Here is a 107733-nt window from a genome sequence, read left to right as displayed (position 1 = left end):
TGACTTTTGGCACGCTGTTGAGTTCTCAAGGAACGGACGCTTCCTTTGTACTCACCCTCTCGGGCTTTCCTCCGGGCTTTTCCCTTCGGTCTTGCATTTCCGACTCTATCAGACTCTTTCGTGTCCGATTCCCGGTCGGCCGGGTGCTTTCCAGTTCCACGCTTTCGCGTTTCCCTTTCCGGCGTGTCCACTACGTTAGCCGATTTCCTCGGAGGCTCATAATCGGGCCTTGGATTCGAATTTCGGCATGCCGAAAGTCAAACCCTTTGAGGGAGATCGTAGGTAGTGGTTGGCTGCTTCGGGCTGCTCAGGTTCGGTCCGATGGGCCGTTCCGATAGCAGTGCCCGTGTCAAGCGGCTCGGACTACGTTAGGCGTCCGGCAGGGGCGAGTCAAGTCCGTCTCTTGCGCGGAACATGCGCCCGGTACGGGCTGACCGTCGGGTCGCCGTCGATCCAGAAGCGCCACGGCTGATGGGCGCCCGCTCCGCCAACTCCCGTGCGGGGGCCGCTGCGTACCAGGCCGGGGCGGGGCGGAGTGCCGGTGAGGATGGCCAGCTCGGTGTCGCCCGTGGCACAGATGTCCGCACCGTTGCACGACCGGTCGACGTTCAGACCGGTGGCGAGCCTGGCCGGACCCTTGGCCAGCTCTCTGTCGTGCCTGGCCGCGGGGCGCCGTTCGCGCACCAGCTCTGCGCCCGCCGTCACCTCTCCCCCGCGGAGCAGCACTCCGCTCGCGCTGCCCTCCGGGCCGCAGACGAGGTTCATGCAGTGCCACATGCCGTAGGTGAAGTAGACGTACACATGACCGGGCGGACCGAACATGACCTCGTTACGGGGTGTCGGGCCCCGGTAGGCATGTGATCCCGGGTCGGCCTCTCCGGCGTACGCCTCCACTTCGGTGAGGCGCAGCTCCATCGGTCCGTCCGGTGTGCGACGGACCAGGGTGCGGCCCAGGAGGTCCGGGGCCACTTCCAGTACGGAGCGCTCGAAGAACGCGCGTGGCAGGGGCGTACGGTCCGGACTGGCGCTCATGGGTGACCAGCGTAACGGGGGACGGCTGGCGGCCGGCGCGCGGAGGCGCGTATGCATGGGGGTGCAAGATCAACTGGGAGCGATGAGGAGTGAAGTGGGCATGGGGTTCAGGAGACTGCTCGCGAGCTTGGGGGCCGGGGGTGCTTCGGTGGAGACGGAGCTGTCCGAGGCGAATGTCGTGCCGGGCGGTGTGGTCCAGGGCGAGGTGAGGATCCGGGGCGGGGCCGTCAGCCAGCGGATCGAGGGGCTGTCCGTGGGGCTCCAGGGGCGGGTGGAGATCGAGAGCGGGGACCACGAGGTCAAGCAGGACATCGAGTTCACCGAGCTGCGCCTGGGCGGGGAGCTGGACATCGCGGCGGGCGCTCTGCATGTGGTGCCGTTCGGGCTCGAAATACCCTGGGAGACCCCGATCACGAACATCGCGGGACAGCCGCTGCCCGGGATGCACATCGGTGTGATGACGGAGCTGGAGATCGCGCGGGCGGTGGACTCCGGGGATCTGGACGCCATCCAGGTGCATCCGCTCCCCGCTCAGCAGGCCGTCCTCGATGCCTTCGCCGGGCTCGGTTTCCGCTTCGTGAGCGCGGATCTGGAGCGCGGTCACATCCGTGGCACGCGCCAGCTGCTCCCCTTCTACCAGGAGATCGAGTTCTGCCCGCCGGAGCAGTACCGGGGTCTGAACCAGGTGGAGCTGACCTTTGTCACGGACGACCGCGAGATGGATGTGATTCTGGAGATGGACAAGAAGCCGGGTCTCTTCAGCGAGAGCAGCGACTCGTACCGGGCGTTCCAGGTCGGTCTGCACGATTTCCGGGACACCGACTGGACGGGGTACCTCCATCAGTGGCTGGCCGATGTGGGTGGGAGACGGAACTGGCTCTAGGGTCGGAACGGAACTGACAGCCGATGCAGGAGGTGCCGCCGTGACCGGGCTCAGCAAGCCGCCGCTCCCCCATGACTTTCATCCGCCGGTGCCCTCGTTCACCGTGGTGAGCGAGGACATCGCGGCGGGGTCGGTATTGAAGGACGCTCAGGTGTACGCGGCGGGGAACACCTCGCCGCAGCTGCGGTGGGAGGGGTTCCCGCCGGAGACCAGGAGCTTCGCCGTGACCTGCTTCGACCCCGACGCCCCTACGGGCAGCGGGTTCTGGCACTGGTCGCTGTTCGACATCCCGGCCTCGGTGACCGGGCTCCCGGCGGGTGCGGGCAGTGGCGGGTTCAAGGGGCTGCCGCCGGGCGCGGTCCAGGCCCGTAACGACTACGGGGCGAAGGAGTTCGGGGGCGCCGCGCCGCCGGCCGGTGAGAACCACCGCTATGTCTTCACCGTGTACGCGGTGGACGTCCCGCAGCTGGGGATCGACTCGGACACCCCGCCCGCGGCTGTCGGCTTCAATCTGCGGTTCCACACGCTGGCCCGTGCCCAGCTCATCGCCGAGTACGCCGCTCCCGCCGAAAGCTGAAGCGCGCGAAGCGACGCGCCCGCTTCTGTTTGCCCTGCCCCGGTCTTGGAGAGATCTGGGCAGGGCCTTTTTTATTGCGTTGTCCATCGTGGCGTGCCCGGCCAGAGTTGATCCCAGCCCCGCCAGGGGGTGGGCCGGCACCCGGAGGTGGGCACCATGCGGGACACATTGGTACTGAACGCCAGCTTCGAGCCGCTGTCGACGGTGACGCTCAACCGCGCGGTGGTCCTGGTGCTCCAGGACAAGGCCGTGGTCGAGCAGGCCCACCCAGGGCTGCGGGTGCGCGCCGCCGCCGTCGAACTGCCGGTGCCCCGGGTGATCAGGCTCTGCCGTTATGTCCGGGTGCCGTTCCGAAGACAGGCGCCGTGGTCGAGACGGGGGGTCCTGGTCCGCGACCAGCACCGGTGCGCGTACTGCGGGCGGCGGGCCACCACCGTCGACCATGTGGTGCCGCGTGCCCAGGGTGGCCAGGACACCTGGCTGAACACGGTGGCCTCCTGCGCCGAGGACAACCACCGCAAGGCGGCCCGTACCCCGGAGCAGGCGGGGATGCCGCTGCTGCGCAGGCCGTTCGTGCCGACCCCGGCCGACGCGATGATGCTCGCGCTCGGCGCGGGTGACCGGCAGGCGCTGCCCGACTGGCTCCCGCAGACCGCGTAGCCACCGGCGGGAGCGAAGGTGCGGCCCCCGGCGGACCGGCGTACGCACAGGCCCGCCGTACGCAGCAGCCCGCCCCCGGGGCCGGAGGCGGGCTGGATTCTTCTGCGCCGGGCCGTTGCGACGGCTGTTACTCCGAGGGGCGCCTGGCGGCCGGCGGGGCGGGCGACTCCTTGCCGGTGTTGAAGCCGGGGACGTTCTCGCCGAGGTTGCCGAAGGCCCCGCTCAGGCCCTTGAGCGCGTCGCCGATCTCGCTCGGCACGATCCAGAGCTTGTTGGCGTCGCCCTCGGCGATCTTCGGCAGCATCTGCAGGTACTGGTAGGCGAGCAGCTTCTGGTCCGCGTCGCCCGCGTGGATCGACTCGAAGACCGTACGGATGGCCTGGGCCTCACCCTCCGCGCGCAGCGCCGACGCCTTGGCCTCACCTTCGGCCCGGAGGATGGCCGACTGCTTCTCACCCTCGGCGCGCAGGATCTCGGACTGCCGGACACCTTCGGCCTGGAGGATCGCGGCGCGCTTGTCACGGTCGGCGCGCATCTGCTTCTCCATCGAGTCCTGGATGGAGGTGGGCGGTTCGATGGCCTTGAGTTCGACGCGGTTGACGCGGATGCCCCACTTGCCGGTGGCTTCGTCGAGTACACCGCGCAGCGCCGCGTTGATCTCCTCACGGGAGGTCAGCGTCCGCTCCAGGTCCATGCCGCCGATGATGTTGCGGAGGGTGGTGACGGTCAGCTGCTCGATCGCCTGGATGTAGCTGGCCACTTCGTAGGTCGCGGCGCGGGCGTCGGTCACCTGGTAGTAGATGACCGTGTCGATGTTGACGACCAGGTTGTCCTGGGTGATCACCGGCTGCGGCGGGAAGGGTACGACCTGTTCCCGGAGGTCGATCCGGTTGCGGATCGAGTCGATGAACGGGACGACGATGTTCAGCCCGGCGTTGAGCGTGCGCGTGTAGCGGCCGAACCGTTCGACGATGGCGGCGCTGGCCTGTGGGATCACCTGGATCGTCTTGATCAGGGCGATGAAGACCAGCACCACCAGAATGATCAGAACGATGATGACGGATGGCATCGTGCTCCCCGTGCCCTTCGATTGCCGGCTGTTCCCGATGATCGATCTTCGCAGACCTCGGCCTGCCGTGTGTGAGGTTCTGTCACAGGACGACCGCTGTCGCTCCGTCGATCTCCACCACGTCCACCTGCTGGCCCGGCTGATAACTGGTGTCGCCGTCGAGTGCCCGCGCCGACCAGACCTCCCCCGCGAGCTTGATCCGGCCCCCGCTGCCGTCCACCCGTTCCAGGACCAGGGCCTGACGACCCTTCAGCGCATCGATCCCGGTGGCCAGTTCGGGCCGCTGGGAGCGGTGCCGGTTCGCGATGGGGCGTACGACGGCGATGAGCGCGACGGACACGATCACGAAGATGAGGACCTGGAGCACCGGGCCGGCGCCGAGGGCGGCGGCGGCCGATGCGGCGACCGCTCCCACGGCCAGCATCCCGAATTCGGGCATGGCGGTGATGACGAGCGGGATTCCCAGCCCGGCCGCGCCGATCAGCCACCACACCCATGTCTCGATGTCCACGGGGTCATGGTAGGGCGGCAGTCCCCTCCGGGGACAGGGCGCAAGGGGTCCGGAACCGGTCGGCCGGGGGAAGACCCCCGCGCGGTCCTCAGCCGAGCGGAAGTCCCTGTGCGGTCCAGCGGTTGCCCCGCTGTTCGACGACGAGCGGCAGCCCGAAGCAGAGCGAGAGGTTGCGGGAGCTCAGCTCGGTCTCCATCGGGCCGGCCGCGAGCACCTTGCCCTGACGGATCATCAGGACGTGGGTGAAGCCGGGCGCGATCTCCTCGACGTGGTGGGTGACCATCACCATCGAGGGGGCGTACGGGTCCTTGGCCAGCCGGCCGAGACGGCGTACGAGGTCCTCGCGGCCGCCGAGGTCGAGACCCGCGGCGGGCTCGTCGAGCAGGAGCAGTTCCGGGTCGGTCATCATCGCGCGGGCGATCAGGGTGCGCTTGCGCTCGCCCTCGGAGAGGGTGCCGAACTTGCGGTCCAGGAACTCGGTCATGCCCAGGCGGTCGAGGAAGGCGCGGGCGCGCTGCTCGTCGACCTCCTCGTAGTCCTCGTGCCAGGTGGCCGTCATGCCGTAGGCGGCGGTGAGCACGACCTGGAGGACCGTCTGCCGCTTGGGCATCTTCTCGGCCATGGCGGCGCCCGCCATGCCGATGCGCGGACGGAGCTCGAAGACATCGGTGCCGGGCTTGCCGAGCTGTTCGCCGAGGATCGACGCCGTGCCGGTGGTCGGGAAGAGGTAGCTGGACGCGATGTTGAGGAGGGTGGTCTTGCCCGCGCCGTTGGGCCCGAGGATCACCCAGCGCTCCCCTTCTTTCACCGCCCAGGAGACGTCGTCCACCAGAGCACGTCCGTCGCGGACCACCGATACGTCCAGCAGCTCCAGTACATCGCTCATGAGCGCGTTGTCTCCCCATGCAGTCTCGGTTCGCGCGTGCGCCTGTGGGCGCAGCTCCCAGGGAAAACCTACGCCACCTGAGAAGTGCACCCACGTGTAGGGGCTGTCCGGCGTACCGGACCGCGCGTCTGCGACCTGCGCCGCCCGACAGCCCCCGGGGTCTCGGCCTGATCCGAACGACAGGCCCCAGGTCCAGTCCCTACTCTGGCTCCATGTTCACGGAACCACGCTCAGGACGGCTGGCCGCATGGGGAAATGCCCTGTTGGCCGGAATGGTATCGCCGGACGACGCCGCACTCGCCATCGTGGGCGAGGACGCGGTGCACCGGGTCGAGGGGCTGCCGGGCGAGCCGGGGCCCGTCGGGCTCACGCTGGCGCTGGGGCGGCTGAGAGCGCTCGGCGCGACCGGATTCCGGGTGGCGATGCCGACGGCGGGGCATCCGCTGGGCCTCAGCGGGCCGCCCGAGTTCAACGCGCGGGCGCTGGAGGCGGCGGAGGCGGTCACCGTCTTCGGGGTGTCGCTGGGTCTGGTGCCCGAGCTGTACGAGGCGGGCCCTGAGGGCGATCTGCACCGGGAGGTGGTCTGGCACTGTCTGCCGGTACGGGAGGCGCCGCCGGCCGATGTGCCGTCGCTCGGTGAGGCGGAGCGGGAGCTGGCGGAGGCGCTGCGGGAGGCGACCGCGGTGCTCTCGGGGCTCGATGTGGCAGGCGGCGGGCCCGCTGCCGATGCGGCGATCGACGCGTACCGGGCGCGGGCCGAGGCGGGGGCCGGGGAACTGCTGGCGCCGGGGTATCCGGCGCGCGCGGTCCGGGTGCTGGAACTGGCGCGGCGGATCGGGCTGCTCGTCTCGGTGGCGTACGAGCACGGGCCGGGCGGCGCGGTGAGCGCGTCGGAGATGGCGGCGCGGGGGGAGGCGCTGCGGCCGGTGGAGCGGGTGGCCCGGCGGGCGCAGGTGGCGGCGTACAACGCGTATGTGGAGGACCGGGAGCGGGAGCGCGGCTGACGGGAGGGCGGGGGCCCGGGGCGCGGTCGGCCGGTGGGCGCTCGACCGCGGCCCGGGGCTATGCGGGGGCCGCTGATGCGGAAGGCTGTCGGCCGGTGGGCGGGGCGCCGGTGCGTGGGATGCCGATGCGTGGGATGCCGATGCGTGGGATGCCGATGCGTGGGATGCCGATGCGTGGGATGCCGATGCGCCGGAATGCCGAACGGCCCCCCGGCACCGTGTGGTGCCTGAGGGGCCGTCGGCCGGTGACCGTGGTGCGGTCAGCGGTGGTGCGGTCAGCCGTTGAGGCCGTGGTTGGCGAAGGCCGGGTTCAGGACGCCGATCACGGAGACGGTGTTGCCGACGGCGTTCACGGGGACGTGCACCGGGGCCTGGACCACGTTTCCGGAGACGACGCCGGGCGAGTTGGTCGCCGCACCGGCCGCGTGCGAGGCGGCGGACGCGGCACCGGCTCCGGCGGCGAGTACGCCACCGGCGACGAGGGTGACGGCGGCGGCCTTCTTCAGGTTCTTCATTTCAGGTTCCTCCTAGCGGGCTGCGGCCGGCGCCGCAGCATGCATGGAGAACGGCGCACGGATCATTCGGATACGCCATGTGGGTGACTTACACCCGACGGTATGAATCTCACACCGGAATATGACGGTCCGCTCAGCCGGCCGGCCCGGTGCTGTCAGCCCGCCGCCCCGTCCATCAGCCCGCCGCCCCGTTCCGTACCGCCCAGAGCGCCGCCTGCGTACGGTCCGCGAGGTCCAGTTTCATCAGGATGTTCGACACATGTGTCTTGACGGTCTTCTCGGAGAGGACCAGTGCCCGTGCGATCTCCCGGTTGGAGCGTCCGTCGGCGATCTGCCCGAGCACCTCGCGCTCCCGGTCGGTGAGGGTGGTGCCCCTCCCCTGTCCGCCGCCGGGCTCCTGGGAGAGCAGCGCCCCGGCCACTTCGGGCTGGAGGAGGACGTGCCCGGCGTGGACCGAGCGGATCGCGTCGGCCAGTGCGTCCGGGTCGACGTCCTTGTACACATAGCCCGACGCACCCGCGCGCAGCGCGGGGATCACCGTGCGCTGCTCGGTGAAGCTGGTGACCACCAGCACCTTCGCCGGGTTGGCCAGCTCCCTGAGTCTGCGCAGCGCCTCGATGCCGTCCATGCCCGGCATCTTGATGTCCATCAGGACGATGTCGGGCCGCAGCTCCTCGGCGGCCGCCACCCCCTGCTCACCGTCCGGCGCCTCACCCACGACCTCGATGTCGTCCTGGATCTCCAGAAAGGTGCGCAGGCCCCGCCTGACCACCTGGTGGTCGTCGACGAGCAGGACACGTACGGCCGCTTTCGGCCTCGGTGCGGTGTCAGCCACCGGGCACCTCCATCTCGATCGTGGCGCCCTCTCCCGGCGCCGATTTCACCCTGAGCCGGCCCCCGACCCCGCTCGCCCGGTCCCGCATGGAGACCAGACCGAGGTGCCGGCCCGCCCGCCGTACGGCCGATGGCTCGAATCCGGCGCCGTCGTCGGTGACCCGCAGGACCGCGCCGGGGCCGTGCCGGTCCAGTACGACATCGATGTGTGCGGCCCCCGAGTGGCGCAGGGCGTTGTGCAGCGCCTCCTGCGCCACCCGCAGCAGCGCCTCCTCCTGGGCGGCGGGCAGCGCCCGCACCGGCCCGCTCCGGAAGGCGACCTGGGGGGTGTGCGCACGGTCGAGGACCTGGACGTGCGTGCGGAGCGTGTGGACCAGGCCGTCCTCGTCGAGAGCGGCCGGGCGCAGCTCCACGACGGCGGCCCGGAGTTCGTCGGCGGCCTCCGCCGCGAGATCGGCGACCTGCTGGAGCTCGTCCTTGGCGCGGGCCGGGTCGCGGTCCACGAGTGCGGTGGCGGCCTGGGCGGTCAGCCGCAGGGAGAAGAGTTTCTGGCTGACCGCGTCATGGAGTTCGTGGGCCAGCCTGGAGCGTTCCTCGGCGATGGTCAGCTCGCGGCTGCGCTCGTACAGACGGGCGTTGGTGAGGGCGATGGCGGCGTGTTGGGCCAGTATCGTCAGCAGCTCCTCGTCCTCCTCGGTGAATCCGCAGCGGCCGGTGGGTCTGGGGCAGCGCTTGTTGGCGAGGAAGAGCGCGGCGATCGTCTCATCGCCGTCGCGGACGGGCAGGCCAAGGAAGTCCGACATGTCGGGGTGCGTGGCGGGCCAGCCCTCGAAGCGGGGGTCCTGGCGTACGTCGTCGAGGCGCTGGGGTTTCTCGTCGTGCAGCATCGCGGCGAGGATGCCGTGCTGGCGCGGGAGCGGGCCGATGGCCTTCCACTGGGCGTCGCTGACCCCGTCGACCACGAACTGGGCGAAGCCGCCGTGGTCGTCGGGGACGCCGAGCGCGGCGTACTCGGCGTCCAGCAGCTCGCGGGCCGAGACCACGATCGTCTTGAGGACGTCACGGACCTCCAGGTGCCTGCTCATGGCGAGCAGCGCGGTACTCACCGCGGACAGTCCGGAAGCGGGTCGATGGGACATGGCCACACCGTACCGGCGGGCCCGCCGGGCCGTATCGGGCTGTGGACGGCCCGGGGTCCGGTCCGCTGGGACCAGGCCGGGGGCCGGGAGGACTAGGCCGAAGTGCCGCCGCCGCCCCGTCCCGCGGACGAGGCGCGGGGCGGGACCGCGTTCCTACGTTGATGGCACCAAGCGAGGAACGCGAAGGAAGAGGGCGTGCCATGGCGGTAGCAGTCATCACCGGCGGATCGAAGGGGCTGGGCCGGGCGCTCGGGGCCGGGCTCGCGGAGCGGGGCTGGGACCTGGTCGTCGATGCGAGGGACCGGGAGGTGCTGGAGAGGGCGGAGCGGGAGCTCGCGGAGTACGGCACGCGGGTGGTGGCGGTGGCGGGGGATGTGACCGACGCCGCGCACCGGAGCCGGCTGATCGGGGCCGCGCGTGCGCTGGGCGGGCTGGATCTGCTGGTCAGCAATGCGAGCGCGCTGGGCGCCGAGCCGCTCGTACGTCTGGCGGAGCTGACCCCCGAGGGGTTGCGGGCGGCGCTGGAGACCAATGTGGTGGCGGCCCTCGGCCTGGTGCGGGAGGCGCTGCCGCTGCTGCGGGCGGCCGGTGCGGGGGCGGTGATCACGGTGAGTTCGGACGCCGCTGTCGAGGCGTACCCGGACTGGGGCGGGTACGGGGCGTCGAAGGCCGCGCTGGACCAGCTGTCGGCGGTGCTGGCGGCCGAGGAGCCGGGGCTGCGGGTGTGGGCGGTGGATCCGGGCGACATGCGGACGGATCTGTACGCGGCCGCGGTGCCCGGTGACGAGGAGTACCGGGCCGCGCCGTCGGATGTGGTCCCGGCGTTTCTGCGGCTGCTCGCCGAACGGCCGGCGAGCGGCCGGTACACGGCTGCCGCACTGGCCGGTGAGGTGCGATGAGGGCGCGGCAGCCGCTGCGGGTCCCAGATGGGCTGCTGGCGGCGGTGCCCGCCGAGGAGCGCGGGCGCGGCCGGGACGACGTACGGCTGATGGTGTCGCGCGGCACGGCGGTCTCCCACCACGCCTTCCGGGAGCTGCCGGAGCTGCTGCGGGCGGGGGACGTCCTGGTGGTGAACACCTCGCGGACGCTGCCCGCCGCGGTCGACGGGACGTCCGGGGCGGGGGCCCGTGTGGTGGTGCACTTCTCCGCATCCGGGGACGACGGCCGGTGGGCGGTGGAGCTGCGGGAGCCGGTGCCGGGCGGGAGCACCCGGCGGTGTGCGGGCGGTCCTGCGGGATCCGTGGTGCGACTGCCCGGTGGCGTACGGCTGGTGTGGGAGGAGCCGCTGGCCGACGGTGAGGAGCGGCTGTGGTGGGCCCGGCCTTCGGTGGCCGGTGTGCCGGAGCTGATGCGGCGGTACGGCCGTCCGATCCGGTACGCGTACACCCGGCGCGACCAGCCGCTCTCCGTGTACCAGACGGTGTTCGCGCTGGCCGCGCCGGACGGGGCCGGGTCGGCGGAGATGCCGAGCGCCGCACGGCCCTTCACGGCGGGGCTCGTCGCGGAGCTGGTGAGCCGCGGGATCCAGTTCGCCCCGGTGGTGCTGCACACCGGAGTGGCGTCGGCGGAGGCGCACGAGACCCCTTATCCCGAACGGTTCGAGGTGCCGGAGGCCACGGCCAGGCTGGTCAACGCGGCGCGGGCGGGCGGCGGGCGTGTCGTCGCGGTGGGGACGACGGCGGTGCGGGCCCTGGAGACCGCGGCCGGGGCCGACGGGGTGGTCGGGGCGCGGGCGGGGTGGACGGATCTGGTGGTCACACCGGCTCGCGGAGTGCGGGTGGTGGACGGGCTGCTGACCGGGCTGCATGAGCCGGAGGCCTCTCATCTGCTGATGCTGGAGGCGGTCGCGGGGCGTGCGGCCCTGGAGCGCAGCTATGCGGAAGCGGTACGAGCCCTCTACCTCTGGCACGAGTTCGGGGATGTGCACCTCATCCTTCCGGATGAGGAACCTGACGCTCCGAATTGCTGAAGCAACGCATAGTGAATTTGCTGTGCAATCGATGTGACGCCGCGCATAGGACCCACGTCACTTACGAGGTTCGCTAGTGGATGGTTAAGGGGCGCATGGGCCGGGTACGCGCGGGCGCCCAGCCCTCCAGAGCTCCCCCTGCGCCACTAATCAGGATCGTACGTCACACCTTTGCCACAATATTTTGCGGCCGCTAAGAATTGCTCCCGTCGCCGCCCCAGGGGCGCAACCGCCGCCCCCGGCGCTCGCGACTTCCGCTATTCGAAGAGGTACGCCCGCATGACCGAGAACCGCCACGGCCGTCGTCGGCTGACCAAGACCCACAAGTACTCGATCGGTGGTGTGGCCGCCGTCGGCGCCGCAGCCGTCGCCTTCACGCTTGTGCCCGGAAACGCGTCCGCCGAGACGACCCACACGTCGGTCGACGCCGCCCCGGTGGCCTTCGCCTCGCAGACCAAGACCGTGGAGGCAAGCCTCCACACGCAGCAGACCCACGCCGACAAGGCCGCCAAGGCCGCGGCGGCGAAGGCCAAGGCAGCCGCGCTGAAGGCGAAGGCCGAGGCCAAGGCCAAGGCCGAAGCGAAGGCCAAGGCAGCCGCGAAGGCGAAGGCCGAAGCCGCCGCAAAGGCGAAGAAGGCCGCCGCCGCCAAGGCCAAGGCCGCTGCCGCGAAGGCGGCGAAGGAGCGCGCGGCCAAGACGGCCGCCAGCCGCGCCGCCACCCGCACGACCGTCTACGCGAACAACCTCGACGGCTGGATCCGCCACGCCCTGGACATCATGAAGGCCAAGGGCATCCCCGGCTCGTACGACGGTCTGCAGCGCAACATCATGCGTGAGTCCGGCGGCAACCCGCAGGCCATCAACAACTGGGACATCAACGCCCAGAACGGTGTCCCGTCGAAGGGTCTGCTCCAGACCATCCAGCCGACCTTCGACACCTACCACGTCGCCGGAACATCGTTCAACATCTACGACCCGGTCGCCAACATCACCGCTGCCGCGAACTACGCCGCCGCGAACTACGGCTCGATCGACAACGTCAACAGCGCCTACTGATCCGGCACTGAGCACGTACTGATCACCGGTCCGGCACACTGCCGGACAGCGCCGAAGGGCGGCACCCCACTGCGGGTGCCGCCCTTCGGCGCTGTTCCGGTCCGCCGGACTCCTCCGGCGGCTACTTGCGCATGACCTCGGGCTCGTGCCGGCGCAGCAGACGCGCCACCACGACACCGCAGACCACGCCGATGACGAGCAGGACCCCCATGTCCATCACCCAGGTCCCGAGCGTGTGGTCCCAGAGCGGGTCGGTGCTGCCGGGGTCCTTCTTGTTGGGCAGCAGCACGTTCAGCGACGCGGTGGCACCCGCGGCCGCCACCGCCCAGCGGGCGGGCATCAGGAAGGAGAACTGGTTGATGCCCGCGGCGCCGTTCAGGGTGAAGAGGCAGCCGGTGAAGACGACCTGTGTGATGGCGAACATGACGAGGAGCGGCATGGTCTTCTCGGAGGTCTTCACCAGCGAGGAGATGATCAGGCCGATCATCATCGAGGTGAGGCCGAGCGCCATGATCGGCAGGGTCATCTCGACCCGGGTGGAGGACGGGAAGACGACGCCCTCCGTCGGCGCGGTCTTCGTGCCGAAGCCGATACCGCCGATGATGGCGCCCTGCACCAGGGTGATCAGGCCGAGCACGATCACCTTGGACATCAGATAGGCGGAACGCGACAGACCGGTGGCCCGCTCCCGTTCGTAGATCACCCGTTCCTTGATCAGTTCTCGTACGGAGTTGGCCGCCCCGGCGAAACAGGCCCCCACCGCGAGGATCAGCAGGATCACCGCGCCGTCCCCGTTGCTGAGGTGCCCGGAGAGCGGGCCGAAGCCCAGTCCGTAATCCGTGGGGATCAGCGCCCCGACCGTGCCCAGCACCGCGGGCAGCAGCAGGGAGAGCGCCATGAAGCCCTTGTCCGAGACGATCACCGACACATAGCGGCGCATCAGGGTGAACAGCTGGGAGCCCCACGCCTGCGGCTTCGGCGGTCTCATCGACTGCGCGGACGGCATCTGGACCGACTGCACGGCGACCGCGTCGATGTCCGCCGCGTACATCTGGTAGTGCTGCGAACCGCGCCAGCGCCCCGCCCAGTCGTAGTCGCGGTAGTTCTCGAACGCCGAGAAGACATCGGCCCAGCTGCTGTAGCCGAAGAAGTTGAGTGCCTCCTCGGGCGGGCCGAAGTACGCGACTGAGCCGCCGGGCGCCATCACCAGGAGCTTGTCGCAGATGGCGAGCTCGGCCACGGAGTGGGTGACGACGAGGACCGTACGGCCGTCGTCGGCGAGGCCACGCAGCAGCTGCATGACATCGCGGTCCATGCCCGGGTCGAGCCCGGACGTCGGCTCGTCCAGGAAGATCAGCGACGGCTTGGTCAGCAGTTCGAGTGCGACCGAGACGCGCTTGCGCTGGCCACCGGAGAGGGAGGCGACCCTCTTCTCCTTGTGGATGTCCAGCTTCAGCTCGCGCAGCACCTCGTCGATGCGCGACGAGCGCTCCGCCTCGGTGGTGTCGGCGGGGAAGCGCAGCTTGGCCGCGTACTTCATCGCCTTACGGACCGTGAGTTCCTTGTGCAGGATGTCGTCCTGCGGGACCAGTCCGATGCGCTGGCGCAGCTCGGCGAACTGCTTGTACAGATTCCGGTTGTCGTAGAGGACATCGCCGCGGTTGGCGGGCCGGTAGCCGGTGAGCGCCTTGAGCAGGGTGGACTTCCCGGAGCCCGAGGGGCCGATGACCGCGATGAGCGACTTCTCGGGGACCCCGAACGAGACGTCCTTGAGGATGTCCTTGCCGCCGTCGACCGTCACCGTGAGGTGGCGGGCGGAGAAGGAGACCTCGCCGGTGTCGACGAACTCCTCAAGACGGTCGCCCACCAGCCGGAAGGTCGAGTGACCGACACCGACGATGTCGTTCGGGCCGATCAGGGCCGTGCCGGACTTCGCCATCGGCTGGCCGTTGATGTACGTGCCGTTGTGCGATCCGAGGTCCCGGATCTCGAAGCGGCCGTCCGGTGTCGCGACGAACTCGGCGTGGTTGCGGGAGACCTGGAGGTCGGAGACGACCAGTTCGTTCTCCAGCGCACGGCCGATGCGCATCACCCGGCCGAAGGCCAGCTGGTGGAAGGTGGTCGGGCTGCGGTCGCCGTAGGCCGGCGGGGCCCCCGCGCCCCCGTCCGCCGGTCCGCCCTGCGGGGGCACCTGGCCGTGCGGGGACACCTGGCCCTGCTGCGGCATCTGCCCCTGCGGCTGCTGCCAGCCCTGCGGGGCGGCGTCCGGCGGGGCGGCGTCCGGCGGGGCGCCATTCTGCGGAGGCCGGGCCGGGGCCCACTCCGCCGGGGCGCCCTGCTGCTGGGGAGGGGCGTACGCCGGTCCCTGCCCCTGGGCGGCCTGCGGGGCGTGCATCGGCGCGGCCGCCTGGGCCTGCGCGGGCGCCTGGGCCTGCGCGGGCGCCTGGCTCTGGGCGGCGGCAGCCGGGGCGGATACGGTCAGCAGCGGGCCGTCGGCCGCGTTGCCGAGGTGCACCGCGGAACCGGGACCTATCTCCAGTTGCTGGATCCGCTGCCCCTGCGCATAGGTGCCGTTGGTGGACCCGTGGTCCTCGATCACCCAGCCGCGGCCTCCCCAGCTGATGGTGGCGTGTCGCCACGAGACCCTGGCGTCGTCGACCGGCAGGTCCCCCTGCGGATCACGGCCGAGGGTGTACGACCTGGACGGGTCGAGCGTCCAGATCCTGCCATTCAGTTCAAGTACGAGTTCCGGCACTCCAGCCCCACTTGTTGTCCCCCGAAATACCCCCGTTGCAGGGAGTCTAGGGATGGCGAACATCCTGGGGAACTATTTCAGGCCCGGTGACGTATCGGGAAGCCGGGCCGTGTGACGACCGCGTACCAATGGGGTGGAGGGGCACCGGCCCCGGCGACGTCAGGGACAAATGGGGCCGAAGCCGCCGGTGCGCCGGGCGGCCCAGGTCCCGGCGTCCGGTCCTCGGGACAGCCCGGGTGCGGCACGCCCGGGACCTATACGGTGGGACCACCATGAGCGCATCTCAGCCAGCAGTCCACGAGGACTCCCCGACCCTTCTCGTCAAGATCTTCGGGAAGGACCGCCCCGGGCTCACCGCCGGGCTCTTCGACACCCTCGCCGCTTACGCAGTCGACGTCGTCGACATCGAGCAGGTGGTCACCCGTGGCCGGATCGTCCTGTGCGTACTCGTCACGGCTCCGGGCCCCGGCGGCAACGCCCAGGGCGAGCTGCGAGCGACCGTGCACAGCTGGGCCGAGTCCATCGGGATGGAGGCCGAGATCATCTCCGGTACCGGTGACAACCGGCCCCGGGGCAGCGGGCGTTCCCATGTGACCGTGCTCGGCAACCCGCTCACCGCCGAGTCGACCGCCGCCATAGCGGCCAGCATCACCGCCACGGGCGGCAACATCGACCGTATCTTCCGGCTGGCCAAGTACCCGGTGACCGCAGTGGAGTTCGCGGTGTCCGGGGTGGAGACCGAGCCGCTGCGCACGGCGCTCGCCATCGAGGCGTCGGTGCTCGGCGTGGATGTGGCCGTGATCTCGGCGGGGCTGCACCGCCGCGCCCAGCGGCTCGTCGTGATGGATGTGGACTCGACCGTCATCCAGGACGAGGTGATCGAACTCTTCGCCGCGCACGCGGGATGTGAGCAGGAGGTCGCGGAGGTGACGGCGCGCGCGATGCGTGGCGAGCTCGACTTCGAGCAGTCGCTGCACGCGCGGGTGGCGCTGCTGGCCGGGCTCGATGCCTCGGTCGTCGACAAGGTGCGGTCCGAGGTACGGCTCACTCCCGGTGCCCGCACCCTGATCCGTACGCTGAAGCGGCTCGGCTACCAAGTGGGCGTCGTCTCCGGCGGGTTCACCCAGGTCACCGATGACCTCAAGGGGCGCTTGGGCCTCGATTTCGCGTCGGCCAACACGCTGGAGATCGTGGACGGCAGGCTCACCGGGCGGGTCACCGGCGAGATCGTGGACCGCGCGGGGAAGGCACGGCTGCTGCGGCGCTTCGCCGCGGAGGCGGGTGTCCCGCTGGCGCAGACCGTCGCCATCGGGGACGGTGCCAACGACCTGGACATGCTCAACGCGGCGGGCCTCGGCGTCGCGTTCAACGCCAAGCCCGTGGTCCGCAAGGCGGCCGACACGGCGGTGAACGTGCCCTTCCTGGACACCGTGCTCTATCTGCTGGGCATCACCCGCGAAGAGGTCGAGGCCGCGGACGGCCTCGTCGACGACGGGGTCTGACGCCCGGGGGCCGCACCGCCCCGGAGTACGGCCGCCCCGCCCCGCGCGTTCGGCGGGGCGGGGCGGCCGTACGTACGCGTACGGGGGCCTGGCCTTATTCGTGCGGGGCCCAGAAGGACGTCAGGGTGCCCACGCCGTGCTCGACGGATTTCCACGGACCGCTGAACTCGATGACGGCGATCCCCGCGGTCGGGTAACCGCTGCGGTTCATCCTGGCCAGCGCGTCCCCCTCCGCTTCGCCCGCCAGTGCGTCGGCGAGCGCGTGCGTACCGGGATTGTGGCCGATGACCAGGACTTCGGCCACGTCGTCGGGGATCTCGTTGAGCAGCGCGAGCAGTTCGCCGAGGGACGCCTCGTACAGCCGCTCCTCGTAGACGGTCCGCGGGCGGTCCGGCAGCTCCTGGACGGCGAGTTTCCAGGTCTCACGCGTTCTGACCGCGGTGGAGCAGAGAGCCAGGCCGAGTTGCGGCTCGTGCGATGCGAGCCAGCTGCCGGCGGCCGCTGCATCCAGACGGCCGCGGTCGGCGAGCGGCCTGTCGTGGTCCGACACCTCGGGCCAGTCGGCCTTCGCGTGCCGGAGAAGGACAATCCTGCGGGACTCAGGGGCTCCGGGGGGTGTTTCCCCGGATGACACAACGGCGCTCATACAATCCAGCTTCGCATGGATCGGACCATCGGGCGCAGGGAGTTGGGGAGGCTCCCCCGGCACGGGTGAACGGGGCCGGGCCACGGTGGCCGGGCAGTGCCGGAGCGGGAGACCACGGCTGCAGCGAGAAGGCCACGGCTACGGCGGGAAGACCACGGTTACAGCGGCAGGCTCTGCTGGATGCGCTCCAGGACGCGTGTGACGGTGGCCTCGCCGGTGCCCGTATGCGCCTGCCCCGGCGCGCTGATGAGCAGCAGCAGAACGGCGAAGGCCAGCGCGGGCAGCGCGACGGCCCACCAGGGCAGCCGGACGTCGATACCGCTCTGCGCGGGTCCGTGGTGGGGGCCGGTGGTGTGCGGACGGGCCGGCATGGCCGCCTCCATGAGGTTCGCGGTGACTGTTGTCCTTGAACCTACGGAGTGCGGGCGCGCTCTCCCATCCGGTGACCCACCTACTTCACCCTGACCCTGGCCCCCTAAGGGATGGTGGGGCCAGCACCACCTTCCGGCCGGAACGCCCGGCCGGAAGGTCGGGCCGGGGCGCCGGGCCGGGCGGTGGGAGGGTCAGGGCGAGGCGAGCGTGGCGATGATCGCGACGATCACCGTGACCGCGAGCATGGCTCCGAGCGTGAGCAGGAGCTTCTTCTGACCGTTCGGGGGATTCGGTTCGAGCACTGGCATGGGGTCAGTCTCGCATCTCAGGATTCGTCCTCGATCGTCCGGTCCCGCCCGGCGAGGATCCCGACGGCGATCTGCGGCACCATCAGGCCGGCCATCAGCGCGATGGGCAGCCCCCAGCCACCGCTGTGCTGGTAGAGGACACCGACGAGAAGCGGGCCCGGGATGGAGATCAGATAGCCCGCGGACTGGGCGAACGCGGAGAGCCTGACCACCCCGGCGCCGCTCCGGGAGCGCATGCCGATCATCGTGAGGGCCAGCGGGAACGAGCAGTTGGAGATGCCGAGCAGCAGCGCCCAGGCCCAGGCGCCGCCGGAAGGGGCCAGATAGAGACCGGCGTAACCGGCGAGCCCGCAGGCGCCGAGGGCGACGACGATGGGGCCCTGGTGCTTCATCCGGCTCGCCAGCCTCGGTATGACGAAGGCCAGCGGCACGCCCATCACCATCGTGACGGCGAGCAGCAGCCCCGCCGTGCCGGCCGACACCCCCGCGTCGCGGAAGATCTGCGGCATCCAGCCCATGGTGACGTAGGCCGCGGTGGCCTGGAGGCCGAAGAAGCAGGCGAGGGCCCAGGCCGTGGGGCTGCTGGTGATCCGCCGTGCGGGCGCATCCGGCCGGGCGGCGGCGGTGATGTCCGGGGCCTCCGCGGCGGTGGCCGGCTCGTTCGCCGCCGTGGTGCTGCGGTCCTTGACGAGCGCGATCCAGGGCAGTACGGCCACGGCGGCCAGCACCGCCCAGACCCCGAGACCCAGCCGCCAGCTGCCGCCCATGCCGTCGGTCAGCGGCACGGTGACGGCGGCCGCGAGGGAGGTGCCGAGGGCGAGGGCCATCGAGTAGAGCCCGGTCATCGAACCGACGCGGTCCGGGAAGTACCGCTTGACGATCACGGGCATCAGCACATTGCTCACGGCGATACCCATCAGAGCCAGCGCACTGGCCGCCAGGAAGCCCGCCGTACCGCCCGCGAAGGGACGGATCACCAGCCCGGCGGTGATGGCCACCATTCCGGCGCAGACGACGGCGCCCGGTCCGAAGCGGCGGGCCAGCCGCGGTGACATGACACCGAAGACGGCGAAGCAGAGCGGCGGTACGGAGGTGAGGACACCGGCGATGCTGCCGCTCATCCCGAGGCCGTCGCGCACCTCTTCGAGGAGGGCGCCGAGACTCGTGATCGCCGGACGGAGATTGACAGCGGCGAGAACGATCCCGGCCATCACCAGTTTCACGGTCCACGCGGCGGACTGCGGGCGCGCGTCACCGGTCGTCCGGTGTGGCTCGCCCGTGGGGCGTGGCTCGGTGGCGGGGGCGAGGATCTTCGTCTCGTCGTCTGACATAAGGACATCATAGAATCATGGGATGATTGGTTGTCCAATCCCGGTTTCCCCTTGCGCGACCCCGGCCCCAACCGACGCGGCCCCAACCGACGCGACCCCGAACGAGGAGCACCATGGCGCTGAACACTCCCCGGCGTTCCGCACTCGCCGACCAGGTGATCACCGAGCTGCGGAACCAGATCACCGCGGGCGAGTGGCCGGTCGGCTCCCGGATCCCGACCGAGCCCGAACTGGTCGAGCAGCTGGGCGTGGCCCGCAACACCGTCCGGGAAGCGGTACGGGCGCTGGCGCACAACGGGCTGCTGGACATCCGCCAGGGTTCGGGCACCTATGTGATCGCCACCAGTGAGCTGGCCGGGGTGATGCACCGCCGGTTCGCATCGGCCGACCCCCGGCACGTGGCGGAGCTGCGCTCGACCTTGGAGTCGTCCGCCGCCCGGCTGGCGGCCGAGCGGCGCACCGAGCGGGATCTGAAGCAGCTGGCCGCCCTGCTCGCGGAGCGCGAGCGGACCTGGGATGCGGGTGACGCGGAGGCGTTCGTCGCCGCCGACGCGACCCTGCACCTGGCGATCGTGAACGCCTCGCACAACGACGTACTGACCGAGCTCTACGCCGACCTGGGCGACCTGCTCAGGCACTGGCTCCGGGGCGACGTGGGGCGCGAGCTGCGGCCCGAGGGGTACATGGACCACAGCCGGCTGGTCGGGGCGATCCGGGACGGGGATGCCGAGCTTGCGGCCACGGAGGCGGCGAGCCATGCGTTCACCGCTTGTCCGGGGGCTTCCGTGTAAGGGGCTGGTGCAGTCAGGCTGGTGCAGTCAGGCTGGGGGCGTCCCGCACGAGGGCGGCTCAGTCCACCCGCCGGTGGGTCACCCAGACCGAGCCGATCTCCTTCCAGCAGCGGCCGGTGAGCCGCACGCTCTGCGCGGGTCCGACGTCGGCCGGCGCGCCGTCCATGTCGATGTCCCACCACCGGGCGCACTCGACATGGAGGGCGATCCGGTCGGTTCCGACATATCCGTTGTGGCAGGTGGCTGTCGTATGCGAGCCCCTGGTGGATATGAGACACCCGGCGCCGAAGGGGGCCGGTTCCGCCTGCACGCTCGTGGGGGCGGCGAGCCCCGCCACTCCGGCCGAGGCCACGAGCAGGACCGCTGTCCCGTAGCGGATCGAACGCATACCCGTGCCTCCTCCCCGGAAGGACCGGGGAGCGTCCCGGCCTGATCAGTCTGCGGTGGTTCGTCCCGTTCCACGAGTTGGGTGGGACAGCCGGGGCGGTCGGCGAAGTGCCGCGAGAAGGGTTCGCGAGAAGCGTTGACATGCACAGGGGTCGCAATATGTTACATGCAATGTTGAGTATGCCGTAACTGGCACCGAACCTCTGGGGGTCCCATGGAGTGCGATCTTCTGCTGTCGGGCGGGCGGGTGCTGACCGTGGACGGAGAGCGGTCCGTGTACGAGCCGGGCTCGGTCGCCATCACCGGGAACCGCATCGCGGCGGTGGGCCCGGCCGCGGAGACCGATGCCGCGTGGCGGGCGGCCCGTACGGTCGACTGCCGGGGCCGAGCCGTCGTCCCCGGCTTCACCGACGGACACAGCCACCTCTTCCAGTCCCTCGCCCGGGGGCTGGGCGAGGGACTCTCCATCTGGCCCTGGCTGTGTGAGTTCATGTGGCCGTACTCGATAGCCGTGACCCCCGACGACGCGAGGGTCGCGGCCGCACTCGGCGCGGTGGAGGCGTTGCGCTCGGGCATCACCACCGTCATCGACAACCACTACGCGCCCACCGACCCGGAGACCGTGCTCGCGGTGGCGGATGCGGTCGAATCGGCGGGGCTGCGCGGTGCGGTGGCCCGCGGCATGATCGGGCACCGGACCCCGGTGGCGCACGCACGGGGGCTGCCTCCCGCACTCTTCCGGTACTCCGTGGCCGAGGAGCTGGAGCTCACCCGGGAGTGCGTACGGCGTCGGCCGCCCGGCTCCAGGGTGGAGATCTGGCCGGCTCCCCTCAACCTCAGCTATGTGGACCAGGACCTGGTCAGGGGCGCGGCGGAGCTGGCCGCCGAGTCGGGGACGCGCTGGCACACACACTGCAGCGAGGGGGCGAAGGATCCGGAGAGCTATCTGGAGGCGTACGGCATCAGGCCGGTCGACTGGCTGGCCGCCGAGGGTCTGCTCGACGAGCGGACCACCCTCGCGCACGCCGTGTGGCTGGACGGATCGGAGGTCCGCCGGATCGGGGAACGGGGGGCCGGTGTCGCCCACAACCCGGTGTCGAACGCCTATCTGGCGTCCGGTGTGATGCGGCTGCGCGCACTGCGGGAGGCGGGCGCCGTGGTCGCGCTCGGCACCGACGGGCCCAGTGCCGGACACCGCCAGGACATGTTCGAGGTGATGAAGCAGACGCTCTTCGGCCAGCGCCAGCACACCCTCGACCCGGCCGCGGCACGCTGCGAGGAGGCTCTGGAGCTGGCCACCCGGGAGGGCGCCCGTTACGCGGGCACGGGGGCCGGTGTCCTGACCGCGGGCGCGCCGGCGGACCTGGCGGTGGTCGCGCTGGGGCGCCCGCACCAAGTGCCTCTGCACCGTACGGTTTCGACCCTCGTGTACGCGTCGCGCGGCTCCGATGTGGAGCTGACCGTGGTCGACGGACGGATCGTCTTCGAGGACGGCCGCTGTCCGCTGGTGGACGAGGAGGCGCTGCTCGCGGAGGCACAGGAGCGGTCCGAGAAGCTGGTGGAGCGTGCCGGGTTCGGCGGGCTGACCCGCCCCTGGAACCGCTGAGCGCCCCGGCCTCGCGCACCCGGTCCCCTGTTCCGATCCCCCTGTTCCGATGTCCCGCACTGATTTCCCTGTACCGGTTTCCCCGTACCGGTTTCCCCGTACCGATTTCCCTGTCGGCTGCCCGTCCGCGGCCCCCGTACGTGCGCAGTGAACAACCCCCGCCGTGGGGCGGGTGGAGGGAGAACGCACATGTCGCGCAAGGCAGTTCAGGGCCGTGACAGCACGGACCGGCCGGAGGATCCGGTGGCGGCACCGGCCGGAGAGGCGGATCCGGCGGCGGGACCGGTCGCAGAGGCGGATCCGGCGGCGGCCGGTCCCGCAGCGGCAGACCCGGTGGAGGCCGACCCGGTGGAGGCCGTGCCGGCGTTCTGGCGGCTGGCCGTCTACGGACTCCAGCATGTGCTCGCCTTCTACGCCGGGGCGGTCGTCATGCCGCTCCTCGTCGCGCAGGGCATCGGCATGCCCGCAAGGGACATCGGGATGCTGGTCAACGCCTCGCTGCTGACCTGCGGTCTCGCCACCCTGCTGCAGTCGGTGGGGCTGCCCGGGATCGGCATCCGGCTGCCGGTGGTGCAGGGCACGTCGACGACGGCGGTGCCCTCGCTCGTATCGGTGGGCCTCGCCGCGGGCGGTGCGAAGGCCGGGCTGCCGACCGTCTTCGGGGCCGTGATCGCCGCCGGGCTCGCGCTCTTCGTGATCGCGCCGGTCTTCAGCAAGCTGGTCGCGTTCTTCCCGCCCCTGGTCACCGGCACCATCGTGACCATCGTCGGGATCACCCTGCTCGCGGTGGCGGCCCGGCAGGTGGGCGGCGGCGACCCCTCCCAGCGCACCTTCGGCTCACCGGTCCATCTGGGGCTCGCCGGTGTCACGCTCCTGGTGATCCTGCTGCTGCACAAGTTCTCCCGGGGGTTCCTGGCCACGGTGGCGGTGCTGCTCGGCCTGGTCGTCGGCACGGTGGTGGCCGCGCTCGCCGGGGAGACCGACTTCTCCGGGATCGGCGGTTCCGCGTGGCTGGGCATGGCGGCGCCGATGCACTACGGGCCGCCGCGTTTCGAACTGACCGCGGTGCTCTCCGTCGTACTGGTGATGATCATCATCGCGGTGGAGTCCATCGGGCAGTTCTTCGCGGTGGGCCGGATCGTCGGCCGTGAGGTCGACGGCCGGCAGGTGACCCGGGCCCTGCGTGCGGACGGCCTCGCGACGGTGGCGGCCGGGCTCCTCAACTCCTTTCCCAGCACGGTCTATTCGCAGAACATCGGACTGATCAGGCTGACCCGGGTGAAGAGCCGGTGGATCGTCGCGGCGTCCGGCGTGATCATGATGATCCTCGGTGTGGTGCCGAAGGTGGGCGCCGTCGTCTCCTCGATGCCGGCCTCTGTGCTGGGCGGCGCCACGATCGTGCTCTTCTCCACGATCGCCGTGGTCGGGGTGCAGATCCTGGTCCAGGCCGACCTCGCCGACCAGCGCAATACGGTCCTGGTCGCCGCGAGCGTCGGGGTCGGCTTCCTGCCGACCGCGTTCCCGCAGTTCGCTGACCGGATGCCGGACCGGCAACTGCATGCACTTTTCGAGAGCGGCATCATCCTCGGCACGCTGATGGCCGTGCTGCTCAACCTCTTCTTCCATCATTTCAGGCTGCCGGGGCGTCGGAAGAGGGCTGCGCACTCCATTGACCCGCCCGAGGATTACATGCAACATGAAGAACAGCTGGAGAACGGGATTCCCAGCACATCGGACGAGGCGTCGCCGGCCTCATGAGCATCAGTGGAGTCATGGGCACCTGGTCACCGGTGCGCCATGAGCGACGCAGAGGGAGTTGGGGCATGCCGACGGAGAGAGCAGTGAACCCGGTCGCGGCCGGAAGCCTGCTTGCCGACCGGGCCTACGAGGAGCTGAAGGGCGCGGTGCTCGCCAACCGGCTGCGTCCGGGCGACGCGCTCTCGGTGCCCGCGCTCGCCACCCAGCTGGGGATCAGCCGCAGCCCCGTCCGGGAGGCCGTGCAGCGGCTGATCCATGACGGTCTGGCCACCCATGTCGCCCACCGGGGCGCCGTGGTCGCCACGGTCGACGTCGACGACGTGCGCCAGCTGTACGTGGTCCGCGAGGTGATGGAGGGGCTGGCCGCCCGGCTCGCCACCGAGCGGCTCGACGCCACCCGGGTCTCCGAGCTGCGCGACCTCCTGGAGCGGCACGAGCAGGTCGTGGCCGCGGGCGACGACGAACAGGCGCACACCGAGATGGACATGGCCTACCACCGCCTCATCCGCGAAGTCGCGGGCAACGCCCATCTCACCGCGGCCCTGGACACCGTGCAGGGCAAGGCCCACCTCGCGCTGCACGCGCTGTGGCGCAGCCCCCAGGCCCCCCGGCTGGCCGTGGAGGAACACCGCCGGATCTTCGAGGCGATGACCGCGGGCGACCCGGACGCGGCCGAACTCACGGCCCGCGACCACATCAGGCGGCTGCGGATCCGGCTGTCCCAGGCGGTGGCCCCGGGCCCCGACCGTACGGAGGGCGGGCCCGCTCCCGTACACCCGGTGGAACAGGAGCGCCCGGCGCCCACGCGCTGATCTCCGTGCGGCGGACCCGCACCACAGCCCATCGCCACAGCCCCGCCTCACCCCACCACCCCGCACCGCAACCCCTACAGCAGAAGGGAAGTGAGGGCCCGTGAGCACCGTCACCGGCAGCCGGCAGGGGGTCGGCGCGAGCGTTCTGCGGCCCGACGGCCGGCTGAAGGTCCAGGGGGCCTTCGCGTACGCGTCCGATCTGCACGACGACGCGATGGTGTGGGGTGCGACGCTGCGCAGCCCGCACCCCTCGGCGCGGATCGTGCGGCTGGACACCGCGGCCGCCCTCCGGCTGCCGGGTGTGGTCGCGGTCCTCACCCACGAGGACGTACCCGGCCGGCCGCTGTACGGGATGAAGGTCGCCGACCAGCCGGTGCTCGCCGCCGACCGGGTGCGCTACCAGGGCGAGCCGGTGGCCCTGGTGGCGGCCGACCACCCGGAGACGGCCCGCCGCGCCCTGCGGCTGATCGATGTCGGGTACGAGGTGCTCGAACCGCTGACCGACCCCGAGCGGGCGCTCGGCGGCGGGGGCCCGCTGGTCCATGAGCACCGGGCCGACGGGAGGTCCGGCAATGTCGTACGCCATGTCCGCATCCGGCACGGCGACATGGCCGGGGCCCGGCGGCTCGCCGATGTGGTCGTGTCGGGGACGTACGAGGTCGGCATGCAGGACCAGGCGTTCCTGGGCCCCGAGGCGGGCCTCGCGATACCGGCGGAGGACGGCGGTGTCGATGTCTATGTGTCGACCCAATGGCTCCACGACGACCAGCACCAGATGTGCGCGGCGCTCGGGCTGCCGCCGGAGAAGGTGCGGCTGACGCTCTCCGGGGTCGGCGGGGCCTTCGGCGGACGCGAGGACGTCTCGGTGCAGATCCACGCGGCGATGCTGGCCCTGCACACCGGCCGCCCGGTGAAGATGAGCTACAACCGCGAGGAGTCGTTCTACGGCCATGTGCACCGCCACCCGGCCCGGATGCGCTTCGAGCACGGTGCGACGCGCGACGGGAAGCTCGTGTACGTCAGGGCGCGGCTGCTCTTCGACGGCGGGGCCTACACCTCCACCTCGCAGGTGGTCATAGCCAACGGCTCGTACTTCGCGGCGGGCGCCTACGACGTACCGCACGCCGAGATCGACGGCTACTGCGTCTACACCAACAACCCGCCGTGCGGGGCGATGCGCGGCTTCGGGGCGGTGCAGTCCTGTTACGGGGTGGAGTCCAACCTCGACCGGCTGGCCCGTGAACTCGCCATGGACCCGGTGGAGTTGCGTATCCGCAACGCCATGACGACCGGGACGGTGCTGCCCACCGGGCAGGCGGTGGACGGTCCCGCGCCCGCCGCCGAGCTGCTGGAACGGCTGCGCGCCCGGCCGCTGCCGCCCACCGGGGACGACGCGTTCGCGCGGCCGGGCGGGCTGAACAACACCACACACGGCGAGGGCGTGGTCCGCGGGGTCGGCTATGCCATCGGGGTCAAGGCGATCGGCTTCTCCGGCGGGGTGGACGACCGTTCGGTGGCCCGGGTCCGGCTCGCCCTGGTGAACGGGGAACCGGTGGCCGAGATCCACACCGCCGCCGCCGAGTGCGGCCAGGGCATCGTGACCGTACAGGCGCAGATCGCCAGGACCGAGCTGGGCGTCGAGCGGGTGGTGGTGCTGCCCGCCGACACCCGGGTCGGTGATGCGGGTTCGTCGTCGGCCTCCCGGATCAGCTGGATGAGCGGCGGCGCGGTGCAGGGCGCCTGCAAGGCCGTACGGGAGGAGCTGACCGCCCGCGGGGACGGGCCGCTGGAGGCACTGCTCGCGGAGGGGCCGGTCGAGGCGGAGTACGAGTACCACCACCGCCGCACCTTCCCCATCGATCCCGAACGCGGCCAGGGCGACGCCCATATCGCCTTCGCGTTCGCCGCCCACCGGGCCGTGGTGGACGTCGACACCGGGCTCGGTCTGGTCAAGGTGGTCGAGCTGGCCACCGCCCAGGACGTCGGCCGGGCGATGAACCCCCTCGCGGTGGAGGGCCAGATCGAGGGGGGCAGCGCCCAGGGCCTCGGTCTGGCGCTGATGGAGGAGCTGCGCGTCCAGGGCGGCACGGTGCGCAATCCGTCCTTCACCGACTATCTGATCCCGACGATCGCGGACATGCCGAAGGTCCCCATCGATCTGCTCGAACTGCCGCACCCCGACTCGCCGTACGGCCTGAACGGGGTGGGCGAGCCGCCGACCCTGTCGTCGACACCGGCCATCGCCAACGCGCTGCGCGACGCCACCGGCCTCGCCCTGCCCAGGGTGCCGGTGGGGCCCGCCGACCTCGTCCAGGGCGATCCGGGCGGGAGCGGCCCCGACGACGGCGGCCCCGACCACGGCGACCGTGTCCACGACGGTCCCGGCCACAGCGGCCCCGACGACAGCGAAGGGAGGTGATGCGGGCCCGCCCCCGGGTCCCCCGACGGTTCTGCACGCACCGCGTACGTACCACCAGAACCAGCAGGGAAGGAACAGCACCTTGATCATCGACACTCATATGCATCCCACGAACGTCGTGGACCAGGCATGGCGGCACGACGGCGAACCGTTCACCGGTGAGCGGACCCTGGCCATGATGGACGGCCCGTACATGATCAACGGCAAGCCCCGCCGGATCGACTACGGCTGCATCATGCCCCCGCCCGGCAACAGCGTCTGGCAGGACGGGATGCGCAGCGGCCGTGAGGGCATCCGCGACTACATGGCGTACATCACCGAACTGGTGACGACGTACCCCGACCGCTTCATCGGGAACTTCATGTACAACCCGCGCTTCGGGCCGGAGAACGGCGCCAAGGAGCTGGAGTTCCACGTCAAGGAGTACGGCTACAAGATGCTCAAGCTGCATGCGAACATGCATGCCTACCGGCCCGACCGGGCGCTCGACTGGCTCCGGCCGGTGCTGCGGGTCTGCGACGAGCTGGGTGTCCTGGTCCTGATCCACACCGGTGACGGGCCGTACTCGATCCCGACACAGTTCTATCCGATCATCCGCGAGTTCCCGAACGTCAACTTCATCCTCGGGCACTTCGGGGTGCAGACCGGCGGCGTCTACTGCTTCGAGGCGCTCTACATGATCCTCGACTCGCCCAATGTGTACGGCGAGTCGGGGTGGCTGCTCCAGTCGCGGATCGTGGAGTTCGCCCAGCAGATGGAGAAGCACCAGCTGGTCTTCGGCACGGACTCGCCGCCCAACGAACCGGGCATGTGGGCGCGGGAGCTGGAGGTGCTCTGCGGACCGCCGCCCCAGGGCATGAACCTCTCGGAGGAGGACCTGGAGGGGTATCTGGGCAACAACGTGGCGAAGCTGCTGGGTCTGAAGCCCACTCCCCCGCCCCGCGACCAGGAGGAGGCGCGGCTGCGCCTCACGGACAGCTACGCCTCGCTGGACGCGGCCGGTACGCCGCGCGCCTGAGCGCCGCTTCGCCGTCCCGGGGCCGGCCTCTCCCCCATGAGTGGGCCGGCCCTCCCTCCGCACATCCCCTCGGGCGCGGTGTCCCGGCGCCCCGGTACGGAAGCAGGTGCCGCCATGCGGCGCATCGGTCATCTCGTTCCCTCCCCCTCCGTCGGCGTCGAGCGCTGGTCGGGCCAGATCTGCCGGTCCGTCGCCATCGAGGCCGCCCATCCGGTCGCCCGTACCGCCCTGCCCGATGTGCTGTGCGGACCCGCGATCGCGCCCTCGCAGTCCGCGGAGCTGACCCGCTCGGCGGCTCTGCTGGCCGACGCGGCTGTCGACGCCGTGGTCTGGAGCGGCAGTTCGAGCGATCTGCACGGCGCGGCGCACGGCCGGGCGGTGGCGCGCCGGATCGAGGAGGTGGCGGGTGTGCCCGCGTCGACCGTCACACTGGGCCAGCTCGATCTGCTCGCCCACCGGCGGCTGACCTCGCTGGCCCTGGTGTCGCCGGGCTCCGAGCAGGTCGCGGGGCGGCTGGCCGACACCTATCTGGCCGCCGGGTTCCGGGTGGTCTCGGTGACCGCGCTGGGTCTCGCGACGGCGCGGGAGGCGGCGGAGCTGCCGGTGTCGCGGCTGCGGCGGATGCTGGCGGGCGCCGATGCGCCGGACGCCCAGTGTCTGGTGGTGACCGGTACGGAGCTGCCGGTGGCGCCCGTGGCCGCGCTGCTCGAACGGGAGCTGGGGAAACCGGTGTACGACGGGGCGCGGGTGGCGATCAGGACCGGGCTCGACCTGCTGGGGCTGACGGTCGAAGCACCCGAGTGGGGCGGGCTGTTCGGAGCCCGTGAGCATGCGGGGGTCTGCTGTGACCACTGAGGCGGCGCCGCCCCCGGGCTCCCAGGATCTGCGGGACTTCCTCGCCCGGTACACGGCCGGGCACCCCGATGACGTACTCACCGTCGAGGAGCGGATCGAGGGCGAGGACGTGGCCGCGCTCGTCCTGGAACTGGCGGCGCGCGGCCGGGACGAGATGGTGGTCTGCCGGGACGTCGCGGGGCTCGGCACCCCCCTGGTCACCAATGTGTTCGCCTCGCGCCGCCGGATCGCCCGGCTGCTCGGCACCGGGCCCGCCGGGCTGCACCGCGCCTACCAGGCGGCCTCGGCCCGCCGGTGCGAGCCGCGGGTGGTGGCGGACGGACCGGTGCTCGACTCGGTGACCGGGCCCGACCTGAGCACGCTCCCGATGATCCGGCACTTCGCGTCGGACCGTGGCCCGTACATCACGAACGGCATCATCGTGGCGGAGGCACCCGCGTACGCCGATGGCCGCTCGGGCAATCTCAGCTACCACCGCGCGATGGTGCACAGCGGGACCGAGCTGGCCACCAGCCTCCACTCGCGCGGCCATCTGTGGCAGCTGCTGCGACTGGCGCAGGAGCGCGGCGAACGTCTCCCGGTGGCCATGGTCATCGGCTCCCACCCGCTGTTCATGCTGGCCGCTTCGGCCCGGGTGGGCGCCGGCACCGACGAACGGAGCGTGGCGGGCGGCCTGTTCGGGGCGCCGCTGGACGTGGTGCGCACTCCCGCGTACGGGATACGGGTCCCGGCGAGCGCCGAGACGGTCCTGGAGGGGTTCATCGATCCGGCCCGCGAGGCGGACGAGGGTCCCTTCGGTGAGTTCTCCGGATACTCGTCGGACCGCTCGACCCACAACGTACTGACCGTGGAGAGGGTGCTGCGCCGCCGGGACGCGCTGCTCCTGGACGTGGTGGGCGGCAGCACGGCCGAGCATCTCAATCTGGCGCGGGTGCCGCGCGAGTCGGAGATGGCGCAGAAGCTGATGGAGCGCTTCCCCGAGGTGACCGCGCTGCACTATCCGACGTCGGGCACGCACTTCCACGCGTATCTGGCGATACGGTCGGGCCGGCCGGGCCAGGCCCGGCAGATCATGCTGGGGCTGCTCGGCTGGGACCCGTATCTGAAGACGGTGGTCGCGGTCGACGAGGACGTGGACATCACCCGGGACTCCGAGGTGCTCTGGGCGGTGGCCACCCATCTCCAGCCGCACCGGGACGTCTTCCGGGTGGACGGTCTGCCGGGCAGCCCCCTCGACCCGTCGTCCACGGTGGACGGCACGACCTCCCGGATGGCTCTGGACGCGACGCGCGGACCGGGGTTCGACGGGGTACGGATCCGGGTCGCGCCGGAACGCACGGAGGCCGCGCGCCGTCTCCTCGACGGTCGCGCGGCCTCCTGAGCGGTACGGGCCTGAGCGGTACGGGCCTGAGCGGTACGGGCCCGTGGCCTCCCGGACGGTGCGGGCGGTCAGGCGCCCATCATGTGCACGCCGCCGTCGACGTGGATGATCTCGCCGGTCGTCTTCGGGAAGAAGTCCGAGAGCAGCGCGACGATGCCCCGGCCGGCCGGCTCGGGGTCGGACATGTCCCAGGCGAGCGGGGAACGGGTGTTCCAGACGTCCGCGAGCTCCCCGAAGCCCGGGATGGACTTCGCGGCCATCGAGCCGATGGGGCCGGCGGAGATCAGGTTGCAGCGGATGTCCTGCTTGCCCAGGTCACGGGCGAGGTAGCGGGAGGTCGCCTCCAGCGCCGCCTTGGCGGGGCCCATCCAGTCGTACTGCGGCCAGGCGTACTGGGCGTCGAAGGTCAGCCCGACGACAGAACCGCCCTCGCTCATCAGCGGCAGGCAGGCCATGGTCAGCGACTTCAGCGAGAACGCCGAGACATGCATGGCCGTGGAGACCGACTCGAACGGGGTGTTGAGGAAGTTCCCGCCGAGCGCGTCCTGCGGAGCGAAGCCGATGGAGTGCACGACGCCGTCGAGCGAGCCGAGCTCGTCCCGGACCAGGTCCGCGAGCCGGTCGAGGTGCTCGGTGCTGGTGACGTCCAGCTCGATGACCTTGGCGGGCTTCGGCAGCTTCTTGGCGATGCGCTCGGTGAGAGTGGGCCGCGGGAAGGCGGTCAGGATGACCTCGGCGCCCTGCTCCTGAGCCACCTTGGCGGCGTGGAAGGCGATGGAGGACTCCATCAGCACACCCGTGATGAGGATGCGCTTGCCGTCGAGAATTCCGCTCATGTGATCAGTGACCCATGCCCAATCCGCCGTCAACGGGGATGACGGCTCCAGTGATGTACGACGCGTCGTCGGATGCGAGGAACCGCACCGTCGCGGCGATCTCCTCCGGCTGCGCGTACCGGCCGAGCGGCACCTGCGAGACGATGCCCGCGCGCTGCTCGTCGGTGAGCACCTTGGTCATGTCGGTGTCGACGAAACCGGGTGCGACGACGTTGAAAGTGATGTTGCGAGAGCCGAGCTCACGGGCGAGGGAGCGCGCGAAGCCGACCAGTCCTGCCTTGGACGCGGCGTAGTTCGCCTGCCCCGCGGAGCCGAGCAGGCCGACCACCGATGAGATGAGGACGACACGGCCCTTCTTGGCCCGCAGCATCGCGCGGTTGGCCCGCTTCACGACCCGGAAGGTGCCGGTGAGGTTGGTGTCGAGTACGGCGGTGAAGTCGTCCTCGGACATCCGCATCAGCAACTGGTCCCTGGTGACACCGGCGTTGGCCACCAGCACCTCCACGGGACCGTGCTTCTCCTCGATCTCCTTGTAGGCCTGCTCCACCTGCTCGGTGTCGGTGATGTCGCACTTGACGGCCAGGAACCCCTGTTCGGCAAGGGCTGCCGGTTCGCCGGAGCGGTACGTGATCGCGACCTTGTCGCCTGCGTCTGCGAAAGCGCGGGCGATGGCAAGGCCGATGCCCCGGTTTCCTCCGGTGACGAGAACCGAGCGGCTCAACGGATCACCCTTTCGATAGCTGTGTGGTACCCACGCAAACTATCGGTCCCGCCCCACTTCGGAGGAATCGGCCTCCGACAGCGCCGCGCGGCGGACCCTGTCGGGTCCCTACAGAAAGCATCTGGCAGCGGGGCGCGTCCGCGCGACATGATGCGGTCGACCGGTCGTGACGACAGGAGACCTCCGTGCCACATTCGATCGACGCAGCCTTCACCGCGCTGCCGCTGCGCGCCCTGGCCGACGCGGCCCTGGCCCGGGCCCGCGCGCTCGGCGCCGACCACGCCGACTTCCGTTTCGAACGTGTCCGCAGCGCGACCTGGCGGCTGCGGGACGCCCGGCCCGCCGGGTCGTCGGACACCACCGACCTCGGGTACGCCGTGCGGGTCGTGCACGGCGGGAGCTGGGGGTTCGCCTCCGGTGTCGACCTGTCGATGGACGCGGCGGCGCGGGTGGCCGGGCAGGCGGTCGCCATGGCGAAGCTCTCCGCCGGGGTGATCAGGGCGGCCGGGTCCGATGAGAAGGTGGAGCTGGCGGACGAGCCGGTGCACGCGGACCGGACCTGGGTCTCCTCGTACGGAACCGACCCCTTCTCCGTACCCGCGGACGAGAAGACCGGGCTGCTGGCCGACTGGTCGGCGCGGCTGCTGCGGGCGGACGGTGTCGCGCACGCGGACGCCTCGCTGATGACCGTCCTGGAGAACAAGTTCTACGCGGACACCGCCGGTACCGTCACCACCCAGCAGCGGGTCAGGCTGCATCCACAGCTGACCGCGGTGGCGGTGGACGCGCGGAGCGGCGAGTTCGACTCGATGCGCACCCTCGCACCGCCGGTGGGGCGCGGCTGGGAGTATCTGACCGGCACGGGCTGGGACTGGGACACCGAGCTGGAGCGGATCCCGGAGCTGCTCGCCGAGAAGATGCGGGCACCGGGTGTCGAGGCGGGGGCGTACGACCTGGTCGTGGACCCCTCCAACCTCTGGCTGACGATCCATGAGTCGATCGGGCACGCCACCGAGCTGGACCGGGCACTGGGGTACGAGGCGGCGTACGCCGGGACCTCCTTCGCCACGTTCGACAAGCTCGGCACGCTGGCGTACGGCTCCCCCGTGATGAACGTGACGGGCGACAGGACCGCCGAACACGGCCTGGCCACCGTCGGGTTCGACGACGAGGGCGTCGAGGCGCAGTCCTGGGACCTGATCAGGGACGGCACGCTGGTCGGGTACCAGCTGGACCGCAGGATCGCGAAGCTGACGGGGCTCGGCCGGTCCAACGGGTGTGCGTACGCGGACTCGCCGGGGCATGTGCCGGTGCAGCGGATGGCCAATGTGTCGCTGAAACCTGATCCCGGCGGGCTCTCGACGGAGGATCTGATCGGGGGCGTCGAGCGCGGGATCTATGTGGTGGGCGACCGGTCGTGGTCGATCGACATGCAGCGCTACAACTTCCAGTTCACCGGTCAGCGGTTCTACCGGATCGAGAACGGCCGGCTGGCCGGGCAGCTGCGGGACGTCGCCTACCAGGCGACGACCACGGACTTCTGGGGCTCGATGGAGAAGGTCGGCGGCCCGCAGACCTATGTGCTGGGCGGCGCCTTCAACTGCGGCAAGGCCCAGCCGGGGCAGGTCGCCGCGGTCTCGCACGGCTGCCCGTCCGCCCTCTTCCGGGGCGTCAACATCTTGAACACCACGCAGGAGGCCGGACGATGACACCGTCGAACCGCAGCAGCAGGCCGCACGAGATCGTCGAGCGGGCCCTCGCCCTCTCCACGGCGGACGGCTGCGTCGTCATCGCCGACGAGCATGCGAGCGCCAATCTCCGCTGGGCGGGGAACGCGCTGACGACCAACGGCGTGACCCGCGGCCGGACCCTGACCATCATCGCCACCGTCGACGGCAGGGAGGGCACCGCGTCCGGTGTCGTCTCCCGGTCGGCGGTGACCGCGGCCGACCTCGAACCGCTGGTCCGGGCCGCCGAGGCGGCGGCCCGGGACGGCGCCCCGGCCGAGGACGCCCGGCCGCTGGTCGGCGGGGTGCCCGAGTCCCCCGGCTTCACGGAGCCACCGGCCGGGACGGACTCGTCGGTCTTCGCCGCCTTCGCACCGGCGCTGGGCGAGTCCTTCGCCCGCGCACGGTCCGGCGGACGGGAGCTGTACGGATTCGCCAGCCATGAGATGACCTCCAGCTACCTCGGTACGTCGACCGGCCTGCGGCTGCGCCACGACCAGCCGAACGGCACCCTGGAGCTGAACGCCAAGTCCCCCGACCGGTCCCGCTCCGCCTGGGCGGGCCGGGCCACACGTGACTTCACCGATGTCGACCCGGCCGCGCTCGACGCCGAGCTGGCGCGGCGGCTGCGCTGGGCCGAGCGCCGGGTCGCGCTGCCCGCCGGGCGGTACGAGACGCTGCTGCCGCCCACCGCCGTGGCCGATCTGCTGATCTACCAGCTCTGGTCGTCGGCGGCGCGGGACGCGGCGGAGGGCCGTACGGTCTTCTCCCGGCCCGGCGGCGGGACCCGTATCGGTGACCGGCTCTCCGCGCTGCCGCTGACCCTGCGCAGCGATCCGGCCGAGCCCGGTCTGGAGTCGGCGCCCTTCGTCCTGGCGCACGCGTCGGGCGACGACACCTCGGTCTTCGACAACGGGCTGCCGCTCTCCCGTACGGACTGGGTGCGCGAGGGCCGGCTGGAGCGCCTGGTCACCACCCGGCACAGCGCGGAGCTGACCGGCCTCCCGGTGGCCCCCGCCATCGGCAATCTGGTCCTGGACGGCGGCGGGGAGCGCTCGCTCGACGAGATGGTGGCTGCGTCGGGGCACGACGGTCCGGCGCTGCTGCTGACCTGCCTCTGGTACATCAGGGAGGTCGATCCGGCCACCCTGCTGCTGACCGGGCTGACCAGGGACGGTGTCTATCTCGTGGAGAACGGCGAGGTCACCGGCGAGGTGAACAACTTCCGCTTCAACGAGTCACCGGTCGGTCTGCTCTCCCGGGCCACCGAGGCGGGGCGTACGGAGCGGACGCTGCCGCGCGAGTGGAGCGACTGGTTCACGCGCGCCGCGATGCCCGCCCTGCGCATCCCGGATTTCAATATGAGCTCCGTCAGCCAGGGCGTATAACCTCTGGGACGTACTTCCGGTCCGGAACGTACGTACCAGCACACCGAAGGAGACGCGAGACCCGTGACGGACATCGTCGACGAGCTGAAGTGGCGGGGGCTCTTCGCCCTCTCCACTGACGAGGACGCATTGCGCAAGACGCTCGCGGACGGTCCCGTCACGTTCTATTGCGGCTTCGACCCGACGGCGGCCAGCCTGCATGTGGGCCACCTCGTGCAGGTCCTCACCGTCCGCAGGCTCCAGCAGGCCGGGCACCGGCCGCTGGCGCTGGTGGGCGGGGCCACCGGTCAGATCGGCGACCCGCGGCCGACCGCCGAGCGCACGCTGAACGACCCGGAGACCGTCGCGAACTGGGTGGGCCGGCTGCGCTCCCAGATCGAGCCGTTCCTCTCCTTCGAGGGGGAGAACGCGGCGGTCATGGTCAACAACCTGGACTGGACCGCGGGCCTGTCCGCGATCGAGTTCCTGCGGGACATCGGCAAGCACTTCCGGGTGAACAAGATGCTCACCAAGGACTCGGTCGCCCGCCGTCTGGAGTCCGAACAGGGCATCAGCTACACGGAGTTCAGCTACCAGCTGCTCCAGGGGATGGACTTCCTGGAGCTCTACCGGCGGTACGGCTGCACGCTCCAGCAGGGCGGCAGCGACCAGTGGGGCAACCTCACGGCGGGCATCGACCTGATCCACCGCCTGGAGCCGGACGCGTCGGTGCACGCGCTGGGCACCCCGCTGATGGTCAAGGCGGACGGCACCAAGTTCGGCAAGTCGGAGAGCGGTGCCGTCTGGCTGGACGCGGAGATGACCACTCCGTACGCCTTCTACCAGTTCTGGCTGAATGTGGACGACCGCGATGTCTCCACGTACAACCGCATCCTCAGCTTCAAGAGCCGGGCCGAGCTGGAAGAGCTGGAGCGGCAGACCGAGGAGCGGCCGCAGGCGCGGGCCGCGCAGCGCTCGCTGGCCGAGGAGCTGACGACGCTGGTGCACGGCGCGGACCAGTGTGCGGCGGTGGTCGCGGCGTCGAAGGCGCTGTTCGGCCAGGGCGAGCTGACGGAGCTCGACGAGGCGACGCTGGGCGCCGCGCTCTCCGAGCTGCCGCACACCAGGGTCGACGCGCTCGTTCCGGTCGTGGAACTGCTCGCCGAAACGGGTCTGGTGCCGAGCAGGTCGGCGGCCCGCCGCGCCGTCAAGGAGGGCGGGGCTTACGTCAACAACGTGAAGGTCGCGGGCGAGGACGCGGTGCCGGCCGCCGCGGATCTGCTGCACGGGCGGTGGCTGGTGCTGCGCCGCGGCAAGAAGAACCTGGCGGCGGTCGAGGTCACCGGCGTCCGGTAGTACGGAAGCGGCATGCGTGAGGGGCGGCCGGTTCGCACCGGCCGCCCCTCACGTACGCCTGGCGTCAGGACGCACGCCCGGCGTCAGGCGGCGTGTCGCCTGCCACGGACCGCGGCCCAGAGCTTGTCACCGACACCGACGACGATCACGGCGCCGATCAGCTGGAGCAGGTGCCTGATCCAGTCGATGCCCCGGGTGTCGTTGACCCCGAGGCCGGTGGCCGCCCAGTTGCCCAGCACGCTGCCCAGGATGCCGCACACCACGGTCAGCCACAGGGGGATCTGCTGCTTGCCCGGGATGATCGCCTTGGCGATCAGACCGAGCACCAGCCCCACGATGATGGCCCACAACCAATTCACGTCGCCTCCTGATAGGGCTGCCGTTTACGCGTGGGCCCCAGTTTCGGCCCAGCCTCCATACGGCGCATGTCGGACAGCTCCATACGTGCCGCGGTGGCCCCGGCACGGGCGGTACGGGCGCGCCCCGCCCTTATCGGGCGTGGAGCGTCGGCGTACCGTGGTGCCGTCCGGTCCGGGGAGAGTCCGGCGCGGGAATCGGGTGGTGGAGCGCGATGGGGAAGCAGAGCAGCGGTGGTGAGGTCTTCCGGATCACGGGCGCCCGCACGGGACTCGCGGAGGATGTACGCGGCCGGCAGCGCCGGTACATCATCTCGATGACGGTGCGGACCGTCGCGGTCATCCTGACCGCGGCTCTCTGGAACGTGGCACGACCGGTGGCGATCGGGGCCCTGGTGCTGGGTGCCTTCCTCCCGTACGTCGCCGTGGTGATCGCCAACGCGGGCCGCGAGAACACTCCGGGGCTCCCCACCACGTTCGTTCCGGCACCATTCCGCCCGGCGCTGGAACCGTCCTCCGTGGTGACGGGGGCCGAGTCGGCGGACGAGCGCACCGCCACGGAGCGTGAGCAGCGGGTGGCGGATCAGGGCTGAGGCGGGGCCGAATCCCCATGGGGGCCAAAGCTCAAGAAAAGCTCAGATCAATCATGAAGTTCCGGTGCCGCACCCCTATGGGCCCGTGACATACTTTGCAGGCGCTCCGCATCCCCCGTCGGAGCGAAGGACCGACGCCGGGCAGCTCCCCCCGTGGCTGCTCGGCGTCGCCATTTCCCGGCCCCTGGTCCGTCCGTAACGGCGATGCGTTGGCCTAGGGTTGAGGGGTGAACTCCCCTGATACGACCGGTTCCGCCCCCGCTTCCGCCCCGGTGTGCTCGGCCAAGGGCTGCCGGGCCGATGCCGTGTGGGTGCTGGCGTGGAACAACCCGAAGCTGCACACCCCGGAGCGCCGGAAGACCTGGCTGGCGTGTGCGGAACACCGGGAGCATCTGTCCCAGTTCCTGGGGGTACGCGGCTTTCTCAAGGACGTGGTGGCCCTCGCCGACTGGGAGCGGGGCGCCAGGACCGGCGGCGGGACGAGGGAGGCCGGCGGCGGAACACCGTAGAGGCCGGCCCGGACAGCCGGTGGCCGGCCCGGAACACGGGAGGCCGGCCGGCGGTCCGGTCAGCCGCCGATCGCCGACATGGGCCGGTCGGGCTGGAGGAAGGACGGATCGTCCAGACCGGATCCGGCCTTCTTCCCCCACATCGCCAGCTTCCAGCGCCGGGCGATCTCCTCGTCCGGTTCACCGGAGCGCAGCGCGGCCCGCAGGTCCGACTCCTCACGGGCGAAGAGGCAGGTACGCACCTGTCCGTCAGCGGTGAGCCGGGTGCGGTCGCAGGCGCCGCAGAACGGGCGGGTGACGGAGGCGATGACCCCGACCCGGTGCGGTCCGCCGTCGACCACCCAGCGCTCGGCGGGCGCCGAACCGCGCTCGTCGCTGCCCTCCTCGGTGAGGGTGAAGCGGGTGCGCAGCGACTCGATGATGTCACCCGCAGTGATCATCCCGTCCCGCTTCCAGCCGTGCTGGGCGTCGAGTGGCATCTGCTCGATGAAGCGCAGCTCGTAGTCGTTCTCCACGGCCCAGGCGAGCAGGTCGGGGGCCTCGTCGTCGTTGAGCCCCGGCATCAGTACGGTGTTGACCTTCACCGGGGTGAGCCCGGCGGCGCGGGCCGCGGCCATCCCGTCCAGGACGTCGCCGTGGCGGTCCCTGCGGGTGAGGGTCTTGAAGACGTCGGGGCGCAGGGTGTCCAACGAGACGTTGACCCGGTCGAGGCCGGCGGCGGCCAGGGCCTGTGCGGTGCGCTTGAGGCCGATGCCGTTGGTCGTGAGGGACATCCGGGGGCGTGGCTCAAGGGCGGCGACGCGCTCGACGATGCCGACGAGGCCGGGGCGCAGCAGCGGCTCACCGCCGGTGAAGCGGACCTCGGTGATACCGAGCGAGGTCACGGCGATGTCGATCAGCCGGACGATCTCATCGTCCGTGAGCAGATCGGGCTTGGCCAGCCACTGCAGGCCCTCTTCCGGCATGCAGTACGTGCAGCGCAGATTGCAGCGGTCGGTGAGTGACACCCGCAGGTCAGTGGCCACTCGGCCAAAGGTGTCGACAAGCACGGTGGGCCCCCTCCCCAGAAACGGAAACGCGTACGCAACCGAGCGTACGCGACACCTGTGACACCCACAGGGGCCGATTACCACGAGGTGGGAAGGGGCCCGGTCGTAGATCCCTACGATCCCTGCGACCGGGCCCCCGGCGCGCGTACCCCCGCTGCGCGGACGCCTCCCTGCGCGGACGCCTCCCGATGGAGCTCAGTGGGCCCCGAATCCGGTGAGGGACCTGACTTCCAGCTCGGCGTACTTGTCCTGGTCGGGCTCGTCGGACGAGAGCAGCGAGCCCAGCCAGCCGAGCAGGAATCCCAGCGGGATGGAGATCAGGCCGGGGTTCTCCAGCGGGAACCAGGCGAAGTCGGCGCCCTTGAACATCGAGGTGGGCTTCCCGGAGACGACCGGTGAGAAGAGGACCAGCACCACGGAGGAGACGAGACCCCCGTAGATGGACCAGAGGGCGCCGCGGGTGGTGAACCTCTTCCAGAAGAGGCTGTAGAGCAGGGTCGGCAGATTGGCGGAAGCGGCGACCGCGAAGGCGAGGGCGACCAGACCCGCGACGTTCAGATCGCGGGCGAAGGCGCCCAGCACGATGGCGACGGCGCCGATCGCGACGGTGGCCCAGCGGGCCGCGCGCATCTCCTCCTTCTCGGTGGCCTTCCCCTTGCGGATGACGTTGGCGTAGGTGTCGTGCGCGAACGACGACGAGGAGGCCAGGGTGAGCCCGGCGACCACCGCGAGGATGGTGGCGAAGGCCACCGCTGAGATCACCGCGAGCAGGACCGGCCCTCCGGTGGAGCCGGCGCCGCCGCCGATCTCCAGGGCCGCGAGCGGGGCCGCCGTGTTCCCCGCCGGGTTGGACGCGATGATGTCGGCGGGTTTGAGCAGGGCGGCGGCGCCGAAACCGAGCACGATCGTCATCAGGTAGAAGGCGCCGATGATGCCGATCGCCCAGTTCACCGACTTGCGGGCGGCCTTGGCCGTCGGCACGGTGTAGAAGCGGATCAGGATGTGCGGCAGGCCGGCGGTGCCGAGCACCAGGGCGATGCCGAGCGAGATGAAGTCCAGCTTGGAGGTCCCCGACGCGCCGTACTTGAGGCCGGGTTCCAGGAACGCTTTCCCCTTGCCGCTGTGGGACGCGGCCGAGCCCAGCAGGTCGGAGACGTTGAAGTGGAATTTCAGCAGGATCAGGAACGTGATGAGGACGGTCCCGGCGATCAGCAGGACGGCCTTGACCATCTGGACCCAGGTGGTGCCCTTCATCCCGCCGATCGTGACGTACACGATCATCAGGACACCGACCAGCGCGACGATGGCGATCTTCCCCGCGTCGCTGGTGATGCCGAGCAGCAGCGAGACCAGGACTCCCGCGCCCGCCATCTGCGCCAGCAGATAGAAGATCGAGACGACGATGGTGGAGGCTCCGGCCGCGGTACGGACGGGGCGCTGGCGCATCCGGTAGGCGAGGACGTCGCCCATCGTGTAGCGGCCCGAGTTGCGCAGCGGTTCGGCGACAAGCAGCAGCGCGACCAGCCAGGCGACCAGGAAGCCGATCGAGTAGAGGAAGCCGTCGTAGCCGAAGAGGGCGATGGCGCCCGCGATGCCGAGGAACGAGGCGGCCGACATGTAGTCGCCGGAGACCGCGAGCCCGTTCTGCAGCGCGGAGAACTGCCGGCCGCCCGCGTAGAAGTCGGCGGCGCTCCTGGTGCGGCGTCCCGCCCAGACGGTGATGACGAGCGTGGCGGCGACGAAGACCGCGAACAGGGTGATGATCAGGGGCCGGTGCTGGGTGGTCGCCGATGCGGCGAGCTGGACGGCGGGGCTCATGAGCCGCCCTCCATACGGGACTTGATCGCGGCTCCCCGGGGGTCGAGCCGGTTCGCGGCGTGCCGCGAGTAGAGCCACGCGATGAGGAACGTGGTGAGGAACTGGCCGAGGCCGAGGACCAGGGCCACATTGATGTTGCCGACGAGCCTGGTGCCCATGAAGCCGCCCGCGTAGCTCGAAAGCAGCACGTACAGCAGGTACCAGGCGACGAAGGCGACGGTCAGCGGGAAGGCGAAGGAGCGGTGGGCGCGGCGCAGTTCGCCGAACTCCGCGCTCTGCTGCACCTCGGTGAACGTCCCGGCCGGGGCCCGGCCGGGACCGGCGCGCGTTCCGCCCGGGGTCTGCGGTGCATCGGTGGCCACGGATTCTCCTCGCGACGTACGGACGGTGAGTGGACTGCCGGAGGTCCGCTGTTCCGGGCCTCCGGACAGGGGCACGGCGCGCGGGGCCGAGTGGTTCAACGCCCGGCCCTTTCCGTCAGGACGCCGGGCCCTTTCCGTCGGAATGCCCGGCCCTCCCTGTCGGACCGCTTGACGGGCGCGGCGGGACGGGGTGCGCTTCACTGGTCGGACGGACGCCCAACTGCGTTCCGCAGCAGGGCGGTTGCTACGGATGATGTGGAGGATCCATGGTTCATCTGAGATCCGGGCGGGCGCGTGCACTCGCGCTGCCCGCAGGACTGGCCCTCGTCGCCTCGCTCTGCCTCCTGCCGGGCACGGCCACCGCGGAGCAGGGCGGCGCCGCCCCCGCGCACGCCCCGGCCCCCGGGACGGGCCCGGCTCTGTCGTACGTCGTGAACACCGGGACCGGTCACCGTGCCACGGCCTCGGCGGAGCGGGCCGTCACCCGGGCGGGCGGCTCGGTGGTCATGGCGTACGAGGAGGTGGGCGTGGTGGTGGCGCACGCGTCCGGGCCGGACTTCGCGAAGACCCTGCGCAGGGTCAGGGGGATCGATTCGGTGGGTGCGACCCGTACCGCGCCGCTGCCTGCCGGTGCCGCCAAGAAGGATGCCGCCGCCAAGAAGACCGAGGCGCCGCTGGAGCTCACGGCCCGGCAGCGGGCGGCGGCAGCGGCGAAGGCCGCCCCGGGCGAGGACCCGATGGAGCCGCTCCAGTGGGACATGCGGGCCATCAAGGCGGACCAGGCCCATGAGCGGACGCTCGGCAGCCGTGCTGTCACGGTCGCGGTGATCGACACGGGTGTCGACGACACCCACCCGGACATCGCCCCCAACTTCGACCGCGGGGCGTCGGCGGACTGCGGCACGGGCAAGCCCGACACCACGGACGGCGCCTGGCGGCCCACCGCGGACGAGAGCCCGCACGGCACCCATGTGGCGGGCGAGATCGCGGGCGCGCGGAACGGCATCGGCATCACCGGGGTGGCGCCCGGCGTGCGGGTGTCGGGCATCAAGGTCGGCACGGCCGCCGGCTTCTTCTACACGGAGGCCGTCGTCTGCGCCTTCGTGTGGGCCGCCGACCATGGCGCCGATGTGACCAACAGCAGCTACTTCACCGACCCGTGGTACTTCAACTGCACGTCCGACCCGGACCAGAAGGCCCTGGTCGAGGCCGTCACCCGGGCGACGCGGTACGCGGAGCGCAAAGGCACGGTCAATGTCGCGGCGGCGGCCAACGAGGGGTTCGACCTCGCGTCGCACCGCGTCACCGACCCGCTGAGCCCGGACGACGGCACGGCGGTCTCCCGCACGGTGGACCCGACGGCCTGCCCGGACATCCCCGCGCAGCTGCCGGGCGTCGTCACCGTGGCCGCGACGGGCACCAAGGACCTCAAGTCCTCGTACTCCAACTACGGCCTCGGGGTCGTCGACATCGCCGCGCCCGGCGGCGACTCGGCCACGTACCAGCCGCCCGCGCCGCCTGCCACCAGCAGCGCGGTACTCGGCCCGGTGCCGGGCGGCGGCTATGCCTACATGGCCGGTACGTCGATGGCGTCTCCGCATGTCGCCGGAGTGGCGGCCCTGATCAAGTCCCGTCATCCGCACGCCTCGCCCGCCCAGGTCAAGGCGCTGCTGTACGCCGGGGCCGACCGGCTCACCTGCCCGAGGCCGTACCCGGTCGACGCCGACGGTGACGGGAAGCCCGACGCGGTCTGCGAGGGCGGCGGCAGCCACACCAGCTTCTACGGGGCGGGCCTGGCGGACGCGCTGCACGCGGTCACCCGGTAGCCCTGCGGAGGACGGGCCGGGCGGGGCGGTGGGGCGGCCGGCGCGGCGGTGGGGCGAACGGCGCCCGGCGGGGCGAGGGCGGACGGCGCCCGGGGCGAGGGCGGACGGCGCCCCGCCCGCCGGACCGCCGGACCGCCCCGCCCGGCTCGCCGCCGGACCGCCGGGCCGGTGCCTACTTCACCAGGACCTTGAGCGCGGTGCGCTCGTCCATCGCCCGGTAGCCCTCCGGCACCTCGTCCAGGGCGACGGTGCGGTCGAAGACCGGTGACGGGTCGATGGTCCCGTCCAGTACGTCGGCGAGCAGTTCGGGGATGTAGCTGCGGACCGGGGCGACTCCGCCGCGCAGGGCGATGTTGCGGTTGAACATGTCGCTCAGGTCAAGACCGGTGCCGCTGCCGTGCGGGACACCGACATAACCGATGGCCCCGCCGTCCCGGGTGACGGCGACGGCCGTGGCCATCGACTGCTCGGTGCCGACGGCCTCGATCACCGCGTGCGCACCCTGGCCCCCGGTCAGCTCGCGCACCGCGGCGACGGCTTCGTCGCCGCGGACCGCGACGATGTCGGTGGCGCCGAAGGTCCGGGCGATGTCGGTGCGGACCTGGTGGCGGCCGAGCGCGATGATGCGCTCGGCGCCGAGCCGCCGCGCGGCCAGTACGCCGCAGAGCCCCACTGCGCCGTCACCGACGACGGCCACGGTGCTGCCCGGCCGCACGCCCGCGCCGAGCGCGGCGTGGTGGCCGGTGCCCATGACGTCGGAGAGCGCGAGCAGCGCGGTGAGCAGCCGGTCGTCGGATATGGCGGCGGCCGGAAGGCCGACGAGGGTGGCGTCCGCGAAGGGCACCCTGACCGCTTCGCCCTGACCGCCGTCGGAACCGACCGATCCCCAGAAACCGCCCTGCGGGCAGGAGGTGGTCAGCCCGCCGGTGCAGTGCTCGCAGGTGCCGTCGGACCAGACGAAGGGCGCGACGACGAGGTCACCGGCGGCGAAACCCCGTACATCGGAGCCGGTCTCCTCGACGACACCGAGAAACTCATGACCGATCCGCTGCCCGGGGACACGTGCGGCCACACCGCGGTAGGCCCAGAGGTCACTGCCGCAGATGCAGGCGCGCAGAACGCGGACGACGACGTCGGTGGGGTGCTGGACCGCGGGATCCGGCACCTCCTCCACCCGGACGTCGTGAGGGGCGTGGATGACGGTGGCGCGCATGGGGCAGGTCCTCGCTGATCAGACAGATGTACGAGTGCCACGGTACGCGGGAGCCGGTGCGTCCCGGGACCGGAGCACCCCCGCGGCCAGCAGGGACTGGGCCGCCACATAGGTGGCCATGACCCAGAAACCGGGTACGGGCGGCTGTGGCAGGTCCGCGATCCCAGTGGCGATCAGTGTGTCCGAGACCAGGAAGAGCGCCCCGCCGAGCCCGGCGGCCGGGCCGGAGCCGCTCGCCCGGTACGCCATGGCGGTGAGCAGCAGCGAGTAGCCCGCCACCGGGATCCGCAGCCCGGCCGGGAGCGCGGGCAGCAGCACGGCGGCCGTGGCGGCCAGGACGACGGCGTACCCCGCCCCGAGGTACGGGTTCGTACGACCGCGCCCGAAGAGCACCAGATAGCAGACGTGTCCGGCCGCGAACAGAGCCATCCCCGCGAGGAAGGCGGGCTCCGCGCCGGACAGCAGCAGGACATCGCCGCCCCAGCCGCACAGCAGCGCGGCGACCAGCAGCCGGGGCGCGCCCCGTACGTACGCATGGGCCGCGAGCAGCGGCATCAGCAGCGGTTTGGCGGTGGTGTGGACGAGCAGGCCGGTGTGCCCGGTGGCGAGGAGCGCGCAGAGGTCGGCCAGGGCGGCGAACCCGTAGGCGAGGCCCAGCAGCCGCGCGGCCCGTTCCCGCCCGGGTGTCACGCGATGCGCTCGGACGTGGTCTCCAGGGCGGGAACGACCGCGGTGGCGGCCGGGGCGGCGCCCCCTGAGCCGGCGGGCCCCGGCGCGGCTCCAGCGGGGCCCGGTTCCGGAACCGCTCCGGCGGTGGCCGCATCCGGTACGGATCCGGCGGCCGGCGCCGGCTGCCAGCCCGGTCCGCCGAAGACCCGCCCGGCCCGCTCGCGCCAGCTCGCCGCGGCCCGGATGTCCCGGGCGATGGCCGCGTACTCATGGGTCGCGACCCGCAGCGGGTTGTAGGTGTCGATGTTCTTGGTCAGCCCGAAGACGGGCCGCACGGTCTCCGGTGTGAAGGATCCGAACAGCCGGTCCCAGACGATGAGGATCCCGCCGAAGTTCCGGTCCAGGTAGCCGCCCTGCGAGGCGTGGTGCACCCGGTGGTGGGAGGGCGTGTTGAGCACGTACTCGAAGGGGCGCGGCAGCTTGCCGACCCGCTCCGTGTGGACCCAGAACTGGTAGACGAGGTTGGCGGAAGAGCAGAAGGCGAGCGCGGCCGGGTGCACGCCGATGGCGATCAGCGGGAGGTAGAAGGGCCAGACGGTCAGCGACGTCCAGGGCTGGCGCAGCGCGGTCGTCAGATTGAACTTGCGGCTGGAGTGGTGCACGACGTGGCAGGCCCAGAGGATGCGGACGACGTGGTGGCCGCGGTGCGACCAGTAGTAGAAGAAGTCCTGCCCGAGCAGCATCAGCGGGACGGTCCACCAGAGGACGGGGACACGCAGCGGGGTGAGTTCGTACACCGCGGTGTAGATCGCGACGATCGGGATCTTCCACAGGAAGTCGAAGACCAGGCTGCCGAGACCCATTCCGACGCTGGTGACGGCGTCTCTGGTCTCGTACCCCGCGGAGTCCTCGTCGGGGTGGAACCGGTAGCTCGCCATCTCCACGACGGTGAGCAGGACGAAGGCGGGTATGGACCACAGCACGACATCGGGCAGGTTCGGCATGCCAGCACGGTACGGCCGCGGGATCGGCCCCGGCTAGATGTTGTTACTGACAAGTATGCGAGACATTCTGTCAGCGCCTTTTGGCGGGTTCCGCCAAGAGGCGCCACCGGGCGGGTACTTGGGGTGTCCGCCCCGGCCACTTGCGCGGGCGGGGCGGACTCCAGGGCGGGCCGGGCGGATCCTCGCGCGGGCAGGGGCGCACTCCGGGACGGACACTGGAGCGGGCCGGGCGCTCAGACGCCCGCCGCGCCGAGCAGCGCCCCGGCCGCGTAGGTCACCGCCATGGCCAGCGCTCCCCCGGCCATGTTCCGTACCACGGCGGGGCGTACCGGGGCGGACCCCGACCGGGCGCTCCACCAGCCCGCGAGTGCCAGCGCCGCCAGGACCGACAGCACCGTGATGTACAGCCGCACCGATGCCGGCGGCAGCACGATGGCGAGCAGCGGCAGGAGCGCGCCGGCGGTGAAGGCCGCGAAGCTGGCGCCTGCCGCGTGCCAGGGGCTGGTGAGGTCGTCGGGGTCGATGCCCAGCTCGACCTCGGCGTGGGCGCGCAGGGCGTCTCGCTCGGTGAGCTGTTCGGCGGCCTCCCTGGCCAGATCCGCGGAGAGCCCCTTGCCCTCCAGGAGCCGGGCCAGCTCTTCGAGTTCGGCGTCCGGGGTCTCACGCAGTTCGCGCTTCTCCAGGGCGAGGGCGGCCTTCTCCGAGTCGCGCTGGGTGGACACCGAGACGTACTCCCCCGCCGCCATCGACATCGACCCCGCGAGCAGTCCGGAGAGACCGGCGGTGAGCAGCGCGGTACGCGAGCCGGTGGCACCGGCGACACCGACGACGATGCCCGCGGTCGATACGACGCCGTCGTTGGCACCGAGCACCGCGGCCCGGAGCCAGTTGAGGCGCGCGCCGAGGCCGCCGCGGTGGGGTTCGTCGTGGGAGGAGTCCGTCATCGGGCCAGAATCTCATCCGGGCCACCACGGTCCGCGCGGGCCTCGCCCGTGGCGGCCCGGGTGGGCGGCCGCGGTGGGGGCTCAGGCGGGCGGCCCGCCCCGTACCTCCCGGGCCCTGATGGGCGGCGGCGGGCCAGGGGGCCCGACGCCCCGTCACATCGGTTGCTCCACAACGGAAACCGCGCCGCGCCGTCCCGTACGCGGGGTTCCGGGCCGGCCGGCGGCGAGGCGGGTGTGCCCCCCGGGATTGCCGGGTTGTCGGTGGGGGCCCGTATTCTCTGTGACCATGCTCGACGACCGCCAGACAGCAGCGACAGCGTGGCCGGCCGCGTACCCGCAGGGGTACGCGGTCGTCGACGTGGAGACCACCGGCCTCGCACGCGACGACCGGATAATCTCCGCTGCCGTCTACCGGCTGGACGCCCAGGGCGAGGTCGAGGACCACTGGTACACGCTGGTCAATCCGGAGCGCGACCCGGGGCCCGTCTGGATCCACGGGCTGACCAGCGAGGTCCTGGAGGGCGCCCCGCTCTTCCCGGAGATCGCGGCGGAGTTCGCCGAACGGCTCGACGGCCGCGTCCTGGTGGCGCACAACGCGATCTTCGACTGGCAGATGATCGCCAGGGAGTACGCCCGCGCGCGGCGGACCGCCCCGGTCCGCCAGCGGCTGTGCACCATCGCGCTCTCCAAGGAGCTCGCCCTGCCGCTCCCCAACCACAAGCTGGAATCGCTCGCCGCGCACTTCGGCGTCGTACAGCAGCGCGCCCACCACGCGCTCGACGACGCCCGGGTGCTGGCCGAGGCGTTCCGCCCGAGTCTGCACGCCGCGGCCCGGGGAGGGGTGCGGCTGCCGCTCCTCGAATGCCGGCCGCTCACCGAGTGGTCGGACGCCCCGGCCGCGCCACGCGTGGGCTATCAGGCGTCGTACCGGCAGAGCAGCTGGCGTCCGGCCAGGAAGCGGCCCGCCTGCCCCTACCCGAACCCCGGGCGGTACGAGCCGGGGAAGCCGCTGGTGCAGGGGATGCGGGTGGCGTTCTCCGGTGACACATCGGTCGACCGCGAGCTTCTTGAGGACCGGGCGGCCGAAGCCGGACTGCATGTGGCGACGAGCCTCTCCCGGCTCACCAGCCTGCTCGTCACCAATGACCCGGAATCGGCCACGTCCAAGACGGTCAAGGCCAAGTCCTTCGGCACCCCCGTCATCGACGAGGCCGCCTTCACCCAGCTGCTCCGCGACGTCGCCCCGGCCCCGGCAGACGGGTGATTGGCGGGCGACTCGCCCCCCGTCCGCTCGCCCGCCGCCCTCCGGCGTCCCACCCTGTGGCGCATGGCACGTTGCGAGGTATGCGGAAACGACTACGGCATGTCCTTCGAGGTGCACGCGCAGGGCGCGGTGCACGTCTTCGACTGCTTCTCCTGCGCCATCCACCGGATGGCGCCCATCTGCGAGCACTGCCGTGTCCGGGTGATCGGGCAGGGCGTGGAGGCCGACGGTGAGTGGTACTGCGGAGGCCACTGCGCCCGCGCGGAGGGGAAGGAGGGCATCGTCGACAAGGTCTGAATCTGCCCGGTTCTGTCCCTCCGGCGGGACCCCCCGTCCGGGGGGACCTCCTCGTGCGAGTACCTTCAGAGACGTGTACCGCTTCCTGTTGACACGGCAGTGGGTGATTCTCGCCCTTGTCTCTCTCGTCCTGATGCCGACGATGATCAAGCTGGGCTTCTGGCAGCTGCACCGTCACGAGCACAAGGTCGCGCAGAACACGCTCATCGGCGAGAACCTCAAGTCCCGGCCCGTACCGGTCGGAGACCTCACGTCCCCCGGACATACGGTCCCCTACGACCAGTACTGGCGACAGGTGACGGCGACCGGCCACTACGACACGGCGCACGAGGTCGTCGTACGGCGCAGAACCTCCGCCGACGGCACCGTCGGGTACCACGTCCTGACCCCTTTCGTCCTGGACGACGGCAGGACCGTGCTCATCAACCGCGGCTGGATCCCGGACAACGGCAGCCAGACCACACTGCCCAGAATCCCGGCCGCCCCCCGGGGCAGGCTGACGGTGACCGGCCGGCTGATGGCCGATCAGACGACCGGGGACAGCGGGATCAAGGACGTACGGGGGCTGCCGCCCCGCCAGGTGATGCTGATCAACAGTGAGCAGCAGGCGAAGGCGCTGGGCAGGACCGTCCTCGGCGGCTACATCGAGCAGACCGCACCTCAGCCCAAGGGCGACACGCCCGAGCTGATCCCGGCCCCCGACCATTCGGACATCGGCCCGCACATGGCATACGCGGTGCAGTGGTGGCTCTTCACCGCCGGGGTGCCCATCGGCTTCGTCATCCTGGCCCGCCGCGAGAAGCGCGAACGGGCCGCGGGGGCGTCGGAGAACACACCCGAACCGGTGCCCGCGGCTGCTTAACGCGGGGCTCTCCCGGGAACACGGCCCCTCGTGACCCAACGTATCGAGGACTACGCCCTCATCGGCGATCTGCAGACCGCGGCCCTGGTCGGCAGGGACGGCTCCATCGACTGGCTGTGCCTGCCCCGCTTCGACTCCGCCGCGTGCTTCGCCGCACTGCTCGGCGACGAGGAGAACGGCCACTGGCGTATCGCACCGGCCGGAGCCGGCGCCTGCACCCGGCGCGGCTACCGGGACGGGTCGCTCGTCCTGGAGTCGGTCTGGGAGACGGAGACCGGCACGGTCAAGGTCATCGACTTCATGCCGCAGCGCGACACCGCACCGGACATCATGCGGATCGTCGAGGGCGTCAGCGGCGAGGTCGAAATGGCGGGGACGCTGCGGCTGCGCTTCGACTACGGCTCGGTCGTCCCGTGGATGCGCCGCTCGGACGGCCACCGGATCGCGGTGGCGGGCCCGGACTCGGTGTGGCTGCGCAGCGAGCCGGAGGTGAAGACCTGGGGCCAGCACTTCTCCACCTGCTCGTCCTTCACCGTGGCCGCGGGCGAGAAGGTGGCGTTCGTGCTCACCTGGCATCCGTCACAGGAGCCGCGCCCCGCGCTCGTGGACCCGCACGAGGCGCTGGAACAGGCGCTGGAGGACTGGCACACGTGGTCGACGCCCTGCCGGTACCAGGGCCCGTACCGGGAGGCGGTGGTCCGCTCGCTGATCACCCTGAAGGCGCTCACCTTCCGCCCGACCGGGGGCGTCGTCGCGGCCCCGACCACCTCGCTCCCCGAGGAGATCGGGGGCGTACGCAACTGGGACTACCGGTTCTGCTGGCTGCGCGACTCCACGCTCACCCTGGGCGCGCTGCTGGCCTGCGGCTATCTGGACGAGGCCGGGGCCTGGCGCGACTGGCTGCTGCGCGCGGTCGCGGGCAACCCCGGCGATCTCCAGATCATGTACGGGCTCGCGGGCGAGCGGCGGCTGCCCGAGACGGAGCTGGGGTGGCTGCGCGGCCATGCGGACTCCGCGCCGGTCCGTACCGGGAACGGAGCAGTGAACCAGCTGCAGCTCGATGTGTACGGCGAGGTCATCGACTCCCTCCATCTGGCCCGCACTTCGGGTCTGGCCGACGAGAAACACGCCTGGAGCCTCCAGCTGGCCCTGCTCGACTTCCTGGAGTCGCGCTGGCGGGAGCCGGACGAGGGCCTCTGGGAAGTACGCGGGCCACGCCGCCACTTCGTGCACTCCAAGGTGATGGCCTGGGTCGCCGCCGACCGTGCCGTACGCACCCTGGAGGCCGAGCCGAAGCTGCGCGGCGATGTGGAGCGGTGGCGGCGGATGCGCGACGAGGTGCACCGGGAGGTGTGCGAGAAGGGCTTCGACAAGGAGCGCAACACCTTCACCCAGTCGTACGGCTCCACCGAGCTGGACGCGGCGACGCTGCTCATTCCGCAGGTCGGCTTTCTGCCGCCGGACGACCCCCGGGTCGTCGGGACGGTCGACGCGGTACGCGATGAGCTGTGCCACGAAGGTCTGGTGCGCCGCTACAGCGTGGAGGGCCCCTCGGTGGACGGTCTGCCGGGCGGCGAGGGAACGTTCCTGGTCTGTTCGTTCTGGCTGGTCGATGCCCTGCGGCTGACCGGGCGGGTCAAGGAGGCCGAGGCGCTCTTCGAGAAGCTGCTCTCGCTCCGTAACGACGTCGGGCTGCTGGCCGAGGAGTACGACCCGGTGGCCGGGCGCCAGCTCGGCAACTTCCCGCAGGCGTTCAGCCACATCGGCCTGGTGAACACCGCGCTGGGGCTGGCCCGCGCGCTGGGGGCGCCAGAGGAGGATGCAGGATAGGGCCATGGATCTTGGACTGAAGGACCGCGTCTACATCGTCACCGGAGCCACCAGGGGGCTGGGGTTCGCCTCGGCACGCGAGCTGGCGGCCGACGGGGCGAAGGTGATCATCACCGGGCGCGAGGAGGAGACGGCGCGGGCCGCGGCGGCCGAGCTCGGTCCCGGGGTGGTCGGGGTGGCGGCGGACAACGGTGACCCCGCGGCCGCCGCACGGCTGATCGCCACCGCCCGTGAGCACTTCGGACGCTTCGACGGCATCCTCATCAGCGTCGGCGGCCCGGCCGCGGGCTCGGCGGCCGACAACACCGACGAGCAGTGGCGGACGGCCTTCGAAGCCGTCTTCCTCGGCGCGGTGCGGCTCGCCCGCACGGCCGCCGCCGAGCTGTCCGAAGGGGGCGTCATCGGCCTGGTGCTCTCCGGCTCGGTGCACGAGCCCATCGGGGGTCTGACGATCTCCAACGGGCTCCGCCCCGGCCTGGCCGGTTTCGCCAAGTCGCTCGCCGACGAGGTCGGTCCGCGCGGGATCCGGGTGGTGGGGCTGCTGCCCGGCCGTATCGACACGGACCGGGTGCGGCATCTGGACACGCTCGGCGGTGATCCGGCGGCGGCGCGCGCCAGGTCGGAGGCGGCGGTGCCGCTGCGGCGCTACGGGCGGCCGGAGGAGTTCGGCAGGACCGCCGCGTTCGTCCTGTCGCCCGGCGCCTCGTACCTCACCGGGATCATGCTGCCGGTCGACGGCGGCGCCCGGCGCGGATTCTGACCGCCCGGGGATCCTGATGGCCCGGCGCGGATTGCGGCCGTGCGGGGAATGCGGCCGCACGGCACGGATCTGACCGCCCGGGATCCCTACCGCCTCGCGACTCCGGCCGCACGGCGCGGATTCTGAACCGCCCCGGGCCGCCGGTCAGGGCAGGTCCACCGCCGTGACCAGCACCGCCACCGGCAGGTCCGTACCGGACGCGGCGGCCACCGCGGCCCGCACCGCCCCGGTCACGTCCAGGGCCCGGCGCCCGGCGGCCACCGCGAGCTCCACCCGGACATGGTCGCCGGTGCGGTGTACGGCCGAACCCAGTACTCCGGTCAGCCGGGCGACTCCGGGAACGGCGGCCGCCGCATCGGCCTCGGGGCCCCGTACGGCGGCGGCCCCCCTGTCCGGCCCAATGACCGCCGACGGATTCGGCCGCGCCTCCAGCAGCCCCGTCACCCGTACGTCCACCCCGGTCACTTCGAGCCCCAGCGCCTTGTCGCAGGCGCCGAACAGCGCGTCCCGCAACCGTTCGACGGCAGCCGTGAGCGCCTCCCCGCCGACCACCGCGCCGACCACCGCATCCGCCTCCGCCACGACCCGCAGCGGCCCCGGCGGCAGGGCGCTCGGCGGGGCCGGAACCCCCGCAGGAGCGGCCCCGGCAGCCCCGGCCGGAGCGATCCGCAGCTTCCCGAGCGCCGTCCCCGGTACCCCGTCGGCCGCATGCCGCAGCACCGCGACGGCCGCCTCCTCGGCGATCCAGGCGCCGTCCCGCGCACCGCCGAGCGGCAGCAGCCTGCCGAGGGCGAGCCTGCTGCGGACGGCCTGCGCCAACCCGTCGTGCCCACACGATCCGTCACCCGTCATACCCCCACCCTGCCGCATTCCCGGCGCGGAACCGGGAAAGCACACCTACCGTGGGTACAGAATCCGCTACCGCTCGGAGAGGGACGTACGGCGATGAGTGAGACCCCGCAGCAGAACCAGTCCGACGCCTCCGGCAGGGGCCCGGCAGGCCAGGAGCCCCGCAAGACCGACGTGACCAAGCGCGGCGGTGGCGCCCCCGGCTCCCGCGGCCGTACCACCATCGCGGACGGCGTGGTCGAGAAGATCGCCGGGCTCGCGGCGCGCGACGTGGCCGGCGTGCACGCGATGGGCAGCGGCATCTCCCGTACGTTCGGCGCGGTGCGCGACCGGGTCCCCGGTGGCGGCAAGTCCGTGTCGCGCGGGGTGAAGGCCGAGGTCGGCGAGGTCCAGACGGCCCTCGATCTGGAGATCGTCGTCGAGTACGGCGTGTCGATCGCGGAGGTCGCCCGCGATGTACGGGAGAACGTCATCTCGGCCGTGGAACGGATGACGGGCCTTGAGGTCGTCGAGGTCAATATCGCGGTCAGCGATGTGAAACTGCCGGACGAGGACGACGACGAAGAGCCGGAGTCCCGACTTCAGTGACCCCGAACCTTCGGCTTAGGAGCGCACGATGAGTATGGCTGTGGTCGGCCTGTTGGCCGGTATGGCACTTGGCTTCGCCGGCTACTTCGGCGGCTTCGGAGCCTTTCTTCTGGTGGCCGCGCTCGGTGCGATCGGCTTCGTCGCGGGCAGGTTCGCCGACGGCGACCTCGAAGCCGGCGACTTCTTCCGCAGCCGCGACCACGGCGACCGGCGGCGATGACGGCTCGGGTGGCGCCCGCGGAGCGCGGTTCGACCCGGATCGCCGACCGGGTCGTATCGAAGATCGCGGCGCAGGCGGCGCGTGAGGCGATCGGCAGGGTGCCCGAAGGCGGCTCCGCACCGCATGCCACGGTCACGGTGCAGGACTCCCGTGCGCGGGTCCGGGTCAGTCTCGACCTCGGCTATCCGTCCGACATCGGCGCCCAGTGCGGTGCGGTCAGGCGCCGGGTGGCCCAGCGGGTCGAGTCCCTTGCGGACATGGAGGTGCCGGAGGTGGCGGTGCAGGTCGAACGGCTGCACTCCGAGCAGACCCGCGGCTCCGACGGGGGGAGGACCCGATGAGCGAAGCGGACGACAGCACCCAGCGGCTTCCCGTCATGGAGAAGGACCCGGCCGAGCCGAACAGCCCCGGGTCCGCCACCGCCTACGCACCGGCGCCCGGTTCGGGTGGCCGGGCGAGGCGTTTCTGGTCCTGGCGCCGGACACCGGCCGGGCTGCTGGCGCTCGTACTGCTCGGCGCGGCCGGTCTGCTGCTCTACGACGTGTCGGCGGTACGGGCAGGGCGGCCCGCGATGCACTGGCGCCATGTGGTCGCCGACGATCTGGCGACCCGGCCCCTGGACAGCATCTGGATCAAGGTCTGTGCCGGGGTCGTGATGGCCATCGGCCTCTGGCTGCTCGTCCTGGCCCTCACTCCGGGGCTGCGCTCACTGCTTTCGATGCGGCGGGACAGCCCGCAGGTCAAGGCCGGTCTCGAACGGGACGCGGCGGCGCTGGTGCTGCGGGACCGGGCCATGGAGGTGGCCGGTGTGCAGTCGGTACACATCCGGATGAAGCGTTCCAAGGTCAAGGTGCGGGCCCGCTCGCACTTCCGCGAACTCGACGACGTACGGGCCGACCTGGACCGCACGATGGCGACGGGGATCACCGCGCTCGGGCTCGGGTCCCGGCCCCGGCTCTCCGTGCGCGTCGGCCGTCCTGCCAGGAAGGGGTGACGCCGCGATGCTGAAGACGGTCAACCGGGTCCTGCTCACCCTCGCCGGACTGGTGCTGCTCGCCCTCGGCGGGTCGGTCCTCGCGGCGGGGCTGAATCTCTCCGTCCCCTCCTGGTGGCCCTGGAGCGGACCGCACGACGTCCTGCTCTCCACGGCGCGCCGCACCAAGTGGCGCGGCGACAGCTGGTGGTGGCCGGTGGTCATCGCGGCGCTCGCCGTCATCGTGCTGCTCGCACTCTGGTGGCTGCTGGCCCAGCTGCGCCGCCCGCGTCTCTCCGAGGTGCTGGTGGACAGCGGCGACGGTGACGGCGCGCGGCTCAGGGGCCGGGCGCTGGAGAACGCCCTGGCCTCCGAGGCCGAGTCGCTGCACGGCGTCGACCGTGCGGTGGTGCGGCTGACCGGCCGGCGCACCTCCCCCGCGGCCCGGATCAGCATGTCCCTCACGGCACACTCCGAACCGGTCTCGGCGCTCTCGGGCCTCACCACCGGGGCCTTGGCGCACGCCCGCGAATCGGCGGGGTTCGCCAGGCTTCCCGCCGAGGTCCGGTTGCGTGCGGTGAAACACCGCGCACGCCGGGTGTCGTGAGGCGGCCGGTCAGTCGGACAGGCCCGCCAGGTCACGCAGCCTGCGGGCCTGGGCGGCGCGCTCGGCCGTGCGCTGCTCCTCGTATGTACGGTTTGCCGCCCCGATCAGCAGCGCCTTGGTCTCGATGACCGCGTCGCGGGGGGCGGCGAGCAGGGCGGACGCCAGGTCGGTGACCGTGCCTTCGAGTTCGTCGGCCGGGACGGCCAGATTGGCCAGGCCGGTACGGACGGCCTCATCGGCGTGCACGAACCGTCCGGTGGCGCAGATCTCCAGCGCGCGGGCATAGCCGACGAGCCCCACCAGCGGGTGGGTGCCGGTGAGGTCGGGGACGAGTCCGAGACTGGTCTCGCGCATGGCGAACTGCACGTCGTCGGCGACGACCCGCAGGTCGCAGGCGAGGGCGAGCTGGAACCCGGCGCCGATCGCATGGCCCTGGACGGCGGCGATCGTGATCAGGTCGGGGCGGCGCCACCAGGTGAACGCCTCCTGGTACTCGGCGATGGCCGCGTCGAGTGAGGCGTCGTCACCGCGCGCCAGATCGAGGAAGGACGGCTCGCCGTCGAAACCCTCAGGCGTGAAAGCCTGCCGGTCCAGGCCCGCGGAGAAGGACTTGCCCTCACCGCGGAGCACCACGACGCGGACACTGCCCGGCAGTGACCGTCCCGCTTCTGTCAACGCCCGCCACAGAGCGGGAGACTGGGCGTTGCGCTTCGCGGGGTTGGCCAGCGTCACCGTGGCAACCGTGTCCTCGACGGTGAGCCGTACGCCGTCCTTGTCGAGCACGTAGTCGAGCGAGGTCATGGGGTCTCCGGTTCGGTGCAGACGGTTAAGTGACTGCACAGTAACCACCCTGCCGGCCTCTCGGCCGACCGGGTGGCCACCATGGTGAACCGGTGGGCCCGGGGTCTCGGCCCTGTCAGGCCGACGCGGCTTTCTTGCCCCGCGTCGCTCCGCCGCGTCCTCGCAGCGCCACACCGGACTCGCTGAGCATCCGGTGGACGAATCCGTAGGAACGGCCGGTCTCTTCCGCCAGTGCCCGGATGCTCGCACCGGAGTCGTATTTCTTCTTCAGGTCTGCCGCGAGCTTGTCACGCGCGGCGCCGGTAACCCGGCTGCCCTTCTTCAGAGTCTCGGCCACCCGTGCCTCCTCAAGGAAGTGCGCTCTGGACTCTCATGATCACCCCTCCCGGCCTTCCTGGCCACCCATTCGGCAAGGTCTGTGGCGGAGGGATTTCTGTGTCCCGGCTCACTCCACGGAGCGGATCGCGCCATTCCGACGCCTGCAGAAACCGCACAGGACCGCCACTGAGCGCGAAGTCGCAGGTCAGCGGCGGTCCGGTGGAGAAAGCACGGCAGGGGCCCGAGCTGCGCCCGCCGGTCGGGGCGCCGTCATGGGACACGCCGGGGTACGAGAGCGGCTCACTCAGATGAAGGATCACCTGTGGGCCGAATGATCCATCCGGGGTGGATCGGGCGACGGACCGGGCGGTGGATCACTGGTGGACCCGAGGGGACCGGGGCCGCTGGATCAGGCCAGTGCGACCAGGTCCGCGTAGTCCGGACCCCACAGGTCCTCGACGCCGTCCGGCAGCAGGATGATCCGCTCCGGCTCCAGCGCGTGCACCGCGCCCTCGTCGTGGGTGACGAGGATGACCGCGCCCTTGTAGGTGCGGAGCGCGCCGAGGATCTCCTCGCGGCTGGCCGGGTCGAGGTTGTTGGTGGGCTCGTCGAGGAGCAGCACATTGGCCGATGAGACCACGAGGGTGGCCAGCGCGAGCCTGGTCTTCTCACCGCCGGAGAGGACCCCGGCCGGCTTGTCGACGTCGTCGCCCGAGAAGAGGAACGAGCCGAGCGTCTTGCGGACCTGCACCAGGTCGAGGTCGGGCGCCGCCGAGCGCATGTTCTCCAGGACCGAGCGCTCGGGGTCCAGCGTCTCGTGCTCCTGCGCGTAGTAGCCCATCTTCAGGCCGTGGCCCTCGATGACCTCTCCGGTGTCGGGCTTCTCCGCACCGGCCAGCAGCTTCAGCAGAGTGGTCTTGCCCGCGCCGTTGAGGCCGAGGATGACGACGCGGGAACCCTTGTCCACCGCGAGGTCGACATCGGTGAAGATCTCCAGCGAGCCGTACGACTTGGACAGGCCCTCCGCCGTCAGCGGGGTCTTGCCGCACGGCGCGGGATCGGGGAAGCGCAGCTTGGCGACCTTGTCGGAGACCCGGACGGCTTCGAGACCGGCGAGCAGCCGGTCCGCGCGCTTGGCCATGTTCTGCGCGGCGACGGTCTTGGTGGCCTTGGCGCGCATCTTGTCGGCCTGCGAGTTGAGGGACGCGGCCTTCTTCTCGGCGTTCTGGCGCTCGCGCTTGCGGCGCTTCTCGTCGGCCTCGCGCTGCTGCTGGTAGAGCTTCCACCCCATGTTGTAGATGTCGATCTGGGTGCGGTTGGCGTCCAGATAGAAGACCTTGTTGACCACCGTCTCGACCAGCTCGACATCGTGGGAGATCACGATGAAGCCGCCGCGGTAGCTCTTCAGGTACTCGCGCAGCCAGACGATGGAGTCGGCGTCGAGGTGGTTGGTGGGCTCGTCGAGGAGCAGGGTGTCGGCGTCCGAGAAGAGGATCCTGGCCAGCTCGACCCGGCGGCGCTGACCGCCGGAGAGCGTGTGGAGCGGCTGGCCGAGCACCCGGTCGGGCAGCCCGAGGGCCGCGGCGATGGTGGCCGCCTCGGCCTCGGCTGCGTACCCGCCCTTGGTGAGGAACTCCGTCTCCAGGCGCTCGTACTTCTTCATCGCCTTCTCGCGGGTCGCGCCCTTGCCGTTCGCCATGCGCTCCTCGTTCTCGCGCATCTTGCGCAGTACGGAGTCGAGGTCACGGGCGGAGAGGATGCGGTCGCGGGCGAGGACGTCGAGGTCGCCGGTGCGCGGGTCCTGCGGGAGATAGCCGACCTCTCCCGAGCGGGTGATGGTGCCCCCGGCGGGGATGCCCTCACCGGCGAGGCACTTGGTGAGGGTGGTCTTGCCCGCACCGTTGCGGCCGACGAGGCCGATGCGGTCGCCCTTGGCGATACGGAAGGAGGCGGACTCGATGAGGATGCGGGCGCCGGCGCGCAGCTCGATGCCGGAAGCGGTGATCACGGAAAAACTCCAGGGCGGTATGGACGGCGGAAGGGCAGGCGGAGGGGTGCTTCGACGCCGGCTAATGCACAAGGAGAAATGCCATGCGGCCCAGTCTAACGGTGCCGCGCGGGAGCTCTGTCGGTACCCGTCCCCCGAGAGCGCCCCTCCCCGCACAAGAGGGACGAACCGGGACCCCCGCACCGCCGCCGGACCTCGGCGGCCGCCGTACCGGGACGGTGCCGGGGGCCGGCAGGCCGGACAGACCCTTGCCGTCCCGGCACGCGTCGCCCGGCGGTCAGACGCCCCCGGTGTGCACCTGGAACGCGGCCCGGCGTACCGCCTTGGCCAGTGCGGGGTCCGGGTGGGCGGCCGCGAGCGCCACCAGCACCTGCACGGTGCGGGGGTGCCCCACCGCCCGTACCTCTTCGAGCAGGGCGGGCACGGTGCCCTGGACCGCCGATTCCAGATGGCGGACCAGCAGGGCGCTCTCGCCGTGGTCGGCGACGGCGGCCGCCGTGTCCACCCAGAGCCAGGTCGCCTCTTCCCGGGTGAGCGCGTCATGGGCGTCCTCCGGGTCGGCGCCCTCGTACTCCGCGAGCCAGAGCACCGCGTACGGACGGAGTGAGGTCTCCCCCGCCGCGTCCCGTACCGCGGCCTCCGCGGGGGCACCGACCACCCGCAGCGCCTCGAAGGCGAGACCGCGCAGCAGCGCGTCCTCGCCGCGGGCCACCCCGAGCAGCTCGGTGACGGCGCTGCCCACGGTGCGGGCGGCCAGCCACGCCCGGTACTCGGCGCGCGCCGGTCCCGGCGTCAGCCCCGCGCAGCCGCGCAGCATGGCGTCGGCGCGCTGCTCGATGTTGCCCGCCGGGCTCTGCGCGGCGACGCAGATCTGCTCCAGCTTGACCCAGACCGCCCAGTTGCCCAGCGGCGTCAGTGTCGCCTGGCCCGGCGCGAGGGTCAGGGCGCCGACCGCCGCCAGGCCCCGCAGCGCCCAGTCGAGCAGCGCGGGGAGCGGCGTCGCCGCCGTGGGGGGCTCGGGCTGCGGCTGCGGGCCGTAGGGGACCTCACAGCGCTCCTCGTGCAGCTCGGCGACGCGCTGCCTGAGCAGGTCGAGCAGGGCCGGTACGGTCACGGGCCCCGCGGAGAGCTGGAGCAGCGAGAGGACCTGCGGTACGGCCTCGACGACCTCGGCCACCGCGGTGGCGGGCACGTCGGGGGCTGCCGGGTGGACGATCGACCAGGCGTCGAAGAGGGCGACCCAGCCGCGCAGCACCGCGCTGTCGTCACCGTCCCAGGCGCGCAGCCGCCAGCCGGGGCGGGCGATGTCCCCGTGCAGTTCGACGAGTCCGGCGAGCCGGGCGCGGTCCCAGCCCGCCCGGACGGCTTCCGGTGTCAACGCGAGGGCGCGTACGGCGTGTTCGGCGGCGGGGGCGGCCAGCGCCCCGCCCTGCACCGGCCGGGCGTCGCCCGCCCAGCGGGCGATCCGGACGGCGTCGGCGAGGACCGCCCTGGCCTGGCGGGCCAGCTCCGCCTGGACCGGTGTACCGGCGGGCGGGCGCGGGGCGGGACGGATGGGCCGGTTGCTCACGACGCGGCGGGCCGTGACCAGAGGTCGGGGGCGGACGAGGCGGAGTCTGGAGTCGCGCGGGTTACGGGACGTCACGGGGAGCAGTCTTGCCTCTGACGGGCCGAAAGCCCAAACGGAACCCCTCGCTACAGGTTGACGCAGGGCGTACGGGAGAGGCCCTGCGGACCGGATCCGGCCCTGCGGTGCTACATCAGCGGGGTCAGGAAGCGCCGCATGGCCTCTTCGTAGCCGGCCGGATCCGCGTTCCACATGGCCCCGTGCGGGGCGCCGGCCACGGTCCTCAGCTCCACCAACGACGGCTTGCCCGCAGCGAGTTCGACGGAGCGCTGCCAGGAGGCGACCCGGTCGTCGGGGCCGTGGAAGATCAGCGTGGGCACGGTCAGCGCCCGTGGGTCGGCGGCGGCCCGCAGGCGGTCGCCGTCGACGCCGGTACGCCCCTGGGCCGCCCGTACGGCGAGCGGCAGCAGGACGGCCGGGGTGCGCCGGGCTGCGGCCAGCGCACCGAGGGTCGCCTCCCAGTCCAGGACCGGGGAGTCGAGCACCAGACCGCTGATACGGTCGCGCATCCCCGAGCCCGCCGCCGCGTGCAGGGCCATCGCGGCGCCGGTGGACCAGCCGTGCAGGACGACGCGCTCGGCGCCGTAGCGGACCGCGTAGCGGATGGCCGCGTCCAGGTCGCGCCACTCGGACGCGCCGAGGTGTCCGAGGCCGTCCGGTGACGCGGGTGCGCCGGTGTCCCCCCGGTAGGAGATGTCGAGGACCGGGAACTGCTGCTCGTTCAGGAAGCCCAGGACGTTCATGGGCAGCTCCCTGCCGGTCCCCAGGCCGTGCACCGTGATCACCCAGGTGGGGCGGGGGCCGGGTACGAACCAGGCCGGGGACGAGCCGAGTTCACCTGGGATGTCCACGTCGGCGTGGTCGATGCCGAGTGCGGAGCGCGGGTCCCCGACGTGGACCTGCGGGGTGAGCCGGGCCTTGGTGCCGGGGGCGAGCGTGCCGTAGGTGACCCGGTCGAGACGGCGCACGACCGTGTCGGCGGTCTCCGAGCCACCGTCGATCACCGGCCCGACGACCGCGTGGAGGCCGGGGCCCTCAAGCCCGTACACGCCGGGGCGCAGCGAGGCCAGGCACCGGGTGAGGGTGATCCGGCCGGGGGCGGTGGCGTGGACGGAGAGCCGGGGCTCGGCGGGCAGGGCCCGGCCCTGCGGCGTCCTGAGCGCGGCCTCGCCGGCGAGCCGGCCGGCCGCTGCCGCGGCCACACCGGCGCCGATCAGGGTGGTGACGGCCGTTGCCGTCGCGGTTGCCGGGCGCACCCCTTCAGTGTCGGTGGGGGCGGGCCCCGCTGCCACCCGGCCGGAGCAAACGTGGCCGGAGCGGTGGCTGCGGCTCCGGACCGGACCGGGCCCGATCCGGTCCGGTCCGGTCCAGGCGCAGGCCAGTGGGCGGAAGGCGCCGGACGGAAGACGCCGGACGAAAGCGCCGGGCAGAAGGCACTGAGCGAGCGGGCGGCACCGAGCGGGCGGCAGGGCTAACCGGGCTGGCCGTACTCCCGGAGCTTCCCGCCGGCCTCGGCCAGCTGTTCCGGCGAGAGCAGGGACGGTGAGCGGCCGGGCAGCGCGGACGCGGTGAGCCAGAGCCTGCACATCCACTCCAGCTGGGCGGTGCGGTCGTACGCCTGGTCGAGCGAGCCGCCGAAGGTGACCGTGCCGTGGTTCTGGAGGAGGCAGCCGGAGCGGTCGGCGAGTGCGGTGAGCATGTTCGCCGCCAGCTCGTCGCTTCCGTAGAGCGCGTACGGGGCGACCCGCACCGGGCCGCCCAGTGCGGCGGCCATGTAGTGGACGGCGGGCAGCTCGGGGACGAGGGTGGAGACCGCCGTCGCGTGCACCGCGTGGGTGTGGACCACGGCGGTGGCGGTGGTGGCGCGGTAGACGGCGAGATGCAGGGGCAGTTCGCTGGTCGGCTTCAGCTCGCCGAGCACCTGGCGGCCCTCCAGGTCGACGGCGACGGTGTCGCCGGGGCCGAGCCGCTCGTACGGCACCCCGCTGGGGGTGACCAGGATCAGATCGCCGCAGCGCACCGAGACATTGCCCGATGTACCGACGACCAGCCCATCGGACGCGGTCCTGCGGGCGGTGGCGACCACATCGTGCCAGGCATGCGCGAGCGGACCGGTCTCATAGGACGTCACGGCACCCTCCCCCATCACATCTCACATCTGGCCCCATCACATCTGACCCCACATCCGGAACATCCGGAACATCCGGAACATCCGGAACATCCGGAACGCACCGGTCCCGGTGCGCCGCCCCGGGCACAGGCGGCCCGTCCCCGCGATGATGCCAGGCCCGCGGGCACCGCGGTACGCCGCGACGGCAGGCAGGCAGGCGGGCGGGCAAGCGGGCCGCGATGAGCGGAATGGGTGCGTCCGGGCAGGGTCACCACAGCGCCCGGCTCAGTTCATCTTCCGTTCACCCGGGTTGCCTACGTTCATCGCGTCAATGACCTCGAACGATTGCCCAGGTAAATGGAACACTTGACCCTGCTCCTTGGGATCGTGATCATTACCGCTCTCGTGTTCGACTTCACGAACGGTTTCCACGACACGGCCAACGCGATGGCCACGACCATCTCGACCGGCGCTCTCCAACCGAAGACCGCGGTGGCCATGTCCGCCGTGCTCAACCTCGTCGGGGCGTTCCTCTCCGTCGAGGTCGCCAGGACGATCTCCGGCGGGATCATCAACGAACAGGGCATCACCACCGAAGTGATCTTCGCGGCGCTCGTCGGCGCCATCCTCTGGAACCTGCTGACCTGGCTGCTCGGCCTGCCGTCCAGTTCCTCCCACGCACTCTTCGGCGGGCTCATCGGAGCCACGCTGATGTCGGTCGGCTCGTCCGGTGTCAACGGCGACGTGGTCGTCACCAAGGTCCTGCTCCCCGCGGTCGCCGCGCCGGTCGTCGCCGGTCTCGCCGCGCTGCTGGCCACCAGGCTGACGTACCGGATCGGACGCCGTACGGACGAGAAGTCCACCGCCAAGGGCTACCGGGCGGGCCAGATCGCCTCCGCCGGCCTGGTCTCGCTGGCCCACGGCACCAACGACGCGCAGAAGACCATGGGCATCATCACCCTCGCCCTGGTCACCGGCAAGGTCATCGCCCCCGGTTCGAACCCGCCGCTGTGGGTCATCGTCTCCGCGGGCACCGCCATCGCACTCGGCACCTACCTGGGCGGCTGGCGCATCATCAAGACCATGGGCAAGGGGCTCACGGAGCTCAGGCCGCAGCAGGGCTTCGCCGCCCAGACCGGTGCCGCGACCGTGATCCTGGCCTCCTCGCACCTCGGCTTCTCGCTCTCCACCACCCAGGTCTGCTCGGGCTCCGTGATGGGCGCGGGCCTCGGCCGCAAGGGCGGGGTGGTCCGCTGGTCCACCGCGACCCGGATGGCCGTCGCCTGGTGTCTGACGCTGCCCGCCGCCGCGCTCGTAGGCGCGGGCGCCGAGTTCCTGACCGGCCGCGGTCCCTGGGGTATCGGGGCCGTGGCCGTTCTGCTGGTCGCGGGCTCCGGTGTCATCTGGGCGCTCTCCCGCCGTACACCGGTCGACCGGCACAGCGTCACGCCGGACGGGCCCGCGGTCGCCGACGAGCCCGCCGGGGTGGTGACGACAGCCATCGCCGCCGTCGCCCCGCCGCCCGTCGCGGTCCCCGAAGGTCTGCGGACCACCATCCCCGCACCGGGCGGCCCCGCACCGGAGCCGACCCGGCCCGCCACGGTCTGACGGCCCGAACGAGAAGGACACCCCACCATGGACATCGACTGGGCAGCTCTCGGCACCGTCTTCGGCGTCAGCCTCGTGGCGACCGTCGGACTGGTCGGCCTCTTCACGCTCGGCGTGGTGGGGCTGGCGCGTGAGCCCGCGCCGGAGGCGGGCACCGCGACCGCACCCGCCGCCACGGCACCGGCCGGTACGGGCCGGGGCGGCACCCCGGGCGTGCGGGCGGGTTCGTACGCCTGCTTCGCGCTCTGCGCGGCGGCCGTCGCGTACGGAATCTTCCTGATCGTCGCCTGACGGCCCCGCTCCCCCGCGTCACGCCGTAGCCCCGGCGGCCCGTGTGGGGCCCGGCACAACGACTCGTCGCAGGTCAAGGGTGAGTTGACGGGTGTTCGCCGACCGTGGTGGACTGCCGGGGCCAGTACGGCGGCAGGAGAGGAAGTCCGGTGCGAATCCGGCGCGGTCCCGCCACTGTCACCGGGGGTCGCACCCCGGGAGCCAGGAACTCTCACCGCCGGTCACGTCGAACCAGGGCGCGGACACCCTGAGTGAGGACTACGCCATGCGCGGCTGCCTGCTGCCCGATCGCCCCGACACTCCGGTCACCAGCGCGGCAGGGGCCCGCCGAGGCGTACCGGCCTGCTGACCCCATGCGTGCCGAGCGTGTCTTCGTGTACGGCGCCGCCACGGGCCTCCTGGCGGACTTCCTCATCGCCGATCCCCGGCGCGGGCACCCCGTCGCCGCTTTCGGGCGGGCCGCCGCCGCAGTGGAGCGCCGGCTCTGGCGCGACCACCGCGGGTGGGGCGTCCTGCACACCGCGGTCTGCGCCGGGGGCGCGGTGGGCGCCGCCGTGCTGGCCGGGCGGGCCGTGCGCGGCCGGCCCGCGGCGGGGATCGCGCTGACCGCGGCCACCACCTGGGCCGTCGTCGGCGGCACCTCGCTGGGGCGGGAGGCGCGCGCGGTGGGCGATGCGCTGGCCGCCGGTGACACCGAGGCAGCCAGGGAGCGGCTGCCGCATCTGTGCGGACGCGATCCGCAGGCCCTGGACGCCCAGCAGATCGCGCGGGCCGTCGTGGAGTCCGTGGCCGAGAACACCTCGGACGCGGTGGTGGGCGCGCTGGTCTGGGGTGCGCTGGCCGGGGTGCCGGGGCTCGCCGGGTTCCGGGCGGTGAACACCCTGGACGCGATGGTCGGCCACCGGTCGCCCCGTTATCTGCGGTACGGCTGGGCCTCCGCCCGGCTGGACGACCTGGCGGGCTGGCCCGGCGCCCGGCTCACCGCCGTACTCGCGGTCCTCGCGGGCGGGGACCCGGGCGGCGCCCTGCGCGCCTGGCGGTCCGACGCGGGCGGCCACCCGAGCCCCAACGCGGGCCCGGTCGAGGCCTCGTTCGCGGGCGCGCTGGGTGTACGGCTCGGCGGCACCCTCTCGTACGGCGGCCGGGTCGAGCACCGGGCGGTGCTCAACGGCGGTGGCAGGCCCGTGGAGTACGGGGACATCGAGCGTGCGGTCCGGCTGTCGCGCCGGGTGTCCGTGCTGGCGCTCGCGGCGGCTCTCGTGGTGAGGAAGGTGCGCGGATGAGCGGCGGACTGCTGGTGGCCGGTACGACGTCGGACGCCGGGAAGAGCGTGGTCACGGCGGGCATCTGCCGGTGGCTGGTGCGCCGGGGGGTGAAGGTCGCGCCGTTCAAGGCGCAGAACATGTCGCTCAACTCGTTCGTCACCCGCGAGGGCGCGGAGATCGGGCGGGCCCAGGCCATGCAGGCGCAGGCGGCGCGGGTCGAGCCCACGGCCCTGATGAATCCGGTCCTGCTCAAGCCGGGGAGCGACCGGTCGAGCCAGGTCGTGCTGATGGGGAAGCCGGTGGGCGAGATGAGCGCCCGCGGCTACCACGGCGGGCGGCAGGAGGCGCTGCTCTCCACGGTGACGGACTGCCTGGCCGAGCTGCGGGGCACGTACGACGCGGTGATCTGCGAGGGGGCGGGCAGTCCCGCCGAGATCAATCTGCGGCGGACCGACATCGTGAACATGGGCATCGCGCGCGCCGCGCGGTTCCCGGTGGTCGTCGTCGGCGACATCGACCGGGGCGGTGTCTTCGCGTCGTTCTTCGGTACGACCGCGCTGCTGGCCGCCGAGGACCAGTCGCTGGTCGCGGGATATCTCGTCAACAAGTTCCGCGGCGACGTCTCCCTCCTCGAACCGGGGCTCGACATGCTGTACGGGCTGACCGGGCGGCGGACCTACGGGGTGCTGCCGTACGCGCACGGTCTGGGCATCGACGAGGAGGACGGGCTGCGGGTGTCGATGCGCGGCACCGTGCGTGAGTCCGCGGTCTCGGCGCCGTACGGGCAGGATGTTCTGCGGGTCGCCGTGTGCGCCGTGCCGCTGATGTCGAACTTCACCGATGTGGACGCGCTGGCGGCCGAACCGGGCGTCGTGGTGCGGTTCGTGGACCGTGCGGAGGAGCTGGCGGACGCGGATCTGGTGATCGTGCCGGGGACACGTGGCACAGTGCGCGCCCTGGCGTGGCTGCGCGAGCGGGGGCTCGCGGACGCGCTGGCGAGGCGGGCCGCCGAAGGCCGTCCGGTGCTGGGCATCTGCGGCGGTTTCCAGCTGCTGGGCGAGCACATCGACGACACGGTCGAATCGCGCGCCGGGTCCGTGGCCGGGCTGGGGCTGCTGCCCGTGCGGGTGCGGTTCGCCGTGGAGAAGACCCTGGCGCGGCCGGCCGGCGAGGCGCTCGGGGAGCCCGTCGAGGGGTACGAGATCCACCACGGGGTCGCGGACGTCCGGGGCGGTACGCCGTTCCTCGACGGGTGCCGCGCCGGTTCCGTGTGGGGCACGCACTGGCACGGCTCGCTGGAGAGCGACGGTTTCCGCCGGGCGTTCCTGCGCGAGGTCGCCGCCGTGGCGGGCCGGCGTTTCGTACCGGCGCCCGACACCAACTTCGGTGTGCTCCGCGAGGAGCAGCTGGACCGGCTCGGCGACCTCATCGAGGAGCACGCGGACACCGAGGGGCTGCTCGCGCTGATCGAGTCGGGCGCTCCGGCCGGGCTCCCCTTCGTACCGCCGGGGGCGCCATGAGAGCGGCGGAAGCGACGGGAGCGGCGGTTGCCGCCCGCCCGGCGGCGCCCCGCACGACATGGCCCAGCGGCCTCCCGGCCGATACCGAACCTGCCACCCGAGCATCTGAAGGAGTGATCCCGAAGTGACCACGCCCTATCCGTTCACCGCTGTCGTGGGCATGGACGACCTGCGTCTCGGGCTGCTGCTCAACGCGGTCAGCCCGGCAGTCGGCGGCGTGCTCGTGCGCGGCGAGAAGGGGACCGCGAAGAGTACGGCGGTGCGGGCTCTGTCCGCACTGCTGCCCGGGGTCCCGGTGGTACCGGGGTGCCGCTTCTCGTGCGACCCCGGCGCGCCCGACCCGGCGTGTCCGGACGGCCCCCACGAGTCCGCCGACGGCGTGTCGCGCGAGGCGCGCATGGTCGAACTGCCCGTCGGCGCGTCCGAGGACCGGCTGGTCGGCGCCCTGGACATCGAACGCGCGCTGGCCGAGGGCGTGAAGGCCTTCGAGCCGGGGCTGCTCGCCGACGCGCACCGAGGGATCCTCTATGTCGACGAAGTCAACCTGCTGCACGACCACTTGGTGGATCTGCTGCTGGACGCCGCGGCGATGGGCGCCTCGTACGTGGAGCGCGAGGGCGTCTCCGTACGGCATGCGGCGCGGTTCCTGCTCGTCGGGACGATGAACCCCGAAGAGGGTGAGCTGCGGCCGCAGTTGCTGGACCGCTTCGGGCTGACCGTCGAGGTCGCCGCCTCGCGCGATCCGGACCAGCGGGTCGAGGTGGTGCGCAGGAGGCTCGCGTACGACGACGACCCCGCCGGGTTCACGGCCCGCTGGGCGGACGAGGAGGGCGCGCTGCGGGAGCGGATCGTGGCCGCGCGTGCGCTGCTGCCCTCGGTACGGCTGGGCGACCGGGCGCTGCGGCAGATCGCCGCGACCTGTGCCGCCTTCGAGGTGGACGGGATGCGCGCGGACATCGTGATGGCGCGCACCGCGACCGCGCTGGCGGCCTGGGCGGGGCGTACGGACGTCACGGCCGACGATGTGCGGCAGGCGGCGCTGCTCGCGCTGCCGCACCGCCGCAGGCGCAACCCGTTCGACGCGCCGGGGCTCGACGAGGACAAGCTCGACGACACGCTGGCGGAGTCCGCGGGCGACGGCGACGGGCCCGACGGCGACGACGACGGCCCCGGGCCCGAAGGTGGCGGCGGTGGCGGGCTGCCGCCGCAGCGTGACGGGGACGGCGGCCCTGACGACACACCGGCGCGCCCGGAACCGTCGGCTGACGGGTCCGACACGCCGGCGCACGAGGAGCCGTCAGCGGACGGGTCCGGCACGCCGGCGCCGCAGGGGGCGGGCGAGGGCGGCCCCACCGCGCCCGGCGGTGGCGGGGAACAGGCGGCGGCCAGACCGGCAGAACCGTTCCGCACCCGCGTACTGAGTGTGCCGGGGCTCGGCGAGGGGGCCGCGGGGCGCCGCTCACGGGCCAGGACCGAGCACGGCCGCACCACCGGTTCACGCCGGCCGCAGGGCGCGCTCACCAAGCTCCATCTGGCGGCGACGGTCCTGGCCGCCGCGCCGCACCAGCGGGCGCGCGGGCGCTCGGGGCGCGGTCTCGTGGTGCGCAGGGACGATCTGCGGCAGGCCACCCGGGAGGGGCGCGAGGGGAATCTGGTGCTCTTCGTGGTGGACGCGTCGGGTTCGATGGCGGCCAGGCAGCGGATGAGCGCGGTGAAGGGTGCGGTGCTCTCGCTGCTGCTCGACGCATACCAGCGGCGCGACAAGGTGGGCCTGGTGACCTTCCGCGGCAAGGACGCGGAGATCGCGCTGCCGCCGACCTCGTCCGTCGACGCGGCAGCGGCCCGGCTCGACACACTGCCGACCGGCGGGCGCACCCCGGTGGCCGCCGGGCTGCTGAAGGCCCATGAGGTCCTGCGGGTCGAGCGGATGCGGGACCCGTCCCGCCGGCCGCTGCTCGTGGTCGTCACCGACGGCCGGGCCACCGGCGGCCCGGATCCTGTCGCCCTGGCGGCGCGCGCGGCGCGGCTGCACGAGGCGGAGGGCGTCGCATCGGTCGTCGTGGACTGCGAGACGGGGCCGGTCAGGCTGGGGCTCGCCGGGGAGCTGGCGCGGCGGCTCGGCGGTACGGCGGTGACGCTGGACGAGCTGCGGGCCGAGAGCATCGCAGGTCTGGTGAAGGACGTGGTCAAGGACACCGCGCAGGACATACGGAGCAGTTCGCCGAGGAGGGCAGCGTAATGCCGCAGGGACAGCCGACCACCGTGCCGGACGACGGGCTGACCACCCGGCAGCGCCGCAACCGCCCGCTGACCATGGTGCACACGGGTATCGGGAAGGGGAAGTCGACCGCTGCCTTCGGGCTCGCGCTGCGCGCCTGGAACCAGGGCTGGCCCGTCGGGGTGTTCCAGTTCGTGAAGTCCGCCAAGTGGAAGGTCGGCGAGGAGCGGGCCCTGCGGGTGCTCGGGGACAGCGGTGAGGGCGGGACGGTCGCCTGGCACAAGATGGGCGAGGGGTGGTCCTGGGTCCAGCGGTCCATCGAGTCGAGCGAGGAGGCCGCCCGAGAGGGCTGGGAGCAGGTCAAGCGCGACCTGGCGGCGGAGAGCTACCGGCTGGTCGTGCTCGACGAGTTCGCCTACCCGATGCACTGGGGGTGGGTGGACACCGATGAGGTGGTCTCCGTACTGCGGGACCGGCCGGGCACCCAGCATGTGGTGATCACCGGGCGGAACGCGCCGCAGGCGCTGCTCGACGTCGCCGACCTGGTGACCGACATGTCCAAGGTCAAGCATCCGATGGACGCGGGGCAGAAGGGGCAGAGGGGCATCGAGTGGTAGCCAGACTCGTCATCGCCGCGCCCTCGTCGGGCAGCGGCAAGACCACGGTCGCCACCGGGCTGATGGCCGCGTTCGCCGGGCGCGGGCTCGCCGTGTCGCCGCACAAGGTGGGCCCCGACTACATCGACCCGGGCTACCACGCGCTGGCGACCGGCCGCCCCGGGCGCAATCTCGACGCGTACCTCTGCGGTACGGAGCTGATCGCGCCGCTCTTCGCGCACGGTGCGGCCGGGGCGGACCTGGCGGTCGTCGAGGGCGTGATGGGGCTGTACGACGGGGCGGCCGGGCAGGGCGAGCTGGCGTCCACCGCACAGGTCGCGAAGGTGCTGCGGGCCCCGGTGGTGCTGGTGGTCGACGCGTCGTCGCAGTCCCGTTCGGCGGCGGCGTTGGTGCACGGCTTCGCCTCCTGGGACCCGGAGGTGCGGATCGGCGGGGTGATCCTCAACAAGGTGGGCTCGGACCGGCACGAGGCGCTGCTCCGGGAGGCCCTGGACGAGTCGGGGGTGCCGGTGCTCGGGGTGCTGCGGCGCACCGGGCAGGCGCGGACCCCATCCCGTCACCTGGGCCTGGTGCCGGTGGCGGAGCGGCGCCCCGACGCGGTGGGCGCGGTCGCGGCGATGGCGGAGCAGGTGCGTGCGGGGTGCGATCTGGAGGCGGTACTCGCGCTGGCGCGCAGCGCCCCGCCGCTGGACACCGCACCGTGGGACCCGTGGGAGGCACTCGGCGCGGCGGCGGACGTCGGCACGGCGGTACGGGCCTCGGCCACCGGGGAGGGCACGGCGCTACGGGCCACGGCCACCGCGGGCGGCGGGCCGGTGGCAGGCGTCGCGGCTTCCGGAGGCGGGCCGGTGGGACGGGTCGTGGCCTCCCGGGGCGGAACAGCCGGGCGGGACACCGCCTCCGGCACCGGTGCGGGCCGCCGGGCGCGGCCCGTCGTCGCCGTCGCGGGCGGGGCCGCGTTCTCCTTCTCGTACACCGAGCACACCGAGCTGCTCACCGCGGCGGGCGCCGATGTCGTCGGCTTCGACCCGCTCCATGACGAGCGGCTCCCCGAAGGGACCGGCGCGCTGGTCATAGGCGGCGGTTTCCCCGAGGTGTACGGGCCCGAGCTGTCCGCCAACGAGCCGCTGCGCCGGGCCGTGGCCGGGCTTGCGGCGTCCGGCGCACCGGTGGCCGCCGAGTGCGCCGGGCTGCTCTATCTGTCGCGGTCGCTCGACGGGCACCCGATGTGCGGTGTGCTGGACGCCGAGGCCCGGATGTCGGAGCGGCTGACGCTCGGCTACCGGGACGCGGTGGCCGTGTCGGACAGCTCGCTGGCGCGGGCCGGGACCAGGCTGCGCGCCCATGAGTTCCACCGCACCGTCCTGGAGCCGGGCGCGGGCGCCACGCCTGCGTGGGGTGTGCACCAGCCGGAGCGCCGGGTCGAGGGCTTCGTCCAGCAGGGCGTGCACGCGAGCTATCTGCACACGCACTGGGCCGCACAGCCCGGAGTCGCCCGCCGCTTCCTGGACGGGTGCGCGGGTTGAACGGTGCACGGACGGAACGGGTACGCGGTACGAGCCGGGCCACCGAGTGGAGCGGATCTGAAGCGGGTCCGGGCCGGGGAACAGCAGGTCCGGCCCGGACCGCCCGGGCCTCAGCCCGCGGCGCCCACCACCAGCCAGATGAACGCCACCCCCGCCACCGTGCAGAGCAGGGTGGAGCGGGCCGGGTGTTCGTGGTGGGCCTCGGGGAGGATCTCCGCGGCGGCGAGATAGAGCAGGACACCGCCGAAGAAGCCGAGATAGCAGCCGAGCGGCTGCTCCGGAAGGGTGAACAGCAGCGTCGATGCCGCGCCCAGCACGGGCGCCAGCGCGTCGGCGACCAGCATGGCGATCGCCTTGCGCCGCGCGTTCCCGTACAGGCTGGTCAGGGTGTACGTGTTGAAGCCGTCCGCGAAGTCGTGGGTGACCACCGCGATGGCGACGGCGGCGCCCATCCCGTCGCCCACCTGGAAGGCCGCGCCGATCGCGACACCGTCCATCAGGCTGTGGCCGACCATCGCGGCCGCCGCGGTCAGCCCGACCTGGGGCACCCGCTCCTCCGCCGCCCCGTGCGCCGCCTGGCGCACCGCGAGCAGCCGCTCCACCAGGTGGGCGACGAGGAACCCGCCGACGAACAGCAGCAGCGCGGCCGGCACCCCGAACACCTCACCGCCCGCCGCGCGCAGCGCCTCGGGCAGCAGGTCGAGCCCGACCACACCGAGCATCAGGCCGCCGGCCAGACCCAGCACGAGGTGACGCTTGTCGGTGACCCGCTGAGCGGTCCAGCCGCCGACGAGCGTCATCAGGAACGCGCCGAGCGCGACGAAGACCGCCATGGGCCCTGCCTAGCCCATGACACCCGGTTCCCGCATGTCAACGTCTGAACCCGCCGAAGACGGTCACACCCCCGTGACCACTGACGCGACCGGCCCCGTGAGCGCTGCGGTGCCCCCTGCCGTGACCGGCCCGGCGGCCGAGCCCGGTCCGCTCGTCGTGGGGGTGGGGGCGTCCCGGGGCGTGGGCGCCGACGAGGTGCTCGGACTGATCGCGGACGCCCTGCGGGACGCCGGTCTGCCGCCCTCCGGTGTCGCCGAGCTGGCGACCGTGGACGCCAGGGCAGCCGAGCCGGGGCTGGTCGCCGCCGCCGTACGGCTCGGTGTGCCACTGCGTCCGTACAGCGCCGCCGTGCTCGCCCGGATCAGGGTGCCCCATCCGTCCGGGGCCGCACGGGCCGCGGTCGGCACCCCGTCGGTGGCGGAGGCCGCCGCGCTGGCCGGCGGGGGCGAACTGCTCGTCCCGAAGCGGAAGTCGGCGCCGCACGGCCGGGCGGCGATGGCGACCTGCGCCGTGGTGCGCCGGGCCCCCGCATGACCGGCCCCGGGCCGCCGGACGGCACCATCCGGGGGCCCGGCGAATCCAGGACCTCCACAACAGTCCCACTTTCACCCTGATGACGACGGGCACCGCCTTCACCACCATGGCAGTCATGCGCACACACACGGACGTCCACGATCTGCGGCACCACGGCGACGCCGAGGTACGGGACTGCGGCCCCGGCGGCCTCACCGACCTCGCGGTCAACGTCAGGGCGGGCACTCCCCCGCCCTGGCTCAGGGACCACATAGCCGCCTCGCTCGGCGGCCTGGCCGCCTACCCCGACGGGCGGGCCGCGAGAGCGGCGGTGGCCGCCCGGCACGGGCTGCCGGTCGAACGGGTCCTGCTGACGGCCGGAGCCGCTGAGGCCTTCGTACTGATCGCCCGCGCGCTCCCGGTGCGCAGACCCGTCGTCGTACACCCGCAGTTCACCGAACCGGAGGCGGCGCTGCGCGACGCCGGACACACCGTGCGGCGGGTGCTGCTGAGCGCGGACGACGGGTTCCGGCTGGATCCCGCGGCGGTGCCCGACACGGCGGATCTGGTGGTGGCCGGCAATCCGACCAACCCGACGTCCGTCCTGCATCCGGCGGCGACGCTCGCCTCGCTGGCCGCGCCGGGCCGGCTGCTGGTGGTCGACGAGGCGTTCATGGACGCGGTGCCCGACGAACGCGAGTCGCTCGCGGGCCGTACGGATGTGCCGGGCCTGATCGTCCTGCGCAGCCTCACCAAGACATGGGGGCTCGCCGGACTGCGGATCGGCTATGTGCTGGCCGAACCGGAGACGGTGGAGCTGCTGGAGCGCGCACAGCCGCTGTGGCCGGTCTCGACCCCGGCGCTGGCCGCGGCCGAGGCGTGCTCGGCGGCGCCGGCACTCGCCGAGGCGGCGCTCGCCGCACACGCCATCGCCGCCGACCGCGCCCATCTGCTGGCCGGTCTGGCGGAGTTCGACGAGGTACGGGCGGTGGAGCCGGCCGACGGGCCGTTCGTGCTGGTACGGATGGAGCGCGCCGACGCGGTACGGGAGCGGCTGCGCAGGCTCGGCTTCGCGGCACGCCGCGGTGACACCTTTCCGGGGCTCGGGCCCGAGTGGCTGCGGCTCGCGGTGCGCGACCGTACGACCACCAACCGGTTTCTGCAGGCGCTCGACCAGGCGCTGAGCGGAGTCTCCGGCTGACGTCCCCGGCCGGTGCCTGAGCGGGGCGGAGCGCACCGGCCAGGCACAGCCCATACTGTACAGCTGAAACTGTACAAGTAAGCCTGTAGGCATTAGCGTGGCAGGCATGAGCGAGAACCCGAACCTGCCGCCCTCCGCGGTTCAGGCGTCGCGCGAGGTCCGCGCCGTCATCAGCCGGCTGCGCCGCCGCATCCTCAACGCCGCCCAGGACGAGGACCTCACCCTGGGGCAGGCCTCCGTACTGGCCCGCCTCTCCGGCAAGGCGGGCGTCACGGCGAGCGAGCTCGCCACCACCGAGGGGGTGCGGCACCAGTCGATGACGGCGACGGTCGCCTCGCTCGCCGCCCTGGGGCTCGTGGAGCGGGCCCCGGACCCGGAGGACGGGCGGCGGCTGCTGATCACGCTGACCGCGGAGGGGCACCGCCGGGTGGAGGAAGGGCGGCAGGCCCGTACGGAGTGGCTGGCGGTCCGGTTGCAGGACCGGTGCACGGAGGACGAACGGCAGGCGGTGCTCGCCGCGATGACCGTGCTGGACCGGCTGACCCATGACTGAGGCGGCGACCGGCGGCATAGCGGAGACGGAGAAACCTCGTTTCGACCGGCGGCTGCTGCCGCCGATGATGCTGGGTTCGGTTCTGAACCCGGTCAACTCGACGATCATCTCCGTCGCCCTGGTCCCCATCGGCCGGGCCCTGGGCGCACCGGCCTCGCAGACCGCGTGGCTGGTCTCGGCCCTTTACCTGGCCACCTCGCTCGGACAGCCGGTCGTGGGCCGCCTCATCGACATCTTCGGGCCGCGCAGGCTCTTCCTGCTCAGCACCGGCCTCGTCGGCGTCGCCGGGGTGGCGGGCACCCTGGCACCCAGTCTGGGGCTGCTGATTTTCGCGCGGGTGCTGCTCGGCTTCGGCACCTGCGCCGGGTACCCCGCCGCGATGGCACTGGTACGCAGTGAGGCCCAGCGCACCGGGCGGGACAGCCCCGGCGGGGTGCTGACCGCGCTGGCTGTCGCCAACCAGACCATCGCCGTCGTCGGCCCGCTCGTCGGCGGCCTGCTGATCGCGGCGGGCGGCTGGCGGGCCACCTTCGCGCTGAATGTGCCGCTGGCCGTCGCCGCCGTGTCCCTCGGGCTGCTGCGGCTGCCGAAGCAGACCGGTACGGGCGGATCCCCGATCCGTGGCCACCTGGCCGCCCAGCTCGATCTGCCCGGTATGGGCCTGTTCGCCGCGACCCTCACCTCGCTGCTGCTCTTCCTGATGAACCTGCATCTGCGCGACTGGTATCTGCTGGCGCTCGCCGCGGCGGCGGGAGCCGCGTTCGCGGTACGGGAGCTGCGGGCCGCGACCCCCTTCATCGATCTGCGGGTACTCGGCGGCAACTCACCGCTGCTCGCCACCTACGGGCGCGCGCTCGTGGCCTATGTCGTCGCGTACGGCTTCCTCTACGGCTTCAGCCAGTGGACCGAGGAGGGGTACGGGCTGACGCCCTTCCACGCCGGTCTTGTCCAGATCCCCATGTTCCTGATGGCGATCGGCGTCTCGGTCCTCTCCGGACGGCGCACGGGTGTGCGCGGGAAGCTGCTGGTCGGCGCGGCCGGGCAGATCGTCGCCTGTCTGGTGATGCTGACGCTCACCGGGAGCAGCCCGCTGTGGATGCTGCTCCTGGTCGCCCTGGTCTTCGGCGTCCCCCAGGGACTGAACAATCTGGCCCTGCAGAACTCCGTCTACTACCAGGCCGATCCCGAGCGCACCGCTTCCTCGGCCGGGCTGCTGCGTACCTTCGCCTACATCGGCTCGATGGTCGCCTCGTCCGCGACCGCCACATCCTTCGGACAGCGCGCCGGAACCGGCGGTATGCACACCCTCGCCTGGGTCATGCTCGGGGCCGGTGTGCTCTACCTGCTGCTGACCGCCTTCGACCGTACGCTCGGCCGCCCGGCGGCCACGGACGGCTCCCCCACGGCCGACGACTCCCCCGCCGGGAGGTAGTCCTCCCGGCGGCCCCGCCCGCCCCCCGACCGCTCGCGGTCCGGAACCGCGAGATTCCAGGAACAGCGCTCCACCCCTCCGAAAGGCACGGCCATGTCCCGCCCCGCACTGCTGCTGATGGACCTCCAGAGCAACCACCTCGCCCACATGCCCGACGACTACCTGCCGCACGCCGTACGCGCGCTCCGCGCGGCCCGCGCCGCCGACGTTCCGGTCATCCACGTGGCACTGCAGCTGCGCGACGGTCACACCGACGCCCATCCGCGCAACAAGATCTTCGGCGCCCTTCCGCACCACCTCTTCACGGCGGACGACCCGGGCGCCGCCATCCACCCCGATGTGGCCCCCACGGGCGGCGAGATCGTCGTTCACAAGAACCGCGTCAGTGCCTTCGCGGGCAACAACCTCCAGCAGATCCTGGCCGCGCAGGACATCGACCACCTCGTCCTGGCCGGTATCGCCACCGGCGGAGTCGTCCTCTCCACCGCTCTGCAGGCCGCCGACCTCGACTACCGGGTCACGGTCCTGTCCGACGCCTGCGGCGACCCCAGCCCCGCCCTGCACTCCGCCCTCCTCGGTGAGGTGTTCACACGGCGCGGTGAGGTCGCCACCGTCGAAGCATGGGAGAAGACTCTCGACGCCACCCCCTGAGCACCAGTCCCCTCAGCAGCCCCCGGGCCGCGGCGCCGCGGTGATCCCGCGACACCGCGGCCCAGGCCCCCGTTCCCCCCATCCCCGGGCCGCACCCCCCGTGCGGCCCGGCCCCCGGTGGATCAGCGGATCAGGCCTTGTTACGGCTCCGCGCACGGGCCATCGCGACCGCGCCACCGCCGGCCACGACCAGGGCCACCGCGCCGCCCGCGATGTACGGGGTCGCCGAACTGCCCCCGGTCTCAGCGAGGTTCTCCTTCTCGGGCGCCGCCGCGGGCTTCGGGTGGGCGACGGTCTGCTCCTTGACCCCGGGCGCGGGCGTGGGCTTCGCCGGCTGCCCGCCGCCGTGGCCGGGCGGGGCCGCCACCGGCGACTCACAGGTCGCCTGCGCGAGGGTGACCTCGCCCTGGACGTCCGCGACGTTCAGCTTCAGCGGGTTGACCGAGACCTTGAGCTGGAGCGCGGTGGCGGCGGCCGTACGGGATGTCGTGCTGGTCTTCGAGAGGTCGAGCGTCACATCACCGACGGCGGGCACATGGATCCGCGTCGTACCACCGGCGGTGAGCGTGATCCTCTTGCCGAGAACCGTCACATGGCCCAGTACGTTCGACTCGGCGTGCGGCCGCTCACCGGCGGCGCAGACCGCCTTGGACGTCACCTTCTCGACCTCGATCAGCGACAGCAGCGGCAGCCCGGGGACATGGACCGACGCGCGGGCGACATTGGCGTACCCCTCCGCCTTGTGACGGTCGGCCGTCGCACCGGCGGTGGCGACGTCGGCGCGCAGCAGACTGAACGGGCGGCCCTTGTCGACGCCGTCCAGCTTCGCGGTCAGCGCGGTCCTGTCCGCACTGGCCGGGGCGTGCACCTCGTTGAGCGCGACCGTGAGCGGCAGATCGACGGTCTTGTTGAGCAGCGAGACATCGAGCCCGGTACGGAGCACGACAGCGCTCGCCTTTCCGTCACTGCCGGTGGCCGCCTGCGCGGGTGCCGCGGCGAGAAGAGCCGCGGGGCCCGCGGTCAGCCCGGCGGCCACAAGGACGGCGGCCGTACGGCGTGCGGGCATGAGGCGTGCGGGCATACGGAAGGTGTTGCTGTTCAAGGCGGTGGAACCCCCACAAGAGACATGACGTCGCCGGGGGCGCGTCCCACGGGGACTTCGTGGGTGCGCCGGCGACCGAGACACCGGAATCTTTACGCACTGTGGGTGAACGGTCAGCAACCTGGCGTGAGTTCACTCCAAAGTGGTGTTTCCGTGCTCGCATTCGAATCCTGAGGCACGCGCGTTCCTCCCAGCCCCTCGTTTCACCGCCCAGGAGTGGTGCGCCGACGTACCCGCGGATGACGGGACCGGAAGGCACCAGGTGCCTCAACGAGTGACCGGGCCCGCATGTCACGCCCGGTCAACCCGGCGCCGCACGGGCGGTCCGCCCCCGCAGACCCGCAGCCGCCGTCCCCCTCACGCCCTCACGCCACCGTGCGCCCCTCCAGCACCACCCGGTGCGGCGCCCCCAGCACCCGTACGTCCTCGCGCGGGTCGTCCGCGTACACCACGAGGTCCGCCGGCGCCCCCTCGGCCAGCCCCGGCCTGCCCAGCCACTCCCGGGCGCCCCAGGACGCCGCCGAGAGCACATCGGACACCGGGATTCCCGCCTTCACCAGCTCCGCCGCCTCCTCGGCGACCAGACCGTGCGGCAGTGAGCCGCCCGCGTCCGTACCGACGTAGACCGGGACACCCGCGTCGTAGGCGGAGCGGACGGTGTCGTAGCGGCGCTCGTGCAGCCGCCTCATATGCGCCGACCAGCGCGGGTACTTGGCTTCGCCGCCCGCGGCGAGCCGGGGGAAGGTCGCGATGTTCACCAGGGTCGGCACGATCGCGACCCCGCGTTCCGCGAAGAGCGGGACGGTCTCGTCGGTCAGTCCTGTGGCGTGCTCGATGCAGTCGATCCCGGCTTCCACGAGATCGCGCAACGAGTCCTCGGCGAAGCAGTGCGCGGTGACCCTGGCGCCGAGCCGGTGCGCCTCGGCGATCGCCGCCTCCACCTCACCGCGCGGCCAACAGGCCGACAGGTCCCCGGTGTTCCGGTCGATCCAGTCACCGACGAGCTTGACCCAGCCGTCGCCGTTGCGGGCCTCCCTCGCGACGTACTCGACGAGATCCCCCGGCTCGATCTCATGGGCGTAGTTGCGGATGTAACGCCGGGTGCGCGCGATGTGGCGGCCCGCCCTGATGATCTTCGGGAGGTCGGGGCGGCCGTCGATCCACCGGGTGTCGGACGGCGACCCCGCGTCGCGCAGCAGCAGCGCCCCGGCCTCCCGTTCGCCGAGCGCCTGCTTCTCACTGGTCGCGGCGGAGACCGCGCCGTGTGCGTCGAGCCCGACATGGCAGTGCGCGTCGACCAGTCCCGGCAAGACCCACCCCCGCACGGTGACGGTCTCCGCGGCCGGGCGCGTGTAGGTGATCCGCCCGCCGACCACCCACAGTTCGTCCCTGACGTCCTCGGGCCCGACCAGCACCCGCCCCTTCACATGCAGCACCGTGTGATCGCTCATACGGCGAGCCTAACGACGGGGCCGCGCCGGGCGGCAGGGGCCGGGAGGCCCGGCGCCGGGCCACGGCCCCCGGGACACCCCCTCAGTACCATCGGACCGCCAGCCCGAACGAACTCGCGAAGAGAGCCCCCCCGTGACGCACCCCTTCCTCGACCTCGCCCCGCTCACCCCCGCGCAGTTCGCCGCGATCGAGCGGCAGACGGCGTCGCTGCTCTCCACCCGGCAGGACGTCGTGATCACCCAGGGGGAGGCGCTGCTGCCGCTGGAGGGCTGTATCCGCTCCGGCGCCCGGCCGGGCTCGACCGCCCTGAACGTGATCACCGGGCCGTACGGCCAGACCTTCGGCAACTGGCTGCGCGACTGCGGGGTCACCGTGGTCGACCTGGCGGTGCCCTTCCACACCGCGGTCACCGCGGACCAGGTGCGCGAGGCGCTCGCCGCCCGCCCCGAGATCGACTTCGTCTCGCTCGTCCACGCCGAGGCGGCCACCGGCAACACCAACCCGGTCGCGGAGATCGGCGATGCGGTACGGGCGCACGGCGCGCTCTTCATGCTGGACGCGGTCGCATCGGTGGGTGCGGAGCCGCTGCTGCCGGACGCCTGGGGCGTGGATCTCTGTGTGATCGGCGCCCAGAAGGCGATGGGCGGGCCCGCCGGGGTGTCGGCGGTCTCCGTGAGCGAGCGCGCCTGGCAGCGGTTCGCGGAGAACCCGCGGGCGCCGCGCCGCTCGTACCTCTCGCTCCTGGACTGGAAGGAGCGCTGGATCGACGCGGGCCGCACCGCGCTGCCGCACGCGCCCGCCCAGCTGGAGATGCTGGCCCTGGGGGCCTGTCTGGAGCGGATCGAGTCCGAGGGCCGCACCGCGGTGATGGACCGGCACGCACGGGCCGCCGCGGCCACCCGGGCCGGTGTGCTCGCCCTGGGTGGCGGGCTGACGCCGTTCGTGCACGAGGCACGGGACGCGGCCCCGGTGGCCACCACGCTCCGCACCCCGGCCGGGGTCGACGCGTCCCGGCTGGTCGCGAAGGCCCTGGCGGCCGATCCGACGCTGCCGCTGATCGCCGGCGGCGGAGCGCTGGCCGGGGAGATGGTGCGGATCAACCACTACGGCCCGGACGCCACCGAGGGCGTGGTGCACTCCTCGCTGGCGGCCCTGGGCGGAGCGCTGAGCGATCCGGCGCTGAACGGTGCGGTGCGGGACGGTGCGGCCGCGGTGGATCCGGCTGCCGCACGCGCCGCGGTCTCGGAGGTCTGGCGGCGCGACTGAGCCGTGCGCCCAGGCGGATGCGGGCTGTGTACGGCTGGTGACGGCCGCACACAGCCGCGTAATCAAAGAATTGCAGAATGCAGAATTCCGGCTTTCACCAGTACGCCAGTCCCTTTTCTTCTGCCCGCTTTTCCGGACCCTAAACGCAAGATTTTCCACCGCCCCCACCAGCGGTTTTCGGACGTGCGTCACGAAGGTTACACACATGTGACCGACCCCACAGTGGGTTCGGTATGCCCGATAATTCCGGGACAAATCATCCATATTCGCGACCACAGGAGCCGCCGTCCGCGCCCGCGCGTTAGCACGGAATGAGGTTTTGGCCAACCCCGCCCCGGAATGCATTTTTTGAATTTGCTGGGTAAATTTCCCTTACATGACCGCCGCGCAAGAAGACCTTGTACGTGCCCGTAGTGAATTCCAGGAGATAGACACCCCACGAGTGGAGGACGGAGCCGCGCTCTGGCGTATCGCCCGCGACTCCGAGGTGCTGGACCTCAACTCCTCGTACAGCTACCTGCTGTGGTGTCGTGATTTCGCAGCGACCTCCGTGGTGGCGCGCGACTCGGCCGGTGCCCCCATCGGCTTCGTCACCGGCTATGTGCGCCCCGACCGTCCCGAAGCCCTCGTCGTCTGGCAGGTGGCCGTCGACGCGGCCTGCCGCGGGCTCGGCCTCGCCGGCCTGATGCTGGACGCGCTGACCGCCAAGGTCACCGCCAGGGGAGTGGTCCGGGAGCTCGAAACCACTATTTCTCCGGACAACACCGCGTCCGACCGGCTGTTCCGCTCGTTCGCAGAGCGTCACGGGGCAGCAGTGGAACGTGAAGTGCTCTTCGACGGCGGGCTGTTCCCCGAAGGGACGCACCAGCCGGAAGTGCTGTACCGCATCAGCCCCGTCTCGGCCTGACTGACATCCCTCACCCCAGGAGACTTGCTGTGACCATCACCCCGCCCGCCCTGAGCGTCTTCGAGACCCTTGAGTCGGAGGTGCGCAGTTACTGCCGCAGCTGGCCGGCCGTGTTCGACCGGGCCCAGGGCAGCTACCTCCACGACGAGGACGGCCACACCTACCTCGACTTCTTCGCCGGAGCCGGATCGCTCAACTACGGCCACAACAATCCGGTGCTCAAACGCGCGCTGATCGACTACATCGAGCGCGACGGCATCACCCACGGCCTGGACATGGCCACCACGGCCAAACGGGCCTTCCTGGAGTCCTTCCAGAACGTGATCCTGCGCCCGCGCGACCTGCCGTACAAGGTGATGTTCCCGGGCCCGACCGGCACCAACGCCGTCGAGTCGGCGCTGAAGCTGGCCCGCAAGGTCAAGGGCCGCGAGTCCGTCGTGTCGTTCACCAACGCCTTCCACGGGATGTCGCTCGGCTCGCTGGCCGTGACCGGCAACGCCTTCAAGCGGGCCGGCGCCGGTATCCCGCTGGTGCACGGCACACCGATGCCGTTCGACAACTACTTCGACGGCCAGATCCCGGACTTCCTCTGGTTCGAGCGTCTGCTGGAGGACCAGGGCTCCGGGCTCAACAAGCCCGCCGCCGTGATCGTCGAGACGGTCCAGGGCGAGGGCGGCATCAACGTCGCACGCGCCGAGTGGCTGCGCGCGCTGCAGGAGCTCTGCCACCGCCAGGACATGCTGCTGATCGTCGACGACATCCAGATGGGCTGCGGCCGCACCGGCGGCTTCTTCTCCTTCGAGGAAGCGGGCATCACCCCCGACATCGTCACCCTGTCGAAGTCCATCAGCGGCTACGGGCTGCCCATGTCGCTCTGCCTCTTCAAGGGCGAGCTGGACGTCTGGGAGCCCGGCGAGCACAACGGCACCTTCCGCGGCAACAACCCGGCGTTCGTCACCGCAACCGCCACGCTGGACACCTACTGGGCCGACGGCCAGATGGAGAAGCAGACGCTGGCCCGCGGCGAGCAGGTCGAACGCGCGCTCCTGGCCCTCGTCGAGGAGAATGACGGGGCGGGCGTGAGCTTCCGCGGCCGTGGCCTCGTCTGGGGCATCGAGTTCGAGGACAAGCCGCGCGCCACGGCCGTCTGCCGCCGGGCCTTCGACCTCGGGCTGCTCCTGGAGACCTCCGGTCCGGAGAGCGAGGTCGTCAAGCTCCTCCCGCCGCTGACCGTCTCCCCCGAAGAGCTGGACGAGGGCCTGAGCATCCTGGCCCGCGCCGTCCGCGAGACCGCCTGACACCGGGACCACCGGGACCACCGGGACCATCCGGCACCACCGGACCGGCCCGGCACCGAGACCACCTGACACGCGGCGCACCCGCCGCCGCGACCCGTAACACAGAGAGGCACCCGTCACAGTGATTGTCCGATCGTTCAAGGATGTCGAGGGAACCGACCGACACATCAAGTCCAAGTCGGGGACCTGGGAGAGCAAGCGCATCGTGCTCGCCAAGGAGAAGGTCGGCTTCTCCCTCCACGAGACCATCCTTTACGCGGGAACCGAGACTTCGATGTGGTACGCCAACCACATCGAGGCCGTGCTCTGCACCCAGGGCGAGGCCGAACTCACCAACGACGACACCGGCGAGGTCCACTGGATCGAGCCCGGCACCATGTACCTGCTCAACGGGCACGAGAAGCACACGCTGCGCCCGAAGACCGATTTCCACTGCGTCTGTGTCTTCAACCCTCCGGTCACCGGACGGGAGGACCACGATGAGAACGGCGTTTACCCGCTGCTGACCGAGGAGGTCTGAATCGCCATGACCGAAGTACTGTCCAACATCCGGGCGGATCTCTACCCCACCCGTGGTGCGAGTGAAGTGACCACCCCCCGCCAGGACCCGGTGGTCTGGTCGCAGCCCGGCGCGGCGGGCCCCATCTCCCAGCCGGAGCTCCAGGGCTTCGAACAGGACGGGTTCCTCACCGTGGGCGATCTGCTCACGGACGACGAAGTGGCGCTCTACCGTGCGGAGCTGGACCGGCTGGTCGCCGATCCGGACGTCCGCGCCGACGAGCGCTCCATCATCGAGCCGAAGTCCCAGGACGTACGGTCGGTCTTCGAGGTGCACAGGCTCAGCGAGGTCTTCGCGCAGCTGGTGCGGGACGAGCGGCTGCTGGGCCGTGCCCGGCAGATCCTGGGCTCGGACGTGTACGTCCACCAGTCCCGGATCAATGTGAAGCCGGGGTTCGGCGCCAGTGGCTTCTACTGGCACTCGGACTTCGAGACATGGCACGCCGAGGACGGTCTGGCGAACATGCGGACCGTGTCCGTCTCGATCGCGCTGACCGAGAACTTCGACACCAACGGCGGCTTGATGATCATGCCGGGTTCGCACCAGCACTTCCTGGGGTGCGCGGGTGAGACGCCGAAGGACAACTACAAGCGGTCGCTCCAGATGCAGGACGCGGGCATCCCGTCGAACGCGGCGCTGACGCGGCTGGCGGACGCGCACGGCATCAAGCTCTTCACGGGCCGGGCCGGTTCGGCCACCTGGTTCGACTGCAACTGCATGCACGGTTCGGGTGACAACATCACTCCGTACGCCCGCAGCAATGTCTTCATCGTGTTCAACAGCGTGGAGAACGCGGCGGTGGAGCCCTTCGCGGCTCCGATCCGGCGGCCCGAGTTCATCGGGGCGCGGGACTTCACTCCGGTGAAGTGAGCTGAAGTACGCGGGAGGGGGACGGCACCGGGTGCCGTCCCCCTCCCGCGTATCAGCGGGCCGGTCAGTCCGAGAGCGCGTCGAGCAGCCGGTCGACGTCGGCCGCCGAGTTGTAGAGGTGGAAGGCCGCCCGCAGATGGCCCGCGCGGTCGGAGAGTTCGACGCCCGCGCGGCTCAGCTCGTCACGGCGGCGGCCGAGCCCCGGGGCCGCGACGATCGCCGATCCGGGGGCGGCCACGAACCGCTGTCCGATCCGGTCGAGCCCCGTACGGAAGCGGTCGGCGAGCCCGACGTCGTGGCGCCGGATCGCCTCGGGCCCGAGCTCCTCGATCAGGGCGAGGGAGTGCCGCGCCCCGGCGTACGAGAAGAGGCTCGGGCTCTCGTCGAACCGCCGTGCGCTGTGCGCGAGTTCGGCCACCGGCCCGTAGCAGCTGGCCCAGGGCTCCTCCCCCGCGACCCATCCGGCGAATCCCGGTGTCAGCCCGCCCAGGTCCTCCGGGACCACCAGGAAGCCGATACCGCGCGGGCAGGTCAGCCATTTGAAGGCGACCGCCACGGTGAAGTCGTCGGCGCCCGCGTCGAGCGGGAGCCACCCCGCTGCCTGCGACACGTCCACCAGCGTGCGGGCGCCGTGCGCACGGGCAGCGGCGCGGACCGCCGCGAGATCGGCGATCCGGCCGTCGGCGGACTGCACCGCGCTCACCGCGACGAGCGCGGTGCCCGGCCGTACCGCTTCCGCCAGCGACTCCAGCGGCGCCGACCGCACCTTGAGGCCGCCGCGTACGCAGAAGGGGTTCACCAGCGAGCTGAAATCCCCGTCGGCGACCAGGACTTCGGCCCCCTCGGGGAGTGACGCGGCGATCAGCCCGCTGTAGACGGCGACGGATGCCCCGGCCGCGACACGGGCGGCGGGGACTCCGGCGATCCGGGCGAAGGAGGCGCGGGACGCCTCCACGTCGGCGAACATGTCGGTCGGCCTGCCCGCGGCCGCCCGGGTCACCGCGGTGTGCATCGCGGCGACGGTGCGGGCCGGGAGCAGACCGCTGCTCGCGGTGTTCAGATAGGTCATCTCGGGCGCGAACTCGGCGCCTGCCAAGGTCTCCATGGAACCCACTCTGCGGTCCCGGCCCGCGCGCCGTCCATGGCGCGACGGCGCCGGGCACCGCCAAGCAGCCCTTATGGATCCGCGCTGACCTGCGTGTCCGCCCCTCGATTCGGGGGCGCTCACGCACCGGCGTACGCCACCACATCGATTTCGACCAGGATGTCCATCAGCTCCGAGCCGACCGTGGTGCGCACCGGATACGGCGCGGTGAAGAACTCCCCGTACGCCGCGTCGAAGCCCCCGAAGTCCCGGTGGAGATCGGCCAGATGCACGGTCACCTTGACGACGTCGTCCAGAGTGAGCCCGCGCTCGGCGAGCACCGACCGGATGTTGCGCAGCACCTGGGCGGTCTGCTGCCCGGCCGTCTCCGGCACCTCGCCGGTCGCCGGGTCCTGCGGGCCGAACCCGGCCGTGAAGAGGAAATCGCCGGCCAGGACGCCCTGGCTGTACGCCCCGGCGGGACGCGGCGCGTGCGCGCTGCGCACCGCCTGCCGGCCGGGCCGCGGCTCGTTCTGCCGTACGTGCTGCCGTTCGCTCTGTTCCGCTGTCCCGCTCATCCCGTCAGGTCCCCTTCGCGCTCGTTGACCGCGGCGAAGTGGCGCAGCTTCTCCTCGTCCACGCTCACCCCCAGGCCGGGCCCGGTGGGCACCCGCAGCCGGCCGTTCTCCAGGTGCAGCGGCTCGATGATGTCGTCGGCGTGCAGGTAGTACATGCTGTCGATCGCCCGGGAGAGGACCGGGGTGCTGGACACGACGGCCAGATGGGCGGCGGTCGCGATGCCCAGCTCACCGCCGCTGTGCAGATTCATCCCGAGCCCGAACGTCTCGCAGTGGGCGGCGAGCGCCTTGGTCGCGGCGATACCGCCCCACTTGTAGACGTCGCCGTGGATCACGTCCACGGCGTTCAGCCGTACCGCGGGGGCGAACTCCTCGAACCGGACGACGCACATGTTGGTGCAGAGCGGGATCCGGACCTTGGCGTGCACCTGACTCATGCCCTCGATCCCCACGCAGGGGTCCTCCAGGTACTCCAGGTCCAGCTCCTCCAGGGCGATCCCGGCACGCACCGAGTCGGGTACCGACCAGGCGGCGTTCGGGTCGACCCGCAGGTTCACCCGGGGCAGGGCGGCACGGACGGCCCGCAGGATGGCGACGTCACCTGCGACGTCCCTGGTGCCCTTGAGCTTGACCGCGTCGAAGCCGCCCTCGGCCACCACGCGTGCGGTGTGCTCGGCCAGCGCGTCCGGCAGCCCGTCGGCGCCCACGCCGGGTGCGTCGGCGCGGGTCACCAGGGCGGTGATGGGGACCTCGTCGCGTACCGGACCGCCCAGCAGGTCGGTGACGGACTGCCCGGTGGCCTTGCCCATCGCGTCCCAGCAGGCCACGTCGAGGGCGGCGATGGCCGCGTAGCCCAGGTAGCCGTGGAAGAACGGCACCATGTGCTGTTTGCGGTGGAAGCTCTCCAGCGCGAACGGGCTGGTGCCGATCAGGTCCGCGGCGAGCGCTTCGACGATCGCCGCGACCGGGCGGCCCCACATCGTCTCGCCCCACCCGTCGACACCCGTGTCGGTACGGATCCTGACGACGGTCCGGGTCTCCCCCGTCTTGGTCTCGAACGAACTGGTGAACGGGTTGACCAGCGGGAGGTTCACAACCCACACGTCGACATCGGTGATCTTCATGGCTCTCTCTGTCTCTCCTCGGGTCCGGCCGCCTGGTTCAGCGACGCGGTGATGCAGGGGTTCAGCGGGTCGCCGCGTCGAACGCGCGGACGGCGCGGGCCAGCCCGGTGGCCCGGTCGTCGAGCAGCCGGGCACCGCGCTCCGGGTCCGCCCCTGATGCGTCATCGGTCGCGCCGCCCACCCGCTCCCACTCGCCGTGGCGCTCCACGGTGAGCCCCGGGTACGGCGGATGGTCGAAGAGCGGCGGGGGCTCGACGGGTGCGCGCGCCGGCACCGGTGTACGGACGAGGTCCGGGTGGGCCGCCAGCATCAGCGAGGTCTCGAACCATCCGGCGTGGCCGGGTGTGACCTCGGGCCTGCCCCCGTCGTCGGCGCCGGATGTGACCGTCCAGTACGAGCAGGCGGCGACGGTCACATCGGCGCGCAGCGCGAACCGTTTCACGGCGAGACGCATGATCTCGTCGTTGCCGCCGTGTCCGTTCACCACCATGATCCGGCGGTATCCGCTGGTCACGAGCGAGTCCAGGATGTCGTCGAGTACCGCGCCCAGGGTGGCGGCGGAGAGCGATACCGCGGCGGCGAACAGATGGTGCGGGCTGTGCCCGAAGGGCAGGGCGGGCAGCCGTACCAGTTCCGGCGCGTCCGGCTCCCGGGCGAGCAGGGTGCCCGCCCGGTCGATCACCGCTTCGGCGAGCAGGGTGTCGGTGCCCATCGGCAGATGCCCGGCGTGCTGCTCCTGGGATCCGATCGGCAGCAGGGCGATGCCGTGCTCACCGGCCGCGCGCACCTCGCCCCAGGTCAGTTCGGTCAGCCGGGCCGGACCCGTGGGTCGCGGCCGGCTCGGTTGCAGTTGGCTCACGGTGCTACCTCCTCGAAACTCCGCCGTGGCAGAGTCGGCGCATGGTGCAGAGACGTTCTCCGTTGCGGTTGGTGCCCGAGCCCGCTCCGGCCCCCCTCGTACCGGGCGCCCGGCGGACGCTCGGCGCGGTCGAGCTGGTGCCCGGCCGGATCACCGCGGCCGTGCTGACGATGTCGGGCGCCGTGCTGGAGCGGGCGGAGACCACGTACGACCCGGGCACGGCCACACCGGGCGACATCGACGCCGCGCTGGCCGGGGCGGCCCGGGTCTTCGACGGTCACGGCCCGGACGGGGTCGGGGTGGCCGCCGCGGGCCTCGTCGACCCGGACGGGGGCCTGATCACCGAGGTCAACGACGTCCCCGCGCTGCACGGCTATCCGGTGGCCGCACGGCTCGGCGCGCTGACCGGGCTGCGGGTGCGGGTCGAGCACCGGGCCAGGCTCCAGGTGCTCGGCGACCGCTGGTTCGGTGCGGGACGGGGACGGCGTACGTTCGCGTCGGTCTCGACCGGCGAGGTGCTGGGCGTGGGCATCCTCTACGACGGTGAGGTGCTGGCCCCGCCGGGGGGCCGCAGCGGCGCCCATATGACGGTGTCGGCCAGCGGCGACCCGTGCACCTGCGGCCGGCGCGGCTGCTGGAAGACCGTAGCCACCACCCGCTGGCTGCGGGAGTGCTCGCGGGCGGCCGGGCTCGGTGACCGGGTCTCGCTGGCGGCCCTGGTGGAGCGGACGGACGGTCCGGCCCGCCGGGTGGTCGACGCGTACGCGCGGAACGTGGCCCTGGGCCTGGTGAATGTGCAGCAGCTCTTCGCCCCGGGGCTCTTCGTGCTGCACGGCGAGGCCCGGGAGGGCGGTGAACGGTTCCGTACGCTGATCGAGGAGCGGCTGCGCGCCGACAGCGCCGACGGGGCGGCGGTCGCCGCCGAGCTGCCGAAGGTACTGGTCAGCGCGGCGGCCGTGGACGATGTGGCGCTGCTCGGCGGGGCGGGTCTGGTGCTGTCGCAGTTGTAGGGGGGCGGGGCGGGGGGCTGTGTGCCGGACGGCTGTGCGCTGGACCGTGCGGAGCCGGGCCGGGGTTCCGGTCATCGCGGGCCCGTCCCGGGTCCGTCGGCTGCCCCGGGTCCGTCGGCTGCCCCTGAACCCCGGGTCTTCCCGGAGCCGTCGCCCGCCCCGGCCCGGTCACTCCCCCGGTCCGGCCCCGTACGGCCCGGCCTCCGGCGTGCGCTGCGCGGGTCCGGGTCGGGCACCGCGTCGAGGAGCCGGCGGGTGTACGCGTGCCGGGGGCGCCGGAAGACATCGGCGGCGTCCCCGACCTCCACCAGGGCGCCCCGGCGCATCACGGCGACCCGGTCGGCCACCTGGCGCACCACGGCCAGGTTGTGCGAGACGAAGACATAGGTCAGGCCGAGGCGCTGCTGGAGCTCCGCGAGCAGGTCGAGGATCCTGGCCTGCACGGAGACGTCGAGGGCGCTGGTGGGTTCGTCGAGCACCACGAGCCGGGGTTCGATGGCGAGCGCGCGGGCGATCGAGACGCGCTGCCGCTGCCCGCCGGAGAACTCGTGCGGATAGCGGTCCTGGATGCCCGCGTCCAGACCGACCGCCTCCAGGAGTTCACCGACCCGCTCCCTGGTGCGGGCCCGGCCGCGCCGGCCGCGCGCCGCCGGATCATGCGTGACCAGGGGCTCCGCCACGATGTCGGCGATCCGCATCCGCGGGTTCATGCTGGAGTACGGGTCCTGGAGGACGACCTGCATCTGCCTGCGGACGGAACGCAGCTGGGCCGGGGTGAGACCGCCGAGGTCCTGCCCGGCGAACCGCACCGCGCCCGCGGTGGGTTCGATGAGCCGCAGCAGCAGCCTGGTCAGGGTGGTCTTGCCGCATCCGGACTCACCGACCAGGGCCAGGGTCTCGCCCTCGTACACCGTCAGCGACACGTCGTCCACCGCGACGCTCACCGGCCTGCTGCCGAACTCCTTGCGCAGACCGTCCAGTTCGAGCAGGGCCGTACGTCCGCCCGCGGGGTCCGCTGCGGCGTCCGTACCAGCGGGGCGACCCGGTTGTGCCGGGCCGGTTCCGGATGTCATGCCGGCTCCAATCGGGGGGTGGCGTCCAGGAGCCGGCGGGTGTAGTCGTCCGCGGGCTCGGCGAAGACGTCCAGGACGTCACCGGTCTCCACGACCCTGCCGTGGTTCATGACGGCGACCCGGTCGGCGGTCTCGGCCACCACACCGAGGTCGTGGGTGATGAGGACGACGGCCATGCCGTGCCGTTGCCGCAGCTCGACCAGGAGGTCGAGGATCTGCCGCTGCACGGTGACGTCGAGTGCGGTGGTCGGTTCGTCGGCGATGAGCACCCGCGGCCTGCCGACCAGCGCCGTCGCGATCATCACGCGCTGGCGGAGACCGCCGGAGAGCTCGTGCGGGTACTGCCGGTACCGGCGTTCCGGATCGGGGATGCCGACCTCGTCCAGGGCCGCGACCGCGGCCTGCCTTGCCTCGGCCCGGGGCAGCCCCTGGTGGTGACGGAGCACTTCGGCGACCTGGCTGCCGACCCGCTGGAGCGGATCGAGGCTGGTCATCGGGTCCTGGAAGACCATGGCGATGTCATGTCCCCTGATCCGGCCGAGCTCCTTCTCGGGGAGTGCGAGCAGGTCGCGGCCGTCGAAGAGGATCTCGCCGCCGCTGTAGACGCAGGGCGGGGCCGGGTTGAGGCGCAGCACCGAAAGGGCGGTGGCCGTCTTGCCGCTGCCGGACTCGCCGACGACGGCGAGCGTCTCCCCGGCGGCGACGTCCAGGGAGACCCCCCGTACGGCGTGCACGGTGGAGGTTTCGAGCCGGAAGTCGACGCTGAGGTCGTTGATGCGGAGCAGTGGCTCCGCCGGGGCGGGGGTGGGTTTCATCGGCGGTACGCCTTCGGGTCCGCGACGTCGCGCAGTGCGTCGCCTGTGATGTTGACAGCGAGCGAGGTGATCATCAGGGCCGCTCCGGGGAAGACCGCGAGCCACCAGGAGGTGCCCAGGTAGAGCTGTCCGTCGGAGAGCATCGAGCCCCAGGTGACGGTCTCCTTGGGGACGCCGAGGCCGAGGTAGCTCAGGGACGCCTCGGCGACGATCGCGGCGGCGATGTGCAGGGTGGCGATGGTGGCGAGGGGCGCCATCACATTGGGCAGCAGATGGCGGCGCATGATGGTGCGGTCCGTGACGCCGATGGCCCGTGCCTCGGTGATGAAGTCGCGGGAGCGCAGGGACATGACCTCGGAGCGGACGACCCGGGCGTAGGAGACCCAGCCGGTGAAGCCGAGCACGAGGATCACGTACCAGAGGCCGGAGCCGAGGAAGCCGACGATGGCCAGCGCCAGCAGGATCGCCGGGAAGGCCAGCTGTACATCGGCCAGCCGCATCAGTACGCGGTCGGTCCAGCCGCCGAAGTAGCCGGAGGCCAGTCCGACGGCGGTGCCGATGACCCCGGCGAGCAGCGCGGCTCCCGCGCCCACCAGGAGCGAGACCCGGGTGCCGTAGATGACCCGGGACAGCATGTCCCGGCCGAGCTGGTCGGTGCCGAGGAGGTGGGCGCTGCTGCCGCCGTGCTGCCAGGCGGGCGGCCGGAGCCGCAGCAGCAGGTTCTGTGTGTTCGGGTCGTGCGGGGCGATGAGCGGGGCGAACACGGCGGCGATCAGCATGACCGCGAGTACGGCGAGGGCGACGACCGCGAGCCGGTTGCGCAGCAGGGCCCGCAGGACGGCGGATCCGGGGCCGCGGGGCGGGGCACCGGAGGGGGCGGTCCGGCCGGACCGGCCGGACGCCGGGGCGGAACTCTGTTCAGCGGCAGTCGTGTTCGGGGGGCTCATGGGGCGCAGCGGGCTCACTTGGTTGACCTCACCCTCGGGTCGAGGAAGCTGTAGGAGAGGTCCACCAGCAGGTTCACCACGACGAAGGTGGCGGCGAAGAAGAGCACCGTTGCCTGGACCAGCGGGAAGTCGCGTTTGGAGATGGCCTCGATCGTCAGCTGTCCGACCCCGGGCCAGGAGAAGACCTGTTCGGTGAGGATCGCGCCGCCGAGCAGACTGCCCACTTCGAGGCCGACGACGGTGATGACGGGCAGCGAGGCGTTGCGCAGTCCGTGCCTGAGCACCACCTTCACCGGTCCGAACCCCTTGGCCCGTGCGGTACGGATGTGGTCGGAGGAGAGCACGTCGATCAGCGAGGACCGCAGCAGCCGGGCGACGACCGCGACGGAGTAGACGGCGAGGGTGACCGCGGGGAGTACGAGGTTGGCGAAGGTGCCGTATCCGGAGGCCGGGAGGACGTGCAGTCCCACGGCGAAGACGAGGATCAGCAGGATGCCCACCCAGAAGGGCGGTGTGGACTGCCCCAGGAGGACCCCGGTCATCACACCGCGGTCGGAGGCCCGGCCGCGCCGCATGGCCGCGAATATCCCGGCGGGCACGGCGACGACCAGGGTCACCACCAGGGCGGCGCCCGCGAGTTGGAGGGTGGCGGGCAGCCGGTCGGCCAGCACGGTCCTGACGGGTTCGTTGTAGAAGAGGGAGTTGCCGAAGTCGAGGCGGGGCAGCCCCCAGAGGAAGTCCAGGTACTGGGTGAGCAGCGGCCGGTCCAGGCCGAGGCTCGCCCGCAGCACCGACTCCTGGTGCGCGGTGGCGTCCGGCGGGAGCAGCTGTTTGACGGGGTCGCCGGAGAGCCGGACCAGGAAGAACGAGACGGTCGCCGTGCACAGCAGGACGAGCACCGCGGTGCCGAGCCGTACCAGGACGCCGCGCAGCAGCCGGGCCCGGTCGCGGCCGGTGCGGGCCGTGCCGTCCGGCCTCGCGGCGGGTTCCGTCGCTTCCGGTTCCCGCAGGGACAGGTCGCTCATACCGTGACCTCCGCGTTCTGCAGAGCCAGCGAGCCCGCGGCCCCCGGTTTCCACCGGGGCCGGGCGTTGCGGGCGAGGATGTTGTCGAGCTGGTAGAGGAAGACGAAGGGGGCCTGTTCGCGCATCAGCCGCTGGAGGTCGGAGAAGGCACGGGCGCGTTCCGCGGGGTCGACCGAGAGCTCCTCGGTGTCGATGAGCCGGTCCGCCTCCTTGGAGTGCCAGCGGCTCTGCCTGCGGTCGCTGCGTACTACGGACTGGAGCATGCTCTCGCCGTCGAGGGTCCAGACGGTGCTGGCGGCCAGGTACATCGGGCCGAGCGCACCGTGGTTGTCGGAGGTGAGCCGGGCCGCGTACGTACCGGGGTCGAGGAGGGCGACCCGGGCGTGCACCCCGGCGCGGGCGAGGAGCCCGGAGATCGCCTCGGCGACGTTGGAGTCGGCGTTGGACGCGGTGAGCGTGGTGGAGAAGCCGTGCGGGTATCCGGCCTCGGCGAGCAGGGCGCGGGCCTTCGCGGCCGAGCGGGTGAAGGGTTTGACGGACGGGTCGAAGCCGTAGGCGCCGCGCGGGATCATCGCGGGGACCTCGCGGGCCTTGCCGCCCAGCACCGCCTTGATCAGCAGCGGGACGTCGATCGCGTGGTTGAGCGCCTGCCGCACCCGGTGGTCGCCCAGCGGGCCGCCGTCCAGGGTGTTCAGCGACAGGTACGAGGTGCGGATGCCGGGGTAGTTCTCCAGCGTCACCCCGGCGTACCCGGCCAGTTGCTGTGCGGCGTCGGGGGTGAGTCCGGCGACGAGGTCGACGCCGCCGCTCTGGAGCGCCGCGAGCGAGGAGGAGGGGTTGGGCGCCGGGCTGAAGACCAGTTCGTCCACGTGCGGCCTGCCCTGCCAGTGCTTGGTGTTGGCCCGCATCCGCAGCTGGTGGTCGCGCTGCCAGCTGACGAAGGTGAAGGGGCCGGTGCCGACCGGGTGGGCGGCGAACCCCTCGTCGCCGACCTTGGCGATGTAACGGGGCGGGACGGCCACTCCGCCGAACAGGGAGAGCTTGTCGGGCAGGATCGGGTCGTGCAGCGAGGTGTGCACATCCACCGTGAGCCGGTCGACGACGCTCACGCTCTTCACGTAACGCAGCTCCACGATGGGCGACTTGGTCGCCGGGTCCAGCAGCCGCTCGATGCTGAACTTCACCGCCGCCGCGTCACAGGGTTCGCCGTTGTGGAACCGCACGCCGGGGCGCAGCCGGAAGCGCCAGGTGTGTGCGGAGCGGGCCGTCCAGGAGAGCGCAAGACGCGGATGCAGCTTGTTGTCGCGGCCCCGGGTGGTGAGGGTGTCGAACATGTTGATCAGGGCGTTCATCGACACCATGTCGCCCTGTTTCTGCGGGTCCATCGTGGTGGCGTCGCTGGGCTGCGAGACCCGCAGGACATTGCCGGCACTGCCCGCGGGGTCGGCACCACACCCCGTCAGGAGAGCAGGGGCGGCGACGGCCGGGACGAGCAGACCGCCGAGCCGCACCACGTCGCGGCGGGACGGGTGGTTGCGGTCCACGGCCCACCCCTGACGTATTCGTTCCATTGAACAACACTTCCGTTCCGGAAGATGGAATGCGATGGGGTTAAGCTAGGCGTCATGCCGAACACGGTCAACACCCGATCGAGCGAGCAGGAGCCCGGGAAGGGCCCCGTCGACAAAGCGATGGAGGTACTGGAGGCACTGGTACAGGCGGGCGGCCCGCACCGCCTCGGCGAGATCGCGCGGCGCACCGGGCTCACCAAGCCGACGGTCCACCGCCATCTGCGGACCATGGCCGAATACGGCTTCGCCCAGCCCGCGGACGGCGGCAGTTACCGCGCCGGGCCCCGGCTGCTGGGCCTGGCCGCCGCGGCGCTGGACACCGGGGACGACCTCCGGCTGGTGCGCCCCGCGCTGGCCGATCTGCGCACCCGCACCGGCCTGCTCGCGTACTACGCGGTACGCCACCGGGCGACCGCCGTCCACCTGGAGCAGTCGGAACCGGTACGCGGGTACCGGCTGAGCACCCGGCCGGGCGGCGAGACCCCGCTGTACTGCACCGCGGCGGGCCTGGCGATGCTCTCGGCACTGCCGGACACAGAGGTGGCGGCGGTGCTCGAAGAGACCCCGCTCATCGCCCTCACCTCGCGCACGCCCACCGAACCGGACGCGATCCGGGAGGAGTTGGCCCGTACGGCGGAGCGGGGTTACGCGGTCGACGACGAGTACCACGAGCAGGACGTCCGCGCGGTGGCCGCGCCGGTGACGGACGGGGACGGGAGGGTGGTGGGCGCGATCGGCGTCTCGGGGCTGACCTTCACGCTGGATCCGGAGAGCGCCGGGGTGTTCGGCCCGATGGTGCGCGCGGCGGCCCGTACCGTCTCGGCGGGCCTCGGCAGCGGCGGCCCCACGCTGGGCGTCGTCGGAGGTACGGCGGCGCGCGGAGGTGACCGCGCATGAGCGGCCAGGACAGTACGCACACGGCGGGGGGCGCGGGCCGGCCCGCCCAACTGCTCGCCGCCGGGCGGGAGCGCGGGGTGTACTCGGGAGCGGCCTGGTCGGCCGGTACCGCCGATGGCCCGCTGGACCGGGGCTGGACCGGAACCCGGAGCTGGACCGGTCCCGGGCTCGACGGCAGCGAGCTCTGGGATCTGGCGTCGGTGACGAAACCGATCGCGGGTCTCGCGGTGATGGCCCTCGTCGACGCGGGCGCCCTCGCGCTCACCGACACCGTCGGCGCGCATCTGCCCGGCTACCGGGGCGGCGGCAAAGCAGACCTGACGCTCCATCAACTCATGACGCACACCTCGGGGTTGCCCGGACAGGTGCCGCTCTACCGGGACAACCCGACCCGGGCGGCGCTGCTGGACGCCGTACGGGAGCTGCCGCTGACGGCTCCGCCCGGCACCCGTGTCCAGTACTCGTCGCAGGGCTTCATCCTGCTCGGGCTGATCGCGGAGGCCGCCACCGGACGCCCGCTCGACCGGCTGGTGACGGAACTGGTCTGTGCGCCGCTGGGAATGACGGAGACCTGCTTCACACCGGACGCGGCGGGCCGGGCACGCGCGGTGGCCACCGAGGACTGCCCGTGGCGCGGCCGGGTGGTCACCGGCGAGGTGCACGACGAGAACGCCGTGGTGCTCGGCGGGGTGGCCGCCCACGCCGGGCTCTTCGCCCCGCTGCACGACATGGAACGGCTGGGCCGGTCACTGGCGGGCGGGGCTCGGGAGATCCTGCGCCCCGCCACGTACGCCCTGATGACAGCGGGGCACACGGACGGTCTGGCGCTGCGCAGGGGCCTCGCCTGGCAGGGCCAGGACCCGGCCGGCTCCCCTGTCGGCGACTCCTTCGGGCCCGCTTCGTACGGGCACACCGGCTTCACCGGTACGAGCCTGTGGGTCGACCCGGCGGCCGGGCGGTACGCGGTACTGCTCACCAACCGGGTGCATCCCAGCAGGGACGGGGACGGCATCACCGCGGTACGCCGCGCCTTCCACGACCTGGCGCACACACTCGGACACGAGTGATCCCGGCGGCCGGGACCCGGAGTCCGGGACCCGGCCCGCCCGGGTCACGAGCAGCCGGACCCCGTCACCGGGCGGCCCCGGCGCCCCGGGGAACCGGGGGCCCGGGGAACCGAAGGCCGGGGACCAGATGCCCACCGGACAGCCCGGCTCTGCGCCCGGACGGCTCAGCCCCGCTCCCCCGCCGCCGGGACCGCGCAGCCGTCAGGGCCGCAGACCCCGCCGTCCCCGCCGACCGCCGCGAGCCGGGGCTCCGCGTCCCAGGCCTGGCCGAGCGCCTGGGTGAAGACCTCGGCGGGCTGCGCACCGGACACACCGAACTTCCGGTCCAGCACGAAGAACGGCACGCCGTTGGCCCCCAGTTCGGCCGCCTCGCGCTCATCGGCCCGTACGTCGTCGGCGTAGGCCGTGGGGTCGGCGAGCACCGCGCGTACCGCCCCGGCGTCGAGCCCGGCCTCCACGGCCAGCTCCACCAGATACGCGTCGCCGTCGAACACCGACCGCTCACCGGCGAAGTTCGCCCGGTAGAACAGCCCGATCAGCTCGTCCTGGCGGCCCTGCTCCTTGGCGAGGTGCAGCAGCCGGTGCAGGTCAAAGGTGTTCCCGTGGTCACGGCCCGCCGTGCGGTAGCCGAGCCCCTCCGCACCGGCGTTGGCCGCGATGTTGTTCTCGGCCTCCTGCGCCTGCTGCGGGCTCAGCCCGTACTTCTCGCCGAGCATCTCCAGGACCAGTGCGGTGTCACCCTTCGCCCGCCCCGGGTCGAGCTCGAAGGAACGGTGCACCACCTCGACCTGGTCACGGTGCGGGAAGTCCGCGAGGGCCTTCTCGAACCGGGCCTTGCCCACGTAGCACCAGGGGCAGGCGATATCGCTCCAGATCTCGACGCGCATGTTCTTCATCTCTCCAGAGTCGTACGGCGCGGGAAACCCCGCGCCCCCGGTGAGAACAGGTGCGCGGGCCGGCGCATTCCCCCGGGCGTGCCTGTTCGGCCGCCTCTTGCTGATCTTGCTTGCGCAAAGGACCGTCCCTATGCGGGATCAGACTGTCCGCGGACGGCCTGAAACGTCCCTGCCGCGGTGAACGCGTCGGTGACCGGCGCGATGAGCGAGGCGAAGCGGCGGACGCCCGCGTTGCCGATCGGCGCCCACAGCGCGGCGCAGTGCTGGTCCGTCTCCACTTCGATGCGCTCGCGTGCCGCGCGGCCGTCGTCGGTGAGCGCGCCGTAGCAGTCGAGCCAGCCACGCGCGGCGAGGCGTGCCTGCGCCGCGCCCCATTCCTCGTCGTTCCACTGCCGGGTCGTCTGCGCGAGGGCTCTCGGAAGGGTGCCGGTCGCGGTGTGCAGCACGAGGCAGTCGCACGGGCCGAGGCCGTTGTCGGCGAGTACGACGAGGTGGGCGTCACCACGCCACTCGCGCGCCACCGTGATCTGCTGCCACAGCGCGACGAGAGGATCGGAGGGAAGCGGGAGCGAGGCGTTCGCGGCGGCGAGCACCTTGCCGGCGTAGTCGGCACCGGCGACGACCGGGCCGATCAGCGCATGTGCCTGGGCGAGGTGGTCGTCCGTGAGAGATACGCCGACGCGCCGCATCGCCCGTCCGGCGGCCAGGAAGCGGGCGGCCTGCCACCGCTCGGGCGGCGCCGCGTCCCACACGCCCGCCATGGCCTGCACCGCCCGGGGGCTGAAGTTGTAGAAGGCCGCGAGTGTGACACGCCACGGAACCGCACCCATCGCGGCCGACCGGAGGGCCAGATACACCGGCCCGTAGTCGGTCACGCCGAGTTCGGCCGCCTGCTCGGCGCCCTCGGGAGCGAGGTAGATGAACAGGTGGGCGGCGCTGACGGCGCGGCTGACGTCACGGACGGCGCTGAGGTCCAGCGGGCCGTCGCCGGTGCGGACGGACGAGTCCGCACCGGGGAGGCGGGCACAGGGGTCGTCGGAAGACACAGCGGTCCTTCCTTTCCGGGCGGAGCGCCCTGATCGGTACCGAATCGACCATAACATCGATAATCGATTATCAAGTGGATCGTCTAGGATGGGCTCATGACTCAGACGGCGCACTCCTCGACCCCGCCGGGGAAGCAGATGCTTTCCGAGCAGGTCTACGCACACCTGCGGGACGCGATCATGCGCGGGGACCACGCCCCCGGCGCCCCCCTCAAGCCGCAGGATCTTGCCAGGGAGCAGGGCGTGAGTCTGGCCGTGGTGCGCGAGGCGCTCGTGCGGGTGGTCGGCGAGGGGCTCGCCGACCGGTTGCCCAACCGCGGTTTCGCGGTCCCGGCCTTCTCCGACCGACGCTGGCAGGAGATCGCGGAAGCCCGCCGGACCGTCGAGCCGGTCGTACTGCGCATGTCGATCGAGCGCGGCGACGTCGACTGGGAGGCCCGGGTGCGGGCCGCGCACCACCGTCTGGTGCGCACTCCCGCGTACGGGCCGGCGGAGGGCGAGTACTACACCAGCGCCTGGGCCGAGGCTCACCGGGGCTTCCACCGCACGTTGCTGGAGGGGTGCGGCAACCGCGCACTGCTGGAGACCTTCGACCGGCTGTGGACCGCGAGTGAGCTGGCCCGCCGTTGGTCGGCACACCGCAACCCCGGCCGGGACGGCGCCGAGGAACACCGCAGGCTGGAGGAGGCGGCGCTGGCCCGCGACGCCGACACCGCAGCCGCGGTCCTGGTCCAGCACCTCACCCTGACCGCGGCCGCGCTGACCGACGATCCCGGCCGGGCCACCCGGGCCTGACACCACAACCGCGAGGCCGGGGTGGGAGTTCGTGTACAGGCCGAACCGGCCGCAGGGGTTCACGCGGGCCGAGAACGACCGGGACAGGGCCCGCCGGTCCGCGCCGGTGAGCCGCTTGCGCCACCTCTCCTCGCTCAGGACGCGAAGGCCGCCTCAGGACGCGAAGGCCGCCCCGCCGGGCCGCAGATGGCCCACGGCGCTCCGCTTTCGGGCGACTCCGCGGCCCGGTGCCCCGCCGTGCGCCGTCCGGGTGGCCGACCATCGCAGGCGGTCGCGGCCCCGCCCCGGCCGCGGAGCGTCCGACCACCGGGAGACCGCCGTGCACATCCTGCTCCTCGCGAGCGCCTTCAACAGCCTGACGCAGCGGGTCCACGCCGAGCTGCGGGACCACGGCCACACCGTGCCCGTCGCCCTCGCGCTGCCCGACCCCGCCGTGCACGACACGGCGCTCCGGGAGGCCGTCCGCAGGCACCGGCCCGAGCTGATCGTCGCCCCGCTGCTGAAGACGGCCGTCCCGCGGGACATCTGGGAGGCGCACACCTGCCTGGTCGTGCATCCGGGGCCGGTCGGCGACCGGGGACCCTCGTCTCTGGACTGGGCGATCCACGAGGGCGTGACCCGGTGGGGCGTCACCGTTCTGCAGGCCGGCGCGGTCATGGACGGCGGGGACGTGTGGGCCACCGCCGACTGCCCGGTGCCCGCGGTGGGCAAGAGCGACCTCTACCGCAACGAGATCTCCGACGCCGCGCTGCGCGCCGTCCAGCGGGCCGTCGAGCGCTTCGCGTCCGGAACATATGTGCCGGAGCCGCAGCGGCCCCGGCCCGTGCGGCACGGCATCGCCCGCACCCGGCCGTATCTCCGGCAGGAGCAGCGCCGCGTCGACTGGCGGGCGGACCCCACCGACCTGGTGGTACGCAAGCTGCGCGCCGCCGACTCGAACCCCGGGGTACGGGACGGACTGCTCGGCGGTGAGTGGTTCCTGCACGGCGGCCACCCGGAGGACGGGCTGCGCGGCCGGCCGGGAGAGCTGCTGGCCACCCGTGACGGCGCCGTCTGCCGGGCGACGGCCGACGGGGCGGTGTGGATCCCCGAGCTGCGGCCCCGGCGGGCCCCGGGCGAGCCGCCCGCGTACAAGCTGCCCGCCACCGTCGCGCTCGGCGACCGGCTCCCGGAGCTGCCCGAGCTGCCCGCGCCCCGGTGGCCGGAGGACCCGGGCCGCACCTGGAGCGACATCCGGTACCGGGAGGAGGGGCAGGCCGGGATCCTCACCTTCGGGTTCCCCGGCGGCGCGATGAGCACCGGGCAGTGCCGGCGGCTGCTCGCCGCCTACCGGGCCGCGCTCACCCGGCCGACATCCGTCCTGGTGCTGGGCGGCGGCCGGGACTTCTTCAGCAACGGCATCCACCTCAACGTGATCGAGGCGGCCACCGATCCGGCGGCGGAGTCCTGGGCCAACATCAACGCCATGGACGACCTGGTGGAGGCCGTGCTGCGGACCACCGACCGTCTGGTGGTCTCCGCCGTCGGCGGCAACGCCGCGGCGGGCGGGGCGATGCTGGCGCTGGCCGCCGACGAGGTCTGGTGCCGGGCGGGCGCGGTGCTGAACCCGCACTACCGGCTGATGGGTCTCTACGGATCCGAGTACTGGACCCGTTCCCTGCCGCGCCGTACGGGTGCGGACGTCGCGGCGGAGCTGATGCGGCGCGCGCTTCCGGTCAGCGCGGCAGCCGGGCAGCGTATCGGTCTGGTGGACCGCATCGTCGAGTGCGGCCCGCAGGACTTCCCGGCCTCGGTCACCCGTATCGCGGCGCGCCTGGCGTCGTCATCCGGCGCGCAGTCACGGGCCGCCGCCAAGAAGGCGGAGTTCGACCGCGAGGAGGCGCTCAGGCCACTGGCGGCGTACCGGGCGGACGAACTGGCCCGGATGGCCGCCACCTTCGACGATCCGGACGCGCCGTACCACGCGCTGCGCCGGGCGTTCGTGCGGAAACTTCCCCTGACGCGCACCCCCGCCCACCTCGACGTCCACCGGCCGGGGCAGCGGGGAGCGGCACCGGCCGACGAGGCGTGACAGGCACCGGTCGCGGCGCGGGCCTCAGCTCCGGGGCACCGGAGCGGGCCTCAGCCCCGGGCTACTGCGGCCGGGACGTCCAGCCGCAGACAGAGGTGGTCGCCGCCTGGCTCGCCGGCCGCCGGCTCGTCCGGCAGCCACCCGTGCCGGGCGTAGAACCGCTGGGCGCGCAGGTTGTGTTCGTACACGTCGAGCCTGGCCTCCCGCACCGCGTCCCGCTGCCAGGCGGCCACCACGGCGTCGTGCAGGGCTCCCCCGATGCCCCGGCTCCAGCGGGCCGGGTCGACGTGGAACTGCTTGAGGACCATGTCCCCCTCGACGGCCCGGAACGACGTGACCGCGGCGACGATGCCCCCGGTCTCGGCGCAGAGCACCTCACCGTCCGGCCGGGCGATCGCGGCGGCCCAGCCTTCCCGCACCTGGGCGTGGACCCCGGGGCTCGCGTACTCCTCGACCGGTATGCGCCCTTCGTAGTACGTGGCACGGGCCGCCGCGTGGAGTGCGGCGATGGTGTCGATGTCCTCCGGGCGGGCCGGTCGGATCAGAGAGACGGATGTCATGGTGGAGGGGACGCGGCCGGTTCCGCAGCGGTTGCAGGACGGCCGCGGGAGCGGCGCGCCCCCTCGCCCCGCCGTCAACTCCCGTCGCGCAGCGCCCTGAACGCGTGGTCCCGGTAGGCGAGCGAGTCGAACGTCACCGCACAGCCGTCCGCCATCGGGCACTGGGCGAGGAAGCCGATCCGGGCGGCGGCTGCCGCGTCGGCGTCGCCGAGGGCGAAGAACCGGACGAAGGTCCAGCGTTCGCCGTCCTCCGACGCGTGGAAGGCGAATGCCTTTCCGGTGCGGCTGATCCGCAGCCAGACGCTGTCGCCCGCCACCACCGACGAGTTGACGTCGTCGGAGTACCCCCTGGTCACGACCGAGCAGACGGTGGGGATGTCCGGGGAGAGTTCGAAGCAGAGCTTGGCCCACTCCCGTTCGCCGGTCTCCAGATAGAGCGCGCCCGCGTCCCCGGCCCCGGCGAACCGGGCCGTCACCCTGGCGATCAGCTGGAAGTCGCCGGGCGGCGGCGTACCGAGCAGCCTGGGCGCGTCCGAAGCGGGGTCGGGCGAGTCTCCCGAAGGGGGTACGAACAGGTCCTCGCAGGCCCCGGCGCGCACCGCGAGCGTCCCCTCCCGGTACGACCAGGGGGCCTGCGGGCCCTCCGGGGCCAGCGGGAAGGGCAGCTCGGGCAGCCGGGTCACCGGGGCCACCCGGCTCTGCGGGGTCATTCGGGCCGCCCGTCGACACGGCGGGGCAGACCCAGCGGGTTGCTCTCGCGCAGCTCCGGCGGGAGCAGCGCGTCGGGGGTGCCCTGGTACGCGACCGGGCGCAGCCAGCGCTCGACGGCGGTGCCGCCGACCGATGTCGAGGTGGAGGTGGTGGCCGGGTAGGGGCCGCCGTGGTGCTGGGCGGGGGCGACCGCGACCCCGGTGGGCCAGCCGTTGACCAGTACCCGTCCGGCGAGCGGGGTGAGCTGGTCGAGCAGCGCGGCGGCATCGGCGGCCCCGTCCGCGCCGTCCCCCGCGGCCTCGGCCGTGGAGACCTGGAGGGTCGCGGTGAGATTGCCCGGCAGCCGGGAGAGCACCGCGGTGATCTCGTCGGCCGAGCCGTACCGTGCGACGACCGTGACCGGGCCGAAGCACTCCTCCAGGAGCAGATCGTGCTCGCCGTCGTCGGCGAGCAGCCCGGCGGACAGCGTCAGGAAGCCCGCGCTGACGGTGTGCTCGCCGCCCGCCCCTGGCGTGACCGGGGCGTCGACCCCGGTCAGGGCGGCCCGTTCGCGTACGCCCGCGAGGAAGTTCTCCCGCATCCGGTGGTCGAGGAGAACACCGGCCTCGCTGTTGCTGACCGCGGCGGTCAGCGCCTCGACCAGGGCGTCGCCGGCCGGACCGGTGGGCGCGAGCACGAAGCCCGGCTTCACACAGAACTGGCCGGTGCCGAGGGTGACCGAGCCCGCGAGCCCCGCGCCGATCTCGTCGGCCCGCTCGGCGGCCGCCGCCTCCGTGACCACGACCGGGTTGAGCGAGCCCAGCTCACCGTGGAAGGGGATCGGGACCGGCCTGGCGGCAGCCGCGTCGAAGAGGGCGCGACCCCCGCGCACCGAGCCGGTGAATCCGGCCGCCGCGACCAGCGGGTGCTTGACGAGCGCCACCCCGGCGTCGAAGCCGTGCACCACGGAGACCACCGCAGGGTCGAGTCCGACCTGCTCGGCGGCCCGGTGCAGCACGGCGGCGCAGAGCTCCGACGTGGCGGGGTGGTCGGGGTGCGCCTTGACGACCACCGGGCAGCCGGCCGCGAGCGCGCTCGCGGTGTCGCCGCCGGGCACCGAGAAGGCCAGCGGGAAGTTGCTCGCCGCGTACACCGCGACCACGCCCAGCGGCAGCTTGTACCGGCGCAGGTCGGGCCGGGGCGGGGTGGCGCCGGCGTCCGGGTGGTCGATACGGATGTCGAGGAAGGAGCCCTCGTCGACCACGTCGGCGAAGGCCCGGAACTGGGCGGTGGTGCGGGCGAGTTCACCGGTGAGCCGGCCGGGTCCGAGCGCCGTCTCGGCGTCGGCGGCCTCGATGACATGGGGCCCTGCCTCGTCGAGCAGGTCGGCGGCGGCGCGCAGCAGGGCTGCCCGTACTCTACGGTCGGCGAGTGGCGCACGTGCGGCATGGGCGGCGCGGACCACCTGGTCCACCTCGCCGGTCGTGGCCTCCACCGCGACCTGCTCACGCTGCTTCCCGGTTCGGGGGTCGACACTCCAGACTGGTGTTGCTGCCACCGCGAACGTCCTCCCAGATCCACTGCCGCAAACCACTGCCGCACCACGGGTTGTTCGGTAAAGTTGTTCGGTATTCTGAACAAAGTTCCCGATGGTGAATTCCCCCGGAACTCTAATAACGCGCGTTCAGCATTGACAAGAGGGGCCGAGTCGAATGTCGACTGCCGAGACAGCAGGTGGGGCGCAGGTCAAGTCCGCGGTGCGGACGGTGGAATTGCTGGAGTACTTCGCCGGGCGCCCCGGTATGCACTCGCTCGCATCCGTCCAGGAGGCCGTCGGGTACCCCAAGTCCAGCCTCTACATGCTGCTGCGCACGCTGGTGGAGCTGGGCTGGGTGGAGACCGACGCGACCGGCACCCGGTACGGCATCGGCGTACGCGCCCTGCTGGTCGGTACGTCGTACATCGACGGCGACGAGGTCGTCGCGGCGGCCCGCGCCACCCTGGACCGGCTCTCGGACGACACGACGGAGACCATCCACCTCGCCCGCCTCGACGGCACCAACGTCGTCTATCTGGCCACCCGCCAGTCGCAGCACTATCTGCGCCCCTTCACCCGGGTCGGCCGCAGGCTGCCCGCGCACTCGACCTCGCTGGGCAAGGCGCTGCTCGCCACTCACAGTGACGAGCAGGTCCGCAAGATGCTGCCGGAGACCCTGCCGCAGCTGACCGAGCACACCCTCACCGACCGCGAGAAGCTCATCGAGGAGCTGCACCTCGTCCGGGAGCAGGGGTACGCGGTGGACCGCGAGGAGAACACCCTAGGGCTGCGCTGCTTCGGTGTCGCGATCCCCTACCGGACCCCCGCCCGCGACGCGATCAGCTGCTCGGTGCCGGTGGCCCGGCTCACCCCGGGCCATGAGCAGATGGTCAAGGACGCGCTCTTCGACGCCCGCGACCGGCTGACCCTGGCCACCCGGCGGCTCTGACCGGTCCCGCCGGCCCGTCCGAGCGTCCCGGAGGCCCGGATGAGAGATCGCTGAGAATCCCGCCGGAGGGGAACGGCGCCGCCGCTCCCGTTCGTCCTCTTACGGGATGAACAAGACAATCAGGCGCGCCTCGGTCTTCTGCCTGCTCCTGGTCCTCGCCCTGCTCGGGCGGGCGACCTGGGTGCAGGCGTACGAGACCAAGGCCCTCGCAGACAACAAGAACAACCGCCGGACCGCCATAGCCCAGTACGCGAACCCGCTGGGCGACATCGTCGTGGGCGGCAAACCGGTCACCGGGTCGAAGCGGACGGACAGCGGTGACCTCGCCTACCGGCGTACGTACACCGATGGCGACCTGTACTCGGCCGTGACCGGGTACAGCTCGCAGGCGTACGGATCGACGCAGCTCGAAGGGATCTACAGCGATGTCCTCGACGGGACGGACACCCGGCTGAAGAACCCGGTCGACGCCCTCACCGGCAAGCAGACCGCGCCCGGTGACGTCCTCACGACGATCGATCCCGCCGTGCAGAAGGCGGGATACGAGGCGCTCGGCAGCAAGAAGGGCGCGGCCGTCGCCATCGACCCGAAGAGCGGCCGGATCCTCGGCATGGTCTCCACGCCGTCCTACGATCCGTCGAAGATCAGCGGTACGACGGACGGCGACGCCTGGAAGCAGCTGACCGGCGACAAGAGCCAGCCGATGCTCAACCGTGCGCTGCGCCAGCCGCTGCCCCCGGGGTCGACCTTCAAGCTGGTGGTCGCGTCGGCCGCGCTGGAGGACGGGCTCTTCTCCTCGATCGACGAGAAGACCGACAGCCCCGACCCGTACCGGCTCCCCGGCACGACCACGGACCTCACCAACGAGAGCGCCTCCGACCCCTGCGAGAACGCGACGCTGCGCACCGCCCTCGAATACTCCTGCAACACCGTCTTCGCCAAGGTCGCCGACGACCTGGGCCAGGACAAGGTGCGGGCGATGGCGGAGAAGTTCGGCTTCAACGACTCCAAGCAGGACGTGCCGGTGCGCGCGTGGCCGAGCACCTACCCCTCGCACATGGACAAGGCGCAGACGGCGCTGAGCGGCATCGGCCAGTTCGATGTGACGGCGACCCCGCTCCAGATGGCGATGGTGACGTCCGCCCTGGCGAACGGCGGGATGATGGCCGGTCCGCACATGGTCTCCAAGGTGACGGACGGTGACGGCAACACCCTCCAGTCCTACGAGAAGGAGCCGTCGAAGCGGATCGTCTCGGCGTCCACCGCGTCCCAGCTGCAGAGTGCGATGCAGACGGTCGTCGAGCAGGGCACGGGGTCGAGCGCGAAGGTCCCCGGCGCGGTGGTGGGCGGCAAGACCGGCACCGCGCAGCACGGTGTGAACAACAGCAAGACGCCGTACGCCTGGTTCACGTCGTACGCGAAGGACAAGTCGACCGGCAAGGAGGTGGCGGTCGCGGTGCTGGTGGAGGACTCGGACGCGGCCCGCGCCGAGGTCAGCGGGAACGGTCTCGCGGGGCCGGTGGCGCAGAAGATGATGGCGGCGGCGCTGAAGAAGTAGCGGTCCGGTGATCCGCCGGCGCCCGCGGCGGGCGGTCCTGGCCGTAGGGTGCCGCCATGGTCATACGACTGCCCCGCTCCCCGTCCGGCTGGACCATGGCCGTCTTCGGCGTACTCGCCGTCGTGCTGGGCGCCTTGGGCCTGATCTCCCCCGACACGCTGCTCAGGACCATGGGCTTCGCCGCCCCCGCGTCCGGCCGCCCGTCGTCCGACTACACCCGGACCTTCATCACGGCCTCCTCGATGGCCGCGGTGAACATGGGCGTGTACTACGTCCTGGCGGCGGCCGCCGACTGGCGGGCCTTCTTCCGCTGGACGGTCCCGTTCCGGCTGCTGACCTTCGCGGTCTTCACCACAGCCGTGCTGTCCGGCCGCGCGCCGGCCGGGTTCATCGGCGTGGGGCTGTGGGAGGGGACCGGTGCGGTCGTGACGGGGGTGGCGCTGCGGTACGAGACGGTCAGGGCACGGCGTACGGCTCCGGCCCCGACGGTCTGACGGGGCCGGAGCGGGTCCGGCCGGACGGGACAGGACCGGACCTCGCCGCACCGGTTACGGCAGGAAGTACATCGGGTTCGGGAGCTTGTACGTCTTGTCGGCGTAGCCGCCGCTGAGGTCGGAGTACTGGTCACCGAAGTTGGCGACGATGCGGTAGCCGAGCGACTCGATGTGCTTCCTGGTCCCGGCCTTGAACTGGACCGTGGTGCAGGTCCACTTGGGCTGTGCGCAGCTCAGATAGGACGGAGCGGCGGTCTGGTCCTTGAGGTAGAAGTGGGACCTGTCCACCGGCACCTGGTAGCCGGCCCGGGTCAGGTTGGTGGCCGACGCGGTGCGCTGCGACTCGTCGCGTCCGGTGAGGAAGAAGACCGTGACACCCTTCTTCGCTGCGTAGTTGACGACGCCGGGCATCCCGAAGACACCGATCGACCGTGCGCTCTGGACGTAGTCGTTGAAGGCGGTCGCGTTGTAGGCGAAGCCGTTCTTCTTCTCCCAGTCGTAGGTGAGGAGCGTGGTGTCGTCCACGTCGAGCACGATGGCGGGCTTGCGGCCGTGCCCGTTGTGGTGGGCGGCCTCCGCGATCTGCCGCTTCGCCCGTGCCTCGATACCGGCGACCTGCTTGGCGTAGTTGCTCTTCGGTGAGGCCTGGTAGGCGCCCGACGCGTCGGGCTTGCCGCCGTAGTAGGCGGTGATGCTGTCCTCGACCTTGGTGATGTTCGGGATCTCGCGGTCCGTCCGCGGCACGGAGTTGTCGGCCGTGGCGACGCCGATGCCGTAGAGGGCGCTGCCGGCCGCGGCGAGGGCGACCGTGGCGGCGGAGATCCTGGCGAGTCTGGAGGGCATACGCGTGTGCTCCGGTTCTGGTGGTGACGGACTGCAGGTCACTGGTTGTCTACGCGCATCACATGGAGTGCACAAGACTCTTTGCGGATCTGTTGCGGAGAAACCCGGTTGCGGCGTGCGGGGCCCGGCTGTTGGGTGACCGGATGGATCTCGAAGCGGTACGGGCGGCGTTCGATCTCCGGATGCGGCGGGACGCGCCGCCGGAGGGACCCGGCAGTGTGGTCGAGCGGGTCGGCGATGTGGTGCGGCAGACCGGTCCGGACGCCGGCAGCTGGAACGGCGTCGTCTGGTCGGCCCTGGACGCGGCCGGAGCCGATGCGGCCATCGCCGGGGAGGTGCGCCATTTCACCGCGCTGGACCGGGAGTTCGAGTGGAAGCTGTACGCCCATGACGGCCCGGCCGATCTGGCGGACCGGCTCCTGGCGGCCGGGTTCGTGCCCGAGCCGCCGGAGACGCTGATGGTCGCGGAGGTCCGGGCGCTGCCGGCCGAGGTGCGGCTGCCCGAGGGGGTAGAGCTGCGGCCCGTCACCGATGCCGCCGGGGTGGCCCTCATGACCCGCGCGCACGAGGCGGCGTTCGGCGAGGACGGCTCACGGATCCACCACCAGGTCCTGGCCCGGCTGACCGATGACCCGGATTCGCTGGTGGCGGTGGTGGCGATGGCCGGTGACGAGCCGGTCTGTGCGGCGCGGATGGAGTTCCGTCCGGGCACGGGGTTCGCCAGTCTCTGGGGTGGCGGTACGGCCCCGGCCTGGCGGGGGCGCGGCATCTACCGCGCCCTGATCGCCCACCGGGCGGGGATCGCAGCGGCGCGCGGTGTCCGCCTCCTCCAGGTCGACGCGTCCGACGACAGCCGCCCGATCCTCCAGCGGCTGGGCTTCGCCGCGCTGACCACGACGACTCCGTATGTGTACGGGGCACGGAGCTAGGGTCTGTCCGGCCGATCTTCGTGGATCAGTCCGCGGCGTCTGGTGCGGTGCCTCGCAAGGCGGAGGATCGCCCCTGTACTGGACGTACCGGG

Annotated in this window: 105 protein-coding genes, 1 pseudogene and 1 riboswitch; of the genes and pseudogenes, 58 read left to right on the top strand and 48 right to left on the bottom strand. The window is 72.1% G+C overall.

Annotation, left to right across the window (positions count from 1 at the left end):
* Positions 1-390: 390 nt before the first annotated feature.
* Positions 391-1032: a DNA-3-methyladenine glycosylase gene (locus ACWGKJ_RS27000; protein ID WP_385033376.1), complete on the bottom strand. Its 642-nt coding sequence runs from the start codon at positions 1030-1032 to the stop codon at positions 391-393.
* 100 nt (positions 1033-1132) lie between these two features.
* Here ACWGKJ_RS27000 and ACWGKJ_RS26995 point away from each other — a divergent pair, with 100 nt between their 5' ends.
* The 3 genes from ACWGKJ_RS26995 (at position 1133) to ACWGKJ_RS26985 (ending at position 3152) form a co-directional block, all read left to right on the top strand.
* Entirely contained in the window at positions 1133-1915 is a 783-nt protein-coding gene (locus ACWGKJ_RS26995) for a sporulation protein (protein WP_385033379.1), read from the top strand.
* Positions 1916-1955: 40 nt separating this feature from the next.
* On the top strand, positions 1956-2492 hold the full coding sequence (locus tag ACWGKJ_RS26990; protein WP_385033382.1) for a YbhB/YbcL family Raf kinase inhibitor-like protein: 537 nt from the start codon (positions 1956-1958) through the stop codon (positions 2490-2492).
* Positions 2493-2648: 156 nt separating this feature from the next.
* Complete coding sequence (locus ACWGKJ_RS26985) at positions 2649-3152, top strand: HNH endonuclease (RefSeq protein ID WP_385033385.1); 504 nt, start codon at positions 2649-2651, stop codon at positions 3150-3152.
* Positions 3153-3279: 127 nt separating this feature from the next.
* On the opposite strand, the gene ACWGKJ_RS26980 is transcribed toward ACWGKJ_RS26985, so the two are convergent.
* The 3 genes from ACWGKJ_RS26980 to ACWGKJ_RS26970 all read right to left on the bottom strand — a co-directional run bounded on the left by ACWGKJ_RS26980 (position 3280) and on the right by ACWGKJ_RS26970 (position 5618).
* Positions 3280-4221 carry an SPFH domain-containing protein gene (locus ACWGKJ_RS26980; RefSeq protein WP_164267481.1) on the bottom strand — a complete coding sequence of 314 codons (942 nt, stop codon included), beginning with the start codon at positions 4219-4221 and terminating at the stop codon, positions 3280-3282.
* A gap of 82 nt (positions 4222-4303) precedes the next feature.
* On the bottom strand, positions 4304-4732 hold the full coding sequence (locus tag ACWGKJ_RS26975; protein WP_385033389.1) for an NfeD family protein: 429 nt from the start codon (positions 4730-4732) through the stop codon (positions 4304-4306).
* Between the two features lie 88 nt (positions 4733-4820).
* Entirely contained in the window at positions 4821-5618 is a 798-nt protein-coding gene (locus ACWGKJ_RS26970; protein ID WP_164267483.1) for an ABC transporter ATP-binding protein, read from the bottom strand.
* A gap of 212 nt (positions 5619-5830) precedes the next feature.
* Here ACWGKJ_RS26970 and ACWGKJ_RS26965 point away from each other — a divergent pair, with 212 nt between their 5' ends.
* Positions 5831-6622 carry a hypothetical protein gene (locus ACWGKJ_RS26965; protein WP_385033392.1) on the top strand — a complete coding sequence of 264 codons (792 nt, stop codon included), beginning with the start codon at positions 5831-5833 and terminating at the stop codon, positions 6620-6622.
* A gap of 275 nt (positions 6623-6897) precedes the next feature.
* On the opposite strand, the gene ACWGKJ_RS26960 is transcribed toward ACWGKJ_RS26965, so the two are convergent.
* The 3 genes from ACWGKJ_RS26960 to ACWGKJ_RS26950 form a co-directional block, all read right to left on the bottom strand.
* Positions 6898-7137, bottom strand: coding sequence for a chaplin (locus tag ACWGKJ_RS26960; protein ID WP_385033395.1), 240 nt, complete (start codon positions 7135-7137; stop codon positions 6898-6900).
* Between the two features lie 175 nt (positions 7138-7312).
* Positions 7313-7972, bottom strand: coding sequence for a response regulator (locus ACWGKJ_RS26955; RefSeq protein ID WP_385033398.1), 660 nt, complete (start codon positions 7970-7972; stop codon positions 7313-7315).
* Positions 7965-9110 carry a GAF domain-containing sensor histidine kinase gene (locus tag ACWGKJ_RS26950; RefSeq protein WP_385033401.1) on the bottom strand — a complete coding sequence of 382 codons (1146 nt, stop codon included), beginning with the start codon at positions 9108-9110 and terminating at the stop codon, positions 7965-7967. Before ACWGKJ_RS26950 ends, ACWGKJ_RS26955 begins: the two co-directional genes overlap by 8 nt.
* Positions 9111-9310: 200 nt before the next feature.
* On the opposite strand from ACWGKJ_RS26950, the gene ACWGKJ_RS26945 reads away from it, so the two are divergent.
* The 3 genes from ACWGKJ_RS26945 to ACWGKJ_RS26935 all read left to right on the top strand — a co-directional run bounded on the left by ACWGKJ_RS26945 (position 9311) and on the right by ACWGKJ_RS26935 (position 12135).
* Positions 9311-10009 (top strand): SDR family NAD(P)-dependent oxidoreductase, encoded by a 699-nt coding sequence (locus ACWGKJ_RS26945; protein WP_385033404.1) that lies wholly within the window; start codon positions 9311-9313, stop codon positions 10007-10009.
* A complete protein-coding gene (locus ACWGKJ_RS26940; protein ID WP_385033407.1) occupies positions 10006-11079 on the top strand; it encodes an S-adenosylmethionine:tRNA ribosyltransferase-isomerase in 1074 nt (357 codons plus the stop codon). Before ACWGKJ_RS26945 ends, ACWGKJ_RS26940 begins: the two co-directional genes overlap by 4 nt.
* Before the next feature lie 279 nt (positions 11080-11358).
* Positions 11359-12135 (top strand): transglycosylase SLT domain-containing protein, encoded by a 777-nt coding sequence (locus ACWGKJ_RS26935; protein ID WP_385033410.1) that lies wholly within the window; start codon positions 11359-11361, stop codon positions 12133-12135.
* A gap of 121 nt (positions 12136-12256) precedes the next feature.
* Here the strand turns inward: ACWGKJ_RS26935 and ACWGKJ_RS26930 are convergent, their stop codons facing one another.
* Positions 12257-14890: an FHA domain-containing protein gene (locus tag ACWGKJ_RS26930; RefSeq protein ID WP_385034019.1), complete on the bottom strand. Its 2634-nt coding sequence runs from the start codon at positions 14888-14890 to the stop codon at positions 12257-12259.
* 272 nt (positions 14891-15162) lie between these two features.
* Here ACWGKJ_RS26930 and serB point away from each other — a divergent pair, with 272 nt between their 5' ends.
* Positions 15163-16392, top strand: a complete 1230-nt coding sequence (gene serB / locus ACWGKJ_RS26925) for a phosphoserine phosphatase SerB (RefSeq protein ID WP_453315834.1) — start codon at positions 15163-15165, stop codon at positions 16390-16392.
* Between the two features lie 94 nt (positions 16393-16486).
* On the opposite strand, the gene ACWGKJ_RS26920 is transcribed toward serB, so the two are convergent.
* The 4 genes from ACWGKJ_RS26920 to ACWGKJ_RS26905 form a co-directional block, all read right to left on the bottom strand.
* Positions 16487-17038, bottom strand: coding sequence for a SixA phosphatase family protein (locus ACWGKJ_RS26920; protein WP_385032438.1), 552 nt, complete (start codon positions 17036-17038; stop codon positions 16487-16489).
* 158 nt (positions 17039-17196) lie between these two features.
* Positions 17197-17409, bottom strand: a complete 213-nt coding sequence (locus tag ACWGKJ_RS26915) for a hypothetical protein (RefSeq protein ID WP_385032435.1) — start codon at positions 17407-17409, stop codon at positions 17197-17199.
* 192 nt (positions 17410-17601) lie between these two features.
* A complete protein-coding gene (locus ACWGKJ_RS26910; protein ID WP_385032432.1) occupies positions 17602-17718 on the bottom strand; it encodes an SGM_5486 family transporter-associated protein in 117 nt (38 codons plus the stop codon).
* Between the two features lie 17 nt (positions 17719-17735).
* Positions 17736-19049, bottom strand: coding sequence for a CynX/NimT family MFS transporter (locus ACWGKJ_RS26905; RefSeq protein ID WP_385032429.1), 1314 nt, complete (start codon positions 19047-19049; stop codon positions 17736-17738).
* 113 nt (positions 19050-19162) lie between these two features.
* On the opposite strand from ACWGKJ_RS26905, the gene ACWGKJ_RS26900 reads away from it, so the two are divergent.
* Entirely contained in the window at positions 19163-19840 is a 678-nt protein-coding gene (locus tag ACWGKJ_RS26900; protein ID WP_385032426.1) for a FadR/GntR family transcriptional regulator, read from the top strand.
* A gap of 58 nt (positions 19841-19898) precedes the next feature.
* Here ACWGKJ_RS26900 and ACWGKJ_RS26895 read toward each other — a convergent pair whose 3' ends face one another.
* Positions 19899-20228 (bottom strand): hypothetical protein, encoded by a 330-nt coding sequence (locus tag ACWGKJ_RS26895; RefSeq protein WP_385032423.1) that lies wholly within the window; start codon positions 20226-20228, stop codon positions 19899-19901.
* 213 nt (positions 20229-20441) lie between these two features.
* On the opposite strand from ACWGKJ_RS26895, the gene ACWGKJ_RS26890 reads away from it, so the two are divergent.
* From ACWGKJ_RS26890 to ACWGKJ_RS26860, 7 genes are all read left to right on the top strand, one after another.
* Entirely contained in the window at positions 20442-21833 is a 1392-nt protein-coding gene (locus ACWGKJ_RS26890; RefSeq protein WP_385032420.1) for an amidohydrolase family protein, read from the top strand.
* Positions 21834-22022: 189 nt separating this feature from the next.
* Positions 22023-23591 carry a nucleobase:cation symporter-2 family protein gene (locus ACWGKJ_RS26885; RefSeq protein ID WP_385032417.1) on the top strand — a complete coding sequence of 523 codons (1569 nt, stop codon included), beginning with the start codon at positions 22023-22025 and terminating at the stop codon, positions 23589-23591.
* A 65-nt stretch (positions 23592-23656) separates the two neighbouring features.
* Positions 23657-24403 (top strand): GntR family transcriptional regulator, encoded by a 747-nt coding sequence (locus ACWGKJ_RS26880; RefSeq protein WP_385032414.1) that lies wholly within the window; start codon positions 23657-23659, stop codon positions 24401-24403.
* A gap of 100 nt (positions 24404-24503) precedes the next feature.
* On the top strand, positions 24504-26822 hold the full coding sequence (locus tag ACWGKJ_RS26875; protein ID WP_385032411.1) for a molybdopterin cofactor-binding domain-containing protein: 2319 nt from the start codon (positions 24504-24506) through the stop codon (positions 26820-26822).
* An 82-nt stretch (positions 26823-26904) separates the two neighbouring features.
* Positions 26905-27840, top strand: coding sequence for an amidohydrolase family protein (locus tag ACWGKJ_RS26870; RefSeq protein ID WP_385032408.1), 936 nt, complete (start codon positions 26905-26907; stop codon positions 27838-27840).
* Between the two features lie 114 nt (positions 27841-27954).
* Complete coding sequence (locus ACWGKJ_RS26865) at positions 27955-28695, top strand: aspartate racemase/maleate isomerase family protein (protein ID WP_385032405.1); 741 nt, start codon at positions 27955-27957, stop codon at positions 28693-28695.
* Positions 28685-30076 carry a UbiD family decarboxylase gene (locus tag ACWGKJ_RS26860; protein WP_385032402.1) on the top strand — a complete coding sequence of 464 codons (1392 nt, stop codon included), beginning with the start codon at positions 28685-28687 and terminating at the stop codon, positions 30074-30076. Before ACWGKJ_RS26865 ends, ACWGKJ_RS26860 begins: the two co-directional genes overlap by 11 nt.
* Positions 30077-30144: 68 nt before the next feature.
* Here the strand turns inward: ACWGKJ_RS26860 and fabI are convergent, their stop codons facing one another.
* Both fabI and fabG read right to left on the bottom strand, forming a co-directional pair.
* Complete coding sequence (gene fabI, locus ACWGKJ_RS26855; RefSeq protein WP_385032399.1) at positions 30145-30912, bottom strand: enoyl-ACP reductase FabI; 768 nt, start codon at positions 30910-30912, stop codon at positions 30145-30147.
* 4 nt (positions 30913-30916) lie between these two features.
* Positions 30917-31633 carry a 3-oxoacyl-[acyl-carrier-protein] reductase gene (gene fabG, locus ACWGKJ_RS26850; RefSeq protein WP_385032396.1) on the bottom strand — a complete coding sequence of 239 codons (717 nt, stop codon included), beginning with the start codon at positions 31631-31633 and terminating at the stop codon, positions 30917-30919.
* Between the two features lie 185 nt (positions 31634-31818).
* Between fabG and ACWGKJ_RS26845 the strand changes: the two genes are divergently transcribed.
* The 3 genes from ACWGKJ_RS26845 to tyrS all read left to right on the top strand — a co-directional run bounded on the left by ACWGKJ_RS26845 (position 31819) and on the right by tyrS (position 36083).
* Positions 31819-33342: a TldD/PmbA family protein gene (locus ACWGKJ_RS26845; RefSeq protein ID WP_385032393.1), complete on the top strand. Its 1524-nt coding sequence runs from the start codon at positions 31819-31821 to the stop codon at positions 33340-33342.
* Complete coding sequence (locus ACWGKJ_RS26840; protein WP_453315833.1) at positions 33339-34748, top strand: metallopeptidase TldD-related protein; 1410 nt, start codon at positions 33339-33341, stop codon at positions 34746-34748. The genes ACWGKJ_RS26845 and ACWGKJ_RS26840 overlap by 4 nt, the downstream gene beginning before the upstream one ends.
* Before the next feature lie 63 nt (positions 34749-34811).
* Complete coding sequence (gene tyrS / locus ACWGKJ_RS26835; protein ID WP_385032390.1) at positions 34812-36083, top strand: tyrosine--tRNA ligase; 1272 nt, start codon at positions 34812-34814, stop codon at positions 36081-36083.
* An 83-nt stretch (positions 36084-36166) separates the two neighbouring features.
* On the opposite strand, the gene ACWGKJ_RS26830 is transcribed toward tyrS, so the two are convergent.
* The gene (locus ACWGKJ_RS26830; RefSeq protein WP_385033802.1) at positions 36167-36442 is read right to left on the bottom strand and encodes a GlsB/YeaQ/YmgE family stress response membrane protein; all 276 of its coding nucleotides are present in this window, start codon (positions 36440-36442) and stop codon (positions 36167-36169) included.
* Positions 36443-36654: 212 nt separating this feature from the next.
* On the opposite strand from ACWGKJ_RS26830, the gene ACWGKJ_RS26825 reads away from it, so the two are divergent.
* Complete coding sequence (locus ACWGKJ_RS26825; protein WP_385033805.1) at positions 36655-37032, top strand: DUF3099 domain-containing protein; 378 nt, start codon at positions 36655-36657, stop codon at positions 37030-37032.
* Positions 37033-37259: 227 nt separating this feature from the next.
* Positions 37260-37541, top strand: coding sequence for a hypothetical protein (locus ACWGKJ_RS26820; RefSeq protein WP_385033808.1), 282 nt, complete (start codon positions 37260-37262; stop codon positions 37539-37541).
* Positions 37542-37600: 59 nt separating this feature from the next.
* On the opposite strand, the gene moaA is transcribed toward ACWGKJ_RS26820, so the two are convergent.
* From moaA to ACWGKJ_RS26805, 3 genes are all read right to left on the bottom strand, one after another.
* On the bottom strand, positions 37601-38590 hold the full coding sequence (gene moaA / locus ACWGKJ_RS26815; RefSeq protein ID WP_385033810.1) for a GTP 3',8-cyclase MoaA: 990 nt from the start codon (positions 38588-38590) through the stop codon (positions 37601-37603).
* A gap of 195 nt (positions 38591-38785) precedes the next feature.
* Positions 38786-40408, bottom strand: coding sequence for a solute symporter family protein (locus ACWGKJ_RS26810; RefSeq protein ID WP_385033813.1), 1623 nt, complete (start codon positions 40406-40408; stop codon positions 38786-38788).
* Entirely contained in the window at positions 40405-40770 is a 366-nt protein-coding gene (locus ACWGKJ_RS26805) for a DUF485 domain-containing protein (RefSeq protein WP_385033816.1), read from the bottom strand. Before ACWGKJ_RS26805 ends, ACWGKJ_RS26810 begins: the two co-directional genes overlap by 4 nt.
* A gap of 266 nt (positions 40771-41036) precedes the next feature.
* On the opposite strand from ACWGKJ_RS26805, the gene ACWGKJ_RS26800 reads away from it, so the two are divergent.
* A complete protein-coding gene (locus tag ACWGKJ_RS26800; protein ID WP_385033819.1) occupies positions 41037-42596 on the top strand; it encodes a S8 family serine peptidase in 1560 nt (519 codons plus the stop codon).
* A 172-nt stretch (positions 42597-42768) separates the two neighbouring features.
* Here ACWGKJ_RS26800 and ACWGKJ_RS26795 read toward each other — a convergent pair whose 3' ends face one another.
* From ACWGKJ_RS26795 to ACWGKJ_RS26780, 4 genes are all read right to left on the bottom strand, one after another.
* Positions 42769-43809: a zinc-dependent alcohol dehydrogenase family protein gene (locus ACWGKJ_RS26795; protein ID WP_453315832.1), complete on the bottom strand. Its 1041-nt coding sequence runs from the start codon at positions 43807-43809 to the stop codon at positions 42769-42771.
* Positions 43810-43827: 18 nt separating this feature from the next.
* Positions 43828-44499 (bottom strand): lysoplasmalogenase, encoded by a 672-nt coding sequence (locus tag ACWGKJ_RS26790; RefSeq protein WP_385028429.1) that lies wholly within the window; start codon positions 44497-44499, stop codon positions 43828-43830.
* A complete protein-coding gene (locus ACWGKJ_RS26785; protein ID WP_385028432.1) occupies positions 44496-45482 on the bottom strand; it encodes a sterol desaturase family protein in 987 nt (328 codons plus the stop codon). Before ACWGKJ_RS26785 ends, ACWGKJ_RS26790 begins: the two co-directional genes overlap by 4 nt.
* A gap of 233 nt (positions 45483-45715) precedes the next feature.
* Positions 45716-46426 carry a VIT1/CCC1 transporter family protein gene (locus ACWGKJ_RS26780; protein WP_385028435.1) on the bottom strand — a complete coding sequence of 237 codons (711 nt, stop codon included), beginning with the start codon at positions 46424-46426 and terminating at the stop codon, positions 45716-45718.
* Between the two features lie 280 nt (positions 46427-46706).
* Between ACWGKJ_RS26780 and ACWGKJ_RS26775 the strand changes: the two genes are divergently transcribed.
* The 5 genes from ACWGKJ_RS26775 to ACWGKJ_RS26755 all read left to right on the top strand — a co-directional run bounded on the left by ACWGKJ_RS26775 (position 46707) and on the right by ACWGKJ_RS26755 (position 51439).
* On the top strand, positions 46707-47690 hold the full coding sequence (locus tag ACWGKJ_RS26775; protein WP_385028438.1) for a DEDDh family exonuclease: 984 nt from the start codon (positions 46707-46709) through the stop codon (positions 47688-47690).
* Positions 47691-47753: 63 nt separating this feature from the next.
* Entirely contained in the window at positions 47754-47987 is a 234-nt protein-coding gene (locus ACWGKJ_RS26770; RefSeq protein WP_385028440.1) for a hypothetical protein, read from the top strand.
* Positions 47988-48060: 73 nt separating this feature from the next.
* Positions 48061-48849: an SURF1 family cytochrome oxidase biogenesis protein gene (locus ACWGKJ_RS26765; RefSeq protein ID WP_385028443.1), complete on the top strand. Its 789-nt coding sequence runs from the start codon at positions 48061-48063 to the stop codon at positions 48847-48849.
* 30 nt (positions 48850-48879) lie between these two features.
* The gene (locus tag ACWGKJ_RS26760; RefSeq protein WP_385028446.1) at positions 48880-50679 is read left to right on the top strand and encodes a glycoside hydrolase family 15 protein; all 1800 of its coding nucleotides are present in this window, start codon (positions 48880-48882) and stop codon (positions 50677-50679) included.
* A gap of 4 nt (positions 50680-50683) precedes the next feature.
* Entirely contained in the window at positions 50684-51439 is a 756-nt protein-coding gene (locus ACWGKJ_RS26755) for an SDR family oxidoreductase (protein ID WP_385028449.1), read from the top strand.
* A gap of 144 nt (positions 51440-51583) precedes the next feature.
* Here ACWGKJ_RS26755 and ACWGKJ_RS26750 read toward each other — a convergent pair whose 3' ends face one another.
* The gene (locus tag ACWGKJ_RS26750; protein ID WP_385028452.1) at positions 51584-52291 is read right to left on the bottom strand and encodes a hypothetical protein; all 708 of its coding nucleotides are present in this window, start codon (positions 52289-52291) and stop codon (positions 51584-51586) included.
* 93 nt (positions 52292-52384) lie between these two features.
* Between ACWGKJ_RS26750 and ACWGKJ_RS26745 the strand changes: the two genes are divergently transcribed.
* From ACWGKJ_RS26745 to amaP, 5 genes are read left to right on the top strand one after another with little or no spacing between them, the layout of a single operon-like run.
* Positions 52385-52876 (top strand): Asp23/Gls24 family envelope stress response protein, encoded by a 492-nt coding sequence (locus ACWGKJ_RS26745; RefSeq protein ID WP_385028455.1) that lies wholly within the window; start codon positions 52385-52387, stop codon positions 52874-52876.
* A 28-nt stretch (positions 52877-52904) separates the two neighbouring features.
* On the top strand, positions 52905-53096 hold the full coding sequence (locus tag ACWGKJ_RS26740) for a hypothetical protein (RefSeq protein ID WP_385028458.1): 192 nt from the start codon (positions 52905-52907) through the stop codon (positions 53094-53096).
* Positions 53093-53437 carry an Asp23/Gls24 family envelope stress response protein gene (locus ACWGKJ_RS26735; RefSeq protein WP_385028461.1) on the top strand — a complete coding sequence of 115 codons (345 nt, stop codon included), beginning with the start codon at positions 53093-53095 and terminating at the stop codon, positions 53435-53437. Before ACWGKJ_RS26740 ends, ACWGKJ_RS26735 begins: the two co-directional genes overlap by 4 nt.
* Entirely contained in the window at positions 53434-54090 is a 657-nt protein-coding gene (locus ACWGKJ_RS26730; protein ID WP_385028464.1) for a DUF6286 domain-containing protein, read from the top strand. The genes ACWGKJ_RS26735 and ACWGKJ_RS26730 overlap by 4 nt, the downstream gene beginning before the upstream one ends.
* Before the next feature lie 7 nt (positions 54091-54097).
* Complete coding sequence (gene amaP / locus ACWGKJ_RS26725; RefSeq protein WP_385028467.1) at positions 54098-54676, top strand: alkaline shock response membrane anchor protein AmaP; 579 nt, start codon at positions 54098-54100, stop codon at positions 54674-54676.
* A gap of 9 nt (positions 54677-54685) precedes the next feature.
* Here the strand turns inward: amaP and ACWGKJ_RS26720 are convergent, their stop codons facing one another.
* The 6 genes from ACWGKJ_RS26720 to ACWGKJ_RS26695 all read right to left on the bottom strand — a co-directional run bounded on the left by ACWGKJ_RS26720 (position 54686) and on the right by ACWGKJ_RS26695 (position 61561).
* A complete protein-coding gene (locus ACWGKJ_RS26720; RefSeq protein WP_385028470.1) occupies positions 54686-55477 on the bottom strand; it encodes an enoyl-CoA hydratase/isomerase family protein in 792 nt (263 codons plus the stop codon).
* A 115-nt stretch (positions 55478-55592) separates the two neighbouring features.
* A complete protein-coding gene (locus ACWGKJ_RS26715; RefSeq protein ID WP_215181385.1) occupies positions 55593-55814 on the bottom strand; it encodes a helix-turn-helix domain-containing protein in 222 nt (73 codons plus the stop codon).
* A gap of 390 nt (positions 55815-56204) precedes the next feature.
* Complete coding sequence (locus ACWGKJ_RS26710; protein ID WP_385028474.1) at positions 56205-57803, bottom strand: ABC-F family ATP-binding cassette domain-containing protein; 1599 nt, start codon at positions 57801-57803, stop codon at positions 56205-56207.
* Positions 57804-58080: 277 nt separating this feature from the next.
* Positions 58081-59448, bottom strand: coding sequence for a hypothetical protein (locus tag ACWGKJ_RS26705; RefSeq protein WP_385028476.1), 1368 nt, complete (start codon positions 59446-59448; stop codon positions 58081-58083).
* Between the two features lie 110 nt (positions 59449-59558).
* Positions 59559-60686, bottom strand: coding sequence for an alpha/beta hydrolase family protein (locus ACWGKJ_RS26700; protein ID WP_385028479.1), 1128 nt, complete (start codon positions 60684-60686; stop codon positions 59559-59561).
* A 215-nt stretch (positions 60687-60901) separates the two neighbouring features.
* Positions 60902-61561: a class II aldolase/adducin family protein gene (locus ACWGKJ_RS26695; protein WP_385028482.1), complete on the bottom strand. Its 660-nt coding sequence runs from the start codon at positions 61559-61561 to the stop codon at positions 60902-60904.
* Between the two features lie 336 nt (positions 61562-61897).
* On the opposite strand from ACWGKJ_RS26695, the gene ACWGKJ_RS26690 reads away from it, so the two are divergent.
* The 7 genes from ACWGKJ_RS26690 to ACWGKJ_RS26660 all read left to right on the top strand — a co-directional run bounded on the left by ACWGKJ_RS26690 (position 61898) and on the right by ACWGKJ_RS26660 (position 70585).
* On the top strand, positions 61898-63148 hold the full coding sequence (locus tag ACWGKJ_RS26690; protein WP_385028485.1) for an inorganic phosphate transporter: 1251 nt from the start codon (positions 61898-61900) through the stop codon (positions 63146-63148).
* A 27-nt stretch (positions 63149-63175) separates the two neighbouring features.
* Complete coding sequence (locus ACWGKJ_RS26685) at positions 63176-63439, top strand: hypothetical protein (protein WP_385028488.1); 264 nt, start codon at positions 63176-63178, stop codon at positions 63437-63439.
* Positions 63440-63531: 92 nt separating this feature from the next.
* A riboswitch (cobalamin riboswitch) is annotated at positions 63532-63669 on the top strand.
* Between the two features lie 123 nt (positions 63670-63792).
* A complete protein-coding gene (locus ACWGKJ_RS26680) occupies positions 63793-64722 on the top strand; it encodes a cobalamin biosynthesis protein (RefSeq protein ID WP_385028491.1) in 930 nt (309 codons plus the stop codon).
* Positions 64719-66224, top strand: a complete 1506-nt coding sequence (locus tag ACWGKJ_RS26675; protein ID WP_385028494.1) for a cobyric acid synthase — start codon at positions 64719-64721, stop codon at positions 66222-66224. Before ACWGKJ_RS26680 ends, ACWGKJ_RS26675 begins: the two co-directional genes overlap by 4 nt.
* A 124-nt stretch (positions 66225-66348) precedes the next feature.
* Positions 66349-68463 carry a putative cobaltochelatase gene (locus ACWGKJ_RS26670; protein ID WP_385028497.1) on the top strand — a complete coding sequence of 705 codons (2115 nt, stop codon included), beginning with the start codon at positions 66349-66351 and terminating at the stop codon, positions 68461-68463.
* Positions 68463-69059 carry a cob(I)yrinic acid a,c-diamide adenosyltransferase gene (gene cobO, locus ACWGKJ_RS26665; RefSeq protein WP_385028500.1) on the top strand — a complete coding sequence of 199 codons (597 nt, stop codon included), beginning with the start codon at positions 68463-68465 and terminating at the stop codon, positions 69057-69059. The genes ACWGKJ_RS26670 and cobO overlap by 1 nt, the downstream gene beginning before the upstream one ends.
* Positions 69053-70585, top strand: a complete 1533-nt coding sequence (locus ACWGKJ_RS26660; RefSeq protein ID WP_385028503.1) for a cobyrinate a,c-diamide synthase — start codon at positions 69053-69055, stop codon at positions 70583-70585. Before cobO ends, ACWGKJ_RS26660 begins: the two co-directional genes overlap by 7 nt.
* A 110-nt stretch (positions 70586-70695) precedes the next feature.
* Here the strand turns inward: ACWGKJ_RS26660 and ACWGKJ_RS26655 are convergent, their stop codons facing one another.
* Positions 70696-71418: a ZIP family metal transporter gene (locus tag ACWGKJ_RS26655; RefSeq protein ID WP_385028506.1), complete on the bottom strand. Its 723-nt coding sequence runs from the start codon at positions 71416-71418 to the stop codon at positions 70696-70698.
* 142 nt (positions 71419-71560) lie between these two features.
* Here ACWGKJ_RS26655 and ACWGKJ_RS26650 point away from each other — a divergent pair.
* The 5 genes and pseudogenes from ACWGKJ_RS26650 to ACWGKJ_RS26630 all read left to right on the top strand — a co-directional run.
* Positions 71561-71941: pseudogene (locus ACWGKJ_RS26650) on the top strand (cobalamin biosynthesis protein); the annotation flags it as partial.
* A 91-nt stretch (positions 71942-72032) separates the two neighbouring features.
* On the top strand, positions 72033-73133 hold the full coding sequence (cobC, locus tag ACWGKJ_RS26645; protein WP_385028510.1) for an Rv2231c family pyridoxal phosphate-dependent protein CobC: 1101 nt from the start codon (positions 72033-72035) through the stop codon (positions 73131-73133).
* A 106-nt stretch (positions 73134-73239) separates the two neighbouring features.
* Positions 73240-73686, top strand: a complete 447-nt coding sequence (locus ACWGKJ_RS26640) for a MarR family winged helix-turn-helix transcriptional regulator (RefSeq protein ID WP_385028513.1) — start codon at positions 73240-73242, stop codon at positions 73684-73686.
* Entirely contained in the window at positions 73679-75118 is a 1440-nt protein-coding gene (locus ACWGKJ_RS26635) for an MFS transporter (RefSeq protein WP_453315831.1), read from the top strand. The genes ACWGKJ_RS26640 and ACWGKJ_RS26635 overlap by 8 nt, the downstream gene beginning before the upstream one ends.
* A 93-nt stretch (positions 75119-75211) precedes the next feature.
* Positions 75212-75769, top strand: a complete 558-nt coding sequence (locus ACWGKJ_RS26630) for a cysteine hydrolase family protein (protein WP_385028519.1) — start codon at positions 75212-75214, stop codon at positions 75767-75769.
* A gap of 130 nt (positions 75770-75899) precedes the next feature.
* Here the strand turns inward: ACWGKJ_RS26630 and ACWGKJ_RS26625 are convergent, their stop codons facing one another.
* Both ACWGKJ_RS26625 and ACWGKJ_RS26620 read right to left on the bottom strand, forming a co-directional pair.
* Positions 75900-76871, bottom strand: a complete 972-nt coding sequence (locus ACWGKJ_RS26625) for an SCO1860 family LAETG-anchored protein (RefSeq protein ID WP_385028522.1) — start codon at positions 76869-76871, stop codon at positions 75900-75902.
* A 365-nt stretch (positions 76872-77236) separates the two neighbouring features.
* Complete coding sequence (locus ACWGKJ_RS26620; RefSeq protein WP_385028525.1) at positions 77237-78322, bottom strand: amidohydrolase family protein; 1086 nt, start codon at positions 78320-78322, stop codon at positions 77237-77239.
* Positions 78323-78455: 133 nt separating this feature from the next.
* Between ACWGKJ_RS26620 and ACWGKJ_RS26615 the strand changes: the two genes are divergently transcribed.
* From ACWGKJ_RS26615 to thpD, 5 genes are all read left to right on the top strand, one after another.
* On the top strand, positions 78456-79589 hold the full coding sequence (locus tag ACWGKJ_RS26615) for a pyridoxal-phosphate-dependent aminotransferase family protein (protein WP_385028527.1): 1134 nt from the start codon (positions 78456-78458) through the stop codon (positions 79587-79589).
* A gap of 376 nt (positions 79590-79965) precedes the next feature.
* Positions 79966-80496, top strand: a complete 531-nt coding sequence (gene ectA / locus ACWGKJ_RS26610; RefSeq protein ID WP_385028530.1) for a diaminobutyrate acetyltransferase — start codon at positions 79966-79968, stop codon at positions 80494-80496.
* Between the two features lie 29 nt (positions 80497-80525).
* Positions 80526-81794 carry a diaminobutyrate--2-oxoglutarate transaminase gene (gene ectB / locus ACWGKJ_RS26605; RefSeq protein ID WP_385028533.1) on the top strand — a complete coding sequence of 423 codons (1269 nt, stop codon included), beginning with the start codon at positions 80526-80528 and terminating at the stop codon, positions 81792-81794.
* Between the two features lie 121 nt (positions 81795-81915).
* Positions 81916-82314, top strand: a complete 399-nt coding sequence (locus tag ACWGKJ_RS26600) for an ectoine synthase (protein ID WP_385028536.1) — start codon at positions 81916-81918, stop codon at positions 82312-82314.
* A gap of 6 nt (positions 82315-82320) precedes the next feature.
* Positions 82321-83223 carry an ectoine hydroxylase gene (gene thpD / locus ACWGKJ_RS26595; RefSeq protein ID WP_385028539.1) on the top strand — a complete coding sequence of 301 codons (903 nt, stop codon included), beginning with the start codon at positions 82321-82323 and terminating at the stop codon, positions 83221-83223.
* A 64-nt stretch (positions 83224-83287) separates the two neighbouring features.
* Here thpD and ACWGKJ_RS26590 read toward each other — a convergent pair whose 3' ends face one another.
* From ACWGKJ_RS26590 to ACWGKJ_RS26575, 4 genes are all read right to left on the bottom strand, one after another.
* The gene (locus ACWGKJ_RS26590) at positions 83288-84328 is read right to left on the bottom strand and encodes an aminotransferase class V-fold PLP-dependent enzyme (RefSeq protein WP_385031754.1); all 1041 of its coding nucleotides are present in this window, start codon (positions 84326-84328) and stop codon (positions 83288-83290) included.
* Between the two features lie 119 nt (positions 84329-84447).
* Positions 84448-84885 (bottom strand): RidA family protein, encoded by a 438-nt coding sequence (locus ACWGKJ_RS26585; protein ID WP_385031751.1) that lies wholly within the window; start codon positions 84883-84885, stop codon positions 84448-84450.
* A complete protein-coding gene (locus ACWGKJ_RS26580; protein WP_385031748.1) occupies positions 84882-86009 on the bottom strand; it encodes a mandelate racemase/muconate lactonizing enzyme family protein in 1128 nt (375 codons plus the stop codon). The genes ACWGKJ_RS26585 and ACWGKJ_RS26580 overlap by 4 nt, the downstream gene beginning before the upstream one ends.
* A 61-nt stretch (positions 86010-86070) precedes the next feature.
* Positions 86071-86859, bottom strand: coding sequence for a creatininase family protein (locus ACWGKJ_RS26575; protein WP_385031760.1), 789 nt, complete (start codon positions 86857-86859; stop codon positions 86071-86073).
* 50 nt (positions 86860-86909) lie between these two features.
* Between ACWGKJ_RS26575 and ACWGKJ_RS26570 the strand changes: the two genes are divergently transcribed.
* Positions 86910-87878 (top strand): ROK family protein, encoded by a 969-nt coding sequence (locus ACWGKJ_RS26570; protein ID WP_385031745.1) that lies wholly within the window; start codon positions 86910-86912, stop codon positions 87876-87878.
* A 71-nt stretch (positions 87879-87949) separates the two neighbouring features.
* Here ACWGKJ_RS26570 and ACWGKJ_RS26565 read toward each other — a convergent pair whose 3' ends face one another.
* From ACWGKJ_RS26565 to ACWGKJ_RS26545, 5 genes are read right to left on the bottom strand one after another with little or no spacing between them, the layout of a single operon-like run.
* Entirely contained in the window at positions 87950-88951 is a 1002-nt protein-coding gene (locus ACWGKJ_RS26565; RefSeq protein ID WP_385031742.1) for an ATP-binding cassette domain-containing protein, read from the bottom strand.
* Positions 88948-89766 carry an ATP-binding cassette domain-containing protein gene (locus ACWGKJ_RS26560; RefSeq protein WP_385031739.1) on the bottom strand — a complete coding sequence of 273 codons (819 nt, stop codon included), beginning with the start codon at positions 89764-89766 and terminating at the stop codon, positions 88948-88950. Before ACWGKJ_RS26560 ends, ACWGKJ_RS26565 begins: the two co-directional genes overlap by 4 nt.
* Positions 89763-90713 carry an ABC transporter permease gene (locus ACWGKJ_RS26555; RefSeq protein WP_385031736.1) on the bottom strand — a complete coding sequence of 317 codons (951 nt, stop codon included), beginning with the start codon at positions 90711-90713 and terminating at the stop codon, positions 89763-89765. Before ACWGKJ_RS26555 ends, ACWGKJ_RS26560 begins: the two co-directional genes overlap by 4 nt.
* A gap of 14 nt (positions 90714-90727) precedes the next feature.
* Positions 90728-91738 carry an ABC transporter permease gene (locus ACWGKJ_RS26550; RefSeq protein WP_385031733.1) on the bottom strand — a complete coding sequence of 337 codons (1011 nt, stop codon included), beginning with the start codon at positions 91736-91738 and terminating at the stop codon, positions 90728-90730.
* Complete coding sequence (locus ACWGKJ_RS26545) at positions 91735-93309, bottom strand: ABC transporter substrate-binding protein (RefSeq protein ID WP_385031730.1); 1575 nt, start codon at positions 93307-93309, stop codon at positions 91735-91737. The genes ACWGKJ_RS26550 and ACWGKJ_RS26545 overlap by 4 nt, the downstream gene beginning before the upstream one ends.
* A 54-nt stretch (positions 93310-93363) precedes the next feature.
* Here ACWGKJ_RS26545 and ACWGKJ_RS26540 point away from each other — a divergent pair, with 54 nt between their 5' ends.
* Positions 93364-94206 carry an IclR family transcriptional regulator gene (locus ACWGKJ_RS26540; RefSeq protein ID WP_385031727.1) on the top strand — a complete coding sequence of 281 codons (843 nt, stop codon included), beginning with the start codon at positions 93364-93366 and terminating at the stop codon, positions 94204-94206.
* Entirely contained in the window at positions 94203-95273 is a 1071-nt protein-coding gene (locus tag ACWGKJ_RS26535; RefSeq protein WP_385031724.1) for a serine hydrolase domain-containing protein, read from the top strand. The genes ACWGKJ_RS26540 and ACWGKJ_RS26535 overlap by 4 nt, the downstream gene beginning before the upstream one ends.
* Before the next feature lie 164 nt (positions 95274-95437).
* Here the strand turns inward: ACWGKJ_RS26535 and ACWGKJ_RS26530 are convergent, their stop codons facing one another.
* Complete coding sequence (locus ACWGKJ_RS26530) at positions 95438-96160, bottom strand: DsbA family oxidoreductase (RefSeq protein ID WP_385031757.1); 723 nt, start codon at positions 96158-96160, stop codon at positions 95438-95440.
* 137 nt (positions 96161-96297) lie between these two features.
* The gene (locus tag ACWGKJ_RS26525) at positions 96298-97146 is read right to left on the bottom strand and encodes an SCO6745 family protein (RefSeq protein ID WP_453315835.1); all 849 of its coding nucleotides are present in this window, start codon (positions 97144-97146) and stop codon (positions 96298-96300) included.
* A gap of 165 nt (positions 97147-97311) precedes the next feature.
* Between ACWGKJ_RS26525 and ACWGKJ_RS26520 the strand changes: the two genes are divergently transcribed.
* A complete protein-coding gene (locus ACWGKJ_RS26520) occupies positions 97312-98010 on the top strand; it encodes a GntR family transcriptional regulator (protein ID WP_385031718.1) in 699 nt (232 codons plus the stop codon).
* A 319-nt stretch (positions 98011-98329) separates the two neighbouring features.
* Positions 98330-100081: an enoyl-CoA hydratase-related protein gene (locus tag ACWGKJ_RS26515; protein ID WP_385031715.1), complete on the top strand. Its 1752-nt coding sequence runs from the start codon at positions 98330-98332 to the stop codon at positions 100079-100081.
* Positions 100082-100131: 50 nt separating this feature from the next.
* Here ACWGKJ_RS26515 and ACWGKJ_RS26510 read toward each other — a convergent pair whose 3' ends face one another.
* From ACWGKJ_RS26510 to ACWGKJ_RS26500, 3 genes are all read right to left on the bottom strand, one after another.
* Positions 100132-100641: a GNAT family N-acetyltransferase gene (locus tag ACWGKJ_RS26510; protein WP_385031712.1), complete on the bottom strand. Its 510-nt coding sequence runs from the start codon at positions 100639-100641 to the stop codon at positions 100132-100134.
* 74 nt (positions 100642-100715) lie between these two features.
* Positions 100716-101351 (bottom strand): DUF1349 domain-containing protein, encoded by a 636-nt coding sequence (locus ACWGKJ_RS26505; protein ID WP_385031709.1) that lies wholly within the window; start codon positions 101349-101351, stop codon positions 100716-100718.
* Complete coding sequence (locus ACWGKJ_RS26500; protein ID WP_385031706.1) at positions 101348-102889, bottom strand: aldehyde dehydrogenase (NADP(+)); 1542 nt, start codon at positions 102887-102889, stop codon at positions 101348-101350. Before ACWGKJ_RS26500 ends, ACWGKJ_RS26505 begins: the two co-directional genes overlap by 4 nt.
* Before the next feature lie 154 nt (positions 102890-103043).
* On the opposite strand from ACWGKJ_RS26500, the gene ACWGKJ_RS26495 reads away from it, so the two are divergent.
* The 3 genes from ACWGKJ_RS26495 (at position 103044) to ACWGKJ_RS26485 (ending at position 105869) form a co-directional block, all read left to right on the top strand.
* Entirely contained in the window at positions 103044-103817 is a 774-nt protein-coding gene (locus tag ACWGKJ_RS26495; protein ID WP_385031703.1) for an IclR family transcriptional regulator, read from the top strand.
* Positions 103818-103923: 106 nt separating this feature from the next.
* Positions 103924-105375 carry a peptidoglycan D,D-transpeptidase FtsI family protein gene (locus tag ACWGKJ_RS26490; RefSeq protein WP_385031700.1) on the top strand — a complete coding sequence of 484 codons (1452 nt, stop codon included), beginning with the start codon at positions 103924-103926 and terminating at the stop codon, positions 105373-105375.
* Between the two features lie 56 nt (positions 105376-105431).
* A complete protein-coding gene (locus tag ACWGKJ_RS26485) occupies positions 105432-105869 on the top strand; it encodes a hypothetical protein (protein ID WP_385031696.1) in 438 nt (145 codons plus the stop codon).
* A 54-nt stretch (positions 105870-105923) separates the two neighbouring features.
* Here ACWGKJ_RS26485 and ACWGKJ_RS26480 read toward each other — a convergent pair whose 3' ends face one another.
* Positions 105924-106712, bottom strand: coding sequence for an HAD family acid phosphatase (locus ACWGKJ_RS26480; protein WP_385031693.1), 789 nt, complete (start codon positions 106710-106712; stop codon positions 105924-105926).
* Positions 106713-106855: 143 nt separating this feature from the next.
* Between ACWGKJ_RS26480 and ACWGKJ_RS26475 the strand changes: the two genes are divergently transcribed.
* A complete protein-coding gene (locus tag ACWGKJ_RS26475) occupies positions 106856-107641 on the top strand; it encodes a GNAT family N-acetyltransferase (protein ID WP_385031690.1) in 786 nt (261 codons plus the stop codon).
* The last annotated feature ends 92 nt before the right edge of the window (positions 107642-107733 follow it).

It is taken from the genome of Streptomyces sp. NPDC054757, from assembly GCF_053612185.1.
This window is presented reverse-complemented; position numbering and strand designations above follow the sequence as displayed.

What these genes read in the sequence shown, in the direction of transcription:
- ACWGKJ_RS27000 (WP_385033376.1), bottom strand. Translation starts at nt 1,032, where the DNA reads ATGAGCGCCAGTCCGGACCGTACGCCCCTGCCACGCGCGTTCTTCGAG.
- ACWGKJ_RS26995 (WP_385033379.1), top strand. Translation starts at nt 1,133, where the DNA reads ATGGGGTTCAGGAGACTGCTCGCGAGCTTGGGGGCCGGGGGTGCTTCG.
- ACWGKJ_RS26985 (WP_385033385.1), top strand. Translation starts at nt 2,649, where the DNA reads ATGCGGGACACATTGGTACTGAACGCCAGCTTCGAGCCGCTGTCGACG.
- ACWGKJ_RS26980 (WP_164267481.1), bottom strand. Translation starts at nt 4,221, where the DNA reads ATGCCATCCGTCATCATCGTTCTGATCATTCTGGTGGTGCTGGTCTTC.
- ACWGKJ_RS26970 (WP_164267483.1), bottom strand. Translation starts at nt 5,618, where the DNA reads ATGAGCGATGTACTGGAGCTGCTGGACGTATCGGTGGTCCGCGACGGA.
- ACWGKJ_RS26965 (WP_385033392.1), top strand. Translation starts at nt 5,831, where the DNA reads ATGTTCACGGAACCACGCTCAGGACGGCTGGCCGCATGGGGAAATGCC.
- ACWGKJ_RS26960 (WP_385033395.1), bottom strand. Translation starts at nt 7,137, where the DNA reads ATGAAGAACCTGAAGAAGGCCGCCGCCGTCACCCTCGTCGCCGGTGGC.
- ACWGKJ_RS26950 (WP_385033401.1), bottom strand. Translation starts at nt 9,110, where the DNA reads ATGTCCCATCGACCCGCTTCCGGACTGTCCGCGGTGAGTACCGCGCTG.
- ACWGKJ_RS26945 (WP_385033404.1), top strand. Translation starts at nt 9,311, where the DNA reads ATGGCGGTAGCAGTCATCACCGGCGGATCGAAGGGGCTGGGCCGGGCG.
- ACWGKJ_RS26940 (WP_385033407.1), top strand. Translation starts at nt 10,006, where the DNA reads ATGAGGGCGCGGCAGCCGCTGCGGGTCCCAGATGGGCTGCTGGCGGCG.
- ACWGKJ_RS26935 (WP_385033410.1), top strand. Translation starts at nt 11,359, where the DNA reads ATGACCGAGAACCGCCACGGCCGTCGTCGGCTGACCAAGACCCACAAG.
- serB (WP_453315834.1), top strand. Translation starts at nt 15,163, where the DNA reads ATGAGCGCATCTCAGCCAGCAGTCCACGAGGACTCCCCGACCCTTCTC.
- ACWGKJ_RS26920 (WP_385032438.1), bottom strand. Translation starts at nt 17,038, where the DNA reads ATGAGCGCCGTTGTGTCATCCGGGGAAACACCCCCCGGAGCCCCTGAG.
- ACWGKJ_RS26915 (WP_385032435.1), bottom strand. Translation starts at nt 17,409, where the DNA reads ATGCCGGCCCGTCCGCACACCACCGGCCCCCACCACGGACCCGCGCAG.
- ACWGKJ_RS26910 (WP_385032432.1), bottom strand. Translation starts at nt 17,718, where the DNA reads ATGCCAGTGCTCGAACCGAATCCCCCGAACGGTCAGAAGAAGCTCCTG.
- ACWGKJ_RS26905 (WP_385032429.1), bottom strand. Translation starts at nt 19,049, where the DNA reads ATGTCAGACGACGAGACGAAGATCCTCGCCCCCGCCACCGAGCCACGC.
- ACWGKJ_RS26900 (WP_385032426.1), top strand. Translation starts at nt 19,163, where the DNA reads ATGGCGCTGAACACTCCCCGGCGTTCCGCACTCGCCGACCAGGTGATC.
- ACWGKJ_RS26895 (WP_385032423.1), bottom strand. Translation starts at nt 20,228, where the DNA reads ATGCGTTCGATCCGCTACGGGACAGCGGTCCTGCTCGTGGCCTCGGCC.
- ACWGKJ_RS26890 (WP_385032420.1), top strand. Translation starts at nt 20,442, where the DNA reads ATGGAGTGCGATCTTCTGCTGTCGGGCGGGCGGGTGCTGACCGTGGAC.
- ACWGKJ_RS26885 (WP_385032417.1), top strand. Translation starts at nt 22,023, where the DNA reads ATGTCGCGCAAGGCAGTTCAGGGCCGTGACAGCACGGACCGGCCGGAG.
- ACWGKJ_RS26880 (WP_385032414.1), top strand. Translation starts at nt 23,657, where the DNA reads ATGCCGACGGAGAGAGCAGTGAACCCGGTCGCGGCCGGAAGCCTGCTT.
- ACWGKJ_RS26865 (WP_385032405.1), top strand. Translation starts at nt 27,955, where the DNA reads ATGCGGCGCATCGGTCATCTCGTTCCCTCCCCCTCCGTCGGCGTCGAG.
- fabI (WP_385032399.1), bottom strand. Translation starts at nt 30,912, where the DNA reads ATGAGCGGAATTCTCGACGGCAAGCGCATCCTCATCACGGGTGTGCTG.
- ACWGKJ_RS26840 (WP_453315833.1), top strand. Translation starts at nt 33,339, where the DNA reads ATGACACCGTCGAACCGCAGCAGCAGGCCGCACGAGATCGTCGAGCGG.
- ACWGKJ_RS26825 (WP_385033805.1), top strand. Translation starts at nt 36,655, where the DNA reads ATGGGGAAGCAGAGCAGCGGTGGTGAGGTCTTCCGGATCACGGGCGCC.
- ACWGKJ_RS26810 (WP_385033813.1), bottom strand. Translation starts at nt 40,408, where the DNA reads ATGAGCCCCGCCGTCCAGCTCGCCGCATCGGCGACCACCCAGCACCGG.
- ACWGKJ_RS26800 (WP_385033819.1), top strand. Translation starts at nt 41,037, where the DNA reads ATGGTTCATCTGAGATCCGGGCGGGCGCGTGCACTCGCGCTGCCCGCA.
- ACWGKJ_RS26795 (WP_453315832.1), bottom strand. Translation starts at nt 43,809, where the DNA reads ATGCGCGCCACCGTCATCCACGCCCCTCACGACGTCCGGGTGGAGGAG.
- ACWGKJ_RS26785 (WP_385028432.1), bottom strand. Translation starts at nt 45,482, where the DNA reads ATGCCGAACCTGCCCGATGTCGTGCTGTGGTCCATACCCGCCTTCGTC.
- ACWGKJ_RS26780 (WP_385028435.1), bottom strand. Translation starts at nt 46,426, where the DNA reads ATGACGGACTCCTCCCACGACGAACCCCACCGCGGCGGCCTCGGCGCG.
- ACWGKJ_RS26770 (WP_385028440.1), top strand. Translation starts at nt 47,754, where the DNA reads ATGGCACGTTGCGAGGTATGCGGAAACGACTACGGCATGTCCTTCGAG.
- ACWGKJ_RS26755 (WP_385028449.1), top strand. Translation starts at nt 50,684, where the DNA reads ATGGATCTTGGACTGAAGGACCGCGTCTACATCGTCACCGGAGCCACC.
- ACWGKJ_RS26750 (WP_385028452.1), bottom strand. Translation starts at nt 52,291, where the DNA reads ATGACGGGTGACGGATCGTGTGGGCACGACGGGTTGGCGCAGGCCGTC.
- ACWGKJ_RS26745 (WP_385028455.1), top strand. Translation starts at nt 52,385, where the DNA reads ATGAGTGAGACCCCGCAGCAGAACCAGTCCGACGCCTCCGGCAGGGGC.
- ACWGKJ_RS26740 (WP_385028458.1), top strand. Translation starts at nt 52,905, where the DNA reads ATGAGTATGGCTGTGGTCGGCCTGTTGGCCGGTATGGCACTTGGCTTC.
- ACWGKJ_RS26735 (WP_385028461.1), top strand. Translation starts at nt 53,093, where the DNA reads ATGACGGCTCGGGTGGCGCCCGCGGAGCGCGGTTCGACCCGGATCGCC.
- ACWGKJ_RS26730 (WP_385028464.1), top strand. Translation starts at nt 53,434, where the DNA reads ATGAGCGAAGCGGACGACAGCACCCAGCGGCTTCCCGTCATGGAGAAG.
- amaP (WP_385028467.1), top strand. Translation starts at nt 54,098, where the DNA reads ATGCTGAAGACGGTCAACCGGGTCCTGCTCACCCTCGCCGGACTGGTG.
- ACWGKJ_RS26720 (WP_385028470.1), bottom strand. Translation starts at nt 55,477, where the DNA reads ATGACCTCGCTCGACTACGTGCTCGACAAGGACGGCGTACGGCTCACC.
- ACWGKJ_RS26690 (WP_385028485.1), top strand. Translation starts at nt 61,898, where the DNA reads ATGGAACACTTGACCCTGCTCCTTGGGATCGTGATCATTACCGCTCTC.
- ACWGKJ_RS26685 (WP_385028488.1), top strand. Translation starts at nt 63,176, where the DNA reads ATGGACATCGACTGGGCAGCTCTCGGCACCGTCTTCGGCGTCAGCCTC.
- ACWGKJ_RS26680 (WP_385028491.1), top strand. Translation starts at nt 63,793, where the DNA reads ATGCGTGCCGAGCGTGTCTTCGTGTACGGCGCCGCCACGGGCCTCCTG.
- ACWGKJ_RS26675 (WP_385028494.1), top strand. Translation starts at nt 64,719, where the DNA reads ATGAGCGGCGGACTGCTGGTGGCCGGTACGACGTCGGACGCCGGGAAG.
- cobO (WP_385028500.1), top strand. Translation starts at nt 68,463, where the DNA reads ATGCCGCAGGGACAGCCGACCACCGTGCCGGACGACGGGCTGACCACC.
- ACWGKJ_RS26655 (WP_385028506.1), bottom strand. Translation starts at nt 71,418, where the DNA reads ATGGCGGTCTTCGTCGCGCTCGGCGCGTTCCTGATGACGCTCGTCGGC.
- cobC (WP_385028510.1), top strand. Translation starts at nt 72,033, where the DNA reads ATGACGACGGGCACCGCCTTCACCACCATGGCAGTCATGCGCACACAC.
- ACWGKJ_RS26640 (WP_385028513.1), top strand. Translation starts at nt 73,240, where the DNA reads ATGAGCGAGAACCCGAACCTGCCGCCCTCCGCGGTTCAGGCGTCGCGC.
- ACWGKJ_RS26635 (WP_453315831.1), top strand. Translation starts at nt 73,679, where the DNA reads ATGACTGAGGCGGCGACCGGCGGCATAGCGGAGACGGAGAAACCTCGT.
- ACWGKJ_RS26630 (WP_385028519.1), top strand. Translation starts at nt 75,212, where the DNA reads ATGTCCCGCCCCGCACTGCTGCTGATGGACCTCCAGAGCAACCACCTC.
- ACWGKJ_RS26620 (WP_385028525.1), bottom strand. Translation starts at nt 78,322, where the DNA reads ATGAGCGATCACACGGTGCTGCATGTGAAGGGGCGGGTGCTGGTCGGG.
- ectA (WP_385028530.1), top strand. Translation starts at nt 79,966, where the DNA reads ATGACCGCCGCGCAAGAAGACCTTGTACGTGCCCGTAGTGAATTCCAG.
- thpD (WP_385028539.1), top strand. Translation starts at nt 82,321, where the DNA reads ATGACCGAAGTACTGTCCAACATCCGGGCGGATCTCTACCCCACCCGT.
- ACWGKJ_RS26590 (WP_385031754.1), bottom strand. Translation starts at nt 84,328, where the DNA reads ATGGAGACCTTGGCAGGCGCCGAGTTCGCGCCCGAGATGACCTATCTG.
- ACWGKJ_RS26585 (WP_385031751.1), bottom strand. Translation starts at nt 84,885, where the DNA reads ATGAGCGGGACAGCGGAACAGAGCGAACGGCAGCACGTACGGCAGAAC.
- ACWGKJ_RS26580 (WP_385031748.1), bottom strand. Translation starts at nt 86,009, where the DNA reads ATGAAGATCACCGATGTCGACGTGTGGGTTGTGAACCTCCCGCTGGTC.
- ACWGKJ_RS26570 (WP_385031745.1), top strand. Translation starts at nt 86,910, where the DNA reads ATGGTGCAGAGACGTTCTCCGTTGCGGTTGGTGCCCGAGCCCGCTCCG.
- ACWGKJ_RS26565 (WP_385031742.1), bottom strand. Translation starts at nt 88,951, where the DNA reads ATGACATCCGGAACCGGCCCGGCACAACCGGGTCGCCCCGCTGGTACG.
- ACWGKJ_RS26560 (WP_385031739.1), bottom strand. Translation starts at nt 89,766, where the DNA reads ATGAAACCCACCCCCGCCCCGGCGGAGCCACTGCTCCGCATCAACGAC.
- ACWGKJ_RS26555 (WP_385031736.1), bottom strand. Translation starts at nt 90,713, where the DNA reads ATGAGCCCCCCGAACACGACTGCCGCTGAACAGAGTTCCGCCCCGGCG.
- ACWGKJ_RS26550 (WP_385031733.1), bottom strand. Translation starts at nt 91,738, where the DNA reads ATGAGCGACCTGTCCCTGCGGGAACCGGAAGCGACGGAACCCGCCGCG.
- ACWGKJ_RS26545 (WP_385031730.1), bottom strand. Translation starts at nt 93,309, where the DNA reads ATGGAACGAATACGTCAGGGGTGGGCCGTGGACCGCAACCACCCGTCC.
- ACWGKJ_RS26540 (WP_385031727.1), top strand. Translation starts at nt 93,364, where the DNA reads ATGCCGAACACGGTCAACACCCGATCGAGCGAGCAGGAGCCCGGGAAG.
- ACWGKJ_RS26535 (WP_385031724.1), top strand. Translation starts at nt 94,203, where the DNA reads ATGAGCGGCCAGGACAGTACGCACACGGCGGGGGGCGCGGGCCGGCCC.
- ACWGKJ_RS26530 (WP_385031757.1), bottom strand. Translation starts at nt 96,160, where the DNA reads ATGCGCGTCGAGATCTGGAGCGATATCGCCTGCCCCTGGTGCTACGTG.
- ACWGKJ_RS26520 (WP_385031718.1), top strand. Translation starts at nt 97,312, where the DNA reads ATGACTCAGACGGCGCACTCCTCGACCCCGCCGGGGAAGCAGATGCTT.
- ACWGKJ_RS26510 (WP_385031712.1), bottom strand. Translation starts at nt 100,641, where the DNA reads ATGACATCCGTCTCTCTGATCCGACCGGCCCGCCCGGAGGACATCGAC.
- ACWGKJ_RS26505 (WP_385031709.1), bottom strand. Translation starts at nt 101,351, where the DNA reads ATGACCCCGCAGAGCCGGGTGGCCCCGGTGACCCGGCTGCCCGAGCTG.
- ACWGKJ_RS26495 (WP_385031703.1), top strand. Translation starts at nt 103,044, where the DNA reads ATGTCGACTGCCGAGACAGCAGGTGGGGCGCAGGTCAAGTCCGCGGTG.
- ACWGKJ_RS26490 (WP_385031700.1), top strand. Translation starts at nt 103,924, where the DNA reads ATGAACAAGACAATCAGGCGCGCCTCGGTCTTCTGCCTGCTCCTGGTC.
- ACWGKJ_RS26485 (WP_385031696.1), top strand. Translation starts at nt 105,432, where the DNA reads ATGGTCATACGACTGCCCCGCTCCCCGTCCGGCTGGACCATGGCCGTC.
- ACWGKJ_RS26480 (WP_385031693.1), bottom strand. Translation starts at nt 106,712, where the DNA reads ATGCCCTCCAGACTCGCCAGGATCTCCGCCGCCACGGTCGCCCTCGCC.
- ACWGKJ_RS26475 (WP_385031690.1), top strand. Translation starts at nt 106,856, where the DNA reads ATGGATCTCGAAGCGGTACGGGCGGCGTTCGATCTCCGGATGCGGCGG.